This window comes from Tessaracoccus rhinocerotis (assembly GCF_007197885.1).
GTDB lineage: Bacteria > Actinomycetota > Actinomycetes > Propionibacteriales > Propionibacteriaceae > Arachnia > Arachnia rhinocerotis.
On sequence record NZ_VKKG01000004.1, the window covers coordinates 57,009 to 172,351 of the forward strand.

A 115,343-nucleotide genomic window follows, 5' to 3' on the forward strand; every position below is an offset into this window, starting at 1 on the left:
CGCGGATCCGGCTGTGGTGGACGGCAGTATGCTGCTCGTCACGCTTCCTTGTGGATGAGTTCCCGTTGCAGGGTTCTCGACATGAAGGAGCGCCCAGGCGCCCTCCTGATACATCCGACCACGGATCAGTTTCACCGGCCGCCGCAACCGCCCGCCTGACGCCGTCCAGTGCTGCGCCGCCAGCGTCACCCTGCCGAGGCGAGTACCAGTGGCAGCACCGACGACGCACCGGCGCGACGCAGCAGCCGCGCGGCAACGGTCAGGGTCCAGCGGGAGTCGGCCAGGTCGTCGACCAGCAGGACGGGGCCGCCCAGCCCCGGGAGGGCGTCGGCCATCTGAGGCGGGACCACGAACCGGTCCCACACGTCTCGCACCCGGAACGCGCTGTTGGTGGAGCGCGTCAGCTCACCCGCACCCGGGGCCAGGCCGAGGGGGCCGAGCGGCTGGAGCCGGCCGGCCGTCGCGATCCCGGCGGCCAGCGACTCCACCAGCCGCGGCCGCGAGCGGCTCGGCAGCCACGCCACCGCGGCGGGCCGCTCCTCCCAGTCCCACTCCTTCAGCACCCGCACGACGGCGCGGGCCAGGTCCGGCGGCACCTCGGCGTCCAGTGGGCGGCCGTCGGCGTCGCTTCGGAACAGCTCGCGCAGCGCGCCGCCCCACCCCAGGTCCGTGAGGCGGGCGACGGCCCGACCCTGGAGGTACTGCTCGCCGGGCGGCACCTTGCCCTTGACCGGTTTCCCGTCGGAGCGGACGCCCAGTTGGTCCAGGCCGCTCGGCCACAGCGCCCGCGGGGCCAGCGGGACGCCCACCCTGTCCAGCATGGACTGGGCGGACTCCTGCTGCTCGACGGCGACGTCACTCGGGTACCACGCCTCGGCGCAGACGTCGCAGCGGCCGCACGGCACCGAGTGCGGGTCGTCCAGTTGCTCGGTCAGGAAGGCCATCCGGCAGCTCTCGCCACGCTCGTAGGCCAGCATCGCGTCCTGTTCGGCGCGCCTGGCGGCCGCGATCCGCTCGTAGCGCTCCTCGTCGTAGGTCCACTCCGCCCCGGTGGCCACCCAGCCCCCGGAGGTGTACTCGACGGCGCCGTCGACGGCGAGCACCTTCAGCAGCAGCTCCAACTGGCCGCGCTTGAGGTCCACCCGGGCCTCCAGCGCGGGCACGGACAGCGGCTTGTCAGAGGCGGACAGGGCCCCGATCACCGCGTCGGCGCGGGCCTGCGTGGGCATGGCGTTGGTGGCGAAGAAGTGCCAGATGTCGCGGTCCTCCGGACCCGGCAGCAACAACACGTCGGCGTTCTCGGTCGCGCGGCCGGCGCGGCCGACCTGCTGGTAGTAGGCCACCGGCGAGCTGGGGGCTCCCAGGTGCACGACGAAGCCGAGGTCCGGCTTGTCGAAGCCCATCCCCAGCGCCGAGGTGGCCACCAGGGCCTTCACCTCGTTCGCCTTCAGCGCCTCCTCGGCCACCAGCCGCTCCGCAGCGTCCGTTCGGCCCGTGTACGGCAGCACCCGGTGCCCCGCCTTCGCCAGCGCGGCCGCGGTGTCCTCGGCAGCCGAGACGGTGAGGCAGTAGATGATGCCGCTGCCGGGCAGGGAGTCGAGGTGCTGCGTCAGCCACGCCACCCGGCGCCAGGTGGTCTTCAGGTCCAGCGTGCCCAGCCGCAGCGACGTCCGTGCCAGCGGCCCGCGCAGCGTGAAGACCTCGTGGCCGCCGGCGCCCATCTGCTCCTCGACGTCGGCCACCACCCGCTCGTTCGCGGTGGCCGTGGTGGCCAGGACGGGCACGGTGGCCGGAAGTTCGGCGATCAGGTCGCGGATCCGGCGGTAGTCGGGCCGGAAGTCGTGGCCCCAGTCACTGATGCAGTGCGCCTCGTCGATCACTAGCAGCCCCATCACCGACAGCAGCCGCGGCAGCTGTTCCGCGCGGAACCGTGGGTTCACCAGGCGTTCGGGGGAGACGAAGAGCACGTCCACGGCGTCGTCGGCGAGGAGGCCCTCGATCTGGGTCCACTCCGTGACGTTGGCCGAGTTGATCGCGACGGCCCGGACCCCGGCCCGCTCGGCCGCGGCCACTTGGTCACGCATCAGCGCCAGCAACGGCGAGACGATAAGCGCCGGGCCCGCGCCCGCCCGGCGCTGCAGCAGCGCCGCGATGAAGTACACGGCGGACTTGCCCCAGCCCGTGCGTTGCACCACCAAGGCGCGCTCGTGGTCGGCCACCAGTGCTCGGATGGCCTCGAACTGGCCGGCGTGGAAGTCGGCCTCCGGGTTGCCGGTCAGGTCCCGAAGCACCGCGACGGCCTCCTCGCGCAGTCCTGCGGCGCCGCGCTCGATCCGCCGCACCGGCTCCACCGGCGCTGCCTGCCGCCGCGATGTCCGGGCCTCCGGCGAGTTCTCGGCCGGTGCCGGGGGAGCGGCGTCGACGGGCGGCTCCGGGGCGGCGTCGTCGTACGGGTCCGGGGGCAGTTCCCACGGATCCGGCGGCGGCTCGTCGTCCCAGAACGCTCGATCAGTCATGCCCCAACCATGTCACGTGCCTCCGACACCGAGGACCGCCCGCCCATCGGTCAGGGTCTGGCAGGAGGCGGTGAGATCGAACGGCGTCGGCTGGCCGCGACGTAGTCCTCCAGCAACGTGAGATCTGCCGGGGCCAGCACGCCCGCCGCCTCCCCGACCAGGGTGCCGACGTGCTCCCTCGCCCGCCGCGCCGTCGCCGGGGCGATGGCCGCGGTCTCAATGCGGGCAGCCAGGTCCGCGAGCGCCTCCAGCACGATGCGCGAACCCAACGCGTAGGGACGCAGGTGTGAGAAGGGCATGTCGACGATCTCCTCCGTCGTCACCGGCCGCAGGTGGAGCCGGACGGTGCCGGCGCCGTCCAGCAGCGCGTTGCCGCCCTGCGGCCTGCCCACCTCCTCCAGGATGCCGACGGCCACCTCCTCGACCGCGTTGACCGCCGTGTACGGGTCGTTGGTCCCCGGGGACAGGGCACGCACCGCCAGCTCCACCACCTGTTGCTCGGCGAAACGGACGTCCTGTGAGGGGGTGCGCGACGGGCCGACGTGTACGTGGTCCCGGACGGTCGACTCCACCTGAGCGCCCGACCCGGCGGGCCAGACCACGGCCAAGGGCTCGTCCGTCGTGACCTGGTCGCCAACCCGCTTGAGCAGCCGCACCGTCGCGCCGGCGTCGGCCAGGTCATCGGCGAGGTCCCGGGCGTCGATGCTGGTGAGGTAGCCACCCCTGCCCAGCGTGACCACGTCGCCGCCCTCCCGCGGAGGACTGGCCGAGGCGACGCCGTCGTCGGACGGATCCAGCCAGTTGCTGCCCACGGCCCGGACGAAGTCCTCGCGCGCCCCCCTGACGAGGGTCTCGACCTGGATGGAGTCGGCGATGTGGTGGATGAACCAGACGAAGAGGAACACGTCGAGGATTCCCAGCAGGATCGCCACGTTGACCGCCAGGTGTGGCACGAAGGAGGCGCCGTCGGCGGTCTCCGACCGGATGGTGCGCAGCACGAGCAGCGTGTAGACGAACGTGGCCACCAGCACGCCGAGGACCACCTGGTTGTTGCGGTCGCCCATGAAGTTGCGCACGAGCCGGGGACCATAGGTGGTGGAGGCCGTGCTGATCACCGAGATCGTGATCGAGAAGGCGGTGCCGGCCACGCCCAGGAACGAGGCGACGGCGGTCAGCAGGGCGCGCGCTCCGTCGACGCCGGTGTCGAAGACGAACTCCTCGAGGATCCCTGGCATCGGGAGCTGTGCCCGGTCGGCGCCGACCAGCACCTGGGCGAGGAGGATGGCGGCGGCGATGAACAGCGCCGGTACGAACCAGAACCTGTCCGGCACGCTTGCCAGAGCAGCACGTAGTCGGCCCATGTCACCCCCTCGGGACTAGGTGTGCAAGGCTACGGCACCCGCCCGCGCAGCGCTGGTGCCAGCCCCACTCGGTCGCTCGCCAGCGGACAACCCCAAGGCGGCGGCTGGGGCCCGGCCCGGGGGAGTGGAACAATCGAGTACATGCGCAAGCTCATCATCGGCGTCCTGGCGGTCGTGGGGTCCTTACTGGTCGCGTGCACCCCCACGTCGGCCCCGACGCCATCGCCTTCGTCGCCCACCGCGGGGTCGAACTCGCCATCGGAGTCCGCGTCCCCGACGGAGTCCGCATCCCCGTCGGACTCGCCGTCCACCCAGGGACCCGAGGGTTCGCGGTTCGCGCTGATGCTGGTGGACGCCTCGGCCGCGGGCTCGGTGCAGCTCCTGAACGCCGCCATCGAACGGGCTGAAGCACTGGGCGTGGAGATCGCCTCTTTCGACGCGGAGGGCGACGAGGACCGGCTGCCGGACCTCGTGGCGTCCGCAATCGAGGGAGGCTTCGACGCCGTGCTGGTCGAACCGCTCCACTGGAACGGACTCGAGGGAGTGGCCAAGAAGGCAAAGGAGGACGGTGTCCCGTTCGTCCTCGTGGGCCGGCAGGCGGACGCGCTGGGTGATGCCAGCTCCTACGTCGGCCCCGACCCGGCCGAACTGTCCCGCGTCCAGATGAACGGCGTTGTGAGTCTGCTCGAGGGCGAGGGGCGGATCGCGGTGCTGACCGGCGTGCCCCGCAGCCCCTTCTCCTACGCGTTCGAGGAGGGCTACGACGAGGTCCTCTGGGAGAACACGGGCGTCGAGATGGTCCTGGAAGAGACCGCCGGCGGCAGCCCCGACCGGGCCGCGGACCAGGTGCGCGAGTGGCTGGCGCTGGAGGAGGACCCCGAGCTGGACCTCATCGTCGCCCAGAACGACCTGATGGCCGACGCCACCCGCGAGGTCCTCGCGGAGGCCGGACGCGAGGACATCGGCGTCGTCGGCATCGGAACCACCGACGCCACGCTGAACGCGCTGCTCGACGGCGCTGCAGGCGGCACCGTCTGGACCAGCCACCACGAGCTGGGCCTGCGTGCCGTCGAAGTCGCGGCGGCGCTGGTGATGGGTGACCCGGTGGAGGCCAACAGCTTCGTCCCCGGCGCCGAGTGGGTGGACGCGACCAACGTCAACCAGTTCCTGCTGGAGTGACGCCGCCGGTGCGAGGATGGGGCCATGCCCAGTGCGAAGAAGCCGGCTCTCGAACTCGAGGTGGGCGGACGGACGGTCCGCCTCTCCAGCCCCGACAAGGTGTACTTCCCGGAGACGGGGCACACCAAGCTCGACGTGGCGAACTACTACCTCGCCGTCGCCGACGGCATCGTCCGTGCGCTGCGTGAGCGCCCTACGATGCTGCACCGCTTCCCGGGCGGGCTGGCGGGCGAGAAGGTCCACCAGAAGCGCATTCCGCGCGGGGCTCCCGACTGGGTCGAGACCGTCGAGCTGTTCTTCCCGCGCTACGAGCTGACCGCCGACGAGCTCTGCGTCACAGAGGCCGCCCAGGTGCTGTGGGCCGTGCAGATGAGCACCGTCGAGTTCCACCCGTGGAACGTCCGAAGGGACGACGTCGACCGCCCCGACGAGTGGCGCATCGACCTCGACCCCGGGCCGAAGACCAATTTCGCCAAGGTCCGCGCCGTCGCGGCGGCCGCCCACGAACTGCTCGACGAGCTCGGCATCACCGGCTACCCGAAGACCAGCGGCGGCAGCGGCCTCCACATCTACGTGCGGATCGCGCCCGAGTGGGAGTTCGACGACGTCCGCCGCGCCGCACTCGCCTTCGCCCGCGAGCTGGAGCGGCGCCTGCCTGCCGATGTCACGACGGCTTGGTGGCGCAAGGACCGCGACCCGGCGGCCGTGTTCGTCGACTACAACCAGAACGCGCGCGACCACACGATCGCCGCCGCCTACTCCCTGCGCGGTGTCCCGTCGGCGACGGTGTCGGCACCCATCCGCTGGGACGAGGTCGGATCCGTCGAGCCGGGGGACCTGAACCTCGCCACGATGCCGGCCCGCTTCGCCGAACTCGGGGACCTCCACGCGCACATCGACGACGAGTCCTTCCGGCTCGACACCCTCCTCGAGTGGGCCGGGCGCGACGAGGCCGATCCCGAGACGCAGACCCCTCCCGCCCCGCGCGACGACGGCGGCGCCGGCAAGGGGAAGTCGCGCCAGCAGGTCTCCCCGGACCACGTCGCCCGCGTCCGCCGCGCCCGCCGCGACGAAACCTGAGGGGCGCAATCCCTTCCGCTGCCGCACGGACTGGGGGATAATTCTCCCCATGGGACGGGCTGGCCCCTGGGATCCCGACGTCCGTGACCTCGAGCGGTCCCTCAAGCGGATCGAGGCCGAGTTGCGAGGAGACCTCGATCGCCTCCTCGTGCGCCGACTCGTCACCGTCTTGAACCGGCGGTGCCCGCTGCGGACCGTGGGCGCATCTCCCATCAAGGACACCGCGCGCCTCGGGTTCGCCGACGGCCTGTCCGTACTCGCCCACTCACCCGAGGGCAGCGTCCTGCTCCGCCTCCTCCTCCCGCTCCACCGGGGGACGTCGGTGCTGCTGGAGCGGGTCGAGCGCACCGAAGCCGGGGTGGCGGCCACCCTCGGCTGGGCACCGCGCCACCAGTTGAGGGCACTGATCACCGGCTTCGACCAGGTGGACTGACTCCCTCCGTCGGCAACCGCCGTGACGCCGCTCACCTGCGTTGTTCTGTCGACACCTGCCCTGTGCGTGGACACCTGCCCTACAAGGCAGGTGTCGAGGGACAACGCTGGTGTTGAGGCTTCAAGCGGGGTCTAGGCCCGGCCCCAATTCGTGCAAGCGCTTGCATACGTGGACGGAGAGGCTTACAGTTTGGTTAAGCGGTTGCACAGGTCAAGGAGGACCTCAGGAATGCTCGCAACGATCTATGAAGTGGCCCGTCGTGCAGGAGTCTCCACGGCGACCGTTTCGCGTGCGCTCCGCGACGACCCCCGCATCACCGCCTCCACCAGGGAGAAGGTGCTGCAGGCCGCCGACGACCTCCACTACGTGCCCAAGGCCGCGGCCCAGGCCCTCGCGGGCTCCGTCACCCGGTCCCTGGGCATGGTGCTGCCGCACCTGCGCGGCAGCTACTACGCCGAGCTCGCCGTCGGGTTCGAGTCCCGGGCCAGCGAGCTGGACTGCTCGGTGCTGCTGCTGCGGGCCGACCCGGCGGCCGACTCCCGATCGGCCGTGCGTCGGCTCGCCGGCCAGGTGGACGCGCTGGCCTTCATGGCCCGCAGCGTGGTCTCCGACGACCTGATCGCCAAGGTGGGCAAGGGCCGGCCCACCGTCACCGTCGCGCGCGGCCGCGTCACCGGCCACCCCGCCATCTACGCGGAGTCCGAGGCGCCCGCGCACGCCCTGACAACCCACCTCATCGAACACGGCCGACGGCGGCTCGCCTTCGTCGGTCCAGCCGGCGACGGCTCCGACATCGCCGCCCGGTACGAGGGATTCTCCCGGGCGCTCATAGAGGCCGGCCTCGAGGTGCGGCCCAGCATCGACGTCGAACTCGACGAGGACGCCGGTCGACGCCTGGCCCACAAGCTCCACGACGAAGGCCTCCCGTACGACGCACTGGTCTGCGGCAACGACGAGGTGGCCGCCGCCGTCGTCTTCGAACTACAGGAACTGGGTGTGGACGTCCCCGCCCGGATCGCAGTGGTCGGCTGGGACGACATCCGGGTATCCCGGTACCTCCGGCCCGGCCTCACGACGGTGCGCCAGCCCGTCACACAACTCGGCGCGACGGCCGCCGAGTTCCTGCACCGGATGCTCTCCGGTGACGCGGTGGAGGACGTGACGGTGCTCCCGGCAGACCTCGTCCACCGCCAGTCCTGCGGCTGCCCGAAGGGCAGCCCCCTCACCACCACCCCCCGAACGGAATGAGGAGAACGATGAACACCAGGAAGCGTGCCCTCGTGGCACTCACGGCAGCACTGTCGCTGCTGAGCATCGCGGCCTGTGGTCGCGACGACACGGCCGACCCCGGAGAGGAGCCCGCCGGCGGCGAGTCCTCCGAGATCGCCGAGGGCCCCGCCACCGGCAGCCTGGAGGTCTGGGCGATGGGCGCGGAGGGCGAGAAGCTCCCGGAGCTCGCCGAGGCCTTCATGGCCGAGAACCCCGACCTCGAGATCAACGTCACCCCGGTCCCCTGGGAGTCGGCGCACGACAAGTTCACGGCGTCGATCGCCGCCGGCACCGCGCCGGACCTGGCGCAGGTGGGCACCACCTGGATGGGTGAGTTCGTAGCGCTCGACGCGCTCGATCCAACGCCGGCCCTGATCGACCAGGGCAAGTTCTTCGAGGGTGCCCAGCAGACCACCATGGTCAACGAGACCTCGTACGCCGTCCCTTGGTACGTCGAGACGCGCCTCGTGTTCTACCGGACCGACCTCGCCGAGCAGGCGGGCATCACCGAGACGCCGTCCGACTGGGAGGGCCTGAAGGAGATGGCGAAGGCCTACCAGGACAACGGTGCCGAGTGGGGCATCAACCTGCAGCCCGGCGGGACCGGGTCCTGGCAGACCGTGCTCCCCCTGATGTGGTCCAACGGCGGCTCCATCACCACCGAGGACGGCTCCGAATTCGCCTTCGACTCGGAGGAGAACGTCGAGGCCCTGACCTACTTCCAGTCCTACTTCACCGACGGCATCGCCAACACCGCCCCGACGCAGGGCACCACGGAGGCCGACTTCGCATCGGGCGCCGTGCCCATGTTCATCTCCGGTCCCTGGATGATGGCCGCCGTGGAGGCCGCGGGTGGTGAGGGCTTCGCCGACAAGTACGACGTGATGCCCATGCCGGAGGCCGAGATCAGCGCGTCGTTCATCGGCGGCTCCAACCTCGCCGTGTTCAAGAACAGCGAGAACCGCGACGCCGCTTGGAAGTTCGTCGACTACCTGACCCAGGAGGAGACCCAGGTGGAATGGTTCGGCCTGACCACCGACCTCCCGTCGGTCCAGGCCGCCTGGGACGACGAGAGCCTCTCGGGCAACGAGATGCTCTCCAAGTTCGGCACGCAGCTGGAGACCGCGTTCGCGCCCCCGTCGATCCAGACGTGGGAGCAGATCGCCAACGCTTTCGACTCGCAGGTGGAACAGGTGGCCAAGGCCGACCTGGACCCGGCAGAGGCCATGGCGGCCATCCAGCAGGAGGCCACCTCGATCGGCATGGGCTGACCATGACCACCGAGGTCGCTCCCGCAGCCACGGAGCAGCGCCCGCGTGCCGGCAGACGCAACTCGAGCGAGGCCCGGGCCGGGCTCCTGCTCGCCCTGCCGTTCGTGGTGCTGTTCTCGGTGTTCACGTTGTGGCCGGTGCTGCAGTCGATGTTCATGAGCTTCACCGACACCCGGATCACCGACATCAGGACCCCGTTCCAGGTGAACTTCGTGGGCTTCGAGAACTACGCCAAGGCCCTGGGGGACCCGGTCTTCCGCCGGGCCGCGCTCAACACCGGCGTGTTCGTCGTGGTGGGCGTGCCGCTGACGCTGGCCTGCGGGCTGGCGGCGGCGGTGGCCCTCAACAAGGGCATCACCAAGTTCCGCAGCGTCTTCCGGGTGGGCTTCTACACGCCCGTGATCACCAGCATCGTTGCCGTCGCCGTGGTGTGGCGGTTCCTGCTGCAGCCCGACTCCGGCCTGGTCAACACCGTGCTCGGCTGGGTGGGCATCGACGGCCCCAACTGGTTGGGTGACACCCGCACGTCGCTGCTCTCGCTGATCGCGATGGCGGTGTGGCGCAACTTCGGCACCGGCATGATCATCTTCCTCGCCGGCCTGCAGGCGGTGCCCTGGAACCTGCACGAGGCGGCCTCCATCGACGGCGCCTCCGCGTGGCAGCGGTTCTGGTACATCACCCTGCCGATCCTGCGCCCGACGGTGCTGTTCGTCATGGTGACCACCACGATCGGCTACCTGCAGTTCTTCGAGGAGCCGTTCGTCATGACCCAGGGCGGCCCGCTCAACAGCACGCTGTCCGCCTCGATGTACACCTACCAGCAGTTCGGCTTCGGCAACTACGGCCTGGCCGGCTCGATGGCGTACCTCACGTTTCTGGCGATCCTGCTGGTGACACTGGTCCAGTTCCGAGTGACGAGGGAGAAGTGATGAATCAGTCACGCTCGATGGCGGTGCTCTACGTCATCCTCTCCATCCTCCTGCTGATCGTGATCATGCCGTTCATCTGGATGTTGCTCGGCAGCCTGAAGTCGCAGGGCGAACTGCTCCAGGTGCCGCCGACGTTTCTCCCGGAGGCGCCCTCGTGGGACAACTTCGCCCGACTCTTCCAACGCCTGGACTTCGGGCGCTACTTCCTCAACTCGACGGTGGTCGCCGTCGTGGTGACCGTCGCCAACCTGGTCTTCTGCTCGATGCTCGGCTACGCGCTGGCGCACCTCAACTTCCCCGGCAAGAAGATCATCTTCGGTGCAGTACTGGGGACGCTGATGATTCCCGGCCTGGTGACGTTCATCCCGCAGTTCGTGCTGGTGGTGAACATGGGGCTGGGCAACACGCTGCCGGCGCTGTTCCTGCCGTTCCTGGCCGGCCCGTTCGGCGTGTTCCTGATGCGGCAGTTCTTCCTCGGCATGCCCCGCGACCTGCTCGAGGCCGGCCGTCTCGACGGGGCCAGCGAGCTGGGGATCTTCTTCCGCCTGTTCCTGCCCCTGGCCGGACCCGCGCTCGCAACACTCGGGATCCTGACCTTCCTGTCCTCCTGGAACAACTTCCTCTGGCCACTGGTGGTGGCCTCCACTGAGGACACCTACACCCTGCCCGTCGCGCTCGCCCTCGTGTCGACGGGACAGAACCAGACCGACTACGGGCTGCTGCTCGCCGGCGCGTGCGTCGTCGTGCTGCCCATCCTGCTGGTGTTCCTGTTCTTCCAGCGCTACTTCATCGAGGGCATCGCAACCACTGGAATCAAGTGAGCCCGCGGTACCCCCACCGCGGACCTGAGTCCCTAGGAGTTCGAAAATGCGAAACGACAACCTGACCCGCAGGGGTCTGCTCGGCGCAGCGGCCGGAGCCGGTGCGCTCGCCGTCGTGGGCGTCCATCCCGCGGTCGCCGACACCGGCAGGCCCGGCCGCCACGACGAGCAGCTGCTCACCTGGGCGCGCGACACGTGGGCCTCTCTGGAGGCCATGACCGACCAGAACACCGGGCTGGTGGCCGACAACATCGACGGCGACCTGGCCAGCCGCAGCGGATACACCTCGCCAACCAACATCGGCGGGCTGCTGTGGAGCGCGATCGTCGCCCGTGACCTCGGCATCATCAACCCCGGCCACTGCCGCAACCTGATCGCCCGCACCCTCCGGACGCTGGAGCGGATGAAGCGCCATGACGCCAGCGGCATGTACTTCAACTGGTACGACGAGGCCACCGCAGACGTGCTGCGTGTGTGGCCGGACAGCGGCGACGTCGTCGTCCCCTTCGTCTCCAGCGTGGACATGGGCTGGCTCGGGGCGGCGCTGCACCTGGTGGCGGAGGCCGACCCGTCCAACCGCAGGCGCGCCCGCCGACTGTACGAGGGTCTGCGCTGGGACATCTTCTACGACGAGGCATTCCGCGACGGCGGCGGCATCTACGGCGGCTTCTACGTGGAGGACCCGGGCCGGGACGACGTCGCACTGCTCCCGCCCACCATCGGCGAGGGGCCCGACCTCTACTACACCGTCAACCACCACTACGACACGGCGATCTCCGAGGCCCGGATGGCCACCTACCTGGGCATCATCCGCGGCCAGATCCCGCCCAAGGCGTACTTCTCCACGTTCCGGACCTTCCCGCCCGAGTACGACTGGCAGGAGATGCCGCCGGTCGGCGAGTGGGAGGAGCACCTGGGGGTCCCCGTCTACCAGGGCGCCTACACCTACCGCGGCTTCCAGGTGGTGCCCGGCTGGGGCGGGTCCATGTTCGAGGAGCTGATGCCGGACATCTTCGTGCCCGAGGCCGCCTGGGGACCCGAGTCCTGGGGCAGGCAGCACCCGCTGCACGTCCGCGCCCAGCGCGAGCACGGCCTCGACGACGCCCGCTACGGCTACTGGGGCTTCTCGCCCTGCTCGAACCCGGCCGGCGGCTACCGCGAGTACGGCGTCGACGCCCTCGGCCTCAACCCCACGGGCTACTTCTCAGACCAGGAGAACACCGACTACCGCTGGGACGATCCGCCGACCAGCTACGGCGACGGCGTGGTGACCCCGCACGCGGCGTTCCTGGCGATGATGTACGAGCAGGAGGAGGCCACCGCGAACCTGGCGGCGCTGCAGGCCGACTTCGACTCCTACGGCCCCGGGGGCTTCTACGACGCCATCGCCGTCCGCAGTGGCCAGGTGGCGCGTCGGCACCTGTCGCTGGACCAGTCCATGATCATGGGCTCGCTCGGCAACGTCATGCTCGACTCCCGACTGCGCCGGTACTTCGCGAGCCGCGACGTGGCCGGCGCGCTCAGGCCGGTGCTCGCCCTCGAGGAGTTCAACGTCGGCGCCTGAGATGACCCGCACCCAGTTCCTCCACTCCGACGGCGTGGGGTTCCGCGACCTCAACCACAACGGCCGCCTCGACCCCTTCGAGGACCCCCGCCGCCCGGTGGCAGAGCGCGTCGAGGACCTGCTGCCGAGGCTCTCGGCCGAGGAGCTGGCAGGCCTGATGTTCCACACGGTGATCGAGGCCGGACCCGGCGGGGAACTCCTCGCCGGGCCGGGCCGGATCTCCAAGTCCGCCACGCGAGACGTCGTCGTCGGCAAGCGGATGAACCACTTCAACGTGCACGCGCTCGTCGACGTCCGCCAGGCGGCGACCTGGGCCAACCGCCTGCAGGACCTCGCCTGCGAGACGCCCCACTCCATTCCCGTGACGATCTCCACCGACCCCCGCCACGCCGCCGCCGAGAACGCAGGCACGAGCTGGTCCTCGGGGTTCTTCTCCCAGTGGCCCGACGCCCTCGGGCTCGCCGCGCTCGGCGACGAGGACCTGGTGCGCACCTTCGCCGACGTGGTGCGCCGCGAGTACGTCGCCGTCGGCATCCGCGCGGCACTGCACCCGACGGCCGACCTCGCCACCGAGCCCCGCTGGGGCCGCCAGCGCGAGACGTTCGGGCAGGACCACGACCTGGCCGCCCGGCTGACAGTGGCCGCCCTCCAAGGGCTGCAGGGCGACCGGCTCGGCCCGCACTCGGTCAGCGCCACCACGAAGCACTTCCCCGGCGCCGGGCCGCAGGCCGACGGCGAGGACGCGCACTTCCCCTACGGCCGCGACCAGGTCTACCCCGGTGGCCGGTTCGACGAGCACCTGCACCCCTTCGAGGCCGCGATCGCCGCCGGCACCGCCGCGATCATGCCCTACTACGGCCGACCCGTCGGGCTGGTCCTCGACGGCGAACCCGTGGAGGAGGTGGGCTTCGGCTACAACCGGCAGATCCTGACCGGTCTGCTGCGGGAGCGCCTCGGCTACGACGGGGTCGTCCTCAGCGACTGGGAACTCGTCAACGACAACCTCGTCGGTGAGCAGGTGCTGCCCGCCCGCGCCTGGGGCGTCGAGCACCTCGGCCCGGAGGAGCGGATGCTGAAGCTGCTCGACGCCGGTGTCGACCAGTTCGGCGGGGAGGAGTGCGACGAACTCCTGCTGGCGCTGCTCGCCGACGGCCGCGTCGGGCGAGAACGCCTCGAGGAGTCCGCGCGCCGGCTGCTGCGCGTCAAGTTCGAGCTGGGCCTGTTCGACGCCCCGTTCGTCGACGTCGACGCTGCGCCGGACGCGGTGGGCACACCCGAGGCGGTGGAGCTCGGGGTCACGACGCAGGCCCGCTCCGTGGTCGTGTGCGCCGACGACGGCCTGCTCCCTCTGGCGGCCGGCACACGGGTGTGGCTCGACGGGGTGGCCGAGGACGCCGTCGGGGCCGGGCTGCAGTTGGTGCAGCGCCCGGAGGACGCCGACGTCGGGCTGGTGCGGCTGCACGCCCCGTTCGAGCCGAGGGACGACCTGTTCCTCGAGGCCTGGTTCCGCCAGGGCAGCCTCGACTTCCCGCCCGGTCTGCGCCACCGGCTGGCCCGGCTGCCGTGCCCGCTGCTGGTGGACGTCCGCGCCGACCGGCCGGCGGTGCTCACCCCACTGCTCGACGTGGCCCGCGCGCTGACCGTCTCCTTCGGCGTCAGCGACGGCGCCTGGCTGTTGGCGGTGACCGGTGAGGTGCCGCCCGAGGGGTGTCTGCCGGTGTCGTTCCCCAAGTCCATGGCCGCAGTGCGTGCCGCCCGCGAGGACGTGGCCGGCGACGCCGACCCGCTGTTCCCCGCCGGCCACCGTGTCCGCATCCAGCCCGTGAGGTGATCGAAGTGTCCCCACTGCCCATCCGTGCCGAGTTCACGTCCGCCGGTGCCCTGGCCCGCCTGTTCGCCGGCGACCTCAGCCTGCTGCAGTACCCGGCCTCCGAACTCGAGGCCGGCCCGCACCAGGTCTGGCTGCGCCTCCGCTCGCCCCACGGCCACGAGGCCGTCCCCCTGACGGGCCCCGCCCGTCCCGCCCCGGAGCCCACCACCGCTGGTCGAGTAGCGCCGACGAGGGGCGAGGAGGTGCGTGTCGAGACCACTTCTGGGGTCGCGGAGGGTCTCGACACGGGCGCGGGGCGCCCTACTCGACCACCGGGTTCGGGGGAGCCCTCCACCGTTGGTCGACCACCGGGTTCGGACGGACCATCCGCCGCTGGTCGACCACCGGGTTCGGGGGAGCCCTCCACTGTTGGTCGACCACCGGGTTCGGGGGAGCCCTCCACTGTTGGTCGACCACCGGGTTCGGTCGGGCCCACCACCGCTGGTCGAGTAGCGCGCGAGGGACGAGCGCGCGTGTCGAGACCCACCCTCCACGGCAACATCCGCGACATCTGCTGGCGGCTGCGGTGGCTGCAACCTGACGGCGGCGGCCGCTTCGGCTGGGAACTGCACGTCACCAACACCGGCGACCACCCCGTGGAGCTGGACGCGGTCTGGACGGTCGACCCAGCGCTCACGGAATGGGACGCGCTGCGACGCAACGAGTTCTACGTGTCCCAGTACCTGGACCTGACGCCCATCCGCGACGGCGCGGACCTACTGCTCGCCGTCCGCCAGAACATGCCCGGCCCGGCCAACCCGTGGCTCGCTCTCGGCGCCACCCGACCCGTGGTGGGTTGGTGCACCGACGCCCTCCAGTTGCGCCCGGCCGTCCCCGGAACCGGACTGGACCTCACCCGCGACCTCCCGTCGCAGCGACTCCAGCACGAGCACACCCTCGCCGGTCTCCAGACCGAGCCCTGGCTGCTGGCGCCGGGGGAGGAGGGGGTCGTGGAGTTCCGGGCCGTCGTCGAGGCGGACCACCCGTCCGCCTCCTCCGACGCGGACGCAATGCGCATCCGCGACCTCCTCCGCGACGGCTGGGAGACCCCCGAGCCCGACGTCGGTGAGCCACAGCCCGAGGCCGTGTCGACCGTGTTCAGCCCGGTCTCGTACGCGCACGGCGAACCGTTGCCGGAGGACGAACTCCTCTCCCTGCTGGGCGAGGCGTCAGGGGTCGAGCGAGGCCCGGACGGACGGGTCTGGTCCTTCTGGGCGGGTGAGTCGCACGTCGTATCGGCCGCGAAGGAGGCGGCCGTGCTGCGGCCCCACGGCCACATCATCCGGACGTCGGAGGGCCCGTTCCCGCAGGACCACACCGTCGCCGTGACCGTCTGGATGAACGGCAACTTCGCCTCCCAGCTCACGTCCGGCCACGCTTCGGCCGACCCGATCCTGTCCGTTCGCCGCAGCTACCTCGGCCTGACCCAGGCCGACGGCGTCCGCCTCTTCATCCGCCGCTCAGCCTCCGCCCCCTCCGGTGGTCGACCAGCGCGCCCAGCGACCTGGCACCTCCTCGGCCAGCCCAGTGCATGGTCGGTCGACCAGACCACGGCCACCTGGTGGTACCGCCTCGAGGACCGCACGATCCGCGTCACCACGTCCCTCGCACCGGATGCACTGACGCTGGAGGTTGCGGTCACCGGCGAGCCGATCGACCTGCTCATCTCCACCACCGGCGAGCATGGCGCGGGCGCCGATTCCGGCCCCCTCTTCTCCGACGGCGTCCCTCGCGACGGTGACTGGCGAGCGGAGGTGGTCCCGGACGTGGACAACCTCGTCCGGACAGTCCCGCTGGCACGGCCCCCCTCGAGGCTCGCAAGCTCGCACCTCAGGGAGACTGGTGCTGGTGTGCGGGAGCCGGCGTTCGGTGCCAGTCGCCCTGAGGTGCGAGCGCCAGCGAGCCTCGAAGGGCATGCCCCTGGACTGATCGGCGGTGACGCGACCGCGCAACGCCTCGCCGCGCTGCTGCCGTGGCTCGAGCACAATGCCTTCGTCCACTACCTCGCGCCGCGGGGGCTGGAGCAGTTCACGGGCGGGGCGTGGGGAACCCGCGACGTCTGCCAGGGCCCTGTCGGCCTGCTGGTGGCCACGGGCAGGCTCGACGTGATGCGCGACGTTCTGCTGGAGGTGTTCGCGGGCCAGCAGGACGACGGCGACTGGCCGCAATGGTTCGACTACCTCACCTCCCACCGCACCCCGGGGCACCGGGAGAGCCACGGCGACGTCGTCTACTGGCCGCTGCTGGCGCTGGGGGAGTACCTGCAACTGACCGGGGACCTCACCATCCTCGACGAGGAGGTCGGGTGGGTGGGCCAGGACCAACTCTTGGCCCCCACACCGGTTCGCGCCCACGTCGCTGCCGCCGTGGAGCACATCCTCGGCGCCCGCAGCGCGGACCCGCGACTGCCCGCCTACGGCCACGGCGACTGGAACGACTCCCTCCAGCCTGCGAGCCCGGAACTCGCGCGGCAGATGGTCTCCACCTGGACCGCCGGCCTGGAGATCAAGGCCCTCGAAGAACTCCTCGTCGGACTGGGAGACGCCGAACCTGGGCTCATCTCCCAGCTCGCAGGGATCATCCGCGGCACCACCGCCGCGGTGCGGGAGACGCTGCTGGTGGACGGCGAGCTGTGCGGCTACGCCGTGGTCACGACCGACGGCGTGGAACCCCTCGTTCACCCGCGCGACCGCCGGACCGGGCTGCGGCACGGGTCCCTGCAGATGATCCACGCCATCGCGGACGAGCAACTGGACCCGGAGCAGGCCGCGCACCACGTCGCCGTCATCGACGAGCACCTCGACGGCCCGGTCGGCATCTACCTGTTCGACCGCCCGGTCGACTACCACGGCGGCGAGACCCACACCTTCCTGCGCGCGGAGGCGGCGTCGTTCTGGGGTCGCGAGATCGGACTGATGTACACCCACGCCCACCTGCGCTGGATCGAGGCGCTGCTGCAACTGGGGCTGGCCGAGCGTGCCTGGCGGGCCCTGGACCTGGTGGTCCCCGACGGCCTCACCGCCAACGTCCCCGGGGCCCGTCCCCGGCAGTCCAACTGCTACTACTCCTCGGTCGACACCGCGTTCAGGGACAGGGTCGACGCCGAGCAGCGCGCCGCTTCGATGTTCGACCCCGAGTTCGGATTCGAGGGTGGCTGGCGGGTCTACTCCTCCGGCCCGGGCCTGCTCCTGCGCCTGGTCACGGAGGGTTTCCTCGGGATCCGCGCGAGCCGCGACGGCGTGGTGGTCGACCCGGTCCTGCCGACCGGAGAGCTGGAGGCAGTGGTCAACGTGGCCGGTATGCGGGTCCGGGTCAGCTACGACGTGGCCGCGCCGGGGCACGGCATCATCGGCGTCACGGCCGAGGGGAAGGAGGTGGCGACGCAACCCGTCCAGCGCCGGTACCGGTCCGGGGGCGTGCGGATCCCGGAATCCGCGTGGCGGGGGCTGGCCGACGGCCGGGACGAGGTGGCGTTGCACGTCCGGGTGGGCCGCACCTGAGTGGGCACCGGCGGAGTTCGCTGATTCCGAGACCCGGAACGATCCGGCGGCCCTGGTTTGAAACTTTTCATTTTCGTTCCGGGTCGCAGAATCAGCGGGATGGGCCACAGCCCCTGCACCTAGTAGCGCAGAACCGCCATGACGGGGCTGTCGGGGACCACCTCTCGAGAGGTCGCGTACACAAGACCGCCGTTGGCCAGCGTGTCGGCCGCAGAGGCGTCGACCTGCTCGCACACCGCGAACCGGTCATCGCCGCCCAACCGCACGACGCTGTCCCCGGCCTCGCCCGTCGCCTCCTCCCAGCAGTCCGGGTCGGAGCGCATCAGCAGCGTCTCGACCCGACCCTGCTGGGCGGCGTCGCGGATCATGCTGAGGTCGGTCGAGGATCGCCCCGATCCCTGCAACTGCTGCGCCTTCGCCACCACGTCGTCGCGCTCGGCCTGCAGCCGCGCCTCGACGAGGGGCCACGCCAGGTCGTGCAGTTCCGCCGCGGACAGCTCGTCGGGGTTGTGACGCACCGCCTCGGACAGCGTGTTCCGGTAGTTGTTGACGCCGCGGTAGGCGTCGATGTTCTTCTCGAGACCCACGAGCACCAACGGCGCGGACTGCCCGCCGAGGATCTCGTCGAGTCCGGTGGAGACCTGGCGCAGGAAGAACACCAGGTCATCCCTCCTGACGTCCTCGGCGGTGGCGCCGTGGCCGTAGAACACGGCGGGTCCGCCGCGCCTGCTGCCTATGGGGATGTTCAGGCCGCCGCCCTCCGGGTCCGGTTCCTCCAGTACGTCGGCCACGGCGGTCGGGATGTCGCCAAGTTGGACCTGTTCGACGGTGTGTCGGCTGCCGTCCATCAGGCGCACCTTGCTCTGGCTGATGGCCAGCAGGAAGAAGTGTTCGTCGGAGAGCAGGCGCATGAGGGGGCCGGTCACGAAGTGGTCCCCGATCGCGCCCAGCACGGGGAGGCGGGCTGGGATGCGGTAGGTCTGGTGCCAGCCGGGCCGCAGGAACATGGCCAGGCCGTCGCCCATGTGCTGCCATTGGGGCGAGTCGTTCAGCAGGTCGCGGGCAGGCTCCAGCAGCGCCTCGACGTCTGGGCGCCGCAGCTCCTCCAGGAGCTTGGTCTCCACCTGGTTCACGAGGTTCTTCCACTGCACCTGGTCTCCCTGGATCTCGGGGCCGGCCCGATGCGTGGGGATGAACAGTGAGAGGTGGGTTTCGTCTGCCTCGGACGAGGCGAGCGCCTGGATGTCGGTCCGATTCAGCAGGTCCATTGGTCCTCCTTGGTTCGGTCGGGCATTCCACACTAGCCGCGGGCGCGCGAGTAGGCGGTGAACAGCACCAGATCGAGCCGGGAGGGCAGGGGTCAGCGGTCGGAGACGTCCGCGACCGTCGCGTCGTAGGCCCGGATCACGTCGTCGGCGGCGACGGTGACCCCGACGCCGTGCGCGCCGCCGCCCATGGAGATGGTGTGGCCGACGATGGACTCGTCCGCGATCACGGGCCACGGGTGCAGGGCCCCGAACGGGGTGATGGTGCCGCGCTCGTACCCGGTGACGTCGCGGGCGGTGTCGGCGTCGGGCATGGAGAGCCGGCTGACGCCCAGCAGGGTGCGCAGCTTTGGCCAGGAGAACTCGCGGTCGCCGGGGACGAGCACGAACAGGTAGTCGTCGTCGCCGCGTCGCACGACGAGTGTCTTGATGAGGTCGCGCGGTTGGATGCCGCGGGCGGCGGCCGCCTCCCCGAGGGAGCGCACCCGGCCGTGCCTGGTGACCGTGTGGTCGATCCTGAGTTCCTGCAGCGCCGTCACGACCCGCGTCTCACCGTCCATGGGCCGAGCCTACTCGGGCGACCTGCCCGCAGAACCGGGTCACGCCTCCGTCAGGTGGAGCAGCATCGCCTGCATCGGCCACAGGGTCGGTAGCTGCAGGCCCACCTCCACCAGGAACGAGCCCGGCAGCGTCACCTCGCCGGCGCTCACCCACGGCGGGAGGTTCCAGCCGCACTTCGACTCGATCTCGGTGCGCACCCGCACCCGGTAGTTGCGCGCGGTGTCGAGGCCCGGGATCCGCAGCCGCTCGGCGCGGGCGTCGTCGAGCCCCGCGACGGCTGCCAGCACCACGACCGCCGCTGATGCGTCGGGGGCGATGAAGCCGGTGGCCCGCCACGCCGGGTCGACGAGCGGTGGGTGGGTCACGCGGGCGGAGTGCAGCAGGGGACGCAGTTCCTTGTAGAGGGCCGCGAACCCGCGGATCGCCTCGATCTCGGCGTCGGTGCACTCCAGGACGTTCCACTCCAGGCCCGCCGAGCCGAGCAGGCTCGTGGCCATCCGCATCCCCAGCGATGTGGTGCGCCCCGAGCTGTGGGACTCGGTGGGCCCGACGTGCGCCCCCACCAGTTCCGGCGGCAGGAGCAGCCCCGTCCAACGCTGGATGTCCTGGCGCTCGACCGGGTCGTTGGAGTCTGACGCCCAGACCCTGTCGCAGTGCGCCATGATGCCCAGGTCCGTGCGCGCCCCGCCGCTCGAGCAGGACTCGATCTCCAGGCCCGGGTGGCGTCGCTTCAGCTCGTCGATCATGGCGTAGGTGGCCAGCGTCTGCGCGTGCGTGCCGGGGCGACCGTCGTGTAGCGGCTCGACGAGGTCGCGGTTGTGGTCCCACTTGATGAAGTCCACGCCCACCTCGTCCACCACCGCCGAGATCTGCGAGCGGACGTGCTCGTACGCCTCGGGGAGGGCGATGTCGAGCACGAACTGCGTCCGCCAGGACAGCTCGGTCCGGTGGTCGAGGTGGCGCGGGTCGTGCAGGAACCAGTCGGGATGCGCCCGGGCCAGCTCGGAGTCCCGGCTGACCATCTCCGGCTCGAACCACAGCCCGAACTGCATCCCCAACCCGTGCACGCGGTCGGCCAGTGGCCTGAGGCCGTCCGGCCACACCGTCGGGTCCACCGTCCAGTCGCCGAGGCTGGTGGTGTCGTCGCGCCGACCGAGGAACCAGCCGTCGTCCAGCACGAACCGCTCGACGCCGAGTTCCGCGGCGCGCTCGGCCAGCTCGACCAGGTGGCCGGGTCGCTGGTCGAAGTAGACGGCCTCCCAGGTATTGAGGGTGAAGGGGCGGGGCGTCGACGGGTGCCCCGGCCGCGCTCGCAGCCAGCGGTGGACCCGGTCCGCGACCCCGTCGAGCCCGGCGTCGGAGTGCACGAGGAACACCGACGGCGCGGCGTATTCCTCACCCGGTGCGAGCACGATCTCGCCCGGGCGCAGCAGCTCGCCGCCGCCCAGCAGGGGGAGGGCCTCGGAGACGCGGTCGTAGCGGTAGGTGACGTCGGCGGACCACGCGACGTGGGCCGCCCACACCCGACCCTCGTGCCAGCGCGGCTCGCCGTCGGTGAGCAGGTAGAACATCGGTGCGTCGTGGCCGGGGCGGCCCCGTCGTGACTGCCGCGTCGTGGACCCGGCCGGGACGGCGGTGGTGACCGGGCGCTTCTCGCGCGCCCAGCGCCCGTCGAGCGTGGTCAGGTGCGTGGCCGAACGGGGGACGGGGAGGCTGGCCTCCACCCAGTCGACGCCCAGCGAGGCGGAGCCCGTGTTGCGGACGGTGTTGTCGACGCGGACCACGCCGCTGGCCCCGATCTCAATCGTGCACACCAGCGAGAGGCCCGCCGTGGCGTCGTGCGCGGTGATCGTCGCTGTGTGGGCGTCGCCCTCGATCTGGGCATCCCAGCGCGGGTTCAGCAGTCGCCCATCCCGATGCACCTGCAGACCCGGGCGGCCCGACCAGCCGTCTCCCTCCGTCGGCAGCAGCGTCGGCCACCAGGCCGCGTCCAGCGTTCCTGGCGCGGTCTGCCGGTCGAGGGCCGACGAGACCGCCTCCGCTCCCACCTCCGTCAGCGCGGCGCCCCAGTGCAGGACGCACGGCAGTCCGGCGGCGGGGGAGTGGAGCAGCAGCGACACGCCGTCGCGGGTCAGCAGGGTCATCGGGTTCCTCTCGGCCACACGGGCTTCTTCGGCCATGGAGCGGTTGCGGTTAACCCTACTTCCACAACGGCCCGGGGACGGCGGGTTCGCGCGTCAGGCCGGTCCCTGCCGATTCCTCTCCCACCACTTCCGCCACGATCAGCCGAGGATGACCTCGGCCTCGATGAAGAAGTCGGTCACGGCCTGGTCCACCGTGATGGCGCCCAGTCCGATGGATTTGCCCAGGTCCCAGAACGTCTGCTCGAGCGAGCCGTAGCCGACCACCGGGACCGGAGGTGCCTCGCCCACACGGTCGGAGACGGACTCGATGTAATCGGCCACCTGCTTGTCCACGCCCTCCAGAGTCGTGCCGGCCAGTTTGGTCGAGGATGCCGGGAAGCCGAGGGTGGTTCCGAAGATCTCGCCAGCCTCTGGGCTGTTCACGACGAAGTCCAGGAAGAGCGCTGCTTCCTCTGGGTGCTCGGAGGTCTCGGAGATCGCCATCTGCAGACCGCCCTGCCGGTACAGGTCCTTGGAGCCGGGAACGGCCGTCGGGGGGGCGACGATCGACATCGACTCAGCGCCGGAGTCGGCGAGATAGCTACCCAGGAAGTTGCTCCAACTCATCTCGGTCGCCGTCAGCCGGGCGCCGAAGCCAGAGATCGGGCTGAGTTCCTCGAGCCGCTGCTGCGGGGCTGTGACCCCGTCACGCAGGCCGGCGCCCGACTCCCAGTAGTCACGCAGTTCATCCTCGGTGAAGCCGAGCTGGCCGTCCTCGGTGTACAGGTTCTTGCCATTGGCGCGCAGCACCAGTTCGAAGGTCTGAATTCGTTGCGTGTAGTCGGTGCCGCCGTAGACCTCGCCGCCGCTGATGTCCGTGAAGTCGGCCATCCACTGGTCGAAGTCCTCGAAACTGGTGTCCCCCTCAGGAGCAGCCACGCCGTGTTCGGCGAGGAGGTCGTCGTTCACGAAGTTCGCCCACATGCTGTAGCCGGTGGGCAGCGAATACTGGACGTCGTTCAACCGGCCGGTGCCCAGCAACGAGTCCTCGAAGCTGGAGAAGTCGATGTGTTCCGACATCTCGGCGAGATCCAGTAGGTGACCGGGCTCGGCGTACTGGCGCAGGTAGCTGTCGGAGAACTGGAACACGTCCGGGAGGCCGCCGCCCGCAACTTCGGTCGCACGCTTCTCCCAGTAGTTCGGGAAGTCGGTGAAGGTCGTCTTGATGGTGATGTTGGGGTGTTTCTCGTTGAACGCGGTGATCAGTTCGTTGTAGCGGGTCGCACGATCGTCGTTCCCCCAGAACGCGAATGTCAGGCTGACCTCGGAAGCCGGATCGGACTCCGTGCTGGCCGGCGCGTCGGCGGCGCATCCGGAGAGCGCGAGTGCGCCGGCGAGGAAGGAACTGGCGATCAGGGTACGGCGGCGGAGTCTCATTCAAGGCCTTTCGGTCGGTCCCAAGAGGTGAGTTGGGTATCTGAGAGTGGGCTGTGACGCAGTGAGCGGCTGCGACGACGCTCAACCGGAGCTTCTTCGGCAACGGTAGCCAGCGTGGAAAGCGCTTGCCAAGGGCAAGATTACTGGTTTTTGAAACGTTACGCAATGGTCGCGACGCGGGTGATTTCCCGTTCGAAGGTTCTTGGCTGTGTGGTGGCCGCTGCGGTGCGGCGCCGCCAGAGCGCTCGTGGGGCCCCATTGACTTCTATGCAACACTGACTGTAGATTCGCCGCATACCAGTGCGATGTTGAATGAATATGCATCACGAGTCAGAGCCGACGAGGACCAATGATGAGCAACGCTCCCGAGCGACCCTTCTGGAAGAGCCCACTGTTGTGGAGAACTGTGATGTGGATCGGAGTCATGGCCGTGATCCTTGGCGGCACGCGCTTCTACGCTCCGGGCACAGAGCCCGCCGACGAAGCCGTCGGTGACGAGAACGTCATCGCTGACCCCGTGAGCTACGCGCAGGAGATCTACGAGGCGCAGGTGGTGCCCAACATCACGGACAACGCCGTGGACCTGGTGACCCTCCTGGACGCCATCGATGCTGACCCTGAGCAGGCGGGTGCAGAGCACGGCCATCGCAATGGCGACTCCCCGTTCTCCTACCCGGTGCGCGTCACCGGAACGGTGGTCGAGGGCACGTTCGGTGAGGCAGGGCTCGAGGTTGAGGGGACGGGGGACGTCACGGTAGGGGTCCAGACCGGGCCGGCCATCACGGGTACCGCAGTGCGCGACGCCACCGGACTGGTCACCTTCGAGATGTTCCTGAACCAGATCGACTTCGCCGCAGTCGCGACCGAACTCAACAACCAGGTCAAGTCCACGGTCCTCGCCGGTACCGACTTCGAGGCGCTCCTGGGCTCCGAGGTCACCGTTCTGGGCGCCTTCACCTACGACGACCCGGCGCACATCACGATCACCCCGATCCAGATCGAGGCCGACCAGTGACGGCGCACCCCGCCCACGCGCTCGACGAGGTGGTGATGTCGGCCCGCGGCATCTCCAAGGTCTACGGCGGCACCCGCGCACTCAACAGCGTCGACTTCGACATCCGTGCGGGCAAGGTCACCGTCCTCTACGGGGAGAACGGCGCAGGCAAGTCCACCCTGATGCGCATCATGTCGGGCGTGGAGTCCCCGACGGCGGGCACCCTCACCCTCGACGGCGAGGAGGTCACCTTCGCCAGTCCCGCCCAGGCGGAGGCCCGCGGCGTAGCGATCATCCACCAGGAACTGAACCTCAGCGCGAACATGACCGTCGCCGAGTCGATCTTCCTCGGGCGCGAGATCAAGCGGTTCGGCTTCGTCGACACCAAGGAGCAGGTCAGGCGCACCCAAGCCGTGCTGGACCTGCTCGAGGAGCCGATCGATCCCCGCGCCACCATCAGCAACCTGCGCCTCGGCCAGCAGCAGCTCGTCGAGATCGCCCGTGCCCTCGACGAGGATGCCCGCGTCCTGATCATGGACGAGCCGACGTCGGCGCTGTCGGCCACGGAGGTGGAGGTGCTCTTCCGCGTCATCCGGGACCTCACGGACAAGGGTGTGGCCATCGTCTACATCTCGCACCACCTCGACGAGACCCTCGAGATCGGCGACCACGCCGTCGTCTTCCGCGACGGCGAACTGGTGGCCACGGCGGAGATGCGCGACATCGACCTGAAGTGGATCGTCTCGGCAATGGTGGGCCGGTCCACCGACGACATGTTCACCGTCATCGACGCCGCCGTCGGGGACACCGTGCTGGAGGTGGACGGCCTCACCGTGGCAGACCCCACGCAGCCGGGCCGGCTCGCCGTCGACGACCTCTCGCTCTCGGTACGAGCCGGTGAGGTGGTGGGCATCTACGGGCTGATGGGTGCCGGCCGCACCGAACTGTTCGAGACCCTGATCGGCCGCAACCGCGCCCAGGCCGGGTCCGTCCGACTGTTCGGCAGGGACGTCACCAACACCAGCATCGGCGACCGGATCGCCCGCGGGATGTACCTCGTTCCGGAGGACCGGCAGAAGGACGGACTGGTCCAGGGCCAGTCGGTGGGGGCCAACCTCTCGCTCGCCTCGGTCACCCGTTTCACGAGGCTCGGCATCACCGACGGCAAGGCCGAGCGCAGCCGCAACGCCGACGTCATCGGCTCGGTGCGCGTCAAGGCCTCCAGCCAGGGTGCGCCCATCGGGTCCCTTTCCGGAGGCAACCAGCAGAAGGTGGTGGTCGGCAAGGCCCTCCTCACCGAACCGCAACTGATCCTGCTCGACGAGCCGACCCGTGGGGTCGACATCGGTGCGAAGGCGGACATCTTCAAGTTCATGGCCGAACTCGCCGGCAGCGGCGTGGGCGTACTGTTCGCCACCTCCGAGGTGGCAGAGGTGCTCAACTCCACCACCCGCATCCTCGTGATGTCCCGTGGTCGCGTGGCTGCCGAGTTCACCCCGGCATCAGCCACGCGCGAGGCCGTCCTCGCCGCCGCCGACGACTCAGAGCTCGTCGAACTCGAACACCAGCAGATGGAAACGGAAGGAGCAGCCGAATGACCGCTGCAGCCCAGCAGCCGACCCGGAACCGGGCGGCGCAGATGATCCTCGGCAACCGCTCGCTCGGTGAGTTCGTCCTCGACCAGCGCGCGTTCATCGCGCTGATCGTCCTCATCATCGTCTTCGCCAGCATGTCGGACACGTTCCTGTCCGGCTCGAACCTGGTGACCATGACCAGGCACGTCGCCTACAACGCGATCCTCGCCCTCGGCATGCTGCTGGTCATCCTGACCGCCGGCATCGACCTGTCCGTGGGATCCATCGTCGGGCTCTCCGGCATCGTCGCCGGCGTGATGCTGAAGGGGATGAACCTCACCCTGGGGGACCTCCTCAACACCACCGCCTACCCGTCGGTCCTGGTGGTGGTGCTCGTCTCGATCCTTGTCGGCACGTTCGTGGGCTGGATCAACGGCGTGCTCATCACGAGGTTCAACGTGGCACCGTTCATCGCCACCCTCGGCACCCTCTACATGGCCCGGGGCGCGGCACTGCTCATCTCAAACGGCTCCACCTTCCCCAACCTGCGCGGCAGCGAGGCCCTGGGCAACACCGGGTTCTCGTTCATCGGGACCGGGCGCCCGCTGGGGGTCCCGACGCAGATCTGGCTGATGGTCATCGTCGCCGTGCTGGTGTGGGTGCTCGTGGCGAAGACCCCGTTCGGTCGCTGGCTCTACGCCACCGGCGGCAACGCCCGCGCCGCCGAACTCTCGGGCGTCCCCGTCAAGCGCGTGACCACCCGCGTCTACATGATCTCCGGCGCCTGCGCCGCCCTCGCCGGCCTGATCATCGCCTCGGAGCTCACGTCCGCCGCTCCACAGGCCGGTGAGACCTTCGAGCTCAACGCCATCGCGGCGGTCGTCATCGGCGGTGCCTCGCTGGCCGGTGGCCGGGGCAGCGTGAAGGGCACACTCATCGGTGCCTTCGTGATCGGCTTCCTCTCCGACGGTCTCGTCCTGGTGGGCGTCTCCAGCTTCTGGCAGGTGTTCATCAAGGGAGCCGTCATCGTCCTGGCGGTCATGCTCGACCAGGTCCAGGAGCGACTCTCCACCGCCCGGGCGGCCGCGGCCGCCGCGGCCAGCGTGAAGAAGGAGAAGGAGGTGGCTGCCCGATCCACCTGATCACGCCACCTTCCCCCAATACCCCCGAAGAATCCAGAAAACCCGCGTACACATTCGAAGGAGAATCATGCGCAACAACGTGTTCGTAAAGCTGGTCATCGCCATGGTGGTCGGCGCATTCGCCCTCACCGGCTGCTCCGGCGGCACCGAGGCCGAGCCCACCCCTGATCCGACCACCGAGGCCCCGGCCGAGACCACCCCGGCAGAGACCACCGAGGAGGCCCCGGCGGAGACGGAGCCTGCCGGTGAGGCGGGCGGCCTGATCGCCGTCATCACCCCCTCCCACTCCAACCCGTTCTTCAAGGCGGAGGCCGACGCGGCAGTCGCCAAGGCAGAAGAGCTCGGCTACGAGACCACGTCTGACTCCCACGACGACGACCCGAACAAGCAGTCCCAGCTGATCGACTCGGCCATCTCCAACAACGCCGTCGCCATCATCCTGGACAACGCCGGCGCCGACGTCACCATCGGTGCGGTCGAGAAGGCCGAGGCCGCCGGCATCCCCGTCTTCCTCATCGACCGTGAGATCAACAAGACGGGCGTCGCGAAGGCGCAGATCGTCGCCAACAACTCCCAGGGCGCTGGACTCGTCGGCGAGGCCTTCGGAGCAGCACTCGAGGGCAAGGGCACCTACGTCGAACTCCTCGGCCGCGAGACCGACACCAACGCCGCGGTCCGCTCCGAGGCGTACCACGCCATTCTGGACCAGTACCCGGACATGGAAATGGTGGCCCAGGAGACCGCGAACTGGGACCAGCAGGAGGCCTTCACCAAGGTGGAGACGCTGCTGCAGCGCTACCCGGACCTGAACGGCATCATCGCCGGCAACGACACGATGGCCCTCGGAGCGGTTGCCGCCGTCGCGGCCGCCGGGAAGTCCGACCAGATCATCGTCGCCGGTTTCGACGGTGCACCTGATGCGGTCGAGGCCATCAAGGAGGGCACGCTGCTGGCCACCGGTCTGCAGCCCGCCGTCCTGATCTCCCAGATGGCGGTCGAGCAGGCCGACTCCTTCATCCGCACCGGGGACACCGGCGCTCCCGAGAAGCAGTCGGTCGACTGCATCCTCATCGACGCCTCGAACGCGGACAAGTACACCCTGTTCGGGCTCGAGGACTGAGCCGCAAACCGCTGTGATCCGGGGAGGCGTGCCGCTCTCGGCCGCCTCCCCGGCCCTCTCCAGGACACCATCCGCGGGTTGACACCAGACCACTCGCGGGTAGACTGAAGGCAAACATTCAAGCTTGAATGGATATGCAAAGGACATCCATGCTCCAGACAGACGAATCCAGGGCCGGTGCCTGGCGAGAGTTGCGCCGGAAGGTCGACGCGGCCGATCCCGCAGAGCGGGAATCGCTCATCGCGGACCAGGCCCGCATCATCCGCCGCCACATCATCACCACCATCGACGCCGCCCGCGCGGGCCACATCGGCGGTGACCTCAGCATCACCGACGTGCTCGCGACGCTCTACTTCGGAGTCCTCCGTCTGGACCCGTCCGAGGGCGACAGGCTCGAAAGGGACCGCTTCATCCTCTCCAAGGGGCACTGCGCCGCGGCGCTGTACTCGACGCTTGCCCGCGTCGGCTACTTCGCGGAGGACGAGCTGGCCAGCTTCATGGCCGCCGGTTCCGCGCTCAACGGGCACCCCAACCGCAACAAGGTGCCCGGCATCGAGACCAACACCGGCCCGCTCGGGCACGGCCTGCCCGTCGCCGTCGGCGAGGCAATCGGCCTCCGCCTCCAGGGGGTCGACTCCCGGGTTTTCGTCGCCACGGGCGACGGCGAACTGCAGGAGGGGTCCAACTGGGAGGCCCTGATGTCTGCAGGGCACTACGGCCTGGAGAACCTGACCGTCATCGTGGACCGGAACCGGCTGCAGCAGGGCGCTGGAACCGAGGAGACCAACGGACTCGACCCGTTGCCCGAGCGCCTGGCGGCGTTCGGCTGCGAGGTCCGCGAGGTCGACGGCCACTCCGTCGCCGAGCTGCTGGCGGCGTTCGGGCCCTCGACCACGGGCAAGCCCGTCGCCGTCGTGGCGAACACCACCAAGGGCAAGGGCGTTTCATTCATCGAGGACCGCGTCGAGTGGCACCACAAGGTACCCACCGCCGAGCAGGTCGCACTGGCACTGGAGGAGCTCGCATGACCGAGACTTTCGACAACCGCAAGGCATTCGCCGAGACCCTGATCGAACTGGCCGCCGACGACGAGCGGGTCGTCGCCGTCTGCAATGACTCGGTCGGCTCGTCCAACCTCGGCGGGTTCAAGGAGGCCTACCCGGACCGCCTCATCAACGTCGGCATCGCCGAGCAGAACATGGTGGGCGTGGCCGCCGGACTGGCCGCGACCGGCCTGGTCCCGTTCGTCTGCTCCGCCGGGCCGTTCCTCACCGGCCGTGCCACCGAACAGATCAAGGCCGACATCGCCTACTCGGGACACAAGGTGATCCTCTGCGGCATGAGCCCGGGAATGGCATACGGGGAACTGGGTCCCACCCACCACTCGGTCGAGGACCTGTCCTGGATGCGGGCCCTGCCCGGCCTCGACGTCGCCGTCCCCGCCGATCCCCGCCAGACCCGGCAGGCGCTGGAGGCGCTCGTTGCGGAACCGCGCGGGACGTACCTGCGCATCGGTCGCCACAAGGTCCCCACCGTCACGGACGAGGACTCCACGTGGGAACGCGGTAGGTTCAACAGCGTGCGTGAAGGCAAGGACGTCACCCTCATCGGGCTGGGAACCACGGTCGCCCGCACCATCGAGGCCGCCGACCTGCTCGCTGCCGACGGCGTGAGCGCCCGCGTGCTCAATGCGGCCTGGGTGTCCCCGCTGGACCGGGACGCCATCGTCGCGGCCGCCGAGGAGACCAGGGTGATCGTCGTGGCGGAGGAGGCCAACATCTCCGGAGGCTTGTCCGCCGCCGTCGCGCAGGTGGTGGCGGAGCTGGGGATCGGTACGAAGGTGATCCCCGTCGGCCTCACCGAGTTCGCGCCCACCGGCAGCAACGACTGGCTCCTCGAGCACTTCGGCCTGACCGGTGGCAACATCGCCGAGGTCGCCCGGGAAGCACTGTGATCCTCGCCGTCGACCAGGGCACCAGCTCCACGAAGGCCACGCTCTTCGATGCGTCCGGTGCCCCCGTGGCCAGCGCCGCCGTGCCGTTGGTCCAGTCCCACCCCTCCCCGGGATGGGTGGAGCAGGACGCAGTCCTGATTCTCGGCAGCGTCCGGGAGGTGATCGCCCGCATCGCGGACGAGCACGCGGTGGAGGCCGTCGCGCTCAGCACCCAGCGGGAGTCGGCGCTGGTCTGGGACAGGGCCAGCGGGCAGCCGGTGGGGCCGATGCTCGGCTGGCAGGATCGTCGCACCGCCTCCCGGGCCGTGGCCCACGCCGCCCAGGCGGCCCGGGTGAGGGCGATCACGGGCCTGCCGCTGGATCCGATGTTCTCGGCGCTCAAGCTGGCCTGGCTGCTCGACCGGGTGGACCCGGACAGGTCCCGCTCAAGGCGGGGCGAGCTGGCCGTAGGAACCGTCGATTCCTGGCTGGTCACCGCCCTCACCGGGGAGCACCGCATCGAGGCTGGAAACGCATCGCGCACCCAACTGCTGGACCTCGGCACGGGCGAGTGGAGCGAGGAGTTGTGCGAGCTGTTCGACATCCCCGACGCCCTGCTGCCCCGCGTCGCGGCCTCCGACGAGCCCACCGCGGAACTCACCGACCTGCCGGGGCGCAGCATCCACGCGATCCTCGGGGACTCCCATGCCGCACTGTTCGGCCACGGCGTGCGCCGGCCGGGCGCTGTCAAGGCAACCTACGGCACCGGCTCCTCGGTGATGGGCCTGGCCGCCGATGCCGGCGACATCCCCGACGGTCTCGTCGGCACCCTGGCCTGGCGGCTGGGCGACGTCCCACAGGTGGCCTTCGAGGGAAACATCCTCGCCAGCGGCGCCACCCTGGCGTGGCTGTCCCGACTGCTCTCACGACCCGTGGAAGAACTGGTGGCGTTGGCCCGGGACGTCCCGAGCACGCACGGCGTCACGCTCGTGCCGGCCATGTCCGGCCTGGGCGCACCGCACTGGGATCCGGATGCGCGCGCCGTGCTCGTGGGCTTCGACCTGGGCACAGAGCCCGCCGTCCTTGCCAGAGCAGCGATGGAAGCCATCGCGCACCAGATCACGGACGTCCTGGATGCCGCCGCCACCGCCGCCCCGATCGAGAGCATCCTCGCCGACGGCGCACCCGCTGCCGACGACTTCCTCATGCAGTTGCAGGCCGACGTCGCCGGCCGAACGGTGCGCCGCCCCGAACTGACCGGACTGTCCGCACGCGGAGCCGCCCAGCTGGCGGCCGAAACCATCGGTGGATCCTTCGACGCCGTCGAGTCCACCACCTTCACCCCCGCCGGGGACAACCGGGCCACGCGCGCCCAGTGGTCCCGGGCACTCAACCTCACCCGCAAGGAGAACTGACATGTCCAACCTCCGCTTCGGTGCCGGCATCTGGCACTTCGCCACCTACGTGGACCGCTACGCCACCGACGGCTACGGCGACTCCCGCAGCATCCTCGACGCCATCGAGCTCGCCGGCAAAGTCGACGACCTCTCCGTCGTCGACCTGAACTACCCCTTCTTCGGCGGGGACTTCACCAACGAGCAGGTCAAGACCGCGCTCGAGGCGCAGAACCTGTCCGTCATCGGCATCACCCCGGAGATCTACACCAAGGTCTTCCGCAAGGGCGCCTTCACGAACCCCGACCCGGGGGTCCGGCGCCTCGCCCACGACCTCATTACCGAGGCCGCTGACGTCGTGCGCTACTTCGGTGCGGACTACGTGAAGCTGTGGCCGGGCCAGGACGGCTGGGACTACCCGTTCCAGGTCAACCACCGCCGGCTCTGGGAGCTCTCGCTCGAGGGCCTCGGCCAGCTCGCCGAGGAGAACCCCGACCTGAAGTTCGTCGTCGAGTACAAGCCGCGCGAGCCGCGCAACCACATGTCCTTCGACTCGGTGTCCCGCACGCTCCTGGGAATCGAGAAGATCGGCCTGCCCAACATCGGCATCCTGCTCGACTTCGGCCACGCGCTGTACGGCGGCGAGTCCCCGGCGGACTCCGCCCAGCTGGCCATCGACTACGGGCGTCTGTTCGGGATGGACGTGAACGACAACCTTCGTTCATGGGACGACGACATGATCGCCGGAACCGTCCACCCCATCGAGTTGATGGAGTTCTTCCACGTGCTGCGCAGCAACAACTGGGAGGGCGTGTGGCAGCTGGACCAGTTCCCCTTCCGGGAGGACTCCGTCGACGCCGCCAACATGGCCATCGACTTCCTGAAGCGGATCGACGCAGCCCTGAACCGTCTCGACGTCGAAGAACTCACCGCCGCGCAGGAGGCCCAGGACGCGGTCAAGGCCAACCGACTCGTGCAGCAGGCCCTCTACGGAGGCTGAGCCCCTGTCAGACGGACTTGAGATGAATAGCCATTCAGGTGCTAGCTTTCGGAGCGTGCCAACACGCGACGCATCCGAACGGCTCCCGCTGATCGTCAAGGTCTCCCGGCTCTACCACGAGCAGGGACTCAGACAGCCGGAGATCGCGGCGCGCCTGAACATGTCACAGTCGCGGGTCTCCCGGCTCCTCAAGGAGGGCGTTTCGGAGGGCATCGTCCGCACCATCGTCGTCGAGCCGCCCGGCCTGTTCTCGGCGCTCGAGGACGAGGTCCGGGAGTCCTACAACCTCCGGGACGTCGTCGTGGCCGGGGTCGCCGTCGAGGACGCAGGCAACGACTCCCAGGTCCTCAACGCGATCGGGGCAGCGGGGGCCAGGTACCTCGAGTCCACCATGCTGCCCAGCGACCACGTGGGTCTTTCCTCGTGGTCGACTTCCCTGCTGGCGCTGGTGGAGGCGATGTCCCCGCGCTCGATGCGCACCGCTGAGTCCATCGTGCAGGTCATCGGCGGTGTGGGCGACCCCAGGGCGCAGGTGCAGGCCACCCGACTGGCCGAGAGGCTCGGCAGGGTCACCGGTGCCGCCGTCAAGTACTTCCCGGCTCCCGGTGTGGTGGCCAGCAAGGAGGTGCGGGACTCCCTGCTCACTGATCCGCAGATCTCCTCGGTGCGCGATTCCTGGAGCGAGCTCACCATGGCCCTGGTAGGCATCGGCAGCGCCGAGCCGTCGCCCCTGCTCGTCTCCTCGGGCAACACCCTTCCGGAGGCCGACCTGACCCGGCTGGCCGAGCAGGGCGCCGTCGGGGACGTCTGCCTCAACTTTTTCGACGCCGACGGGGTCCATGTGGAGTCGGACCTCGTGGGCCGGACCCTTGGCATCGACGAGGCCACGCTCAAGGCGGTGCCACGTCGTGTCGGCGTGGCCGGCGGACCGCGTAAGCTCGCCGCCATCCGCGCAGCGCTGCTCGGCGGCTGGTGCGACGTCCTGATCACCGACTCGAACACCGCGCGCGCTCTGCTGGATCTGAGGGCGCAGCCCGCCGGGGCGTGACCACGGTCCGCGACACGCCGGTGGCCCCGCACTGCAGTGGCACCGAAATCGCTTTCTCGCGAGCGCTGGTCACCAACCCCTCCGGACACCTGTTGCCCGGTGTCGGGTCGCCGCCCCAATAGGCTCGGACCATGGATCCCGAGGCGCGGCAGCAGCTCCGTCGGGTCGCGGCGCGCGTGGAGGCGATGGCGGAGCTGGCCGAGCCGGTCCTCGCCCACCGCGCGGCGGTGGCGGCCGAGGCGGACGCGGCGGCGCAGCGACTGAGGGAGGCCGCCGTCGAGGTTCGATCCGACGGTGAACACGCCTGGACCGTCCTGCCCCTGGGGCCCGACGACGAACCGGACCTGGGCGCGCTCCTCCGGCAGCGGCTACTACCGACGCTGGGTTTCCGGGAGTCGGAACTCATCCAGCAGCTCCACCACCGGGTCGGACCCCTGCTGGCGGAGGTGCGCAACCTCTCCGGGTGGCGCCGGTTCTTCGCCGGGCGCCGCACCAGGGACAAGGCGCACGCCGCGGCCCGGGAGCTGACGCAGATCCACGACGCCGTCCGCGACGCCGACCTCGTGGGCAGGCTTCCCGGCCTCGCAGAGGACGCCGGGGCGCCGTCCGTGCTGGTGGGCGACGCGCTGGACCCGCGCGTGGGACTCGGCGCCCACGTCGAACCCCACCACGGCCAGCAGCGCCTGCTGCCCGTCTCGGAACTCGCGGGCGCCGAGTCCGCGGTCGCCGTGCTGCTGATCGCCCTCCACACGGAGATGGAGTTCCGCGACGCTGCCCGCAGCGCCTGCGAGGACATCCGGCTCGCCGAGGCCCGAGAGGTCCTGGCCGCCATGCCCGTCGAGGCCATCCGGGACGCCAGCCGCGAACGGATCCCGATCGGCCCACTCCGGGTCGGGGGAGTCACCACGGTCCTCGACGTCCACCAGCGGCTGCACGAGTTGGAGGAGTTCCCGGGGATCGGCGAGATGTCGGCCACCCGGATCCGGGCGGCGGCCACGACCCTGTGGAACACCACCTACGACACCACCCCCGTCCACGTCGACGCCGTCGCCCGCCCCGCGCACGCCACCGCCCTCCTCGCCCGGCTGGCGGTCTGGGACGGGGTGCGCACCAGCACGGACCCGGCGGCGGACCTCGCCCGGGCCGAGGCGGCGGACCGGGTGCTGCGGGCGCTCGATCCGGGGGACGAATGGCTCGCCGTCTTCTGCGTCGGGGAGCGCACCGTCGACGAGTTCGAAGCGGAACTGGCCGCCGTCGCGGAGCGCGCCGCGGCTGCCAGGGTGCCGTCCGTCGCGCAGGTGCCGCAGGACCCCTGGATGGACTTCCTCGCCCGCCCCGCGCACTACTACGCCCTCCTCTCGGAGCTCGGGTTCCTCTCCGAGCACGGCGGCAGGTTCGAGGGCGACGTTCCCTCCGACGTCGTCGACGCCATCCGCGCACTGGACCTCAACACCATGTACCTGGAGGCCTCGCTGCGCGGCTACCAGGACTTCGCCGCCAGGTTCGCGCTGGTGCAGGAGCGCGTCGTCATCGGCGATGAGATGGGACTCGGCAAGACCGTGGAGGCGCTGGCCGTACTCGCCCACCTGCGGGCACAGGGCCAAACGCACTTCCTCGTGATCAGTCCGGCCGCCGTGGTCACCAACTGGGTCCGCGAGGTCCCCCTCCACACCCGGCTGGAGGTGCACCGCCTCCACGGTGAGGGCCGGCGGGCCGCCCTCGAGGCGTGGCGACGAGACGGTGGGGTGGCCGTGACGAGCTTCGGCACGCTGCGCTGGGCGGTGCACCAGGAACTGCCGGTGGAGCAGGTGGGGTGCGTCGTCGTCGACGAGGCCCACTACATCAAGAACCCGGCGGCGAAGCGCTCCCGGCGCACCGCCGACATCCTCGACCGGGTGCCCCGGGTGCTCCTGATGACGGGCACCCCGCTGGCCAACCGGATCGACGAGTTCTGCCCGCGACGACGAGGTCCACGCCGTCGAGGGACGGGGCGTCGCGCACTGGGGAGCACGAGACGTCGTGGCCCTGCTCACGGAACGCGCCCGCGAGGATGTCCGCGACGTCGCGCGTCGCGCCGGCCCGGGTGGCGTGGGTGATGAGGATGCGTGCCATGCCGACGAGCGTAGGCACACGGCTTCTGGAGATAACCGGCGGGGCTGGCGAAGCGTCAGCAGGGCGGGCGGTTCCGATCCGTCCACGCGATTTCAGGCGAAGCCTCCGGGACCGCGGCCCACCGGATTTGCGTTCGACGGAAGCAGGGCGGAAGCCAGCAAATACGGGCCTGTACGTTACGAAGTCGTGACCACCTGCTGCTTGACGTGGTGTAAGGTCCCCCGTACTGTGATGGAGAACGTTCCATAGAGAACGTTGTTCATGGCTTCGGAATGGACCTGAGTCATGGAGTGGTTACTCACAAGGGAGTAGAGATGACTCGCACATCATTTCGTCGCTGGCTTACAGCAGGAGCCGTTGCGACCATGGCTGCAGCACTCGTGGCATGTTCGGGGGGCACGGAAGCTGGCAACGCGCCTTCGCCCGACGCCACCGGAGATCCGGGTGCTGGGGCAACCGCCGACACGGGTGGAAGCAAGGGCGTGCTTCGGCTCGCCATGAACCAGGACATCCAGGGCTGGGACATCGGCAATCAGCCCGGCTACATGGGCTGGCCCGCTGAAGCAGTGTGGGACACACTCTTCAAGTGTGATGCCTTCAACGAGCTGGAGCCGGACATCGCCGAGTCCTGGGAGATCAACGAGGACCGCTCTGGTGTCACGGCTCACATCCGGGAAGGCATGGAGTTCTCTGACGGGACGCCGGTGGACTCGGCAGCCGTGGAGGCCAGCTTCACCTACATCAAGGAGACGAGCAGCCGCGCTGCCGACTACGCCTCACTGGTGATCGAGACCCCCGACGCCTACACCGTCTCTCTCACCTGGGACGAGCCGCAGGTCACCCTCGAGGACAAGGTCTGCGCGCCCAAGATCACCACGCCCGCGCTGATTGAGTCGGGCAACACCAATGACGAGCCCATCGGCTCGGGACCTTACGTCCTGGACGCCGCCAAGACCACGCGTGGGTCCGTGTACGCGTTCGCCAAGAATGAGAACCACTGGAATGCGGACCACTACCCGTACGAGGAACTGCTCGTCAGCGTTATCGAGAGTGAGACCGCTACCGTGTCGGCGCTCAAGACCGGCCAGCTCGACGGTGCCCGCGTCACCGCGCCTAGCGTGGCTGAGGTCGAAGCTTCCGGACTCAACACGAAGCAGTACCGAGCCCAGGTGCCTCGCCTCATCCTGAGCGATCGCACGGGTGAGAAGATCCCGGCACTGGGCGATGTCCGCGTCCGACAGGCCATCAACATGGTCTTCGACAAGGAGACTGTCGCTCAGGCGCTGTACCTCGGTCACGCCGAGCCCACTGCCCAGGTCTTCCGTCCCGGGTCGCGGGCCCACATCGAAGGCCTCGAGGATCCCTATCCGTTCGATGTCGAGAAGGCCAGGGAGCTCATGGCAGAGGCGGGCTACGCCGACGGATTTTCCATTGAACTCCCGACCATGACGGGTCAGAACCACGAGACGGTGCTGCCGTACATCACGCAGCAGCTCGCTGAGATCAACATCACCGTCGAGCAGGTCCCTCTCTCCGGCGCCAATGCCATTGGTGACCTTCTGAGTGGCACCTACCCGGTCGTATTCTGGGAGCTGGGTAACATCGGTGACTCCGCCATGCAGATTTACATCGAGGCCACTCCCGATGGCTGGTGGAACCTTCAGCACCAGCCCAACGAGTACGTCGATTCGCGGTTCGAGCAGATGGCGTCGGCTGACGAGGCCACCAGCGAGAAGCTTCAGCAGGAGATTAACCAGTACATCGTTGACGAGGCATGGTTCGCTCCACTGGTGTACGCCGGAGGATTCTGGGCGTTTACCGATGACGTCCAGATCCCGACGGACTCCTTTGTCGAAGGGCTCCACCCGGCGCTCCGCGATTTCAAGTAGTCACCGGAGCTGAGAAATGACCCGTCACCTGCTATTCAACCTTGGACGTTCAGTGCTCGTGCTGTTCGTTGTCACCTTCATCGTCTTCGCCCTGATGTACGGCGACGGCTACGGAATCGCCTACTCGGTGCTTGGCCTCACGGCGACACCCGAGGCGGTTGAGGCCAAGGTGGTTGCCCTGGGGCTGGACCGCCCCTTGCTCACGCAGTTTGGTGACTGGCTCGGCGGGGCATTCACGGGAGACCTGGGAAGGTCCTTCTACACGGGACAATCCGTGTCAGAAGCGCTCTCCACCCGGGTCCCCGTGACTCTCTCAGTCGTCATTCCGACTCTCGTCCTCACGGCGGTCATCAGCGTCTTGCTGGGAGTGACCGCAGCCGTCAGGGGCGGTGTGGTGGACCGTGTCGTGCAGGTGATCTCGGTCGGCGGTACGGCAGTGCCATCCTTCATCGTCGCCATCGCCCTGGTGTTCACTTTCGCCATCAGATGGCGGTTCTTCCCGGCGACGGGATACACCAAGCTCTCTGACAGCCCCACCGCGTGGCTCGCCTCCGTGGCGTTGCCCATGGTCGCCCTCCTGATCGGTGCCGTGGCGAGCGCCGCGCAGCAGTTCCGAACAGCAGTGCTCGACACGATCGGGCGGGACTACGTCCGGACGTTGAGGGCGCGTGGGGTCCGTGAATCCAACATCATCTTCGGCCACGTCCTGCGGAACGCCGCGGCACCCGGGCTCACTGTCATCAGCCTGACGGTGTTCGGACTGCTGGGCGGTGCTGTCTTCATCGAGCAGGTGTTCGTCCTGCCGGGAATGGGGCAGCTGGCCAACATGTCTGCACAGATCTCCGATGTCCCCATGGTCATGGGGACTGTCCTGGTGATGGTGCTCATCGTGCTGGTCGTCAACTTCACCACTGACCTGGCCATCAATCTTCTCAACCCGAAGGCGAGGACCCGATGACCGACGTGGCCACCACCATCCCACTGACCGGTGATGCCCGTCGGAGCAACAAGTCGGTCCTTCGCCGACTGGTCGCCAACCCGCAGGCCGTGATTTGTCTGGTCTGGCTGCTCGGTGTTCTTCTGGTCGGTGCCCTGGCTCCTTGGTTGGCCACCAGCGATCCCAACACCACCTTCCTGGCGGAGACCAATGCCGGACCCGGCACCCCGGGGCACCCGCTCGGTGTGGACAGTGCGGGCCGCGATGTCCTCAATCGCCTCATCTGGGGCGCCCGCGAGTCGGCGATGGCCGTCGCCGTCGTCACCGTGGTCTCAGTGGCTTTGGGGGTCTCCACCGGCCTCATCGCAGGCTTCTACCGGGGTCGCTTCGAGAGCATCGCAGGCTTCATCACCGACGTCGTCCTCTCGATGCCCGGCATCGTGCTCCTCATCGCGCTCTACGCCCTGACCGGACCGGATGTCTTGGCGGCCATGGCCGTCTACGGCGTCCTGTTGGCGCCCTCGTACTACCGACTCGTACGGTCCATCGTGCTGGGGGTGCGAAACGAGTTGTACGTCGACGCCGCGCGCGTGGTCGGCCTCTCGGACTGGAGGATCGTCGGGCGGCACGTCTTGTGGGCAGTCCGTGCGCCCGTCATCATCCAGAGCTCCTTCGTCATGGCCTCCGGTATCGGGATTGAGGCCGGGGTGTCCTTCTTGGGGCTAGGCGATCCCACGAGTTCTTCATGGGGCATCATGCTCCAACAGTCGTTCAACTCGATCTACAACAACCCGATCCTCGTGCTGTGGCCCGCTCTGGTCGTGAGCATCACCATCCTCGCCCTCATCCTCTTCGGTAACGCGCTGAGTGATGTGCTGCAGGCATCGGCCCGCAGCAAGGTGCTCCCGCCACGAGCCAGGCGACGGGCGCTGGCGGCTGCCCGGGAAGCCCTCCCCGGACCGACGACGGAACCGACACCGCTCGGCAGCTCAGACGACGTCATCCTCTCCATCCGGGACCTGCGGATCGGCTATCCAGCTCCTGACAACTCGGTCAACCAAGTGGTCCACGGAGTCGACCTGGATGTCCGGCGTGGCGAGATTCATGGGCTCGTAGGCGAGTCCGGCTCGGGCAAGTCGCAGATTGCCTTCTCAACCCTCGGAATCCTCCCGAAGGAAGCGCTCGTCGTCAGCGGACACGTGATGCTCGACGGCGAGGACCTCCTGGCCGACGACACCAAGCTTGCGGAGGCCCGCGGAACTCGGATCGGATATGTGCCACAGGAGCCGATGACGAACCTGGATCCCTCCTTCACCATTGGTAGGCAACTGGTCAAGGGACTGCGGGCAGCGCGGCCGATGTCCAAGGCCGACGCCCGGAAGCGGCTCGAGGAACTGCTCGTCAGCGTGGGCATCACGGACCCCGACAGGGTGATGGGCCTGTACCCCCACGAAATATCGGGTGGGATGGCCCAGCGCGTCCTGATCTGCGGTGCCATCGCCTCGCAGCCGGACATCATCGTCGCCGACGAGCCGACGACGGCGCTGGACGTGACGGTGCAAGCGGAGGTGCTGGAGATCCTGCGCAATCTCAGTCTCGAGCGGGGGATGGCCATGATCTTGGTGACGCACAACCTGGGGGTCGTTGCGGACCTCTGCGACACCGTCAGTGTCATGAAGGACGGCCTGATCGTGGAGAGCGCCGATGTCGAGGAGCTCTTCTCCAACCCCCGCGAGGAGTACACCCAACAGCTGCTGGCCTCATCGCGCAGCGTCGAACTGATGGAGGACAACGATGAGTGAGCCGCTTCTCCAGGTCACTGATCTGGTGGTCCGTTTTACTGGCCGCCGAGGTGCATACAAGGAGGTCATCAGGGGCGTCTCGTTCGATCTCGCAGCGGGTGAGACGCTCAGCATCGTTGGGGAGTCGGGTTCGGGCAAGACCACCATCGGGCGGGCGATCCTCGGATTGGCTCCCGTCACCGCGGGCACCATCTCGTTTCGTGGCAGTCCCATCAATACGCTCTCCAGGGCTGACCGTCGACGTCAGGCCAAGGACATCCAGGTGGTGTTCCAAGACCCGTACTCGTCACTCAACCCAGCCATGACGGTGGAGGCCATTCTCGTCGAACCGCTGCGTGCAGCCGGGATCGAGGGCGGACGGAACAGGGTGCAGGAGCTACTCGATGCAGTAGGCCTGCCCGCCAACGCCGGCACCCGGTACCCGCGCGAGTTCTCTGGCGGACAGCGGCAGCGCATCGCCATCGCCCGCGCCCTCGCGCTGGAGCCGGCCGTGATCGTGTGCGACGAACCCACCAGTGCACTCGACGTCACGACCCAGGCCACGGTGCTCAATCTCTTCAAGGACCTCCAGGAAGCGACCGGTGTCGCCTACCTCTTCATCAGCCATGACCTCGGCGTGGTCAACAGGGTGAGCGATCGGATCGCCGTCCTCCACGAGGGGGCGCTGGTCGAACTCGGGCCGGCACGCCAGATTGCCACCGCACCGCGACACCCCTACACACGACGCCTCCAGATGGCAGCCCCCGTGGCAGACCCAACGATCCAGCGTCGACGGCGGGAGGAGCGCCTCCTCATGCTCGAACAGAGCGACAGCCAATCGACCTAGCGCGTCAGCCCTATCACACAACGGAGAGTCTCCCCATGTCATTGACAGCAGTTCCCAGCGCTCCTCAGTTCGAGCACCGGACCCGTGCCGACCGGGTACTGGGCCTCGGTTCCCCGGCTCCACGGCTGTCCTGGACCGTGACCGATGCTTCGCCGGACTTCGTGCAGACCGCCTATGAGGTGGAGACCACCCGGGGTGGGCAGGTCAGCACGCACAGGGTGTCGTCCCCCGATCAGGTGCTCGTCCCCTGGCCCGGGGAGACGCTGGCATCACGCGAGGCCGTATCGGTCCGGGTTCGTGTCGCAGCTGGGGAGTCCTGGGGGCCGTGGGGTCCGGTCGCGACGGCGGAAGCTGGACTGCTTTCCCCGTCGGACTGGACGGCAGCGTTCATCAGCCCCCTGCACATCGGCGCCATGGATGCGCCGGCCCCCGTGCTGTCCCGCCGCTTCACCATTCCGCGCCAGGTGGCCTCAGCCCGCCTGTACGCCACGGCGCACGGCATCTACGAAGCGAGTCTCAACGGGAGACGCGTGGACGACACCGTGCTGGCTCCTGGATGGACCTCATACGACCACCGGCTTCGCTATCACGCCTATGACGTCACGCACCTGCTCCAGCAAGGCGAGAACGAGCTCTCCGCGCTGATCGGTAATGGGTGGTACCGCGGATGGCTCGGGTACCTGGGCAAGCGGGCCCTCTACGGGGACCGGTTGGCGATGTTGGCCCAGTTGGAAGTGACCCTCGTCGACGGCACTGTCGTGGTGGTGGGTACTGACGAGACCTGGTGCGCCCGCGAGAGTGAAGTCATCGAGGATGACCTCTACAACGGTCAGACCACGGACCTGCGCCGGCTGGATGCCGACCTGCCGACGTCACCGGTCGAGGTGGTCGACGTAGGTGTGGCCCGTCTCGTGGCCCCCGAGGCGCCGCCGATCCGCCCGCTGGGGACGCGGGCGGCGGAGGCCATCTGGGCGTCCCCGTCCGGCAGGACTCTGGTGGACTTCGGCCAGAATGCCGTCGGTTGGGTTCGGCTGCGGGTGCGCGGCCTCGCGGCTGGCCAGGAGGTGAGGGTGCGGCATGCCGAAGTGCTCGAGGATGACGAACTGGGTACGCGCCCGCTTCGTGCAGCCCGTGCGACTGACACATGGGTGATGGCAGGGCCGGACGAGGTGGTCCTCGAGCCTTCCCTGACGATCCATGGGTTCCGTTATGCGGAGGTCACCGGTGTGCCACTACTGCGCGCTGAAGACATCGACATGGTGCTGGTGGGTACTGATCTGGAACGGACCGGCTGGTTCTCCAGCTCGCACGACCTCATCAACCGGCTGCATGAAAACGTGGTGTGGAGCACTCTGACCAATTTCGTTGACATTCCCACGGACTGCCCTCAGCGTGACGAACGCCTGGGATGGACCGGTGACATCCAGGTCTTCGGACCCACAGCCCTGTACTTGTACGGCACCGCCGGACTTCTGACGACATGGTTGTCCGACTTGGCCGTCGACCAGTACGAAGACGGCCGTGTCCCTCATGTGGTCCCCGACCTCGAACGAGGCGGCAGTAATGACCCGGCCGCGGCGGCTTGGGGTGACGCGGCAGTGCTGGTGCCCTGGCAGATCTATCAGGCCACTGGCGACGTTGAGATTCTGCGACGGCAGCTCCCCAGCATGCGTGCATGGGTCGACCACGTCACCCACCTGGCCGGGCCCAGCCGTCTGTGGGACAGTGGTTTCCAGTTCGGGGACTGGCTGGACCCGACAGCGCCTCCGGAGAGTCCCGGCGAGGCCAAGGCAGCCAGCGAATTGGTGGCCACTGCCCATCTCGTCCGTTCCGCTCGCATCGTCGCCCGAACCGGCGAGGTCCTCGGCCAGTCTGACGTGGCCAGCCAGTACGGGACTCTCGCCGACGAAGTCCAGGCCGCCTTCGTGGCCGCCTACGTCACTCCCTCCGGTCGACTGATGTCCGAGGCCCAGACGGCGTACGCGGTGGCCATCGTGTGGGACCTGTTGCCCACCCCTGAACAGCGATCGATGGCCGGCCGTAGACTCGCGGACCTCGTACGAACCAGCGGGTTCCGGATCGCCACCGGCTTCGTTGGGACGCCCCTCGTCTGCGACGCACTGGCGGCCACCGGCCACCTCGCGGTGGCGCACCGCCTGGTGCTCCAGACCCAGTGCCCTTCTTGGCTCTATCCGGTCACGATGGGTGCGACCACCGTCTGGGAACGCTGGGACAGCATGTTGCCCGACGGCTCGATCAACCCGGGCGAGATGACATCGTTCAATCACTACGCACTCGGTGCGATTGCCGACTGGCTCCACCGGTCCGTGGCGGGACTGGCACCATCTGAACCGGGCTGGCGTCGTGTCACGATCAAGCCGCAACCCCCGATCACCCTTGCGTGGGCCGAGGCGCGGCATGAGAGCTCATACGGCCTCGTTTCCTCTCGGTGGGAGCGTTCCGGCGGGCAGTTCCTGTTGGAGGTGACCCTGCCTGCCGGTGTCACCGCCGATGTGTGGTTGCCGGGCCATCGGGAGCCGATGGTGGTGCACCACGGTCGGCACTCATGGTCCGTCGTTGACACCACACTGCCGTCCGGTTCGACCGACTTCAGCACATCCGGGATACGCGCACTCATCGACGATGAAGCGACGTGGCGGGAAGTGGTCAGTGCTGCCATTGACGTGGGTGTTCCCATCCGTGACGACATCCATGCCAGCAGCATGATGGCACCCTTCCTCGACTTGCCGGCCGCTGATGTCGTGGATGTGTTCTCGTTGCTGTCCCACAGGCGTTTCGGGCCGGAGGACAGCTCGTACCGCGACATCCAGGAACTGGTCCTGGGGCCGGATCGGAGCTTCCGTTGAGCTACCACCCGTCGCCGGATCTTCCGGGCGCGGCCATTCGCGGAACCTCATTCCAGGAGTACAGATGACTGAGCACGCGCACCTCGACGCCTCACTGCCCACGGAAGATCGGGTGGAACTGCTGTTGCAGGAGATGACGGTCCTGGAGCAGGCATACCAGCTCACCGCCGTCGCTCCGTGGTATCTAGCAGCACCCACGGGGGGAGATCCCGAGGACGTCGACCACTGGTTGGCCCGGAATCCGGGCCACATCTCCAATCTGGTCACCGATGATCCGCTGGCCACGGCGGACCTCGTGACGAGGATCCAGAGGGCCAGCACCGAGCGGACACGCCTGGGGATCCCCGTGCTGATCCATTCCGAGGCGCTGAATGGGTTCATGTCCGGGGGTCACATGGTCTTCCCCACGGGAATCGGTCTGGCCAGCACATGGAGCCCGGACCTCGTTCAGGAGATGGCCGACCTCATCAGGCGCCAGATGCGACGCCTCGGGATCAGGCAGGCGCTCTCTCCCAACATGGACGTCGCGCTCGACCCGAGATGGGGTCGTGTGCACGAATCCTACGGAGAGGACCCCTACCTGGCCGCAGCGTTCAGCGTGGCCTACGCGTCAGGCCTGCAGGGGCCCGATCTGGCCGACGGTGTCATCGCCACCGGCAAGCACTTCGTGGGGTACGGCAAACCCGAGGGTGGCATCAACCTCGGGGCGACAGAGATCGGTTGGCGGACCCTGCGAGACCTCTTCTGCTTCCCGTTCGAGGCCGCCATCCATGAGGCTGGGATGGCGTCGGTCATGAACTCCTACTCCGACATCGACGGCGTCCCTGTGGGCGCCTCGCGGGAGGTGCTGACCACTCTCCTGCGCGATACCCTGCAGTTCGAGGGGTTTGTGACGTCTGACTACACGACATTGGACCACTTCGTGGACCGGCAGCGCGTGGCCGCGGACGCAGCCGAGGCGGGGCGTCTTGCCCTAGTCGCTGGTCTGGACACCGAGAACCCGCTCCCGTTCGGGTACGGAGACGTCCTGGCAGAAGGGGTTGACCGTGGCGAGGTGCCTCTGGAACTCTTGCGGACTTCGGTCCGACGGATCCTCACTGCGAAGTTCGAACTGGGACTCTTCGAAAACCCCTACCCGAGCGAGTCCATCGATGTGCGATCAATAGCGGAGGAAGGACGCGAACTTTCCGAGGAACTGGCCCGCCGTTCCGTCATCCTCCTCGGCAACGACGGCATCCTGCCCCTGCGGCCGGGTGCGCAGTCGGTGGCCCTAGTTGGTCCGCATGCGGATGCCGTCGACCTCCAATTCCCCACCTACACCTTCCCCGCGTTCCGGGAGATGACGTTGTTCATGTCTCGCGGCGGCTTCGGCGGTGCCGTCGGGGTCGACCCGGGAATGGCGGCCTGGAATGCCAAGATCCTGCCGGACCAGGCGACCTCCGAACTCGTCCGCGAACGGTACGGCGCCACGTCGCTTGCCGAAGTGCTCCGAGGGGATGCAGCCGACCTTGTCGTGGAACCCGCCACCACGCTGCGCGACGAGCTCGACGGTGGACTGGAGCGTGCGGTGGCCGCCGCTGAGGATGCTGAGGTCGTGGTGCTCGCCCTGGGCGGCGCCAGTCTGTGGTTCACGGGTGAACGCACCGAGGGTGAGGCCTCGGATTCGGCCGACATTGCCCTGCCCGCGGCGCAGGTCAGGCTAGCCGAGGCAATCGCGGCATTGGGCAAGCCCATGGTGGTAGTGCTGGTGCAGGGGCGTGCGTACACACTGCCTCCAGCTGTCCGGGAAGCTGCTGCCACGGTCGTGCTGCCTTACGGAGGCCCCTTCGGACCGCAGGCCGTGGCAGATGTCCTGTTTGGCCGGGTGAACCCGAGCGGGAAGCTGCCCTACTCCATCCCGCTCCACCCCGGGCAGGTTCCGGTCTACCACCACCAGAAGGCGGGGACGGGGCGTCGGATCGGCCTCCCTCCCGGCGTACCAGACCTCTACCTGGATTCCAGCGCGGAACCGCTCCACGCCTTCGGCCACGGTCTCAGCTACACCGAGTTCGCCCTTTCCGAGCTGGAAGTGAGTGAACAGGCCGACACCACCGGGTCCTTCCAGGTCTCCGTCAACGTGAGCAACATGGGCGACCGGGACGGAGCCACCACGGTGCAGCTCTACCTGCGCGCCAACACGTCGGGCGTCACCCGGCCTGCCCAGCAGTTGGCCGGCATCGCCCGAGTGGAGTTGGCGGTGACGGAGTCGCAGCGTGTGACCTTCTCGCTTGACTCCTCCCAGCTCGGCTACACCAACATGGCGCGCGAGTTCGCCGTCGAACCGTGTCGGGTCGACGTGATGGTCGGGTTCGACGCGGACAGGCACGACCTGTGCGCGTCGCTCGACCTCGTTGGCGAGCGTGCGGTCCTCACTGCCCGTGAGCGCAGCTTCCTGACGAAAGTCCACTACGAGGAGATCTCATGACCACGCTGAGCGCTGCCAGCACACCGGTGATCGCCGGCTTCCAGCCGGATCCGACCATCGTTCGGGTGGGTGCTGACTACTACCTGGCCGCGTCCAGTTTCGAGTACTTCCCCGCAGTGCCCATCTTCCACAGCACCAACCTTCTGGAGTGGACGCAGGTTGGCAACATCCTCACCCGTCCCGCCCAATTCGACCCCACAGGCGTGCAACCCTCAGCAGGCATCTATGCCGGCACGCTGCGCCACCACCATGGCCGCTTCTACTACATCACCAGCAACGTCAGCGATCATGACGCCGGCCAATTCATCGTCACAGCTGAACACCCGGAGGGGCCGTGGAGCGATCCCATCCATGTACCCGGGGCCATCGGAATTGATCCTGACCTGTGTTGGGATGACGAGGACCGATGCCTGCTCACGTGGCACGTCCTCGACTTCCACGTCGGTGGTCAAGCAGTGCGTCAGGCTCCGATCGACGTGACCACCGGAGAACTACTCGCAACCCCCGTGGATGTGTGGCAGGGCAGTGGTCTGCCAGCCGCTGAGGGACCACACCTGTACCGCATCGGGCAGTGGTGGTACCTGCTCTTCGCGGAGGGCGGGACAGAACGGGGTCATTGCGTGACCGTGGCACGCTCGCGCCACCCGGAGGGACCGTACGAGGGCTCCCCGAACAACCCCATCTTCACCCGCCGAAGCACTTTCGAACCCGTCATGAACACCGGACACGCGGATCTCGTGCAGACGCCAGACGGAGGCTGGGCGGCCGTTTACCTCGGCGTCCGCACCCAAGGACCCACCCCGGGGTTCCACGTCTTGGGCCGGGAGACCTTCTTGGCCGGCATCGATTGGGTGGACGACTGGCCGGTGTTCGTGCCAGACCGCTTCACCCTGCCTGCTTTGACCTCGAGCTTCGTGGATGACTTCTCAACTGATGCACTCGATCACCGCTGGGTGTCTCCGGGCGATGATCCTTCGCGGTTTGCCACGGTGCGTCCCGAAGGACTCCGGATCCGGGGAACGGGCTCACTGTGTTTTCGGGTGCGTGACCTCAGGTGGGCCGCCGAGGCGGCGCCGGTGGGGAGCGGCACATTCAGCCTGCGGTTGGATCCCCGTCACTGGTACGGGCTCGAGGTGCACGACGGTGAAGTGCAGGCCGTGGCGCGCATCGGCGACGTCCGGTCAGTCGTCGGGTCGATGGCCGCGGACCCGGATGACATGATGCTCCACATCCGGGCGGTTGATCCGGCCATCCCCTCCGTTCCGTTCGGCCATGCTGGTCCCGACGACATCACTCTGGCAGTCACCACCGGCGGCCAAACGACAGAACTTGCCCGCCTGGACGGCCGCTACCTGTCCACCGAAGTGGCGGCAGGATTCACCGGACGGATGCTCTGCCTTGGGCCGCTCCGCGGCACGGGCTCCTTCCACAGCGTCGCCTACACGGCCAACTGACGACTCACCAGCCGGCAGTGTCCGGGCAAAGGACTCACCATGACGCGTATTTCATTCAACGAAGGCTGGCAGGTCCAGCCGAAGATCAGCATCTTCACCAAGCTCTTCCAGCCAGCCGAAGATCAAGAGTTGGTCCGCCTGCCCCATGACGCCATGTTGGACATTCCACGTGTTCCGGACATGCAGGGTGGGCCCAGCACGGCGTACTTCCCCGGTGGCGCTGTCGAGTACCGCAACACCCTCGACCTGCCGGAGGACTTTGACATCCGCCGGTACACGCTAGAGTTCCAAGGGGTGTACCGGGATGCGATGGTTTTCGTCAATGGCGCTTTCGCTGGACAGTGCCCCGGGGGTTACACGACCTTCCACGTCGCGCTCGACGCGTTCTTGCATGCCGGGACCAACCACATCCGCGTGGAGGCCAGAGCCCACCAGGATTCGCGGTGGTACTCCGGTCTTGGGATCCACCGCGACGTGGTGCTCATCGAGAGCGGACTGGTGCATCTGGCCGCCACGGGGCCCCGTGTCCGACCCGAGATCGTCGATGACTCCACAGCGATGATTGAGGTCATGGCCGACGTCCTCAATGAATCCACCACCACGCGGACTGTCCGTGTTGCCGTCGACCTGCTGGATGCCGACGCTGATGTCGTGGGCACGGGGGCAGCCCCGGTCACCGTCCTGGCAGGGCAGTCCGTGGTCAGTCGCCAGCGCATCCCCGTCCACCGTGCCCGACGCTGGAGTGTCGAGAACCCGTACCTCTACCGTGCCCGCGTCCGCATCCTGGATGCTGATGACGAGTGCGATGCCGTCGAGACGACCTTCGGGGTACGCACGGTTCAGGCCGATCCGATCCACGGCCTGCGCATCAATGGAGAAGTGGTCAAGCTGCGTGGCGCCTGCGTGCACCATGACAATGGTGTGCTCGGCGCGGCAGCGCCCCGGGCGGCGGAGGACCGCCGCATCCGGCTCCTCAAGGGTGCAGGATTCAACGCAATCCGAGCGGCCCACAACCCGTTGAGCCAGCGGATGTTGGATGCCTGCGACCGGCTGGGCATGCTGGTCATGGATGAGGCCTTCGACATGTGGACGGACTCAAAGAGCAATTTCGACCAGTCGATCACCTTCCCCACGTGGTGGGAGAGTGACCTCGAAGCCATGGTCCATAAGGACTACAACCACCCGAGCGTCATCATGTACTCGATCGGTAACGAGGTCCTGGAGGCCGCGTCATCCCATGGCGCGCTCTGGGCCAGGAAACTGGCTGAGAAGGTACGCGGCCTGGACGACACGCGACTGGTCACCAATGGTGTGAGCGGCAATGTCGGCATCATCACTCAGCTGCTCACTGAGTTCCAGGAAAAGGCTGCCGTCATCCGGGAGCAGGGCAACGTCAACGACCTGGTGGCGGAACTGCATGACCTCCTTGACGAGGTGGCCGCGCCGGGTCTCATCACGGGCATGACCGAGGAGATCCACTCGGTGGTGGACGTCGTGGGACACAACTATGACGATGACCGCTACGCCGGGGACCTCGAGCGGTTCCCGCACCGCGTCGTCGTGGGAACCGAGTCGCTGGCCCCGCGGATCGACCTCATCTGGGACCAGGTCATGGCACATCGCCACGTGATCGGCGACTTCACCTGGACTGGTTGGGACTACATCGGGGAGGTGGGAATCGGCCGCGTCGACCACGTCCGGGACGACCAGACGGCGCCCGGCCCGCACCACCCCTGGCTGCTGGCGTGGTGTGGAGACATCGACATCACTGGGTACCGCCGCCCGGCGTCCTACTTCCGGGAGATGGTGTTCGGGTTGCGTACTGAGCCGTACATCGCCGTCGCCCGTCCCGCGCAGCCCGGGACCAGGCCCATCGGCCTCAACTGGTCCTGGACGGACACCCTCGGCAGCTGGACCTTCGACGTCGAGGCTGGCACGCCGATGGAGGTGGAGGTCTACAGCGATGCCTCTGAGGTGGAACTCTTCCTCAACGGTCGTTCCCTCGGAGTGGCTCCGGCAGGGTCCGCCCACCGTTACCGCGCCCGATTCGAGGTGGACTACGAGCCGGGCGAACTCGTCGCCGTGGCACGGAGGGATGGGGTTGCGCAGGAGCGCACGACCTTGAAGTCAGCAGGTCCGGTGTCCTCGCTCCGGCTCCTGACGGACCGGCTGGAGCTCAAGGCGGCAGACGGTGCGTTGGGGTTCGTGGAAATTGAGTTGGTCGATGGACACGGAATCCTGTCCACGGCTGCTGACCGGCAGGTCAGGGTGAGAGTGGAGGGTGACGGTGAACTTGTAGCCCTCGGTAGCGCCAACCCGGTGCAGGACCCCGACTTCGGGGCGGCAGAGTGCCGGACCTTCGAAGGCAGGGCAATGGCTGTGGTGCGTCCCACCGGTCCGGGGACGCTGAGGGTTCGTGTGTCGACCGACGGCCTCCCGGGGCATGTCATCGATCTCCACGTCGAAGCCTGATCGGCACGGGTGGCGGGGGCGGCTTGGCCGCAGGCTACGGGATCCTTGCCGGTTCCTGCCATCCCCCGTAGGCTGCCATAGAACGTTCTCTAGAGTTCAGAAGTCCGGCGCCCGATCGTCCGGCACGCGGGAAACTCCGCGTCCAGGCCATCGATGAGGAGCGCCCCATGCCACACCACAGCGACCCCGCCCTGCCGCCGAAGGTCCGTGCTGACCTGCTCCTCCGGGAGTTGACGCCTGAGCAGAAGTTGGCCCAGGTGTCCTGCTACATGCCGACTGATATCGCTGACACGAGCGATTTCCTGTCCCGCCATCCCCACGGCGTCGGTCATGTGTCCACTCTGGAGGTGAGGCGGGCGACCTCGCTCGCTGACGTGGTCGACTTCCAGAGGCACCTGCAGGAGGTCGTGATGAAGGCCAGCGGTCACGGCATCCCAGCCACCTTCCACATGGAGGGTCTGTCCGGCGCGTATCTGCCCGGCGCCACGAGCTTCCCATCCGGGATCGCCCGAGCCTCCTCGTGGGATCCGGATCTCGAGCGGGACGTTGGACGTATTGTCTCCCGGCAGGAGCGGTCTGTTGGCATCACCCAGACCTTCGCCCCGGTGCTGGATGTGGGACGGGACCCACGCATGGGCCGACACGGGGAGACCTACGGCGAGGACCCCACTCTTGCCGCAGCCCTTGGTGTCGCCTTCACCCAGGGCATCCAGGAGCAGACGGATGAGGGTCTGCGCTCCGACGCAGTCGCAAAGCACTTCCTCGGCTTCCATCACAGCGAAGGTGGCATCCACGGCGCCCATTGCAACATTCCGGACAGGCTCCTCCTCGAGGTGTATGGCAAGCCCTTCCAGGCCGCCATCAGCCTCGCCGGACTACGGGGAATCATGCCGTGTTACGGCTCGATCGGGGGAGAGCCCGTGTCTGCGTCCCGACACTTCCTGACCGAGATGCTGCGCGGAGAGATGGGCTTCGACGGCCTCGTGGTCTCCGACTACGGCGCAATCGGGAACCTCCACTCCGTCCAGCGGGTCGCCGAGTCATTCGCACATGCCGGTCTGGCCGCGATGACCGCTGGCCTCGATGTCGAACTCCATTTCCCGCAGGGTTTCAACAGGACACTCCTGGGGTGGTTCACCGATGGCACGGCGGATCCCGCGATCCTCGACCAGGCGGTGGCGCGGGTTCTGGAATCCAAGTTCCGTATGGGGATTTTCGATCAACCGTTGGCCTGCGAAGCCAGTCCGAGTCTCTCCACGCCCGCGGACAGGGCGGTCAGCCTCCGTGCGGCAAGGGAATCGCTGGTCCTCCTCAAGAACGAGGGCGTCCTGCCGCTGGACCAAGCAACGCCGACGGTGGCCGTCATCGGCTGTCATGCGGTGAACCCCCGCTTCTTCTTCGGCGGCTACAGCCATGTGTCCATGGTGGAAGGAGCTCTAGCGGCGCGGGCCTCCATGGCAGGGATGACGACGGGCGATGGCCATACCGATGTTTCCGACTCCATGGTGCCTGGCACGCAAATCCAGTCTGATGGGGGGCCCGAGTTTGAAGGAATCCTTGACTGGCAGCACCCAGGGATTCACAGTCTCGTCGATGAGTTGCGTCTGCGGATGCCGGCCGCCGCGGTCGACTGGGCCTTTGGCTACCCGATCGCCGGTGCCGACGAGTCGGGACACGCGGAGGCTCTGGAGGTGGCAGGACGCGCTGACGTGGTGATCCTGACTCTCGGAGGCAAGCACGGCACTTCCTCCATTGCGACGATGGGTGAGGGCATCGACGCCACAAACATCAACCTGCCGCCATGTCAGGAACAACTGATCGGCAAGCTCGCGACGCTGGGAAAGCCCATGGTGGGGGTTCATCTGGATGGGCGCCCTATCTCGAGCGATGCGGCGGAACTGTATCTGGATGCGTTGGTGGAGGCGTGGAACCCCGCCGAGTCGGGTGCGGAGGCCCTGGTGGACCTCCTGCTGGGCGACATCAACCCCAGTGGCCGTCTCCCGGTGAGCGTCGCCCAGAACGCCGGTCAGGTCCCCATCTACTACAACCATCCGAACGGGTCTGCGTGGCACCAGGGCGCGAGCATCGGCTTCCCTGAGTACGTCGACTCCCCGCACACGCCACGCTTCCCCTTCGGTCATGGACTCAGCTACACCGAGTTCTCCTATGCTGACCTCGAGGTGTCGGCTGACGCGATCCCTGCTTCCGGACGCGTGGAGGTCTCCCTGACCGTGACCAACACGGGGGAACGGGACGGAAGCGATGTGGTGCAGCTCTATGTGCGGGACGTGTTCGCCTCCCTGTCGCGCCCAGTCCTGGAGCTGGCTGGGTTCCAGCGGGTGGAACTGGCTGCCGGTGCCTCTGCGAGGGTGCACTTCACACTGGAGGCCAGTCAGTTGGCCTTCCTCGACCACCACATGAAATGGTTCGTCGAAGCGGGTGACTTCGATGTCATGGTGGGGGCCTCGTCCCGGGACCTTCGACTCGCCGACACTTTCACGGTCACCAACAGCAGCCATGTCGAGGGCCGGACGCGAGCTTTCGTGGCTGCGTCCGGCGCCTCGCCTGTGGCATGAGCTACTACTGAGGGACTACCTGTTTCAGTCGATCGTGGTGAGCCGGATGGCCATCCAGGGGCGCGCGGGCAGGTCCACCCGGACCTTGCCGGTGTGCTCACCCGGCACTGCAGTGATGCTCATCGCCCAGGTGTCGATGACGTCGATCCGGCTTGAGCGGCCCTCCGGGATGACGAGATCGCGGAACAGTGGGCGATGTTGGCCGAAGTAGTGCACTTCGTACTGGTCGGCGACGCCCCCGACGAGTGCGTCGAAGGGGCCCGGCAGCGGCTCGATGCGGCCGGTCGGGGACGCTTCGCAGATCTCGGACAGGAATCTGATCCGGGCGGGGGCTTCGCCGCGGAGGGAACCCCCCTTGGCCCAGAAGATGATCTCCTCGGGGTTCCAGAAGGTCTCGCCATGAGTGGCATAGCCACCCGCGAGCGTGGTCTCCCAGAACTGCTGCGTCACGGCTTCGGCCGTGAGGTTGCCCCAACCCTGATCGAGGTCGCCTTCGTAGCCGAACTCGTCGACGACGACCGGCTTGCCCCAGCGGTGGCGCCACTGGCCGACCTTCTTTCCCAGGAGTTCCCCGTACTGGAGTGAGCAGTGCGTGGCCCAGGGTGACGAGTAGTCCCACAGATAGGTCCAGTTGTGGATGGACAGGAGGTGCCCGACGTGGTCCTCCTCGGCGATGATCGCCGCGATGCGGTCCCAGTCGGCATCCGTCTTCGAGTGGAGAAGGTCGTACTCGTTGGCCAAGGACCACCAGACGTTGGGGAAGGCGCTGAGCCGGCGCGTGAGGTATCTCAGGTAGCGCTCGTCGATGGCCGCGCTCCGCGTGGCGAAGCCCCAGCGATCATAGGGGTGGAAGAGGATGAGGTCGGCCTGGATGCCCAGTCCCTCGAGCTGCTGGATCCGACGTTCCAGGTCCTGCCAGTAGGACGGATCGAATCGCGTGAAATCAAAGGTGCCCTCCTCCCTCCGGCTCCATGCGAAGTTCAGTGGCTCGTTGCTGTTGTAGATGAAGTCCTTGGGGAAGATGCCCATGCGGACCTTGTTGAACGGTGCCGCGGCGAGCGAGCGGAGGGTCTCGTCGGCCAGCTCATCGCCTTGGTGGGTCCAGGCGTAAGCAGTGGTGCCGACGGGACGGAACGGCTGTCCGTTGGCATGGGCGAAGTGGAACTTGTCGCTGACCCGGACCGGCCCGGGACGTTCCGACGCGGCCACCGAGAACGAGCCGACGACACCGTCGAGCGAGCGCGCGTTGGACCGGGTGGAGAACGTCCAGTCCCCGGTCGTGGGGGCGAGGAACCGGATGACGTATCGGCCCTCGCCGTCGTAGAAGCCGCCGACCGTGATGGTGGTGTGGCCCTGCGTGAAGTCAGAGTGCAGTTCGACGTCCGTGAACGGATTGCCGTGCGACGGGCCCTCCAGAACGACCTCGGCCATGCGGTGAAGTTCTGCACCCGAGGGAAGGTGGAGGATGGCGCTACCAGCGGCCACATCGTCGCCCTCGTAGTCAGGGCGACATCCGGGGGCGGCCTCATCAGGTTCGGTTGGAGTGGTGTCCTCGATCTTGGCCAGGCGGTCCATGATGGTGGGAATCCGTGAGTCGTGCTCGCCGAGGGCGAGTCCCAGCACCCACTCGACGGGAAAGGCGCTCCATTGCTGCAGCGTGGGTGAGTTCTCCAGCTCCGGGGCCGCGCTGGCGAGCACTTGCCATGCCTCGGGATTCTCCAGAACGGCGGATGTGAGGGAACGCTTGTGGAACATGACCATCGTGATCTCCAGTGATGTGGGGTTCGCGCACAGGTGCGCAACGAGCTTGACCCGACTATAGTGTAAAACGTTCTCCATCGGCCAGTGCCCATGGGGGCCGTCGACATGATCCAACATGGCAGAAGGAGGTCTTCGCATGAAGACACGGAAGGAGCAGGCGTGAGCTCGAGTCCAGAAGCACTGGGTCGGCGGCGGCGCGTGACCATTGTTGATGTGGCCAAGCACGCCGGTGTGTCCACGGCGTCCGCTTCGAAAGTACTGCGCAACGCGTACGGCGCGAGCGAGGCCATGCGGGAGAAGGTGCGTGCTTCCATGGAGGAACTCGGGTACCGGCCCCATGGCCCGGCCCGGGGCATGCGTGGCCGGACGTACACGATCGGGGTCCTGGTCTCGGACATCGACAACCCATTCTTCAGTTTGCTGGCCGATGGGGTGTCCAGTGTCATCCGGGCCCACTCCTATGAGCTACTGCTGTCTCCCGCGGGGTTCACCCGCTCCGGACAGAGGAACGTCAAGGATGCGTTGATCGACCACCAGATGGACGGGCTTGTCCTTGTGTCCCCTCTCATGAGTTCCGAGGAACTGGAGGAGACCGCGCGTGACATCCCGCTCTGCGTCGTCGGCCACCACAGTGACAGCGACCTGTTCGACAGTGTGGCCGGTGACGATGAGCTGGGTGCTTCTTTGGTTGTGGACCACCTCGTTGAGCTCGGTCACGAACGTATCGCCTTCGTCATGAACCATGACGGGCGCATGGACCCGGCCCGTCCGGAGTACCACCGCCTCGCCGGGTACCGGGCCGCCATGGAGCGACACGGTCTGACGGACCAGGCCGCGGTGTTGGATGCATCCTGGAGCTTTGAGGGTGGGGTCACGGCGGCCCGGCTCGTCGATGAGCTCCCCGTTCAGCCGACGGCCGTCCATGCGGGGGCGGACATAGTCGCCCTGGCCATGATGAACGAACTCTGGCGGCAGGAGCGCTTCATCCCGGAGGCCTACTCCCTGGCTGGGTATGACAACTCCAGGACGTCGGCCTTGGGGCCGATTCGTCTCACGACGGTCGATCAGTCCGGTCGTCAGATGGGTGAGACGGTTGGACGGCTGCTCGTCGAGCGAATCGAGGGGCGGACCGATTCCCGGCACGAGTTGATGGAACCGACGCTGATGGCGCGGTCCACCACCGTGGCGCCGAGGGGCGAGTGACTGCTGGTCGCTGGTAGCGTTTCGCATTGGATAGCCGGTCTACGCCGACCCCGGGAGATCCTCACCTCCCACGAATGTTCGGCGCAGGAGATTTGCGTATGGCTTCCACTCATGTCCCCTCGGAGCGCACCTCGAGCGTTCCGCCGGGGCGGCTCATTGTGATGTTGGGCCTGTTGTCCATCCTTGGCCCCCTCACGATTGACCTCTATCTTCCGGCCTTTCCCCAGATCGAGAACGAACTGGCCACGACGCCGTTTGCCGTCCAGCTCACGCTGAGCGGTGCCACGCTGGGCTTCGCACTCGGGCAACTGGTGGTGGGGCCGTGGAGTGACTCCATCGGTCGACGGCTACCGCTGCTCATCGGAACGGGAGTGCATGTGGCGGCCAGTGTGGCAATCGCGGCATCGCCCGATATCGAGTGGCTGATCGTGTTGCGCGTCCTCCAGGGGGCCGGCTCGTCTGGCGCTGGTGTGGTGGCCATGGCCATGATCCGGGACGTCGCCGAGGGCAGCTCCCTCATCAAGGGCCTGGCTCGGGTTGCGCTGTTCAGCGGCACGGCCCCCATCGTCGCGCCCTTCCTTGGCGCCCAACTCATGCACCTGTTCAGCTGGCGTGGGATCTTTGTTGTTGTCGCCGCCTACGGGGGTGTGGTGCTCGTGCTGGCTGCCGCCTTCATTCCTGAGACGCTCTCGCCGGAGAGGCGCCTCGGGGGGCGTGGCCGAGGCAGGGTGCTGCGCAGTTACCGCTTGTTGCTGAGGGACCGGTCCTTCGTCGGTGTGGCTCTGGTCGGGGGGATGATGGTGTCGTCGGTTTTCGCCTACCTCTCCACGTCGTCGTTCATGTTCCAGCAGGCCTTCGGTTTGGCGCCACAGACGTATGGACTGATCTCGGGGATCAACGGATTGATGTTTGTGGTGGGGACGCAGGTGTCCGCGGCGCTGGCTGTGCGGCAGGGCCCTCATCGCGTCCTGGCGATGATCCTCCTGGGCATGGTGCTGATCCCCGCCGCGCTCATCCTGCTCTCGTGGGTCTGGCCAGGTCTGGCTGGCGTCGTCATCGCGATGGCTCTCTTCCTGCTGCTTGCAGGGGGATGCGGGCCCTGTCTCTCGGCCCTCGGGCTGGCGGAGCACGGTGAGCGCGCAGGGACGGCAGCCGCTCTTCTGGGGGCCGCCAACTTCGGTCTGGCGGGAGTGGCGTCGCCCGTGGTTGGGCTGCTGGGTGTCACATCGTTTGCACCGTTGGGGGCCGTGATGGCGGCGGCGATGCTTCTGGCGAACCTGGCGTTCTGGTTCATGATCGCACCGCGCCGTAGGCGTCCGGGCGGCCAGGCGCTTGACCGATAGAGAACGTTATCGAGGCGAGCAAGGCGGCCTCGCCCGGCGACCCACTCTTCGTCACCTTCCTGGGGCCGCTGGCCAATGTCGTCTTTGGGCAGGCGTCGGGCTCTGGCAGGTCCCGGCCACCATCTACACGATGGTCTCGGTCGGCTATGCCGAACTGGAGGAGAAGCTCCGCGGCACCAGCCGGCTCGCCGACTACCTCATCGACCAACTCGTGGAGTGGAACGCCACCGTGCCGGTGGGTGAGCCTTTGAGCACCGCTCCCTGGGTGACTCGCCAGCCATTGGACTGGTCTGGATCCGACGGGCGGCTCTTCCGCACGGTGCCGGCGCCTCGTTTCGGCCGGGAGGGTGGCTACCTTCCCGGGGCCGGGCATCCTATTCGTGTGTTCGACCAGGTGGACGTGCGCTACCTGCTGGAAGACATGTTTGCCAAGATCCGCCTCTTTGGTCGGGAGGAAGTCTCGCGCCTGGGTCATTGACACTGGAGATCCCCACGCCTTAGGGTCGTGAGTACGTTCTATGGAGAACGTTCTCTCAAGTCCCCGAAGAAGTGAGGACCATGACTTTGTCGTCCCAGCTCAGGAATCGCGTTGTCGGAGCAGCCGCTGCTGCCGTGCTGTTTGCCGGTAGCCTCGTCCAACCCAGCGCCGCAGCGCCGCCCACGTGTAGCAGCGAGGGCGGCGCCTTGCAGGTCACTGCCGACTGTGTCGACCCGACCTATGCCTCCCCGGTCGTCGACAGCACAACCGACGAGACGTCACCCTTGCCGCACCGTCGGATTCGGGGGCACTTCGAAGGCACTGACATCCAATTCACCGTCTATTTCCACGCCGAGGAGAGCAAGTCGGCGTGGGAGGGCCGGTTCTTCCAGTTCACCTACCCGACGACCTTCGCCCCAGGCGAGGACCTCTCCCAAGCTACGGATCGTGCCATCAGCTTTGCGCTGGGCGGTGGCGGCTACGCGGTCCAGGCCGGCAATTCCAGTGTCTCGCTTGGCTACGCGCACGGGGCCGCGGCAGCGAAGTTCGCCAAGACCCTTGCCGCCGACTACTACGCCCAGGAGGGGCCGATCCATGGCTATCTCTACGGGCCCAGCGGCGGCTCCTTCCAGACCCTCGGTGCGGCCGAGAACACCACCGGAGTGTGGGACGGCTTCGTCTCGATGGTGCAAGCCGTGCCGCAGCCGACGTCGTACCAGTTCCAGGCCCGCGCCGCCGGTGACCTGATCCTCACTGACAAGGCCGCCCAGATCCAAGCAGCGATGCTGCCCGGTGGCAGCGGGGACCCATTCGCCGGTCTGGATGAGGCTGAGAGCGCCATGCTGGAGGAGATGCATCGGCTGGGTGTGCCGTGGCAGGCGTGGGAGTACCCCGACTACCTGCTTGGCCAGACCGAGCAGTACGCAAATGGCCTGACGTCCAGCGATCCGTTGCGGTTCGATCCGACCTACGCCGATGATTTCTGGAATGCCCCGGGTTACCTCGGTGTCGAGGACTCGGCGCTGGGGGAGCGCGTCCGCAGTGTTCTCGCGGAGATGGGCGACACCGAGGAGAACCGGTGGGACATCGCCAACCGGTTCTACTACCGCTACCAGGTGCCCCCCGAAGAGGAGGGCTGGGTGGCCTTCGACCAGTTCCGCGGGTCCGATGGGACGCCGATCCATCCCCAGCGGGTGGCCAAGGACAGCGGCTTCCACGGCTTCGTCTCCGGTAACACGGCATTTGACGGATCCATCAACGGCAAGTTCATCGCGGTGTCCAACCTGTACGACACAGATGCCCTGCCCCTGCACACGGACTGGTACCGCAGGCAGGTTGAAGCCAGCCTTGGGCATGCGGCTGCTGACCACTACCGCGTGTACTTCAATGACCACGCTGACCACCAGGACGCTCCGGTGTCAGGGGAGAGGGCGAAACACCTCGTCGACTGGTACGGCATGGTGGAGCAAGCGCTGCGGGATATCGCCAACTGGGCGGAAGACGGCGTCGAACCGCCGGCGTCCACACAGTATGACGTCGTGAACGGGCAGATCGTCGTGCCGGACGGAGCCACTGACCGACTCGGTATCCAGCCCACCGTCTCCCTGACGGGTGGTGGCCTCGAGCGTGTCCAGGCCAAGGTTGGTGAGCCCGTCGCCCTGACGGCGACCGTGCAGGTGCCACCGGGTGCCGGTGAGATCATTCGGGTCGAGTGGGATCTCGACGGCGACGGTGACTATGAGGAAGCTCCGCCCGTTCCTGCAGGCGCCTGGCTCGCGGCGCGAACCTCGTTTGAGGCCACCGCGTCGTTCGAGGAGGCGGGCACGCATTTCGTCGGGGTGCGCGTCACCGCGGAACGCAACGGGGACGTCGAAGCGCAGCACGCATGGGTGCTGAACCTGGACCGGGTGCAGATCGTCGTCAGCGGCGACACAGGGGAGCCGGGCGACACCGATCCGCCGGTTGAGCCCACACCAGGGAACGATCTTCCGATGGAGCCCACACCCGATGCGGATCCGTCCGCTCAACCCATCAGGCCGCCGGTTCCCGGGATTCCGCCCGGCCTGCCGAGCACCGGTGCGGACGCGTCCCCCGGCGAGGTCGGCTGATCCTGATCTGTGCTGTGGGGAGGTGGGCGCTCGGGCTCCCACCTCCCCACACCCCGTCGCCGCAGTTTCGAGGGATGCGCACCGTCGTTAGTTGCGGGCATCGCAGCCAGCAGCAGCCGTGCTCAGCGCATGCCCTGCCGGGTGTCGACGGGCAGTTGACAGCAGGACCTTGACCCGTAGACTGGCACCGCTCATTCAGGACTGAATGAATATGCACGAGGAGGCCATTGCTCCAGGCAACCCACACGCGCGCCGGTGAGTGGCGCGACCTGCGCAGGCCAATCGCCAATGCCTCACCAGCCGAGCGCGACGAGCTCATCGGCGCTGAGGCCAAGGCCATCCGTCGTCACGTCGTCACGACTATCGACGCCGCGCGTGCGGGCCACATCGGCGGGGACCTCAGCATCACCGACGTGTTGGCCACGCTGTACTTCGGCGTGCTGCGTCTCGACCCTGCGGACCCGGACGGGGCCGAGGGGTCTGCTGCACGAGCGCTGACGAGTTCATCCTGTCCAAGGGACACTGCGCCGCCGCGCTGTACGCGACGCTCGCCAGTGTCGGCTACTTCTCCACCGACGAGCTGTCGACGTTCATGGCGCGGGGTTCAGCCCTCAACGGTCACCCCAACCGCAACATGCTGCCCGGCGTCGAGACTGCACCGCCTCCACGGTGAGGACCGGCGGGCCGCCCTCGAGGCGTGGCGACGAGACGGTGGGGTGGCGGTGACGAGCTTCGGCACGCTGCGCTGGGCGGTGCACCAGGAGTTGCCGGTGGAGCAGGTGGGGTGCGTCGTCGTCGACGAGGCCCACTACATCAAGAACCCGGCGGCGAAGCGCTCCCGGCGCACCGCCGACATCCTCGACCGGGTGCCGCGGGTGCTCCTGATGACGGGCACCCCGCTGGCCAACCGGATCGACGAGTTCTGCGCACTCGTCCAGCAGGCTCGCCCGGACCTGCTGGAGGACCTCGTGGAGTCGCCGACGGCGCACGACTTCCGGCAGGCCGTCGCGCCCGTCTACCTGCGGCGCAACCAGGAGGACGTGCTCACCGAGTTGCCCGAATTGGTGGAGGTCGACGAGTGGGTCCCGATGTCCGCCGTGGACCAGGGCGTCTACCGAGAGGCGGTGGAGGCGGGCAACTTCATGGCGATGCGGCAGGCGGCGTGCACGCAGGGCGCGTCGTCGGGGAAGCTGCGGAGGCTGTGCGAGATCGTCGCCGAGGCGGAGGCCAACGGACGCCGCGTGATCGTGTACTCGCACTTCCGAGAAGTGCTCGCGCAGGTGGCTGCCCTGCTGCCGGGCCCGGTGTTCGGGCCACTGACCGGCTCGGTGCCGCCGACCGAACGCCAGAGGATCATCGACGACTTCACCGCAGCCCCCGGCGGGGCCGCACTGGTGGCGCAGATCGTCGCCGCCGGCGTCGGCCTGAACATCCAGGCCGCGTCCGTCGTGGTGATCTGCGAGCCACAGCTCACCCCGACCACCGAGTGGCAGGCCATCGCCCGCGCGCACAGGATGGGTCAGCTGCGCAGCGTCCAGGTGCACCGGCTGCTCTCCGACGAGGGCGTCGACGAGCGGCTGACCGAGATCCTCGCCCGGAAGCGGGCCGTGTTCGACGACTTCGCCCGCGTCAGCGAGCTCGCTCACAGTGCACCCGAGGCGTTCGACATCACGGAGACCGACCTGGCGAGGGAGGTGGTGGCGGCTGAGCGGGAGCGGCTGCTGGGGTAACATCGGGGGGCATTTCACCGAGTACGACACCCGACTGGCCGCCTACGCCCTCCTCGTCAACGACGCCGACGACATCTACTGACCTGGTTCAACGGCCACGGTGGCGCCGAGCAGCGTCAGCAAACTCAGGTGCGCTGACGGCCGGTGCGCCTGGCTCAGCCCGCGTTCGCGTAGCGGCCTGACTTCTCGGCGCGGGCGCGCGCCTTCGCGTACTCCTCCTCGCGATTCTTGGGAGGCGCGGTGGTCACCAGCGCCTCCAGGAGGTGCTCGGTGGCGTGGGCGACGGCGTGGACCGCCTGGTCGAACGCCTCCTGGTTGGCCTTGGAGGGCTTCGTCGTGCCCGCGATCTTGCGCACGTACTGCAGCGCGGCGGCGTGCACTTCCTCGGAGGTGGCGGCCGGCTCGAAGTTGTGGAGCGTGTGGATGTTTCGGCACATGCCACGAACGCTACGCCGCGGGTGGTGCAAGGTCGACGCCCGGGCGGAAATCCCGGATCGCGACTACGCCTTTCGTGGGCGCCAACCTCGCAGTTTGTCCGATCTGACGGCGGAATGACCCCCTCTCGCGTAGTGTCGATCCCCCGACAATCGGGGAAGACCTCGGTCTCCAGACAAGACCCTTTGGAGGAAAGATGACGTACCCCAGTCAGTCTCAGCCCTTCGATCCCAACCGCCCCCCAGGCGGTCAGGACCCCAACAGGATGCCCGGAGGGACCCAACCGCCACTTGCCCCGGGTCACCCCGGGACAGTTCCGGGACCCACAGTGCCCGGACCCACAGGACCCGGCGGGGGAGACCGCTCCTCGGCGCCGCCGGAGCGGAGCGCGGCCGAGCCCTTCATCGTCGACGAGGGCGAGTACCGACCCCGCACCGACGACACTTCTGGTTCCAAGGAGGAGGCCAAGCGCGTCGCATCGGGTGCTGCTGATCGCAGCCGTGAAGTCGCCGACACCGCCAAGCAGGAGGCCTCCGCCGTCGCCGAGACGGCCAGGGCCGAGGGTGGCCACGTCATCGACTCGGCCAAGGAGGAGGCCGGCCACGTCGTGGACGAGGCCAAGTTCCAGACCCGTCGCATCCTCGACGAGGGGGTCGGCGAGCTGAAGCAGCAGGCTGAGGTCGGCCAGCGAAGGCTCGCTGAGGTGGTGCGCTCGATGTCGGGTGAACTGCACTCCATGACCGACTCGACCACCGAGTCCGGGCCCGTGGTGGAGTTCGCCGGGCGCGTCCAACGATTCGGGGACGACGCCGCGGACTGGCTGGAGCAGAACCGCCCCGAGGAGGTGCTGGACTCGGTGCGCCGCTTCGCCGCCCGCAGGCCGTGGACCTTCCTCGCCATCTCGGCGGGTGTCGGCTTCGTGGGTGCCCGGCTGGTGCGGGGACTCTCCGACGGCGACGACTCGGGCCCAGCCAGCCCGACGGGCGGACGGCGCCTTGACGCCCCCAGCTACAGCGACGACGTCGACAGGCTCGGGCGTGGCTCGCAGCCGCTGGGTGGACCACCGCCGACGCAGAGCGTCCGCGGTGAGCAGGTGACGCGACCCGACGACGGGTTCACCACGCCGCCGACCCCGGGCGCCCGAGGTGGGGAACTGCGATGACGTCGTATCCACAGCAGCCGGTGCCGGGACGCGATCCCGGGCCACCGGAGCCCCGGTACCCCGATCCCGCGGGGACCGCCGCCGCAGGCGTCGGCCCGAGGGTCGGTGAACCGCTCAGCGAGGAGGACGCCAGCTACCGCCGCTACCAGCAGGAGGACCGCTCGATCGGCGAGATCGCCTCGGACGTCCTCGACAACGCCTCCACGCTCATCCGACAGGAGTTGGACCTGGCCAAGGCCGAGGTCAAGCAATCAGCCACCCAGGCCGGCAAGGGGGCGGGCATGCTCGCCGGTGCCGGCGTCGCGGGACACCTGATGCTGATCTCGCTGACGCTCACCGTCTGGTGGGCGCTCGCCGTCGCCATCGGGGACAGCGAGGAGCCCGCACTGGGCTGGAGCGGCCTGATCGTCACGATCATCTGGGCGGTGGTCGCCGCAGTGCTCGCCCTCGTCGGAAAGAACGAACTCTCGAACGTCCAGGGCGTCCCCAGGACGCAGGACACCGTCAAGAAGATTCCCAACGCGGCCACAGGCAACGAGGAGAAGAACCGATGAGCAATCCAGAAGAGATCCGCCGAGACATCGAGCGCACCCGGGCGGAACTGAGCGACAACGTCAACGCGCTCGAGGACCGCAGCAAGCCCGGCAACATCGCCCGCAGCCAGGTGGACAAGGTCAAGGGCGGCGTAAACGACATCAAGGAGCGGGTCTTCGGATCACCCTACGACCCGACTGACTCCGGTGCCGTCGGCGACATGGGCGACCAGGTCTCCGGCGCCGTCCACGACGCACGCGACGCCGTGGCCGACGCCCCGCAGCAGGTCAAGCGACGCACCCGGGGCAACCCGATCGCCGCCGGACTGATCGCTGCCGGCGTCGGGGCGCTGATCGGTGGCCTGATCCCGTCCAGCCGCGCCGAACAGGAGGCCGCCCAGAAGGTGAAGGAGGCCGCCGAGCCGTTGACCGACGAGGTCAAGGGCATGGCGCAGGAGGCGCGGGACCACCTGCAGCCGATGGCACAGGAGGCGGCTGACGAGGTCCGGCTCACGGCCGAGGACGCCGCCGGCACGGTCAAGCAGGACGCGCAGGCCGCCAAGGACAACGTCGCCGAGCAGGCGAGGGAGTCCGGCGAGCACGTCAAGCAGGACGGCGCCGACGCGGCGCGGGAGACGAAGGATGATGTCCAACGCAGCCCCGACAACCTCTGAGTGACACCGACCGGGCCGGGGCCCGTCCGCAATGGACGGGCCCCGGCCTGCGCCGTCAGAACGGAGGGTTCGTGAACCGCGAGTAGTGGCCCTGGAACAGGGCGTCGATCTTGCCGGTCTCGCCGTTTCGGTGCTTGGGGATGTGGAACGCCGCGAGCCCGCGTTCCTCGTCGGTGGGGTTCTGGGAGTACATCTCGGGGCGGTGCAGCATCAGGACGATGTCCGCGTCCTGCTCGAGCGAGCCGGACTCTCGCAGGTCCGACAGGGCGGGGATGCCGTCCTTGCGCTGCTCGGTGTTGCGGCTCAGCTGGCTGAGCGCGATCACCGGGATCTCCAGCTCCTTGGCCAGCAGCTTGATCTGGCGGGAGAACTCGGAGACCTCGAGCTGGCGGGACTCCACCTTCTTGCCGGAGGTCATCAGCTGGATGTAGTCGATGGCGATGAGCTTGAGGTCGTGGCGCTGCTTGAGGCGGCGGGCCTTGGCGCGGATCTCCATCATCGTCAGGTTCGGCGAGTCGTCGATGAAGAACGGCTTCTCGGTCATCTGCACGGACTTGTCGGTGATGCGCTGCCAGTCCGACTCGTCCATCTTCCCGCCGCGGATCTTCTTCAGCGGCACCGAAGCCTCTGCCGAGAGCACCTTCATCACGATCTCCGTGCGGCTCATCTCGAGCGAGAAGAACGCCGTGGCCATGTCGTGGTGGATGGCCGCCGAGCGGCAGACGTCGAGCGCGAAGGTGGACTTGCCGACGCCGGGGCGGGCGGCGACGATGATCATCTGGCCCGAGTGCAGGCCGTTGGTCATCCGGTCCAGTTCGATGAAGCCCGTGGGGACGCCGGAGAGCCCGTCACCCGAGTTGCTGATCGCCTCCATCTCGTCGAACGTCGGCTCCATCAGCTCGCGCAGGCTCTTGTAGTCCTCCGAGGACTTGCTCTCGGTGACCTCGAAGAGCGTCTGCTGCGCCTCGTCGACGATGTTGTCCACCTCGCCCTGGCCCAGGTAGCCGAGCTGGGCGATGCGGATGGAGGCGTTCACCAGCCGTCGAAGGATGGCCTTTTCGCGGACGAGCTCCGCGTAGTAGGAGGCGTTGGCGGCGATCGATACCGAGGCCAGCAGGTCGTGCAGGTAGACCGCGCCGCCGACCTTGCTCAGCTCGCCCTGCTTGCCCAGTTCGCCGGCCACCGTGATCGGGTCGGCTGGCTCCCCGCGCCCGTAGAGGTTGATGATGGCCTCGAAGATGGACTCGTGGTTCGGGCGGTAGAAGTCCACCCCCCTCAGCACCTCGACGACGTCGGAGATGGCGTCCTTGCTCATCATCATGGCGCCCAGGACGCTCTGCTCGGCGGCAAGGTCCTGCGGCGGGGTACGGTCCAGTTCGCTGACCGCGCCACCGCCGTTGATGTGCTGTACGGACATCGGTTCGTGACCCTCCTGATCGTCGTGGTTCGAGCCGGGCCACGTGCACCGGAAGCACAACACGTTAGTGCACCACCGCCGACCCACCCACATGTCTACGCGCCACCACTGACAAGCTGGGGACAACGTGCCCGTAGCCGTGGAATAGCCTGTTGAACGGCTGTGGGAAGCGGTGGACGGGCAGTCTCAAAGGCTGTGGAAAGAAGATTCCGACACGCCGCGACGGCCGTTACCGAATCGTTATCAACGGCTCCCGGCTCGGCGAGAAGTGCCGTCGGACGAGGGCTGCGGCTCTTGTCGCAGGAGTTTCGGCGAATGTTTCGGAGGCGCCGAACTCTCCACAACCCAAGGTTCGCCTGTGGACAACACCGAAGCCGCAACCCCCGCTTGCGCCCATACCCCTAGGGGGTATGATGTGTTTGTTGGGTGGCAGCATGCCCTATGGCCCCAACCCTGGCGCCCGCCGAGTCCGACGAGAGGAATCCGACATGATCACCAACTACACCGTCACTGGAATGACCTGTGGAAACTGCGTCCACCACGTCACCGAGGAGGTCTCCGAGATCGCCGGTGTCAAGAAGGTCGACGTCACGCTCGAGGGCGGCAACATGGCCGTCGAGTCCGACGCCCCCATCGCCTTCTCCGACATCGTCGCCGCCGTCGAGGAGGCCGGCGAGTACGCCGTCGCCCAGGCCTGACCAGAATCCAGCGCCCGCCGTGGCGCAATGAGGAGACAGCAGTGTCAACCACCACCGAGAAGCCGACGGCCAGCCCGGTCTCGCTCGACATCGACGGCATGACGTGCGCGTCGTGCGCCAACCGGATCGAGAAACGGCTGAACAAGGTGGGGGGCGTCACCGCCACCGTCAACTACGCCACCGAGAAGGCCAGCGTCCGCGCCCCAGAGGGTGTGACCACCGAGCAGCTCGTCGAGGTGGTGCGCGCCGCAGGCTACGACGCGCGGCTGACCAGCCCCGACGTCGTCCGGCCGAACCACGCGCAGGTGCTGCGCCCACGGATGCTGCTGGCGTTCGCGCTGGGCATCCCAGTGGTGGCTGTGTCGATGGTGCCCGTGCTGCAGTTCCCCGCGTGGCAGTGGGTGGCCCTCGTGTTCACCGCCGTCATCGTGTTCTGGTGCGGACGGTCCTTCCATGCGGCCACTTGGAACAACCTGCGCCACGGCTCCACCACCATGGACACCCTCGTGACCATCGGCACCGTCGCGGCGTTCGGGTGGTCGCTGGTCGCCATGGTCTTCGGCGGCGCAGGGATGATCGGGATGCGCCACGAATTCACCCTCTCGCTCGGCAGCACGGACCCGCTCGAGGCGATCTACTTCGAGGCGGCCGCCGCGATCATCGCCTTCCTGCTGCTCGGCCGTTGGATCGAGGCCCGCTCCAAGCAGGAGGCGGGCGCGGCCGTCCGCGCACTCTTGGAGGTCGGCGCCAAACGCGCCAATGTCGTGCGTGACGGCGTGGAGTCCACCGTCGCCGTCGACAGCCTCGCCGTGGGCGACGTCGTCGTCGTGCGCCCGGGTGAGAAGGTCGCGGCCGACGGCGAGGTCGTCGAGGGCCAGTCCGCCGTCGACGCCTCCATCATCACCGGTGAGTCGATGCCGGTGGAGGTCGCGCCCGGCGCCCACGTCGTCGGAGGTTCCCTGAACACCACCGGCAGACTGCTCGTGCGCGCCACCGCCGTGGGCGCCCAGACCCAGCTCGCCCAGATCGCAAGGCTCGTCGAGGAGGCGCAGACCGACAAGTCCAACGCCCAGCGCCTCGCCGACAGGGTCACCGGGTGGTTCGTGCCCGCCGTCATCGGCACCGCCGTCGTCACGCTCCTGGTGCACCTCTTGGTGGGCAACGGCCTCACCTTCGCCCTGACCGCCGCGATCGCGGTGCTGATCATCGCGTGCCCCTGCGCACTGGGCCTCGCCACGCCGTCTGCGCTGCTGGCCGGAACGGGGCGGGGCGCGCAGCTCGGCACCGTGATCCGTGGCGCCCAGGCGCTGGAGAAGGCCAGCAAGATCGACACGATCGTCCTCGACAAGACCGGCACGCTCACCACCGGCACCATGGCCGTGCTGGCGGTCGAGGCGGCCGACGGTGTCACCGAGTCCCGGCTGCTGGCCGTCGCCGCCGCAGTTGAGGCCGGTTCCGAGCACCCGATCGCCCGCGCCGTCGTGGCCCACGCCCGGGCCGCCGGCGTCGACGAGGTGGAGGCAGACGGTTTCCGAATCGTCGCCGGGCACGGCGTCACCGCCAGTGTCCGCATCGACGGCCACACGGGGGATGCCCTCGTCGGCAACTCGCGGCTCGTCACCAACGCTCCGGCAGCCGGCGGCGACGTCGTGGGCAGCGAGGTGCTCGTTTCCCTCGCCGGCACCTACCTCGGCCGCATCGTCGTCGGCGACGAGCTCAAGCCCGGTGCCGCCGCAGCGATCTCGCGCCTGCGCGAACTCGGCCTGCGCCCGGTCCTGCTGACCGGCGACAACCGCGCCGCGGCGGAGAAGGTGGCGGCCGAGGCCGGCATCACCGACATCAGCGCCGACGTCCTGCCCCAGGGCAAGGCGCAGGTGGTCGCCGACCTGCAGGCCCAGGGCCGCAACGTCGCAATGGTGGGCGACGGCGTGAACGACGCCGCAGCCCTCGCCCGGGCGGACCTGGGGATCGCCATGGGACAGGGCACCGACGCGGCCATCGCCGCGAGCGACATCACCCTGATGCGCGACGACCTCGCCTCCGTGGTCGACGCCGTCCGCCTGTCCCGCGCCACCGACCGCACCATCAAGTCCAACCTGGTGTGGGCGTTCGCCTACAACGTGGCGGCCATCCCGATCGCGGCCCTCGGGCTGCTGACGCCGATGATCGCGGGCGCGGCCATGGCCTTCTCCAGCGTGTTCGTGGTGCTCAACAGCCTGCGGCTCAAGGCGTTCCGGGCGGAGCGTCGGCCCACTGCGGCGCGGCGCTGAGGAACCGGCTCCCGTAGCAGGAATCTGAGAGATTCTCAGAAAGAGTTTGGGATTCATTCAGGTTCGGGTTAACCTGATGAGGCCGGACAACTCCGGCACCACCTCAGATTCACTGGAGTAGTACCTGTATGGCCAAGAAGATCTGGATCCCCGTAGCCGCCGGCACCGCCGCGCTGGCACTGGTCGGCACGGCTGGGGTCGCCACCGCGCTGCACAAGAATGACGTGGTCCTCGTCGTCGACGGCGTCGCCACCTCGATGGCCGTCCGCGAGGACACCGTCGCCGAGGTCCTCGAGCTCGAGGGCATCAACGTCGGCGAGCACGACGTGGTCCTGCCGGCGCAGGAGTCCACCATCACCCAGGACATGGAGATCACCGTCAACTACGGCCGGCCGCTGGAGGTCACGGTCGACGGCGTGAAGCGCGAGGTGTGGACCACCGCGCAGACGCTCGACGAGGCACTCAGCTACCTGAACCTCAACGCGGAAGACTCCAAGTACTCCACCTCCCGTTCGTCGGCCATCGGCCGTGAGGGCCTCTCGGTCGAGATCGCCACCGCCAAGGACGTGACGCTCACGGTCGCGGGGAAGCCCTCGCAGCTGACCATCGCCGGCACCGTCGGCGACGTGCTCGCCGAGGCCGGCGTCGCCCCGGACGAGGACGACAAGCTCACCCCCGCCCCGGAAACCGAGCTGGCCGACGGCATGGAGATCACCTTCGTCGCCGTCGAGACCAAGGCCCGCACCGAGATGACCCCGATCGCGTTCGAGAAGCGCGAGGTGAAGTCCGACGAACTCACCAAGGGCACGGAGAAGGTCACCACCAAGGGCGTCGAGGGCTCCTTCCGCGAGACGTGGACCGACACCTACGAGGACGGGGTCCTGGTGGACTCCACCCTCGCCGAGAAGGTCGTCTCCGTGCAGCCCGTGCACCAGATGACCACGATCGGCACCAAGGTCGTCGCCCCGCCGCCGGCCCCCGCCTCGGACTCATCCTCGGCCTCCTCCTCCGACTCCGGATCCTCCTCCTCGTCCTCCTCCGGCGCCGGCCTCAACCTGGCCCGGGAGGCGATGTGGACGCGGATCGCGCAGTGCGAGTCCACCAACCGCTGGAACATCAACACCGGCAACGGCTACTACGGCGGCCTCCAGTTCGACCTGCAGACCTGGCGCTCCGTCAACGGCCAGGACTTCGCCGCCTACCCGCACCAGGCAACCCGCGCCGAGCAGATCACGGTCGCCAACCGCCTCTACGCAATCCGCGGCACCCAGCCCTGGAGCTGCGCCTGAGGAAACAGGCATGGTTTTTGACCGCTGATCGCGGTTCAATTGGACTGTCGGCCCCCGGCGAGTGTTCCCCCGCACCGCCGGGGTCCGGCTTATCCGCACGCAAGTGCGGAGGAGGCACTGCCCACGAAAGTGGTGCAGTGCCTTCCTGTGCTCGTCAGGGCACCTGCCGCAGTGACTCCTCCATCGTCTCGACGATCGCCACGGTCTCGGCCAGCGGCAGCAGGTCCGACTCGCGCCTGCCGTCGCTGACCAACCCTGCGAAGTGTGCGGCCTGGAACGCCAGGCCCTCGTGTCCCTGGATCTCCGGATCGGCCGACGTCTCGGGCTCGCCCTCGCGCGGGACCCAGAGGATCGGTGAGGGCCCGTAGAAGCCGTTGGCGAGTTCGACGGTGGCGTCGGAACCGCTGATGGCTCCGCGGGTGGGGGTGCGCGCGTGCAAGGTGGTGTTCAGCACCGCGTGGGCGTGCGGATGCTCGGCGTAGCCGTCGAGGACCATCGAGACCTGGCGGTCCACCCCGGTCTCGGCGCGGGTGCCGGTGGCATGGATGCTGCCGGGCGTGCCGAGCACGAACGAGGCGAACGAGACGGGGTAGACACCCAGGTCCAGCATCGCGCCCCCGGCCAGGGCCGGGTTGTAGAGCCGGTGCTCGGGGTCGAGCGGGAAGTACTGGCCGTGGTCGGCGGTGAGGACCTCGAGCTCACCGAAGGCGCCGTCGGCCAGCAACTGGCGGATGATGTCGTAGTGGGGCAGGAACCGGGCCCACATCGCCTCCATGAGCGTCACGTCGGCCTCGCGGGCGGCCTGCACCACGCGTCGGGCCTCCGCGGCGGTCGGGGTGAACGCCTTCTCCACGAGGACGTGCTTGCCGGCGGCGATCGCCAACAGCGCCTGCTCGGCGTGGTGGCTGTGCGGTGAGGCCACGTAGACGGCGTCGACGTCGTCGTCGGCCACCAGTTCCTCGTAGGTGCCGTAGTGGCGCGGGATGTCGAAGCGGGCGACGAAGTCTGCGGAGCGCTCGGCCGAGCGCGACCCGACGGCGACGATCTCCTGCCGGGTGTGCTTGCGGAGGGCGTCGGCGAACGCGGTGGCGATGCCGCCGGGGGCAAGGATGCCCCAGCGGATCGTCGGCGCCTCGGATGGGTGCGGGGTGCGGGGCAGCGGAAGACTCATGGGCCAACCCTAGTGACCGCGGGCCCCGCGTGACGTGGTGACCACAGTCCGCGGCCCACCCCGGCGACGCATGCCGGAGGGGGTGGGTCAGGCGGCGACGGCGTCGCGGATGGCCGCGACCTCGCCGTAGAGCCGCAGCATCTCGTTCGCCTGCGACTCGATGCTCCACTGTCCGGCCAGCCGCTTCGAAGTCGCCGACGCCTCGGCCATCCAGGCCTCGTCGTCGAGGCGGTCGATCACGCGCAGCAACGCGGCCGCCATCGAGGCCGGCGTGGGTCGTGCCAGTTCGCCGTTGACGCCGGGCTCGATGACCAGCGTGAGTCCCGGGTCGACCGAGACGATCGGCAGGCCGGCGAGAGCCGCCTCGTGCAGCACGAGGGCCTGCGTGTCGGTCTGGCTCGGGAAGGCGAACACGTCGGCCATCGCGTAGAAGGCGCCGAGCAGGTCGCGCGGCTGCTCGCCCGGGAGGATCACCTTGCCTGTGGCGCGGGCATCGCCGAGGGCGCGCTTGATGCGGGGGTGCTGCTGCCAGTCGCCCACCACCATCAACCGGGCGTCGGGACGTTGGGTGGAAACCAGCGAGAATGCGTTGACCAGGAGGGGGAGGTCCTTCTCCGGGGCGATGCGGCCGGCGTAGAGCACGAGCGGGCCGTCGGGCTTCGGGATCGGCGGGGGACCGGGCGGCAGGGCGTCGACCCCGTTGGGGACGACGACGACGTTCGCCCCGGGTGCGATCTCGCGGCAGCGGGCGGCGGTCTTCGGCGACGGCGAGGTGATCAGGTCCGCGGTCTCCAGCATCTTCTGGCAGATGCCCAGCAGCGAGGCGGTGGACTTCCCGCGGTCCTCGAAGCGGATCACGGCGGCGCGCAGGTCCTGGGAGTCGAACAGCTCACCGCGGGAGAGGCCCATGAAGGCCTTCACCACCTGCGTCAGTAGCGGCAGGATCGCGGCGTAGTGGTTGGCGTAGGCGTCGAAGTCGGTGTGCCACGTCAGCATCAGCGGGATGCCCAGGCGCTTGGCCGCCCACACCCCGAGCACGCCCACCGGGCCGAAGCCGTGGACGTGGATGACGTCCGGCCTGATGCGGCCGATCTCGTCGATGGTGCGCTCGAAGTGGCGGCCGTTCGCGACCCGGGTGGGCAGGCTCGGGACCCGCACGGACGGGAGCCGGATCTCCGTGCGGCCCTCACGACCGAAGTGCGGGTTCGGCCCCTTCGCGCGGGGCGCGACGACGACGGTCTCGTGTCCGGCGTCGAGCAGGTTGCCCTCGAGTTGTTGCACCGCGAACATCAGCCCGTTGCTGCCGGGGCCGTAGTTGTCGGTGAACTGGGCCACCTTGAGCCGACGCGGTGACGCGTCGGGCGGTAGCTGGCTGATCACCCTCGTCACTCTAGCGAACGGGGCGGTTCGAGAACGTCAGGCCCCGGTCCCGTCGCAGGGTGGCCCTGGGTGGTACCCCGCGGGTCGATGAGCTCGTGGACCCGGTCGCAGCGGCCGACCACCGCCGCGTCGTGGGTGAGCACCAGCAAGGCCTGACCGGAGGTGGCCGCGAAGATGTCGTTGACGAGGCGCTCGGCGGTCTCGTGGTCCAGGTGCTCGGTGGGCTCGTCGAGGATGAGGAGGTCGCGCTCGTCGGCCACGACGCGGGCGAACGCCAGGCGGCGTCTCTCGCCGCCGGAGAGCCCGGTGCCGCCCTCCCCGAGGACACGGTCGGGGTCCAGGTCGTCCAGCCCGGCCCGGGTGAGGGCCGCGGACACCTGCTCGGGGGTGGCGTCCTTGTTCCCGATCCGGACGTTCTCGGCCACCGACGTCGCGAACACGTGCGCGTCCTGGGCCAGGTAGCCGACTCTCCCGCCGCGCGCGATCCGACCCACCACGGGCGGGACCAGGCCCATCACGGTGGCGGCGACGGTGGTCTTGCCCACGCCCGAGGGGCCCACCAGCGCCACCCGCTCGCCGGGGCGGACGCGCAGGTCGAGTCCGGAGAACAGCGCGGGCGCGCCGGGCCAGCCGATGGTGACGTCGTCCAGCACGAGCCCCTCGCCGGACGCGTCGGCGGGGACGGCGTCGCCGCTGCCGACGTCGGGGGCGTCCAGGGTCTCGGCGACCCGCTGGAGCGCGGCCCGGGAGCGCGTCCAGGTCTGGGCGGCCTGGGTGAAGGTATTCAGGACCTCGTGCAGCGCCAGTGGGGTCAGCACCAGCACGGCGAGGTGGCGGGGGTCGAGGCTGCCGTCGACCAGCGCGGGCGTCCCGATCAGCAGCGCCGCGACGACTGCCGCCCCGGCCGCGAGCAGTTGGCCGGCGCCTGCGATGCCGCGCACCCACGCGCCCCGGGCCTCCTGGGTGCGCAGATCGTCGTCCACGGCCAGCACCCGGGCCAGCGCCTGGTCGGTGGCGCCGTAGGCGGCCAGGTCCCGCGCCGTGCGGGAGAACTCGCGCACGCCGTCGGCGAGGCGGCCGCGGGTGGGCACGGACTCGAGGTCGATTCGCAGGGTCGCGCGCTGTGCCAGGTAGGGCACGCCGACCCCGCCCAACGCCGCCGTCGCCAACAGCACCAGCGCCGAGGGGAGGTTGAACGTGGCGAGGATCACGGTGGTGGCCGTGACCACCAGCGACGCCGACAGCACCGGGATCACGACGCGGACCACGACGTCCTGGATGGCCGCGACGTCGGAGACGATCCGGGTGAGGAGGTCGCCGCGTCGACGACCGATCAGGGTGGTGCCGGCCAGCTTGTCGTAGACGCGGATGCGCAGCGCGGACTGCATCCGCAGCACGAGGTCGTGCCCGACGATCCGCTCGGCGTACCGGGTGACGCCGCGCGAGATCCCGAACGCGCGCACAAGCACGGCCGCGGCCTGCAGGTACAGCACCGGCGGCGCCATGGCGGCGAAGCTGATCAACCAGGCGGCCACCCCCATCAGCGCCACCGACGACATCGACGACAGCGCGGCCAGCAGGGTGGCCAGTGCGAACCGGCGCCGACCCTTCGGCACCGCCCGCAACAGCTCCCGGACCAGCTCCCACTGCCCGCTGCGCCCGCTCATGAGACCGGCTCCAGGGCGACGACGCGGTCGGCCGCGGCCAGCACGGCGGGCCGGTGCGTGACCACCAGGGCGCCCACGCCAGTGGCTCGGACGGCGTCGATCACGGTGGCCTCGCTGTCGGCGTCCAGGCCGGCCGTGGGCTCGTCGAGGACCAGCAGGCGGGTGCTGCCGGAGCGGATCCGCAGCAGGGCCCGCGCCACCGCGACGCGCCGCCGCTCGCCGCCGGAGAGGCCCTCGCCGTCGTCGCCCACCTGCTTGTCGGCAGGGAAGTCGGCGCCGGCCGCGCGCAGGGCCGCGGCCACGTCGTCGGGTCCGGCGGCCGGGTCACCGAGCAGGACGTTGTCCGCGACGGTGCCGTGCACCAGGCCGGGATCCTGCGAGACCCATGCCACCTGGCGACGCCACCCGGCCACGTCGCAGTCGGCGAGGTCGAGGTCTCCCAGCAGCACCCGGCCGCCGTCGGGCACCAGGAAGCCGAGCAGCAGCGCGAGGAGCGTGGACTTTCCCGAGCCGGAGGCGCCGCTGAGCGCCACCACCTCGCCCGGCTCCAGCTGCAGGGAGAACCCGGCCAGCGCCGGGGACGCGGCGCCGGGGTAGGTGAAGCTGACGTCGTCGAGGACGATCGGCTCCTCCCGGAGCGCGGGCGGGGGTGTGGTGCCGGTGGCCGCAGGCGCGCCGTCGATGACGTCGAACGCCGCCTCGGCCGCCGCTACCCCGTCCACGGAGTCGTGGAAGTGGACGCCCACCTGCCGCACGGGCAGGAACGCCTCCGGCGCGAGGACCAGTACGAACAGCGCGGCCTCGAATCCGACGTCGCCGTAGACCAGGCGGAAGCCGATCGTGACCGCCACCACGGCCACCGAGAGGGTCGCGAGCAGTTCGAGCGCGAACGCGGACAGGAACGAGACGTAGAGCACCCGCATGGTGGCCTGCCGGTACCGCCCCTCGCTGAGCTCGACCCCCTTCCTCTGCGCCCGGGCGCGCGCGAAGGCCTGCAGCGTGGGGAGCCCTTCGATGAGGTCGGCGAAGTGGTTGGACAGCCGGTCGGCCACGGCGAAGCTGCGGCGGGTCGCCTGCTGCGTCGTCCAGCCGATGAGCGCCATGAAGATCGGGATCAGCGGCAGGGTGAACGCCACGATCAGGGCCGACGGCCAGTCCGTGACCAGGATCGCGGCCCCCACGATGACCGGGACCGTCACGGCCAGCCCGAGCTGCGGCAGGTACTTGGAGTAGTAGCCGTCGAGGGCGTCCAACCCGGTGGTGACCACGTGAACCAGCGTCGACGACGAGGCCCCGCCCGTCGGTCGCGCCGCCCGGGCAGCCAGGACGTCGCGCCGCAGCTGCGACTTCACCGCGGCGGCGGAGCGGTGCGCCAGCCAGGAGTCCAGCCAGCCCAGCAGCGCCCGGACGCCGAAGACCGCGGCGAGCCCGCCCACCAGCCGACCCCAGCCGGCCGGGACGTCGCCCTCGAACACGGAGGTGATGGCGCGCGCGAGCAGCCAGGCCTGGGCGACCAGCAGGAACGCAGTCACCACTCCGGACGCCACAGAGGCCACCAGGTACTTCCTGGTGGCCCCGGCGCGTTGCAGGAGTCTGGGGTGGATGGGTCCGGCCATGGGATCAGGCGGCGGCCTCGACGTCGTCGGGGATGTTCTTGGTGCTGATCCGCTTGCTGAACACCCAGTAGCTCCACGTCTGGTAGCCGATGACGATCGGGACGAAGATGACCGCGGCCCACGTCATGATGGTCAGGGTCGTGTCCGACGAGGCGGCCGTGAGCATGTTCAGGCGCTCGGCGACGGGCACGCCGGTGTCCTGCAGGAAGCCGAGGTTGCCGTACATCCTGAGGAAGATCCCGGCGAACAGGCCGAGGATGGCGACGCCGCCGAGGGCGAAGGCCCAGCCCTCCCGACGGGCCATCGTCGCCAGCAGCGAGCCGGCCGCGGCCAGGACGGCCACCACGCCGAGCACCCAGGCGATCACGCCGAAGTCGCCGAACTCGGAGACCGCCGGCCAGAAGACGTTCTGGCAGCCGACGAACACTGCGAGCAGGGCGACGGTGAGCCAGCCGTAGCGGCCCAGGTAGCGGCGGGCGCGGGCGTGCACCGTGCCGTGGGTCTTGAGGCTGAGGAAGGTCGCCCCGTGCATCAGGCACAGCCCCACGAGCAGCACGCCGCCCAGCAGACCGAACGGCACGAACAGGGCCCAGAAGTCGCCGGTCCACAGCAGGCCGTCGTTGGGCATGCCCATGACGAAGTTGGCGAAGCCGACGCCGAGCACCAGCGGCGGCAGGAGCGAGCCGACGATCGCGAACCAGTCGAACATCGTCTTCCAGCGCGGGTCGGGGTGCTTGGCGCGGTACTCGAACGCGACGCCGCGCAGGATCAGGCCCACGAGTACCAGCAGCAGCGGCAGGTAAAGGCCCGAGAACAGGGAGGCGTACCAGCCGGGGAACGCGGCGAACATGGCGCCGCCGGCGGTCAGGAGCCACACCTCGTTGCCGTCCCAGAGGGGGCCGATGGTGTTGATCATGACGCGCCGCTCCTTGTTGCCGCGCGCGGTGACCAGCAGGTGCATGGCGACGCCGAAGTCGAAGCACTCCAGGAAGAAGAAGCCGATCCACAGCACGGCGATGAGGGCGAACCACACGGTGACGAGTGTGGGAACAGTTTCAAGCAGCATGATTGTCCACGTCTCCGGCTCAGTAGGCGAACGTCATCGGGGCATCTGGGTCGTCGACCGATTGCGGGTCGACGGGGGTGACGTCGGGCAGCCCCAACCTCACGTACTTCAGGAACAGTCCCACCTCGATGACGGCCAGGAACCCGTAGATGAGGGTGTAGACCACCATCGACGTGACCACCTCGGCCACGCTCGCCGTCGGCGAGATGCCGGCCTGGGTGGGCAGCACGCCCGCCACGAGCCACGGCTGGCGGCCCATCTCGGTGAAGATCCACCCGAACGAGTTGGCGAACAGGGGCAGCAGCGGCATGGCGAACATCAGGGGCGTCCACCACCACCTCTGGGCCGGCATCCGACCTCGTCGGAGCGTCCAGAGCAGGAACGCCCCGATGACGGTGCCCAACAGGCCGAGTGTGATCATCAGCCGGAACGTCCAGTAGGAGATGAAGATGTTCGGGGCCGGGTCGATCCCGGGGTAGGTGTCGGCGAGCACGTCGGCGTACTCGGCCTGCAGCTTGCTCTGCGAGTCGTCGAACTGGCGGTAGCCCTGCTCGGCGTACTTCTCGCGCAGGTTGTTGACGCCCTCGACCGTGTCGTGGCCGGACATCACCGACAGCAGGCACGGGATCTTGAGCGACCACACCTCGTCGCTGCCGTCGAGGTTGCCGATCGTCAGGAGGGAGAAACCGGCGCACTCCTCGGTCTCGAAGAGCCCCTCGGCCGCGGCCATCTTCATTGGCTGCGCCTGGATCATCACCTTCGACTGGAAGTCGCCGGTCAGGACGGTGAACACCGACGCCCCGATCAGGATCCAGGCACCGAGCTTGGCGCTGGCCCTGAAGGCGCCGGCCTCGGGGGTGTCGGCCTTGTCGGTGCCCAGCTTGGCGAGGTGCCAGCCGCTGACGCCCGCGACGATGGCGCCGCCCACCATGAACGCGCCGAAGATGACGTGGGGGAACGTCACCAGGAAGACCGGGTTGGCAAGCACCTCGAGGAAGCCCTCGACACCGTCGAGCTCAGCGCGTCCGTTGCGGAAGGTGGTGCCCACGGGGTTCTGCATCCACGAGTTGGCGGCCAGGATGAACGTCGCCGACAGCATGGTGCCGAACGCCACCATGTAGATGCAGGCGAGGTGGACGGCCTTGGGCAGCTTGTCCCAGCCGAAGATCCACAGACCGAGGAAGGTCGACTCGAGGAAGAACGCCAGCAGCGCCTCGAGGGCGAGCGGCGCGCCGAAGACGTCGCCCACGAAGCGCGAGTACTCCGACCAGTTCATCCCGAACTGGAACTCCTGCACGATGCCGGTGACCACGCCCAGCGCGAAGTTGATCAGGAACAGCTTCCCGAAGAACTTCGTCAGTCGCAGGTAGCGCTCGTCGGAGGTTCTTAGCCAGAACGTCTGCATCACGGCAACGATCAGCGACAGCGAGATTGTGATGGGCACGAACAGGTAGTGGTAGACGGTCGTGATGCCGAACTGCCAGCGCCCAAGGGTCACTTCGTCCATGTTTCCGGAAGCTATCAGTGGCCCTCACGGCACCCTCACCCGGGGTGCCCATACAGTGTAGAAACCCGCCGCACGACCATCACCCGGCGGCCCAGAGGGCCCGGTAGTAGCGCATCCGCTCCAGGTCGGGGGCGATCCCGTAGGCGTCCAGCAGCACGAGCTCCAGTTCCGAGGGCGTGCCGGTGACCGGGCCGTCGGGGGACGCGCCCTCGAAGTTCCAGGCCAGGCTCCACGTGGCGACGGCGAGGTCGGCCCAGCGGTCGGCCACGCCCAGGGCCCCGAGGTCGACGATCCCGGCGAGTGCGCCGTCGGGGGTGAGCAGCGTGTTGGGGACGCACGGGTCGCCGTGGCAGACAACGGCCCGGGCGAGCGACGGCGGGCGGTGCAGCGCTGCCGGGACCACGCCGCCCGCCAGCGCGGCGGCCCGCAGGCGCGCGGGCACGCCCCAGTCGAAGGGGCAGTCGGCCGGGTCCAGGGAGTCGTGGAGAAGTCGCAGGCCCTCGCCCATCGCGCTGGCGGCCACTTCGGGGTGCTCGTGGGCGGGGCCGGAGACGGCGTCCCGGCCGGCCATGCCGCGGGTGACCAGCCACTCGCCGTCGACGTCGCTGCCGTGGCCGAGCGGCACGGGGAACGCGACCGTGGGTGGGTTCCGCGCGAGCCACTCCAGCCGGAGCCGCTCGTCGTCGAGGGAGACGGGGCTGCCGGCGGGGTTCCACTTCGCGAAGCGTGCGCCGTCGGGGTGGTCGATGCGCGCCGTCAGGCCACCCAGCTGGTTGGCCCACACCAGCTGCAGCGGCGCGCCCCCGGCGAGGTGGACGAGCGCGGCGGGTACGGGCGTGGCGGACGGGGGCGGCCCGGCCAGGCCTGTCGGCCGTCCACCCTCCACCGTGCTCGGCGCGCGCGCCGCTGCCCGGTCTACTTCTTGCCCTTCTTCGACTTCTTCTTCTTCTTGCCCTTGCCGCCACCCTTGCCGGACTCCTTCGATTTCTTCGACTTCTTGGAGTCCTGCTCGGCGGGCTCGGAACCGGAGGGAGCGTCGTCGCGGGCGGCGAGCAGTTCCCGCTTGTGGGCGATGTTCTGCTCGAGCTCGGCGAGCAGTTCCTGGCGCTTGGCGTCGGCGAGCTCGCGCGTGGTCTCCTCGTCGCGCCCGACGAGTGCGGCGGCCTCGAGCTTGACGTCGATGCTCTCCTCGATGGCCGAGCGGACCGTCTCCTCGGTGGCGGCGAGCGACTCCGCGAGGGACGCCGTCGTCATGGTGTCGGCCAGCTTGCGGCGCTGCACGTCGTCGCTCCACCGGACCCGCGGCCACGTCATCTCCATCTCGATGAGCGTGCGCGTGATGATCTCCGTGGCGGCGAGCCGCGAGTACCACTTGCGGTCCGCGGGCAGCACGTACCAGGGGGCGTGGTCGGTGTCGGTGCGCTCGAACACCGCCTGGTAGGCCTGCTGGTACTTGTCCCAGTTCGCGCGGGTGGTCAGGTCCGAGGGCGAGTACTTCCAGTGCTTGTCGGGCCTGTCCAGGCGCTCCATCAGCCGCAGGCCCTGCTCCTCGTGGGAGACCATGAGCGCGAACTTCAGGATGATGGTGCCCGAGTCGGCCAGTTCCTTCTCCCAGGCGTTGATCTCGTCGTAGCGGGGCTCCCAGACCTCCTGCTCCACCAGCTCGTCGACGCGCACCACCAGGACGTCCTCGTAGTGGGAGCGGTCGAACAGGCCGATGCGGCCGGGTTGGGGGAGGGCCTTCTCGATCCGCCACAGGTAGTGGTGGGAGCGTTCCTCCTCGGTGGGGACGCCGAACGAGCGCAGCTGCACACCCTGCGGGTCCACGTAGCCCATCACGTGCCGCGCGATGCCGCCCTTGCCCGCCGTGTCCAGGCCCTGCACGATGATCAGCACCGAGCGCTTCCCGCCCGCGCGGCCCTCGGCGTAGAGCCGCTCCTGCAGTTCGTAGAGGAGGGCACCGCGGGAGTCCATGAGCTCCTTCGCCTCCGCCTTGTCCCCCTCCCAGCCGGGGGTGCCGCGTCGGTCGAAGGTGGCGAGGTCGAAGTCGGCGCCCGGCCGCAGCAGCTCGCGCGGGTCGTTGCTCCACTGGTTGCTCATGCCCATGGGTTTGCCTTTCCGAGGGAAACGGGGTGGTTCATTCTTCCACCGACGGGGTCCTACCGGGTGGATTCGGCCAGTCCGGCCCGTTCCCAGCGCAACAGTGTTGCGGAAGGCCCCGACGTCGACGCCCAGCGCAACACTGTTGCGGAAGGTGCCGGATTACCGAACGCAACCTTGTCGCGGAAGGCCCCGACGTCGACGCCCAGCGCAACAGTGTTGCGCTGGGGCTCCGGGCGACGGACTCGCTTCGGGGACCGCGAGGGTACGGGTCGGGACGGGTGAGGCGGCTGCCTCAGGCCGCCTCCTCCGTGGCGGGCGCGGAGAACTGCGACTGGTAGAGGCGGTGGTAGGCGCCCTCGGCCTCCAGCAGTTCCGTGTGGGTGCCCTGCTCGACGATGCCACCGTCCTCCATCACGAGGATCAGGTCCGCGTCGCGGATGGTCGAGAGGCGGTGGGCGATCACGAACGACGTGCGGCCGGTCCGCAGCGCCGACATCGCCTGCTGCAGCAGCAGCTCGGTGCGGGTGTCGACGGAGCTGGTGGCCTCGTCGAGGATCAAGAGCGCGGGGTCCGCCAGGAAGGCGCGCGCGATCGTGATCAGCTGCTTCTCGCCGGCGGAGACGTTGCTGCCCTCCTCGTCGATCACCGTGTCGTAGCCGTCTGGCAGGGAGTGCACGAACCGGTCGACGAACGTCGCGGTCGCCGCCTCCACGATCTCGGCCTCGGTGGCGTCGGGGCGGCCGTAGGCGATGTTCTCGCGGATGGTGCCGCCGAACAACCAGGTGTCCTGCAGGACCATGCCGATCTTGCTGCGCACCTCGCCGCGCGGCACCGTCGCGATGTCGGTGCCGTCCATGGTGATCGAGCCGCCGTCGAGGTCGTAGAACCGCATCAGCAGGTTGACCAGGGTGGTCTTGCCGGCGCCGGTGGGCCCGACGATGGCGATGGTCTGGCCGGGGAGGGCCTCGAGGTTGAGGTCGCGGATCAGCGGCTTGTCGGGCGAGTAGGAGAACTCGACGTCGCGGAACTCGACGTGGCCCCGCGTCACGGGCAGGACGCCGTCGGGCTCGGGGGACATCTCCTCGGAGTCCAGCAACTCGAACACGCGCTCAGCCGAGGCGACGCCGGACTGCATCAGGTTCGCCATCGACGCCACCTGCGTCAGGGGCTGGGTGAACTGGCGCGAGTACTGGATGAACGCCTGCACGTCGCCGATGTTCATCGTTCCCGACGCCACCCGCAGGCCGCCGACGACGGCGATCACGACGTAGTTCAGGTTCCCGACGAACATCATCACCGGCATCATGATCCCGGAGATGAACTGGGCGCCGAAGCCGGCCTCGAAGAGCTCTTGGTTGCGTCTGGCGAACTCCGCCTCGACCTCCCGCTGGCGGCCGAAGACCTTGACCAGCGAGTGGCCGGTGTAGGCCTCCTCGATGTGGGCGTTCAGCTCGCCCGTGGACTTCCAGTTCTGGGCGAACAGCTTCTGGGAGCGCTTGCCGATGATGGCCACCAGCACCATCGCGATCGGGATGCTGACCACGGCGATGAGGGCGAGGGTGGGGGAGATCCAGAACATCATCGCCAGCACGCCGATGACCATCAGCAGCGAGTTCAGCATCTGCGAGAGCGTCTGCTGCAGGGTCTGGGAGACGTTGTCGATGTCGTTGGTGACGCGGCTGAGGATCTCGCCGCGCGGCTGCTTGTCGAAGTAGGAAAGCGGCAGCCGCTGGAGCTTGCTCGCCACCTGCTGGCGCATCCGGTAGACGGTGCGCTGCACGGCGGTGTTGAGGATCCAGCCCTGCAGGAACGAGAACAGGCCCGATGCCACGTACAGTGCGAGGACGAACAGCAGCACGGTGCTGATCGCGGCGAAGTCGATGCCCTCGCCGGGCACGAAGTCCAGGCGGCGCAGGAGCTCGGCGAGCTGCTCGTTTCCCGACGCGATGGTGGCCTCGATCACCTGCTCGCGGGTCATGCCCTCGGGCATGTCCTTGCTGATCCAGCCGGCGAGCAGCAGGTCGGTTGCGCGTCCCAGGATCTTCGGGCCCACCACGCTCAGCGCCACGGAGATCACGCCGATGACGATGGCGCTGATCATGCCGGCTCGCTCTGGTCGCAGGGCGCTGACGAGCCGCTTCAGCGACTGCTTGAAGTTCGCCGCCTTCTCGCCCGTCCCCGCCATCGGACCGTGGCCGGGACCGCGGCCCGGCGGTGGCGCGTCGGGCCGCGCATTGGCCTTCACCGGGGTGGGGGCGTCGGTCCCGGTGTCCTGTGTCTGCTCAATCTCGCTCATGCTGCCTCCGCCGCGCTCAGCTGGGACTCGACGATCTCCTGGTAGGTGGTGCAGTCGACGAGCAGTTCGTCGTGCGTGCCGCGGCCGACGATCTCGCCGTGGTCCAGGACGAGGATCTCGTCGGCGTTCCTGATGGTGGTGACGCGCTGTGCGACCACCAGCACGGCCTTGTCCTTGATGGTGGGGTCGAGGGCCGCCCGGAGGCGGGCGTCGGTGGCGACGTCGAGCGCGGAGAACGAGTCGTCGAAGATGTAGATCCCGGGATCCTTCACCAGTGCGCGCGCGATGGCCAGACGCTGCCGCTGGCCGCCGGAGACGTTGGTGCCGCCCTGCGCGATCGCGGACTCGAGCTGGTCCTCGCGCTCGGCGACGAAGTCCTTTGCCTGGGCGATCTCGAGGGCGCGCCAGATCTCCTCGTTCGTGGCGTCGGGCTTGCCGTAGCGCAGGTTGCTGGCGATCGTCCCGCTGAACAGGTACGGCTTCTGCGGCACCAGTCCCACCCGGGCCCAGAGGACGTCGGGCTCGAGGTCGCGCACGTCCACGCCGTCGACGAGGACGCGGCCGGCGGTGGCGTCGAACAGGCGGGGCACGAGGTTGACCAGCGACGTCTTGCCGGCGCCCGTGGACCCGATGACGGCGGTGGTGCGGCCGGGGTGGAGCTCGAGGTTCAGGTTCTTCAGGACGGGTTCCTCGGCGCCCGGGTAGGCGAAGCTGACGTTGTCGAACACGACGTGGCCGCGCTCGATGCCGGGCGTGACGGGGTCGGTGGGGACGACGACGGAGGAATCGGTGTGCAGCACCTCCATGATGCGGTCAGCGCACACGGCGGCGCGGGGGGCCATCACCATCAGCATCGTGGTCATCATCACCGAGATCAGGATCTGCATCAGGTAGGAGATGAACGCGGTCAGCTGGCCGATCTGGAGGTCCCCCGAGTCGATCCGGAGGCCGCCGAACCACATCACGCCCACCGTCGAGATGTTCATGATGAAGCCGACGAAGGGGAACAGGAATGCCATCCAGCGACCGACGGACAAGGTGGTGTCGGTGAGCTCGGAGTTGGCGCGGTCGAAGCGGACGCTCTCGTGCTGCTCGCGGACGAAGGCGCGGACGACGCGGATGCCGGTGATCTGCTCGCGCAACACGCGGTTCAGGTTGTCGATGCGGGTCTGCATGGTCTGGAACAGCGGGCCCATGTTGACCAGCAACACGGTGATGCCGGCGCCCAGGACGACGACGGCCACGAGGATGATCCAGCTGAGCCCGGCGTCCTCGCTCAGCGCCATGAAGACGCCGCCCACCATCGTGATGGGCGCCCCGACGAGCATGACGCAGGTCATCAGCACCAGCATCTGCACCTGCTGCACGTCGTTGGTGGTGCGGGTGATCAGCGACGGCGCGCCGAACTGGTTCAGCTCCTTCGCGGAGAAGCTGAGCGCGCGCCCGAACACGGCGGCGCGCACGTCGCGCCCGAACAGCATCGCGGTGCGGGCGCCGAAGTAGACGGCCCCCACCTGGGCGAGTCCCTGCACCAGGGAGAGCACAAGCATCACGCCGCCGGTGCCCCAGATGAAGTCGACGTCGCCGGTGACGACGCCCTCGTCGATGATCCGGGCGTTGAGCGTGGGAAGGTAGAGCGACATCAGCGTGGCGATCACCTGCAGGATGACGACCATGGCGAGCAGCGCCCAGTAGGGGCGGACGTATCGGTTGATCAAACGGGCGAGCTTGCCGATCATTCGGTGCTCCTTCGTCGGGCGCCGTTGAGCGCGAACTGCGTGATTTCGGGGATCTCCAGTCCCGCCGGCCGTCCCATGTGGCGGCCGAGGGACAGGGTCAGGAGGAAGTGGGCGTAGCTCTGGGGGGTGATGGTCATCTCGCGGGAATGGGGCTCGAACGTCTGGACGAGCCAGTCGAGCAGGTCCCGGAACCGGGCCTTGAACTGCTCCTTGGCCTCCAGGACGTGCGCGGTCGGCTTGATGTCGGGCCGCTGCGGCGGGTGCAGTGCGAAATGCACCGACTCGATGTAGTCCGCGAGCGCCACGAGGGCCGCCGCCGTCGCCTGCTCGAGGTCCTCACCGGGCTGGACCGCGCCCAGCTTCTCGGCCAGGCGGTCCGCCGACAGGTACTCGACGTAGGTGGCCGCCATCAGGTCCTGCAGCGTGGGGAAGACCCGGAAGATCGTGCCCTCAGCCACCCCGGCGGCCTCGGCGACCATCCGGGTGGTGAGCTCTGGCCCCTCGTCCTCGAGGAGGGCGAGGGCAGCCTCGACGATGGCTGCCCGGCGTTCCTCCGGGGGCATCGGTTTTGCACGCATCACGGGGCAAGTGTAGTGAGTGAGCACTCACTCATCAAGCGGATCCTGTTGCGATGTCGTGGCGGCTGTCGAAAGTCTTTCGGGACTCGGACTGTCGACATCCGGCCGTCCTCGCGTCTAGGATCGCTGAAAAGGTTTGCGAAACTTTCGGGGTGCGCGTCAGCAGCGACGGAACGCCTCGGGGCAGAACTCGATGGAGAGGGAAGGCAGATGGTCAGACGACTCGGCAAGATCGCGGGGGTGGCGCTCACGAGCGCGGCACTGCTCGTGTGCGGAACTACACCGGCGGGTGCGGATGTGATCCCGGGCAACGAGGCCGACGTGGGTCTCTACACTGACGGGGCCCACGACGTGATGGAGATCGGGGAGCCCACCTACACCAACCTGGAACAGGTCCAGGCCGCGCTCGACCCGGGCGTCGCGTGGTCCGCCGACAGCATGCACGACAGCATCTTCGACGCCGACGTCGCGGCCGGCGGCACCGACTTCTACCTGGACCGCGTCCTGGGCGTCACCGGCGCCCAGGGCAACAACGTCTTGCAGACCCGGGGCCGCACCCTCTACATGCGCGGGGCAGACAACGCCAGCTTCACCCGCCTCGGCTTCGCAGGCACCGCCTACGCCGGCGGCCCGAACAACCTCGGCGACTTCTTCACCATCGACGTCACGGGGCAGACCGTCACCGAGGTGGGGGCGCAGCGCTTCAACGCCCCCAGCCACGCCACCACCAGCTACACCGTCGGTGACACCGGCGTGACCGCCCAGCAGCGCAAGTTCATCACGCACGAGAACGTCGCCGTCGCGGCGCTGGAGTTCACCAACCCCGGGGACTCGGACGTGACCCTCTCCCTGCGGGCCCAGTCCCCGATCGCGACGGCGCTGGGCGAGGCCGACGACGAACTGGTTGGCAGCCGCGTCCTCACCAGCGGCTCCAACAACGGACTCGTCGACACCCCCTGGAGCCGGATCACCGTCGGCCTCAAGGCGTCCGGGTTCACCGTCGCCGACGGCGGCCTCGTCCGCGAGGTGACGGTCCCGGCCGGCGGCTCCGCGGACCTGTCGGTCGTCGGCGTGCTGCACTCGGCCTCCCTCGAGGACTCCGTGGCGGAGTTCGAGAGCTACGCGGCCATGAGCCCCGACGACGCCTTCCGCACGGCGGTCACGGCGTTCAACCAGCGGTGGGCCGAGGACATCCCCTACATCGACGTGCCGGACCCGGCGCTGGAGAAGGCCATCGTCTACCGCTGGTGGGGCGAGCGCTACAACGTGCTCGACGCCGACGAGTCGGGCTACGTCTACCAGTTCCCGACAACGATCGAGGGCGTGAACCTGTACCAGAACTCGGTGGTCCTGACCCAGCCGATGCACCTGCAGGACACCAAGTGGATCCGCAACCCGTACCTGGGCTACGGCCAGATCCTCAACGTCGGTGAGCTCTCCGGCTCGTCGGCGTTCCTGGACAGCCCCGGCCACACCTCCTGGAACAACCACTACTCGCAGTACCTCGGCACCGCTGGACTCGAGGCCTACCAGGTCCACGGCGGCGGCCCGGAGGTCGCCGAGAAGTTCGCCTCGTACTTCGAGAACGACGGCATCGGCCAGTTGGAGCACTACGACGGCAACGACGACCTGCTGATCGCCTACGACACCAACTACATGCCCGGCAACGACTCGGACGCCATCAGCTTCGGCTACCCGAAGGTCAACGCGACCGCACCGGGCGCCCGGACCATCGAGCGTCCCGAGTCGGCCTACGTCTGGGGCGACTTCGACGCTGCGCGGCAGCTCTACGAGATCGCCGGGGCCGACGCCGCCAAGGTGGCCGAGATGGGGGAGCAGGCCGACGCCATCCGCGACGCCATCCTGGACCGCCTCTGGAGCGAGGAGACCCGGATGTTCCTGGCGGGAACCTCCCACGGCGCCACCTCCGGCGGCTCCCAGAACCCGCTCTCCGAGGCGGAGCGTGACCTGATCCCGGCGAAGGAGTCCAACCTCTACGACGTCTACGCGGAGGGGCTCATCCCACACGAGGACTGGGAGACCTACGTCGACGGCTACCGCTTCCTGCGCTACGGCGACAACTTCCCGATCTTCCCGTTCTACACGGCCAACCAGTACGACCGGGCCAAGTACGGCATCGGCGGCTCCAACAACTTCTCCAACATCAACTTCACCGTCCAGTACCGCGGCGTCCGCGCCGGCCTGCGCCACTACGACCCGCAGGAGAAGTACCTCGACGGCGCCTACGCCGCCCGCCTGCTGGACTGGATGGCCTGGAGCATCTACCCGAACGGCAACGCCGCCGTGGCCAACCAGGCGGAGTACTACTCCAACTGGAACCCGGAGACGCAGACGTTCAACCGCAACAACCCCAACCACGTGATGCTCGGCAACATGAACTACATCATGGTCGAGGACATGGGTGGCATCCAGCCCCGCTCCGACGACCTGGTGGAGCTGTGGCCGATCGACTTCGGCTACGAGCACTTCATGGTCAACAACCTGCGCTACCACGGCAACGACGTGACGATCGTGTGGGACCCCGACGGCTCCCACTACGGCCTCGGCGCCGGCTACAGCCTGTTCATCAACGGTGACCGCAAGGCCTCCGCCGACGCGCTGGGCCGGTTCGTCTACGACCCGGCGGCCAACGCCGTCGTCTCCTCCGACGAGGGCCTCACCGTCACTGTCCACGCCGACGCCGGCACCGCGTTCCCGTCGGCCGTCGAGGTGCCGGTGGAGGACGCCCGAGTCGTCGACTACCTGAAGAAGGCAGGCATCGACCTCGAGCACACGACGGCTAACCTCGCCGACGGCGCCACCGTCACCGCCGACTTCACCCAGGAGGGTGCCCGTGAGACCCCGTGGCGCAACTTCCACACCCCCGGTTGGTCGACGGGCTCGATGAACCACACCCCCGGCGCGATCTCCACCACCGAGCGCCCGGTGACGACCGCCGCCGTGGTCGACGGCGTCACCGCCAACGAGCCCTTCTGGGGCAACCACGGCACCGATTCTGACCAGGGCTGGGTCGAGCTGGCGTTCGGCTCGCAGGTCCAGCTGGACAACCTGAAGATCTTCTTCGTCAGCGACAGGCAGGAGGGCGGCTACTCCCAGCCGCAGCGCTATTCGCTCCAGGTGCCGGACGGCTCCGGGGGATGGACCACCCTCACCGACGTGCACAAGTCGCCGAAGATCCCGGGCCCCAAGCTGAACGAGACGCTCTTCGACGCCGTCTCGACGGACCGGATCCGGGTCGCGTTCACCAACGCGCCCGGCAGGTACACAGCGATCTCGGAGATCCAGGCGTTCGACTCCGGCCGCGAGGTCCCTGCCGTCGTCAACGAGGCACCGATCGTCAGCGTGCAGACCGACCCCGAGCGGGCCGGCAACCTTTCCGCCGTCGTGCGGGCCACCGCAGTCGACGACGGCCTGCCCGAGGACGGCACCCTTTCCCACGGCTGGGAGGCGGTCGCGACGCCCGAGGGTGCCGACGTCATCCTTTCGGCCGCGGGCTCGCTCGAGACCACCGTCACCGGCACCGCCGAGGGCAGCTACACCCTGCGGTTCTGGGCCACCGACGGCGAGCTGCGCACCGAGCGCGAGATCGTCGTCGAACTCCAGTCGCAGGAGGTCTCCGCCGAGTTCGGCGCCAGCGCCGAGATCACCACCAGTGGGGCTGCCGGCTGGGAAGACCCGAGCAAGGTCAACGACCCGGACACCCCGCAGTCGTCGGCCCCGGGCGCGGGCAACGGCTGGGGCAACTGGGGCCAGGAGAACAACGGCAGCAGCCCGGCCACGCAGTCCTGGCTGCAATACTCCTGGGACTCGCCCGTCCTCGTCGCGTCCACCGACATCTACTGGTACGACGACAACGGCGGCACCCGCATGCCGCAGCCGGATGCCTGGGCGCTGGAGTACACCGTCGACGGCGAGACCTGGGAGCCGGTGAAGCTCACCGATGATTCCAGCTACGCCGACGCGCTGGTGCGCAGCCAGTACAACCACCTCTCCTTCGAGCCCGTCCAGGCCAGTGCCCTGCGCATCCGGATCTGGGGCGTGCAGGGGAATGCCGGCGGCACCGGCGTGCTGAGGTGGCGCGTCAACGGCGACCTCGTGGAAGAGGTGGACGAGCCCGTGGTCATGCGCACGCAGACTGGGACGGTCCCCGATCTGCCGGCCGAGCTCGACGTCGTCTACACCAGTGGCCTGCGGGGCACCCTGCCGTTCACGTGGCAGCAGATCACGCCGGAGATGGTGGCCGAGACCAACGTCGAACCGTTCTCGGTGTTCGGCACCAACTCCACCTACGGCCTGATCGCCGAGGCGAGGATCTACGTGCGTCCCGAGCTCTCCGAGGGCGGCATCTCGATCCAGGGTGCGGAGAGCTTCGAGATCTCGGTCGAGGTGGGCGAGCTGCCGCAGCTGCCCACGAAGGTGGAGGTCTCCTACAACGACGGCTCCCGGGACAACCAGGCCGTCGGCGTGGAGTGGGACTTCGACGAATCCCTGGTCCAGACCTCGGGCGAGTACACCATCAACGGTGACCTGGTCCTGCCCTGGTACGTCAGCGACGCCGGCACCGTCGCCACCACCCTCACCCTGACAGTTGGCCAGCCCACAGATCCGACGGAGGAGCCGAGTGAGGAGCCTTCCGAGGGGCCGAGTGAGGAGCCTTCCGAGGGGCCGAGTGAGGAGCCTTCCGAGGGGCCGAGTGAGGAGCCTTCCGAGGGGCCGAGTGAGGAGCCTTCCGAGGGGCCGAGTGAGGAGCCTTCAGCCGAGCCGACCCCGGCACCGTCGCCGTCACAGAGCCGGACGGTTCCCGGACTTGAGGGAGACCTGTACTCCAAGCCCGGGTTCCACAAGGTGAACGGTCGGTGGTGGCACACCACCTGCGAGCCCTACTCGCAGACCATCCGTTGCACCACCACCATCTGGGGCACCACGGTGACGCAGGAGGACGGCCGGTTCGTGCAGAAGAACGGCTGGCAGTTCAACAACCTCACCTACCTGCCGCTGATGACGCGGGCGCAGTGGGCCTCCAACCCGCTGGGCCGCACGGGTGCGTGGACGGCTGCCGACGGTCGCAAGTGGCGCACCGAGTGCGACACAGCTGCCACGGGACGCAATGGCTGCCGCTCGTTCGTCCAGTCCCAGCTGGTGGCCGCCACCAAGGCGGCCGACGGGACCTGGAGCTACTCGGTCAAGACCGACTGGGTGGTGAACAACATCGTCCGCTTCAGGTAAGCAGGTGGGCGAGCCCTCGCCTCGAAGGGCCCTTGAAACAGTTGAGTGGAGCGCTCGGCACCGGAGACGGAGCCGAGCGCTCCACTGATTTGAGTGAGGCAAGTGGCTGGAGCGGACAGCACCGGAGACGGAGCCGTGCGCTCCAGCCGCGTCAGTCAGGCCTGGGGGCGCAGCAGCGGGTAGAGGATCGTCTCGCGGATGCCGGCGCCGGTGAACAGCATCACCAGCCGGTCGACGCCGAGACCCATCCCGCCCATCGGCGGGACGCCGTACTCGAGCGCCTCGAGGAAGTCCTCGTCGAGTTGCATCGCCTCGGGGTCACCGGCCGCGGCGCGCATGGACTGGTCGGTCAGGACCTGCCGCTGCAGGACCGGGTCGATCATCTCGGTGAAGCCGGTGCCGCGCTCCATGCCGCCGATGATCAGGTCCCAGGCCTCCACCTTGCCCTCTTCGGAGCGGTGCTGGCGGGCCAGCGGCTGGGCGATTGCGGGGTAGTCGTAGACGAAGGTGGGCTGGATCAGGTCGGGCTCCACAAGATCGCCGAACAGCTCGATCGCCAGCTTGCCCGCATCCCACTTCGGGTCGTATTCCACCTCGTGGGCATCGGCGATGCGCTGCAGTTCCTTGAGCGGCGTGTCGACGGTGACCGTCTCGCCGACCTTCTCCGACAGTGCCGGGAACACCGACAGCCAGGGCCATTCGCCGTCGAGGTCGATGACGCCCTTGTCGGTGGTCACCTGCCGGGACCCCAGGGCGTCGGCGACGTTCACGATGATGTGCTGGAGCAGGGCCGCGATGGTCGCCTGGTCCCCCCAGCTCATGTAGGCCTCGAGCATGGTGAACTCCGCCGAGTGCGAGGAGTCGATGCCCTCGTTGCGGAACACTCGACCCATCTCGTAGACGCGGTCGGCGCCGCCCACCATGGTGCGCTTGAGGTGCAGCTCCAGGGCGATGCGCAGGCTCATCTTCTGGTCGAACGCGTTGAGGTGGGTCTCGAACGGGCGGGCGGTGGCGCCGCCGTGGATCAGCTGCAGCTGCGGGGTCTCCACCTCGATGTAGCCCTCCTCGTGGAGGGTCTCGCGGATGGAGCGGTTGATGGCCGCGCGGGTGCGCACCATGTCCCGGGCCTCCTCGCGGGCGATCAGGTCGACGTAGCGACGACGCACGCGCGCCTCGTCGGAGAGGTCCTTGTGCAGCGCGGGCAGCGGCCGCAGCGCCTTGTTGGCCATGCGCCAGTCGATGGCCATCACGGACAGCTCGCCGCGCCTGGACGCGATCACGCGGCCGGTGACCCAGACGTGGTCGCCCAGGTCGACGTCGGACTTCCAGGCCGCGAGCTTCTCCTCGCCGACCTCCCCGAGTGACAGCATCACCTGCAGGCGCTCGCCGTTGTGGTCCAGCGTGAAGCCGTCCTGCAGCGTTGCGAAGCACAGCTTGCCGGTGTTGCGCACGAACACGACGCGGCCACCGATGCTCACGACGTCGTCGGTCTCAACACCTGCCTCGAGGTGGCCCCACTGCTCGCGGACCTGGCGCAGGGTGTGGCTGCGGACGAGGTCCGGCGGGTAGGGCTGGTGCCCCTCGTTGATCAGCCGCTCGCGCTTCTCCTTGCGGATGGCGGTCTGTTCGGAGTCGCTGCTGGTCTGGACGGGAGTCTGGTCAGTCACGCCCCGAATCCTACCGGTTGGGATCGTGGGCGCCGGGGACGCTCGGTAGGCTTCGGGCATGAGCCAGCCGCAGCAGTCGTCGGGAATGCCGGGACCCTGGACCGGCCCCGGGACCCCCTCGCACCACGGCGGCCCGCCGCGACCGATCCAGCCGGCCCCTGCGCGCCGCCCCGCACCGGCGCCCTCGGGTGCCACGCAGACGTCGGTGCCCCCGTCGAGGCAGGACCTCCCCGGCGCGAACCGCCGCGAGGCGTCCGTGCCGTCGGTGCCCAGCGAGCCGCCGTCGCAGCCCATCGCACCCACCGCCGGGCGCGACGTCGAACCCCGCGACCCGCAGTTCCGTCGGTTCGCGATCCCCGTGTCCACCACCGGGGAGTTGCCGGGCATGCGGATCGAGCGGATGGTGGGCGTGGTCTTCGGCGTGGTCACCCGCCCGCGTGACCTGGCGCACAGCCCCGAGATGGCCTTCGTCAACACCTCCGTTCGGCAGGATGCCGTCGCGGCCATGGTGGAGCAGGCCAGGCAGGCCGGCGCCGACGGCGTCGTGGGGCTGTCATTCGACGGCGGGCGGATCTCCGAGTCCGTCGCGGAGGTGACCGCCTACGGCACCGCAGTCGTCATCGCCCGCTGAGGTGGTGCCCTTCGAGGCGGCGACTGCGTCCCCGCACCTCAGGGCGACTGGTTGGGCGGCGGCTGCGTCCCCGCACCGCCGCGCCATCGTCACTGGTGCAGGGTCACACCGCGTCGAGCTGCTGCTGCACCGTGTCGATCAGCTCCACCCACGGGTCGATGAACTTCGTCACACCCTCGGCCTCCACCGTCGCGTTGACGTCGTCCAGGTCCACCCCGACGGCCCGGAGGGCCTCGATGACCCTGCGCCCCTCGTCGTAGCGCCCGACGACGGTGTCGCCGCGGACCTCGCCGTGGTCGGCGAACGCCTCGAGCGTCTTCTCGGGCATGGTGTTCACGACGCCCTGGGTGATGAGTTCCTCGACGTACAGCACGTCGCTGTACTCCTTGCTCTTCGTGCCCGTGGAGGCCCACAGCGGACGCTGCACGTTGGCGCCGGCGGAAGCCAGGGCCTGCCAGCGCTCGGAGGCGGTGACCTTTGCGTAGGCCTCATGGCTGAGCCAGGAGATCGCCAACCCGACCCTGCCGCGCAGGGCGAGGGCCTCGTCGGAGCCGATGGCCTCGAGGCGCTTGTCCACCTCGACGTCGTTGCGCGAGACGAAGATGGAGGCCACGGAGTGGATCTTGCTGAGGTCCACGCCGTCGCGCTGGGCCTGTTCGAGACCGGAGAGGTAGGCGTCGAGGACCTGCTCGTAGCGCTGCACGGAGAAGATCAGCGTCACGTTGACGCTGATGCCGGCGGCGATGGTGGCGGTGATGGCCTGCAGCCCGGCGTCTGTGGCCGGGATCTTGATGTGGAGGTTCTCGCGGTCCACCAGCGCGTGCAGCGCGCGGGCCTGGGCAACCGTCGCGTCCAGGTCGTGGGCCAGGCGGGGGTCCACCTCGAGGGAGACGCGGCCGTCGAACCCGGCCGTGGCGTCGTAGATGGGGCGGAACAGGTCACAGGCGTTGCGGATGTCGTCGGTCGTGAGGGTGGTGATGACGTCCTCGGGGTCCGTCTCGCCGGCGGCCTTCAGTCCGCGCAGCTGCTCGGTGTAGGCCTCTCCGTCGGAGAGTGCCTTGGCGAAGATGCTCGGGTTGCTGGTCACGCCCACGACGCTGTGCGTGCGGGTCAGCTCGGCCAGGTTCCCGGACTCCAGGCGATCACGCGAGAGGTCGTCGAGCCAGATGGAAACCCCGGCCCGGCTCAGTTCCTTCAATCGGTCGGTCATGTGCAACTCCTTCGTCGGTCTCGCTCTCCAGCCTATGTGCGCCGGGGGCGACCGGCATGGTTCCTCGGGGTTTGCCGGTGGCTAGGGTGGGCCGTAGGAGGCGTGCGTGGTGAGGCAGTTGCCGTTGGTGGAGGATGACCTTTGTGTGGCGCGGGTGCCGCTGTTCCGCGGGCTGAGCCGCGCGGAACAGGAGCAGGTGGCAGAGTTGGCCCGCCCCGTCCGCACCGAGCGCGGGGAGGCCGTCTACACCGCAGGCTCCGACGTGTCGCAGCTGATGGTGGTGCACACCGGCAGGCTCAAGATCACTCGGATCAGCGCCGACGGCCACGAGCAGATCGTCAGGATCCTGGAGCCGGGGGACTTCGTCGGCGAGTCGGCGCTGCTGACCGGCGAGCGTCCGGACCACCACGCCGTCGCCCTCGAGGCCGGAAGCATGTGCGTGTTCCGCCACGCCGACGTCGGAGGCCTCGTCGGACGGCACCCCAGCATCGGGATGCACATGCTGCAGGAGATCAGCGCGCGCCTCGGGGAGGTCGAGGCGCGGTTGGCTTCCGTGATCTCGGGCGACGTGTCCTCCCGACTGGCCGACTACCTGCTGGGGCTGCCAGCGCGACGCGTCCCGGGCGGCCTCACGGTGGAGCTGCCGCTGCCCAAGAAGGACATCGCCTCGCTGCTGGACACCACCCCCGAGTCGCTCAGCCGACAGCTCCGCCGGCTCGGCGACTCCGGTGTCATCGAGCAGCACCCGCGCGGCCGAATCACCCTCACCGACCTCGACGCCCTGCTGGCGCTCTCGGCCGAATCCTGACCCGCGGCGAGGCCCGGAACAGGACTTGACCTGCGTCAAGGAAGTCCGGCCCGATCCTTCGTAGTTTCGAAACATCGGAACTACTGGCGCCCCCGGCGCCGAGACAAGGATCAATCATGAGCAACACCGCGACCAACACCCACACCGTCCTGCGTGCCCAGGACTTCTCCTGCCCCTCGTGCGTCACCAAGATCGAGAAGCAGGTCGGCCGACTGAAGGGTGTCGAGAACGTCACCGTGAAGTTCGCCTCCTCGCGGATCGAGGTGGACCACGACGCTTCGGTCACCTCCATCGACGACATCGTCGCCGCGGTTGCCAAGGCGGGCTACACCGCCACCCCCGCCGCCTTCTGAACCGCCGCCCGTCGATTCCGGCGGGCGGGCACAAGGTGGTCCCAACAATCTTGAGAGGAATCAACTGAAATGAACCGACTTCATCGTTGGTTGAACGGGAAGTGGGCGGTTCCCGTCGTCTCCGGCCTACTGATCATCGCCTCGTGGGTGGCCGGCGGCCTCGGCGGCGCCTGGAACCCCACCCTGACCCCTCAGTGGTGGGTCGACGCCGGCGCGCACGCCACCGGCAGTGCGTTCTTCGCCCTCGCCGACGCTTTCATGCTCGCCGCCGCCGTCGTCGCGGGGTACGGCATCGTCGTCAAGGCGGTCCGTTCGCTGCTCGTGAAGCACATCAGCATCGACCTGCTGGTATCCGTCGCCGCCGTCGGCGCGGTCATCATCGGCAACTTCTGGGAAGCCGCCGCCGTCACCTTCCTGTTCTCGGTCGGTCATGCCCTCGAGGCCGCCACGCTCAACAAGACTCGCTCCGCCCTGGCCGAACTGGTCGCCGTCGCCCCCGACGTCGCCGTCGTCATGCGCGACGGTGAGCAGCAGGAGATCCCGGCGAACCAGGTGCGCATGGGTGAGATCGTGCTGGTCAAGAACGGCGCCAAGGTCCCGGTCGACGGCCAGGTAGTGGCCGGCTCCGGCGCCATCGACGAGGCCTCCATCACCGGCGAGTCCATCCCCGTCGAGAAGTCCGAGGCCGACGTCGTGTTCGCCGGCACCGTTTCCCGCGGGGGCTTCCTCCAGGTGCTCGCCACCGGCGTGGGCGCCGACACCACGCTCGCCCGGATCATCCACCGCGTCGAGGAGGCGCAGGACGCCAAGGCCCGCACGCAGGCCTTCATCGATCGGTTCTCCAAGTGGTACACCCCGGGCGTGATGCTGCTGGCCCTGGTGGCCGGGCTTGTCACCGGCGACGTCGTGCTCGCGCTGACGCTGTTGGTCATCGGCTGCCCCGGCGCCCTGGTCATCTCCATCCCGGTGGCGATCGTCGCAGGCATCGGCCGCTCGGCCCGCAACGGCATCCTGATCAAGGGTGGCGAGTTCCTCGAGACCTCGGCCAAGATCTCCGCCGTCGCCGTCGACAAGACCGGCACCCTCACCGAGGGCACCCCGAAGCTCACCGACGTCATCGTGCTCGACCCGACGTCGAAACGCAGCGAGGTGCTGCGGTGGGCCGCAGCCGCCGAGGCCGGCTCCGAGCACCCGCTGGCCCGACCCATCCTGGACAGCGCGCGCGAGGAGGGCATCGCCCCCACGGGAATCCCCGGTGAGGTGACCCCCGTGCCCGGCAAGGGCATCGTCTCCGAGGTCGAGGGGAAGCGTGTCCTGATCGGCAACCCGCCGCTGCTTGAGCAGTACGGTATCTATGACGACGCGGGCTCGGCCGAGCGCGCCAAGGAACTGGCCGCGCAGGGCCGAACCCCCATGATCGTCGCCGTCGAGGACCGCGTCATCGGGCTGATCGGCGTCGCCGACCAGATCCGTGAGGACGCCCCCGAGATGGTCCGTCGCCTGCATGCCGCAGGGGTGGAGAAGGTCGTCATGCTGACCGGCGACACGCGCCTGGTGGCCGAGTCCATCGGCGCGGCCACCGGAATCGACGAGATCCACGCGAGCCTCCTGCCGGAGGACAAGCTGGATGCCGTCGCGGCGCTCCAGGCGCAGGGCCACACCGTCGCGATGGTGGGCGACGGCGTGAACGACGCCCCCGCGCTCGCCACCGCCGACATCGGCGTGGCCATGGGTGCTGCCGGTTCGGCCGTGGCCGTCGAGACCGCGGACATCGCTCTCATGGGCGACAACCTGCTGAAGCTGCCCGAGGCCATCGGCTTGGCCAAGCGCACCGTCGGCGTCATGAAACAGAACATCGCGGTCGCGCTTGTCACCGTCGTGGCCCTGCTGGCGGGTGTCTTCGCCGGTGGCGTCACGATGTCGATCGGGATGCTGGTGCACGAGGCGTCGGTGCTGGTCGTCATCCTCAACGCGATGCGACTGCTCCGCAACGCCGGCGGCGTCACCGCCATGCCCCGCAAGGTCCGGACCGCACCCAGGGCGAGGGCCGAGACCGAGGCCAGCCACGCCTGAAACACACCGGGGGAGGTCCTGAGCCGCCCCCGCCCAAACCACCCACTGAATTCAACAAGGAGAAGGACAATGACGAAGGTCTACACGTTCAACGACTTCGGCGGCCCCGAACGGCAGGAACTCATCGACGCAGAGATCGTGGACCCGGGCCCCGGAGAACTCGCGATCGAGGTCCGCGCAGCAGGCGTCAACCCCGTCGACTGGAAGATCAGGCAGGGGCTGCTCGGCAAGCACGGGCCACTGCCCATGCCGATGGGCCGGGAGGCCTCCGGCGTGGTCACCGCCGTCGGACAGGGCGTGACGGGATTCGCCGTCGGCGACGAGGTGCTCGGCCTGGTGGCGCCCGGACACGGCGCCTTCGCCGAGCGGACGGTCCTGGCCGCTGACCAGACGGTGGCCAAGCCCCAGGAGATCTCCTTCGACGATGCCGCCACCCTCCCCGTGGCGGGGGCCACCGCCTACGACCTCACCCATCAGGTGGAGCTCAAGGAGGGACAGACGATGGTGGTGGTCGGCGCCGGCGGCGGCATCGGCCGCATGGCCGCGCAGATCGGCAAGGTGCACAAGTTCGACGTCGTGGGCGTCGCCAGCGCGGGGAAGCGGGAACTGGTGGAGTCCCTCGGCGTGAAGTTCGTCGAGTCCGGTGACGGCGTGGCCGAGCGCCTGCGCCAGCTCCTGCCCGACGGCGCCGACCTGGTCGTCGACCTGGCCGGGGGCGAGGCGCTGCGCGCGGCGGCGCCGATAGCGAAGGAACCCGCCCTCGTGATCACCGCCGCCGACGTCGACACCGCGCGCGAGGTGGGTGCCCGGGTGGTCGAGCGCACCTCCGAGGGACTGGCCAAGATCACCGGGGTGGTGCAGTACGGCGTCGTGGACCCGACCGTCACCGCCCGGTACCCGCTGGCCGAGGCCGGCGCGGCGATCGCCGAGGTCGAGGGTGGGCACGCCGCGGGCAAGGTGGTCGTGATCCCCTGACGCCCCATCAGTGGAGGCGGACGCCCTCTTCGGTGATCTCCCAGGTGACGTCACCGAGGTGGGCGACGTGGGCGTCGGCCTCGAGGTCGTCGGCGGACTTCGTGCTGAGGATGCCGAGCACCGAGGCGCCCGCGGCGCGAGCCCCCGCGACGCCGGCCGGGGCGTCCTCGACCACGAGTGTGCGGGACGGGTCGACGCCGAGGCGTTCGGCCGCCAACAGGAACGACTCGGGGTGCGGCTTGCCCTCGTTGACCTGGTCTCTGGTGACGACCACGCCGGGGAACGGCAGGCCGGCCGCACCGACGCGGGCCTCCATCAGGGGTGTGGTGCACGAGGTGGCGATCGCGGCCCGATGGCCCAGTTGCTGCAGGGACTCGAGCGCGCCGGGGAGGGCGATCACGCCGTCGGTGTCGATCACCTCGAGCTCCTCGATGCGGGCGACTCCGGCGTCGACCCGGTCCTCGTCGAGCAGCCGCTCAGCCGTTACCCGACTGGGCATGCCGAGGAGCCCCGGCAGGACGGAGAGGTCCACCCCGAACTCCTCGCCCCAGCGCGAGTAGGCACGGATCATGGCGGCGTGCGAGTCGATGAGGGTGCCGTCGAGGTCGAAGATGACGGCGTCGAACGACCTGCCCTCCAGCGGGCTTCCTACGATGCTCACTTCCAGAGCGTCATGAACGAGAAGCTGGCGATGATCAGGCCGAGCCCGATCACGACGTTCCAGTCACCGAGGAAGCGCATGAAGCCGACGGCGCTGCCGGCGAGGTTGTAGACGACCATCCACAGCACCCCCAGGAGGCCCACGGGGATGAACAGCCACGGCACCCAGTTGCGGTTGCTGGCGAGCGCGTCCTTCTCATGGCGGCGCTCAGCCACATCACCGGCCTGCTTGGCCTGCTTCTTCTTCTTCGCGCTGTTGCGAACCTTGGACTCGGGCACGATCACACTCCTTGCGTCGGTGCACAAGGTTAATCGAGCCGAACCCAAACAGCACCATCGGCACCAGTTGTGAACACGACCGGCCGCGTAGGCTGGGTCCGTGACTGCCGAGGAGACCGATTCCCACCCCCGCAAGGAGGGGGCCGGATTCGGGCGCCTGACGACCATCGGCATCTTCGTCCTCGCCGGGTTCATGATCACCGTCTCCGCCATCGCGGCCCGCGGCACCGACCTGCGCTCAGAGCGCAACGCGAGCCTCCAGGACCTGGTGGCGGCCCAGGCCCTGCTCAACGAGGACCTCCGCGAGGAGGCCGAGACCCTGCGCGGCGACGTGGAGCGGCTCAGCGAGGAGCAGGGCGTCGACGAGGAACTCGCCCGCGCCGTCGCGGATGCCGGGCACGCGGCGTCGGCGCTGCCGGTGGCCGGCCCCGGGGTGCGCGTGGTGCTGACCGACGCGCCGTTGGACGTGCGCCCGGCCGGGGTCGACGACGACGCGTTGATCGTCCACCAGCAGGACATCCAGGCCGTGGTGAACGCGCTCTGGGCAGCCGGCGCGGAGGCCATGACCATCCAGGGTCAGCGCGTGATCGCGACCACCGGCATCAAGTGCGTGGGCAACTCGGTGGTCCTGCACGGCGTGCCGTACGCGCCGCCGTACGTGATCGAGGCCATCGGCCCGACCGAGGCGATGGAGGACTCACTGACGCAGTCCCGTGCCGTGCAGATCTACCTGCAGTACGTCGACGCCTACGGGCTCGGATTCGCGCAGTCCACCTTCGAGCGCGAGGAGTTCCCCGCGTTCGTCGGTGCCATCAACGTCTCCGAGGCGACGATCACCCGCTAGCCCGGGTGGCCTGCCCCGCCCCGCGTCGCTCCGGCGCGGCAGCGTGCCAGAATTGGCCCGTGGCAAGAATCCTCGTGATCGACAACTACGACTCGTTCGTCTACAACCTCGTGCAGTACCTGGGTGAGATCGGCGCCGACGTCGAGGTCTGGCGCAATGACGACGCCCGCTTCAGTGATCCCGACTGGCACACCGGCTTCGACGGCGTGCTGCTGTCGCCGGGTCCCGGCACGCCGGAGCGCTCCGGGGTCTGCGTCGACGTCATCCGCGAACTGGGTCCCAGCAAGCCGCTCTTCGGCGTCTGCCTCGGCCTGCAGGCCATGGGCGTGGCACTGGGGGCGACGGTGGACCGCGCGCCGGAACTGCTCCACGGCAAGGTGTCGCAGGTCTTCCACGACGCCGACGGCATCTTCGCCGGGCTGCCCTCGCCCATCCGGACCACGCGCTACCACTCGCTCGCGATCGTGGCCGACACCCTGCCCGAGGAGCTCGTGGTCACCGCCCGTACCGAGTCCGGCGTCATCATGGCCGTGCGGCACGCCGAGTGGCCGATGTCCGCTGTGCAGTTCCACCCCGAGTCCGTCCTGACCGAGGGCGGCTACCAGATGCTCGCCAACTGGCTGGTCACGTGCGGCGACGCCGACGCGCCGGCTCGCGCTGCGGAGCTCTCGCCCCTGGTGCGGGCGAACATGTCGCGCGCCTGAGGGGTCTCGACACGCCGGCTCGTTCCTCGCCGGCTACTCGACCAACGGGTTTGGCCGGCTCGTTCCTCGCCGGCTACTCGACCAACGGGTTTGGCCGGCTCGTTCCTCGCCGGCTACTCGACCAACGGGTTTGGCGGGCTACTCGACCAACGGGGCTGGGGGTCTCCGCTGGTCGAGTAGCGCCGCGAGGTACGAGTGGCGCGTGTCGAGACCGCCTAGCTCGGGGTGTCGCTCGGGTTGGGGTTGGAGTTGCCGGGCGCGCGGGCCATGATCACGACGACCTCGGTCTCCGGGTCGACCTGCTCGCCAGCGGCGATGTTCTGCTCGAGGACCGTGTCGGCTGGGGCGCCGGGGGTGACCTCGTCCTCGAACCGGTAGTTCGTGAACCCGGCGCGGTCGAGCGAGGTCCCGGCCTGCTCCTGGGACAGGCCCAGCAGGTTCGGCATCTCACTCAGCTGCGGCCCGACGGCGACGACCACCTCGATCGGCACGTTCGGCTCGATCCGCTCGCCGGCGGCCGGGGCCTGGCTGACGATGGTGCCGGGCTCGGCCTCGTCGGTCTGCTCCTCGGTCACGGACAGGGGCGACGTGAACCCGGCGTCGGTGGCGGCCTGCTGTGCGGCCTCGAGGGTGAGCGCCACCAGCTCGGGGACCGGGAGGGTGGTGTCGACGGCCTCGGCCACCTTGACGTTGATGACGGTGTTGCGGGGGTGGCTCTCGCCGGCCGCCGGGGTCTGGTCGAACACGTTGCCGGGCGCCACCTGGTCGGTCTGCTCGTAGACCACCTCGAACTGCTCGGTGAAGCCGGCGTCCTTCGCCTCGTCCATGGCCACCTCGAGGGTGCGTCCGGTCAGGTCTGGGATGGGGGAGCGGCCGGTGGCGATCACCAGCTCGAGCTCACCGTCGGCGGGGATCTCGGCGCCCTCGGCAGGGTTCACCACGGTCACGGTGCCAGCCTCGGCGTCGACGGGCTCCTCCTGCCGGTTGGCGGGATCGGCGTCACGCACGGTGACGTTGCTGAAGCCCGCGTCGTCGAGGACGCGCAGTGCGTCGGCCCGCGGCATGCCCACCAGGTTGTCGGGGACCGTGAACAGTTCGACGCCGGTGCTGACGACGAGGACGACCTCACTGCCCACCTCGGCCTCGGCGTCGCCCTCCGGGCTCTGCCGGACGACCTCGCCCTGGTTGTCCTCCGAGCCGGCCTCGTACTCGACCTTGGGGACGAGTTCGGCGGCCTCGACCTGGCCGACGGCGAACACCTCGCTGGCGCCGACGACGCTGGGCACGGTGACCATCTCCGGCTCCGGGGTGCCCGGGTTGAGCAGCATCGCCAGCGCGATGATCATGCCCACCACCACGAGCCCGGCCAGCGAGGCCAGGATGATGATGCCCTTCTTCGACCTGGGCTCCTCCTCGTCCTCGTCCAGCTCCCCGGGGGAGTAGACGGGGCTGGGGGCGCTCGCGACGGCGGCGCGCTGGGCGACGTGCGTCGGTGCGTTGGCGTGGTACCCCTGCACCGCGGTCGGCTGCTCGGCACCCACTGGGGCCAGCAGCGCGTGCACGGGCTCGCCGTTGATGGCGCGCGTGACGTCGGCGGCCATCTCGCGGGCGTCCTGGTAGCGGTCGCCCGGCGCCTTGGCGAGGGACTTCATCACGATCGCGTCCATGTCGGGCGTGATCTCGGAGTCCAGCTGGCTGGGCGGCACGGGGATCTCGCGGACGTGCTGGTAGGCCACGCTGACCGGCGAGTCACCCTTGAACGGCGGCTGCGAGACCAGCAGTTCGTAGAGGAGGCAACCGACGGCGTAGATGTCGGAGCGGTTGTCCACCTTCTCGCCGCGCGCCTGCTCCGGGGAGAGGTACTGCGCGGTGCCGATCACGGCGGCGGTCTGCGTCATGGTGGCGGAGGTGTCGGCGACGGCGCGGGCGATGCCGAAGTCCATCACCTTCACCGATCCCGACGGCGTCAGCATCACGTTCGCGGGCTTGATGTCGCGGTGGATGATGCCGGCGCGGTGGCTGTAGGCGAGGGCGTCGAGGACACCCTTGGTGAACTCGAGGGCGCGTTCGGGCAGTACCTTGCGGCCGTCGCGCAGCACGTCGCGCAGCGTGACGCCCTCGACGAGTTCCATCACGATGTAGGGCACGGACACGTCGGAGGCGGTATCCAGCTCCTCGCCCGTGTCGTAGACCGCGACGATGTTGGGGTGGTTGAGACCGGCGGCGGACTGGGCCTCCCGGCGGAACCTCGCCTGGAAGGTCGGGTCGCTGGCGAGATCGACGCGCAGTCGCTTGACCGCGACGTCGCGGACGAGGCGGCGGTCACGGGCGCGCCACACCTCGGCCATGCCCCCTCGGCCGATGATCTGGTCGAGCTCGTAGCGCCCCTGGAGCACCGTGCCTCGCTCTGTCATCGCTTTGGTCCTTTCATCGGGTCAGGCTCCATTGTTTCCCATGTGCCTGTGATTCGTGGAAACGACCTCATCGGAGCGCCTCCATGATTGCAGTGAAGATCGGGGCGGCCACGCGGCCGCCCGAGATGTCGTCGGGGCGGACGTCGGTGCTCTGCACGAAGGCGACGACGGCGACCGTCGGCTCCTCGGCGTACCCGACGAACCACGCGTAGTTGGGGCGGTCCGGGCTCGACTCGGCCGTGCCGGTCTTGCCCCCGATCGTCATGCCGTCCATCCGGGCCGGGCTTCCGGTCCCGTCGGTGACGGTGGTCACCATCATCTCCTGCAGCTGCCGTGCGGTGCTCTGGGAGATGGGGCGGGTCAGTTCCGTGGGTGTCACCGACTCCAGCACGCGCAGGTCACGGGAGGTGACCTCCTTGACCAGGTGCGGCCGCATCATGGTGCCATCGTTGGCGATGGCGGCGGTCACCATGAGCATCTGCAGGGGCGAGGCCGCGACGTCGTACTGGCCGATGGAGCTGAGCGCGGTCTGCGCCTCGTCGAGCTCGTCGGGGAAGCGGGACTGCGCCGAGGGCAGGTCCAAGCCCAGGTCGGAGTCGAAGCCGAAGGCACGCGCCATCTCGCGCAGGCCGTCGTCGCCGACCTCCATCCCCAGCGAGCCGAACGCGGTGTTGCAGGACGTGTTGAGCGCCTGCTCGAGGGTGACCTCGGTGCCGCCGCAGTTGGTGGAGTTGCCCATGGTCGAGTTCGAGTTGGGCAGCGGCAGCGACTGCGGGGCGGCCAGGACCGAGTCCTTGGTCCAGCCGCTCTCCAGTGCCGCGGCCGCGGTGACGAGCTTGAAGGTGGACCCGGGTGGGTACACCTCCCGGACGGCGCGGTTCTTCAGCGGCTCGTCGGGCGCGTTGAGCAGTGCGTCCCACGAGTCCCGGGCCGAGGAGAGCTCCAGCGAGGAGAGCCGGTTCGGGTCGTAGGTGGGGGTCGAGACCAGCGCCAGCACCTCGCCGGTGGTGTAGTCGACGGCGATGGCGGCGCCCTGCTGGTCGCCCAGCGCGCGGACGGCGGCGGCCTGCGCGCCTGCGTCCAGCGTCGTGGAGATGTTGGCACCCTGCGGCGTGCGGCCGGCCAGGATGTCGAGGATGCGCTGGAACGCCTGCACCGAACCGGTGCCGGAGAGCTCCTCGTTGTAGTACTGCTCGAGGTTGCTGCGGCCGTAGTCGTAGGAGTACCAGCCGGTCACCGAGCTCCACAGCTCAGGCTCGGGGTACTCGCGCGCCCAGCGGAACGTCATGCCCTCGGAGCGGTTGGTGATGGCGATCGGCAGGTTCCCGACGAGGATCGCTCCCCGGTTCTGGGCGAACTCGGCGTCGCGGACGCGCCGGTTGCGGGAGTGGGCGTTCAGGTCCTCGCTCTCCACGACGGCGATCCACGTCATGTTGAGCAGCAGCGCCGCCATCATCAGGGCGACGAACATGCTGACCTTGCGCAGTGGCCCGTTCACTTTGCGATCACCACCGTCGAGTCGTCGCCGACCAGTTCCTGCGGGGTGGCGGTTGCGGCCTGCGGCATCCGTGCCCGGTGCGAGATCACCAGCAGGATGCCGATGATGATCCAGTTGGCCACCAGGCTCGAGCCGCCCTGGGACATGAACGGCGTGGTGAGGCCCGTCAGGGGCAGGAGCCGGGTGATGCCGCCGAGGATGGCGAAGACCTGCAGCGCGAATGTGAACGCCAACCCGCCGGCGAGCAGCTTGCCGAAGCCGTCGGGGCAGGTCAGGGCGGCCTTCATGCCGCGGGCGATGACCAACGAGTAGATGACGATGATCGCCATGAAGCCGACGATCCCGATCTCCTCGCCGAGGCTCGCGGCGATGAAGTCGCTCTTGGGCAGCGGGGTGAGGCCCGGGCGCCCGTTGCCCCAGCCGCGGCCGAACAGCCCGGCCCACGCGAACCCGAACTGGGCGCTGATGATCTGCAGGTTGGCGTCGTAGTTGCTGAACGGGTCCAGCCAGGCGTTGACGCGGCGGGGCACGTGGTGGGTGAAGTTGTAGGCCAGCACACCCGCGACGGCGAAGCCGAGGCCCGCGAGGATCGTCCAAGCCGGCCGCTCGGTGGCGATGTAGATCATCACGGTGAACAGGCCGAAGAACAGCAGGGCCGTGCCGAGGTCGTTCTGGAACACCATCACCGCCAGTGCGAGCAGCCACATCACGGCGATCGGGCCCAGGTCACGGGCGCGCGGCAGCTCCAGGCCGACGAAACGCTTGCCCGCCAGGGCCAGCACGTCGCGCTTCTCGTAGAAGTAGGCGGCGAACGCGATGGCCAGCACGATCTTGGCCACCTCGGCCGGCTGGAAGCTGAACCCGGCGACGTTGATCCAGATCTGGGCGCCGCCGGAGGCGCGTCCGAGGCCGGGCACCAGTGGCAGCAGCAGGAGGACGAGGCCGACGATGAACAGCAGGTAGGGGTAGCGCTGGAGGCGACGGTGGTCGCGCAGCACCACCAGCACGCCGATGAACAGGGCGATGCCGAGACCGGTCCACACCAGCTGCTGCTCGGCGTCGTGGCGGATGACGTCGGGGATCTGGTCGATGCGGGCGATCATCGCCAGGCCGAGCCCGTTGAGCAGGAACACGCAGGGCAGGATCAGGGGGTCGGCCCACGGCAGCCGGATCCTCACCGCGAGGTGGGCGAGGATGCCCATGCCGAACCAGATGCCGGCCGCCGTCGCCAGATTCTCCGGCAGGTTCCCGTAGAGGCTCAGGTGGGTCACCACCCAGCCGCCCAGACCGAAGGTCTGGGCGAACAGGATCAGCAGCAGCTCCGCGTTGCGCCACTGGCGGTGGACCACCACGTCCCCGGTGGCGGCCGGCTGTTTGGCGACGGACATCACCTGCAGGCCTCCGGATCCGCTTCCTCCGTCGCCGTGGGCGTGATCGGTGCGAGGTAGGTGGGATAGTTCGGCTGCCCGGTGGACAGGCCCGTCGGCGAGGGCTGCGGCTCGGGGCTCGGGGTCGGATCCGGACGGTTGTCGCGCTCTTCGCGCGCCTCGACGCAGCGGGCGGCGAAGTCGGCGAGCTGGTCGGCGGTGGCGTGCGCCCGCTCGAGGCTGGGGACGCCGATGGTGTTGGCGACGGCACGCTGGTAGAAGGCTGGCAGGTCCTCGACCTGGAAGTCGCGCGTCTCCACGAGCACGTTCAGCTCCTGTCCGAGCAGCGAGCCGGGCAGCCCGTTGTAGATGCCCACGTAGCCCTCGGCGTCGGCCAGGAAGTAGCGCGACTTCGCGTACGCCGTCACGCCCCACGCGGACCCGCCGAGCACCAGGGCGATGGCGAGCACGGCGGCCAGGATGCCCGGCCAGCGGCGGTGCGGCGTCGGGTCCGGGGCGTAGCGGGCGCGCTCGGCCTCGTCGTGGTCTTCGTCCTCCTCCTCGGTCTCCGCGGGGGAGTCCTCGACGGTGGGGGAGTCGGGGAAGGCGGTGTGCTGGAACTCTGCGGCGAGCTCGTCGGGCTCGGGGATCTCGCGCTCGACGGCGGAGCCGACGAGCTGCGGCGCCCGGGTCGCGAGGGCGTCGTCGGCTTCGACCACCTCGCCGATGATCACGGTGATGTTGTCGTGGCCACCGGCGTTGTTGGCGGCCTCGGCGAGGCCGGAGGTCACTTCGTCGAGGTCCGGTAGGGCCAGCAGCTCGCCGATCTCGTCGTCGCCGATCAGGCCGCTGAGGCCGTCGGAGCAGAACAGGAAGCGGTCGCCCAGCGCGACGTCCACCAGCGAGTAGTCCGGCATCATCGTCGCGTGCCCGTTGAGCACCTTCAGGATGAGCGAGCGGTGCGGATGGGTGGCGGCCTGCTCCGGGGTGAGGCGCCCGCTGTCTATGAGGGACTGCACCCAGGAGTGGTCGTGGGTGAGCTGGGTGAGCTCGCCGTCGCGCAGGACGTAGCAGCGCGAGTCGCCGATGTGGGCCATCCCCAGCTGGGTCCCGGAGAACATGGCGCCGCAGAAGGTGGTGCCCATGCCGTCGAGGGTCGGGTCGGCCTCCACGAGCGCGGCGAGCTTCTCGTTGGCCCGGGTGACGACGCCCTTGATGTGGTCCACCATGGCGTCGCCCTCGAGGTGCTCGTCGGAGCGGCTCGCCTCCACGGCCGCGACGGCCGAGGCCAGGTCACCCGCGGCTGCGCCGCCCATGCCGTCGGCGACCAGCAGCATGTTCGGGGACGCGTACCCGGCGTCCTGGTTGTTCTTGCGGACCCGACCCACCTCGGAGTGGGCGCGGAAGTCGAGGGAGAAGGTCACGCTCAGACCTCCAGACGCATGAGGGTCTTGCCGATCCGGATCACGTCACCGACCGTGACGCGGGTGGGTTCGCTGACGCGGCGCCCGTTCACGTACGTGCCGTTGGTTGAGCCGAGGTCCGTGAGCACCCACGTGAGTGCATCGGCCTGCACCAGCTGGGCGTGGCGGGCGGAGGCGTAGTCGTCCTCGAGGTTGAAGGTGCTGTCCGCGGCGCGTCCCAGGTTGATCGTCGGCTCCACCGGCACCGAGAGCCCCTGCTGCGCGCCCTGGGTGACGGCGAACCGGGTGGGGGTGCGGGAACGCCTTCCGTGGCCGGGACCGTCGGCGGGGTGGGCCTTCAGCGTGTCAGCCTTGACCCTTCGGCCGAACATGTCGCGACGGATGACGTCGGCGATGAACAGGATGAACAGCCACAGCAGGATCAGGAAGACGATGCGAATGGCCGCGACGATCAGCTCACTCATTCACTGCTCCGACGGCGCGTGCACCAGCATCCTTGTGTTGCCGATCTCGATCCGCGATCCGTCCACGAGCTGGACCTCCTGGATACGGCTGCCATTGACGATGATTCCGTTCGTTGAGCCCAGGTCCTCGATGGAGACCGACGGGGCGTCCGGGGTGCCGGTGACGGTCACCAGCGCGTGGCGGCGGGACACGCCCGGGTCGTTGATGCGCAGGTCTGCCTCCGAGCCGCGGCCGATCACCAGGCCCGGGGGACGCAGCGGGTGGCGCACCCCGTTGACCTCGAGCACCAGGCCGCGGGCGGGACGGTGGATCGACGCGGGGCGGCGCTCACCGGAGCCGGACGAGCCGTCGGAGACGGCGTCGCTGGCCACCTTGAACTGCCCGGTGGGCAGGGACTTGTCCAGCTCGTAGTTGATCGAGATCGGGCCGTTGAACACGTACTGCCGCTCGGCGGCATGTTCGCGCAGGCCAGGGATGATCTCAGCGTTCAGCGTCTTCGAGTACGGGAACAGGCGGTTGTAGTCGTGCGGGGACAAGGAGATGGTGAAGTCGTTGGGCACCAGCCGACGGTCCCGGCTGAGCAACTTGGCCTCGGCGTCCAGCTCCCGCTGGATGCCTGCGGCGATCTCAACGGGCTGCACGTCGCCCTTGAAGGCACGCGCGAACACCTTGTCGACGGCGGCGCCGATCCTCTTCTCGGCGCGGTCGAACACACCCATCCTGACCCCCTTCCAGCGGTCACACCGGCTTTCAGCTTACCCAGAGGCGCGCTCAGCGCGGCAAACAGGTCTGCGGCGCGCCGTCACCTCAACCCCAACTGGAGGTCGCTGCGACGTGGTGTTCGCCCTTGTCGACGGCGTCTGCGTCCGGCCGTGGTCCGCGGCTGTTCGGACCTGGGGCCCCGCTGCAGGGGGCGGATTCCGGGCCCTGGTCGGACGCTGGGTTCGCCGTCGCGGCCCCGTGCCGACCCGACACGCCGCACGGAATCTGGCCAGGGGTGGCCGGCCCCCTCCGAGACGATTCGGTGCGGCGTGTCGGGTCGACGGCGAGCGCACCGATGTTGGTTCGTGTCCGAATCGGCCCGCCGGAGGGGTTGACACGGACAGAAACAAAGGTGAGGATGTCCGTATCGCTCCGATGGTGGAGCGGGTCCAGTCCCGAACAGCGAAGTTCAGAAAGGGTGAGCGCAATGGCACCCACCGACGTACTGCCCGACGCGAGAGTCAACAAGAACCTCGAGGGCACCGGTTTCCGCGCCCGTGTCCAGAAGTTCGGCGGGTTCCTCGCCGGCATGATCATGCCCAACATCGGCGCCTTCATCGCCTGGGGCCTTCTCACGGCACTGTTCATCCCCAACGGATGGCTGCCCAACGAGACCCTGGCCACCATGGTCGGTCCGATCATCACCTACCTCCTGCCGATCCTCATCGGCTACACCGCCGGCCGGATCGTCCACGGCCAGCGCGGTGCCGTCATCGGCGCCATCGCCACGATGGGCGTCGTCGTCGGCTCGGAAGTGCCGATGTTCCTCGGGGCCATGATCATCGCCCCGATCTCCGCGTGGCTGCTCAAGAAGTTCGACAAGCTGATCGAGGGCCGCGTCGCCAGCGGCTTCGAGATGCTGGTGGACAACTTCTCCCTCGGCATCATCGGCATGCTGATGGCCATCCTCGGCCGCCTCGGCATCGGACCGGTCGTCAACACCCTCGTCGGCTGGCTCGGCTCCGGCGTGGACCTCCTCGTCCAGAACGGCCTGTTGCCGCTGGCGTCGATCTTCGTCGAACCCGCCAAGGTGCTGTTCCTCAACAACGCCATCAACCACGGCGTCCTGACACCGCTCGGCGCGGCCGAGTCGCAGTCGCTGGGCCAGTCGATCCTGTTCATGGTGGAGTCGAACCCCGGCCCCGGCCTCGGCATCCTGTGCGCCTTCCTGGTGTTCGGCCCCAAGGCCCTGCGGGGGTCCACCCCCGGCGCCATCATCATCCACTTCCTCGGCGGCATCCACGAGATCTACTTCCCCTACATCCTCGCCAAGCCGGCACTCATCCTGGCCGCGATCGCCGGCGGCATGAGCGGCGTCTTCGTCGGTAGCGTCCTGAACGCGGGCCTGGTCTCCGCGGCGTCGCCCGGCAGCATCCTCGCCTACCTGGCCGTGACGCCACGCGGCGGTCACCTCGGGGTGCTGGCCGCGGTCGCGGCAGCCGCGATCGTGTCGTTCGTCGTCGCCTCGCTGCTGCTCGGGTTCGGCAAGAAGGACGAGCAGGTCGACGCCGCCACGGCCGAGGCCGCCGGGGCCCCGCCGGCTGACACCACCGGCACGATGGGCGCCGCCACCGTCGCCGCCGCCCCGGCCGCGACCGCCATCGCCACCCGCTCCATCAACGGCAGGGACGTGAGGGAACTGGTCGTGGCCTGCGACGCCGGCATGGGCTCGTCGGTGATGGTCACCGGCGCGATGAAGAAGCGGCTCAAGTCCTACGACATCGACGTCCGGCACTCGCCGGTCAACGACCTGCCGCCGGACACCGAGCTGGTCATGTGCCAGTCCGGCCTGGTGGACCGCGTCCGCGGCATCGCCCCGAACGCCGTGATCGTCCCCTTCGAACAGTTCGTGGGAGACCCCGCCTTCGCGAGGCTCGAAGAGCAGATCAAGAACGGAGAGAACATTGAATGACGTCATGACCCCCGAGTCCGTCCGACTCGGCCAGAGGGCCACCGACAAGGACGACGCCATCCGGCAGTGCGGGGCGCTCCTAGTCGCGCTCGGCGCCGCCAGCCAGGAGTACGCCGACGCGCTGTTCGACAGGGAGAAGCAGGTGTCCACCTTCCTCGGCGAGGGGGTGGCCATCCCGCACGGCACCAACGAGTCCCGCGTCCACATCAAGAAGACGGCCCTGGGGTTCATCCAGTTCCCCGACGGCGTCGACTGGGCGGGCAACACCGTCAACGTCTGCATCCCGATCGCCAGCAACTCCGACGAGCACGTCGACATCCTGGCCGCACTGGCTGAGGTGCTGATGGACCCGGAGAAGGCGGAGAAGCTGCGCAGTTCGGGCAGCGTCGACGAGGTGCTCGGGCTGCTGGGCAGCATCGGATCGGAGGACTGACATGCTGGCACTTCGCTTCTACGCACCCGAGGACCTCCGGCTCGAGGACGTCCCCGAACCCACACCCGCCGCCGACGAGGTGAAGATCCGCGTCCGCAACTGCTCCACGTGCGGCACCGACGTCAAGATCCGCCGCAACGGCCACCCCAACCTCTCGCCCCCACGCACCATCGGGCACGAGATCGCCGGCGAGATCACTGAGATCGGCACCGACGTCGCGGGCGAGTGGAAGGTGGGCGACCGCGTCCAGGTGATCGCCGCCGTCCCGTGCGGTGACTGCCACGAGTGCCGCAAGGGCTGGATGGCCGTCTGCCAGAACCAGACCTCGGTGGGCTACCAGTACGACGGCGGGTTCGCCGAGTACATGATCGTGCCCCGCGAGGTGCTCAAGGTGGACGGCATGAACCGCATCCCCGACGGCGTCAGCTTCGCCGAGGCCTCGGCCGCGGAGCCGTTCGCGTGCGCCATCAACGCGCAGGAGCAGTTGGGCATCGAGGAGGGCGACACCGTCGTGATCTTCGGCGCCGGGCCCATCGGCTGCATGCACGTGCGGATCGCCCGCGGCGTCCACAAGGTGGGCCGGGTCATCCTCGTCGACATCAACGCCGAACGCCTGCAGATGAGCGCCGACGCGGTCCAGCCCGACGTCGTCATCAACGGCTCAGAGACCGACGTTGTGGCTGAGGTCATGAAGCTCACCGACGGCCGCGGCGCGGACGTGGTCATCACCGCGACGCCCGCCAACGTCACCCAGGAGCAGGCCGTCGCCATGACCGCCCGCAACGGCCGGATCAGCTTCTTCGGGGGACTGCCGAAGAATGACCCGTTCATCAAGCTCGACTCCAACCTGGTGCACTACCGCCAGTTGCACATCCATGGCGCCAACGGGTCGGCACCCGAGCACAACAAGCGCGCCCTGGCCTACATCGCCTCCGGCGAGGTGCCCGTGGCAGATCTCATCACCAAGCGCGTCCCGCTTTCGCAAGTCATGGACGTGTTTGAGATCGTTGCCAAGGGCGAGGCCATCAAGGTGACCGTCGAGCCCTGAACCGGAAGGCGAGGACATGACCAGCTCCAGCAACATCCGCCACCTCTACGCGGCGCAGCGGCACGACAGGATCGTGGCCGAGGCGCGGGCGGAGGGCCGCGTGGACGTCAGCGGGCTGGCCGAGCGGCTGAAGGTCACGCCGGAGACCGTCCGGCGTGACCTGACGCTCCTCGAACGCCGCGGCCTCGTGCGGCGCGTCCACGGCGGCGCGCTGCCGGTGACCCTCACCGAGCACGAGCCCACCGTCACCGAGCGCCTCGGGCGCGCCACCATGGAGAAGGAACGGATCGCGATGAGGGCGGTCCAGGAACTCCCGGAGGAGGGCGTGATCCTGCTCGACGCCGGCACCTCCACCCTCGCGCTGGCGCGGGTGCTGCCCAACCGCAGCGGCCTGGCCGTGGTGACCAACTCCGTCACCATCGCCGCCACCCTGATGGAGCGCGGGAACCTCACGGTCCACGTGCTGGGCGGCCGGATCCGCGGCCGCACCGGCGCCGCCGTCGGCTCGTGGGCGATGAAGGCCCTGGCCGAACTGGCCATCGACGTCGTCTTCCTGGGCGCAAACGGGTTCACCCTGGACCGCGGCTTCACCACCCCCGACGAGGTGGAGGCCGACGTCAAGCGCGCGATGGTGGCCGCCGCGCGCCGCTCCATCGTGCTCGCCGACGCCACCAAGGCCGGCCAGGTGCACTTCCAACGGTTCGCCGCACCGTCGGACATCGAACTCCTCATCACCGACGACCGGCTCGACGACGAGACCGCCGAGGCCTTCGAGGACGCAGGAACCGAGGTGCTCAGAGCATGATCGTCACCCTCACCCCCAACCCCAGCATCGACCGCACCATCGCCGTCGACCGCCTCGAGGTCGGCGGGGTCAACCGGGCGCACTCCGTGCTGGTCGACCCCGGCGGCAAGGGCGTCAACGTCTCCCGCGCGCTGGCCGCCAACGGCGTGCCCACCACCGCGATCCTGCCGCTCGGCGGGCCCGACGGCGACCTCCACAGCTCCCTGCTCGACGCCGGCGGCCTGTCCCACGTCGCCGTTGGGATCGGCGGCAACACCCGTACCAACGTCGCCATCGTCGACCCACGTGGCGGCACCACGAAGGTGAATGAGCCCGGCCCGGAGCTCTCGGACGTCGAGGTTGCGGCCCTGCGCGCCGCGGTTCCCCGCGACGCGGAGTGGGTGGTGCTGTGCGGGAGCCTCCCGCGCGGCACGGACGCCTCACTGTTCACCGACCTGGTGGCCACGCATCCCGGCCAGGTGGTGGTGGACACCTCCGGGGCTCCGCTGGCCGCGGCCGTGGCCGCCACGCCGTACCTGGTGAAGCCGAACCGGGAGGAGCTCGAGGAGCTGGTGGGGCGCCGTTTGGCCACCCTCGGCGACGTTCGCCAGGCCTGCCGCGAGCTGGTGGCCGGAGGCATCTCGGTCGTCGTGGCCAGCCTCGGTGCCGACGGTGCGCTGCTGACCACGGCCGACGGCGCGTGGCTGGCGAAGGCGCCCGTTGCGAACCCGCTGTCCACGGTCGGGGCGGGTGACTGCCTGCTCGCCGGGGTGCTCTCCGCGCTGGCCGAGGACCTGCCGGCGTCAGAGGCGCTCGCCCGCGGCGTCGCATGGGGCTCCGCGGCGGTGTCGCTGCCCGGCAGCCAGGTACCCGGCCCGGGCGACGTCGCCCGGATCGGGGTGGTCGAGTTGGAGATCGACGACGCCCTGGTCCTCGCCGACTGAGGCGCCGCCTCAGCGCGCCCAGGGCAGACCGGGAACGGCGCGGGCGTAGGCGGCGAGGATCTCCTGCGAACCCTCCAGCGCGCTCAGCGACTCGTCGGCCACCCGGGCCTCCACGTTGGCTGCCACGCCCCGCACCTCGGGGGAGGTCCGCAGCGACTCGAGCAGCTCCTCGCGCACCATGTTCCACAGCCAGTCGCGCTGCTGCGCCAGCCGCCGGGCCGTCAGCCCACCGTCGGCCTCCAGCTCGTCGCGGTGCTTCACGACTGCCGCCCACACCTCGTCCAGCCCCTGCCCGGTGTAGGAGGAGCAGGTCAGGACCGGCGCGCGGCGCTTCGTGTTGTCCGAGGTGATCAGCTTCATCGCGATGCTCAGCTCGCGGGCCGCCACCCGGGCGGCCACCTCGTTGTCGCCGTCGGCCTTGGTGATGGCGATGACGTCGGCGAGCTCGAGGATGCCGCGCTTGATGCCCTGCAGCTGGTCGCCGGTGCGGGCCACCTGCAGCATCAGGAAGGTGTCCACCATCCCGGAGACGGCGACCTCCGACTGCCCGACGCCGACGGTCTCGACCAGTACGACGTCGTGGCCGGCGGCCTCGAGCACCAGCATCGACTCGCGCGTGGCGCGGGCCACGCCGCCCAGGTGTCCGGCGGAGGGGGAGGGTCTCACGAAGGCCTGGGGCCGGTTGGCGAGGTCGGCCATGCGGGTGCGGTCGCCCAGGATCGAGCCGCCGGTGCGCGACGACGACGGGTCCACGGCCAGCACCGCCACCTTGTGGCCGTGTTCGGAGATCAGCTTGACGCCCATGGCGTCGATGAAGGTGGACTTGCCCGCTCCCGGGACTCCGGAGATGCCGACGCGGAAGGCGCCACCGGTGCGGGGCGCCAGGAGTTTCAGCAGGCTGTGCGCCTGCTCGCGGTGCTCGGGCCTGGTGGACTCCACGAGGGTGATGGCCCGGGCCACGTGCCCGCGCGACCCCTCGGCCACCTTCTCCGCCAGCTCTTCCACACTGAGTTTGCGCACGCCCACAGCCTATCGTCGGCCCTTGCGTCGTTGGCCCCGGGGTGGGTGGTCACCATGGTGCGCGCGGACATGACGAGGGCCCGGCCGTCACCAGGACGGAACCGGGCCCTCGCAATCCCTTTCCGGGTACTGGGGGATCAGCCTCCGGACTTGCGGCGGAAGACGCGCTTGCCGCCCACCTGTCCGTGTGCGTGGCCACCCTTGTCACGTTCCGCGTCGACCCTGGCCTGCCCCTCCTGCTCCGAAGCCTTCTTGCGCTCCAGTGCCTGACGCATGGCCTCCTTGGGGTCCAGCGGCTCTGCTGTGTCGTTGGAATCACTCATGTCAGCAAGCGTACTTCGCTCCCGGGCCGGGGAACCGCTGGCGCGCGGAACTCGCCTCCGGCACGTTCAACCGTCGTTAACCCGCCGTTGGCAAGGAGTTGCCCGGGAGGTCACCTTGCTCGCGTTGGATGTGAGCCGGTCTCCGGGCAGGAGGCGCGAATGATGGAGGACGAGGATGACGATGAGGAAAACAGGCGCGATCGCGGCGGTGTCCGCGATGCTCGTGACGTCGGTGGCGGCCATGGTGGTCCCGGCGAGTGCGGCGGAGCTCCCCGAGCTGGTGGTGACCGAGATCGCCCCCGACCATGCGAGCTACGACAACTTCGAGTTCTTCGAGATCACGAACACCACTGCGACACCCGTGGACCTGGCCGACTACGCCGTGGCCTACAGCTACGTCGACTCCGACGACACCACCCGCGACGTCCCCCTCGACGTCGAGCCGGCGGTGATCCCGGCCGGCGGAGTCGTGGCGGTCTGGCTGCAGTACA

The 115,343-nt window shown here is 68.9% G+C and carries 85 protein-coding genes and 1 pseudogene (1 of these 86 only partly in view); 54 read left to right on the top strand and 32 right to left on the bottom strand.

The window, feature by feature from the left end; translation table 11 throughout:
• Positions 1–185 precede the first annotated feature (185 nt).
• Positions 186–2,516 carry a RecQ family ATP-dependent DNA helicase gene (locus FOJ82_RS10335; RefSeq protein WP_185975731.1) on the bottom strand — a complete coding sequence of 777 codons (2,331 nt, stop codon included), beginning with the start codon at positions 2,514–2,516 and terminating at the stop codon, positions 186–188.
• A gap of 50 nt (positions 2,517–2,566) precedes the next feature.
• Entirely contained in the window at positions 2,567–3,877 is a 1,311-nt protein-coding gene (locus tag FOJ82_RS10340) for a DUF2254 domain-containing protein (RefSeq protein WP_143938416.1), read from the bottom strand.
• Positions 3,878–4,018: 141 nt separating this feature from the next.
• On the opposite strand from FOJ82_RS10340, the gene FOJ82_RS10345 reads away from it, so the two are divergent.
• From FOJ82_RS10345 to FOJ82_RS10390, 10 genes are all read left to right on the top strand, one after another.
• Positions 4,019–5,056, top strand: coding sequence for a sugar ABC transporter substrate-binding protein (locus FOJ82_RS10345; protein ID WP_143938417.1), 1,038 nt, complete (start codon positions 4,019–4,021; stop codon positions 5,054–5,056).
• A gap of 24 nt (positions 5,057–5,080) precedes the next feature.
• Positions 5,081–6,136, top strand: coding sequence for a non-homologous end-joining DNA ligase (gene ligD, locus FOJ82_RS10350; RefSeq protein WP_143938418.1), 1,056 nt, complete (start codon positions 5,081–5,083; stop codon positions 6,134–6,136).
• Between the two features lie 49 nt (positions 6,137–6,185).
• A complete protein-coding gene (locus FOJ82_RS10355; protein ID WP_143938419.1) occupies positions 6,186–6,569 on the top strand; it encodes a hypothetical protein in 384 nt (127 codons plus the stop codon).
• 228 nt (positions 6,570–6,797) lie between these two features.
• Positions 6,798–7,817 (top strand): LacI family DNA-binding transcriptional regulator, encoded by a 1,020-nt coding sequence (locus FOJ82_RS10360; RefSeq protein ID WP_143938420.1) that lies wholly within the window; start codon positions 6,798–6,800, stop codon positions 7,815–7,817.
• Between the two features lie 8 nt (positions 7,818–7,825).
• Positions 7,826–9,109, top strand: a complete 1,284-nt coding sequence (locus tag FOJ82_RS10365; RefSeq protein ID WP_143938421.1) for a sugar ABC transporter substrate-binding protein — start codon at positions 7,826–7,828, stop codon at positions 9,107–9,109.
• Positions 9,110–9,111: 2 nt separating this feature from the next.
• Positions 9,112–10,038, top strand: coding sequence for a carbohydrate ABC transporter permease (locus FOJ82_RS10370; protein ID WP_143938422.1), 927 nt, complete (start codon positions 9,112–9,114; stop codon positions 10,036–10,038).
• Positions 10,038–10,859, top strand: coding sequence for a carbohydrate ABC transporter permease (locus tag FOJ82_RS10375; RefSeq protein ID WP_143938423.1), 822 nt, complete (start codon positions 10,038–10,040; stop codon positions 10,857–10,859). Before FOJ82_RS10370 ends, FOJ82_RS10375 begins: the two co-directional genes overlap by 1 nt.
• Positions 10,860–10,905: 46 nt before the next feature.
• Entirely contained in the window at positions 10,906–12,423 is a 1,518-nt protein-coding gene (locus tag FOJ82_RS10380; RefSeq protein ID WP_143938424.1) for a glucoamylase family protein, read from the top strand.
• A 1-nt stretch (position 12,424) separates the two neighbouring features.
• On the top strand, positions 12,425–14,254 hold the full coding sequence (locus tag FOJ82_RS10385; protein WP_143938425.1) for a glycoside hydrolase family 3 protein: 1,830 nt from the start codon (positions 12,425–12,427) through the stop codon (positions 14,252–14,254).
• A 512-nt stretch (positions 14,255–14,766) separates the two neighbouring features.
• The gene (locus tag FOJ82_RS10390) at positions 14,767–17,793 is read left to right on the top strand and encodes a cellobiose phosphorylase (protein WP_143938426.1); all 3,027 of its coding nucleotides are present in this window, start codon (positions 14,767–14,769) and stop codon (positions 17,791–17,793) included.
• 119 nt (positions 17,794–17,912) lie between these two features.
• Here the strand turns inward: FOJ82_RS10390 and FOJ82_RS10395 are convergent, their stop codons facing one another.
• From FOJ82_RS10395 to FOJ82_RS10410, 4 genes are all read right to left on the bottom strand, one after another.
• Positions 17,913–19,061 carry a baeRF3 domain-containing protein gene (locus FOJ82_RS10395; RefSeq protein WP_143938427.1) on the bottom strand — a complete coding sequence of 383 codons (1,149 nt, stop codon included), beginning with the start codon at positions 19,059–19,061 and terminating at the stop codon, positions 17,913–17,915.
• A 92-nt stretch (positions 19,062–19,153) separates the two neighbouring features.
• Positions 19,154–19,618 (bottom strand): aminoacyl-tRNA deacylase, encoded by a 465-nt coding sequence (locus FOJ82_RS10400; protein ID WP_143938428.1) that lies wholly within the window; start codon positions 19,616–19,618, stop codon positions 19,154–19,156.
• A 39-nt stretch (positions 19,619–19,657) separates the two neighbouring features.
• Positions 19,658–21,763, bottom strand: a complete 2,106-nt coding sequence (locus tag FOJ82_RS10405) for an alpha-galactosidase (RefSeq protein ID WP_185975732.1) — start codon at positions 21,761–21,763, stop codon at positions 19,658–19,660.
• Between the two features lie 138 nt (positions 21,764–21,901).
• Entirely contained in the window at positions 21,902–23,179 is a 1,278-nt protein-coding gene (locus FOJ82_RS10410; protein WP_143938430.1) for an ABC transporter substrate-binding protein, read from the bottom strand.
• Positions 23,180–23,603: 424 nt separating this feature from the next.
• Here FOJ82_RS10410 and FOJ82_RS10415 point away from each other — a divergent pair, with 424 nt between their 5' ends.
• From FOJ82_RS10415 to FOJ82_RS10505, 19 genes are all read left to right on the top strand, one after another.
• Positions 23,604–24,194, top strand: a complete 591-nt coding sequence (locus FOJ82_RS10415; RefSeq protein ID WP_185975733.1) for a DUF2291 family protein — start codon at positions 23,604–23,606, stop codon at positions 24,192–24,194.
• Positions 24,191–25,771, top strand: coding sequence for a sugar ABC transporter ATP-binding protein (locus tag FOJ82_RS10420; RefSeq protein WP_221933118.1), 1,581 nt, complete (start codon positions 24,191–24,193; stop codon positions 25,769–25,771). The genes FOJ82_RS10415 and FOJ82_RS10420 overlap by 4 nt, the downstream gene beginning before the upstream one ends.
• Positions 25,768–26,889, top strand: a complete 1,122-nt coding sequence (locus tag FOJ82_RS10425; RefSeq protein WP_185975734.1) for an ABC transporter permease — start codon at positions 25,768–25,770, stop codon at positions 26,887–26,889. The genes FOJ82_RS10420 and FOJ82_RS10425 overlap by 4 nt, the downstream gene beginning before the upstream one ends.
• Before the next feature lie 67 nt (positions 26,890–26,956).
• Positions 26,957–28,009, top strand: a complete 1,053-nt coding sequence (locus FOJ82_RS10430) for a D-ribose ABC transporter substrate-binding protein (RefSeq protein WP_221933119.1) — start codon at positions 26,957–26,959, stop codon at positions 28,007–28,009.
• 149 nt (positions 28,010–28,158) lie between these two features.
• On the top strand, positions 28,159–29,037 hold the full coding sequence (locus FOJ82_RS10435) for a transketolase (RefSeq protein ID WP_143938432.1): 879 nt from the start codon (positions 28,159–28,161) through the stop codon (positions 29,035–29,037).
• Positions 29,034–29,963 (top strand): transketolase family protein, encoded by a 930-nt coding sequence (locus FOJ82_RS10440; protein ID WP_143938433.1) that lies wholly within the window; start codon positions 29,034–29,036, stop codon positions 29,961–29,963. Before FOJ82_RS10435 ends, FOJ82_RS10440 begins: the two co-directional genes overlap by 4 nt.
• Positions 29,960–31,357 (top strand): FGGY family carbohydrate kinase, encoded by a 1,398-nt coding sequence (locus FOJ82_RS10445; RefSeq protein WP_143938434.1) that lies wholly within the window; start codon positions 29,960–29,962, stop codon positions 31,355–31,357. Before FOJ82_RS10440 ends, FOJ82_RS10445 begins: the two co-directional genes overlap by 4 nt.
• 1 nt (position 31,358) lies before the next feature.
• Positions 31,359–32,336, top strand: coding sequence for a sugar phosphate isomerase/epimerase family protein (locus FOJ82_RS10450; RefSeq protein WP_143938435.1), 978 nt, complete (start codon positions 31,359–31,361; stop codon positions 32,334–32,336).
• Between the two features lie 55 nt (positions 32,337–32,391).
• Positions 32,392–33,384, top strand: a complete 993-nt coding sequence (locus FOJ82_RS10455) for a sugar-binding transcriptional regulator (RefSeq protein WP_221933120.1) — start codon at positions 32,392–32,394, stop codon at positions 33,382–33,384.
• Positions 33,385–33,515: 131 nt separating this feature from the next.
• Entirely contained in the window at positions 33,516–35,480 is a 1,965-nt protein-coding gene (locus FOJ82_RS10460) for an SNF2-related protein (protein ID WP_143938437.1), read from the top strand.
• A gap of 381 nt (positions 35,481–35,861) precedes the next feature.
• Positions 35,862–37,385 (top strand): ABC transporter substrate-binding protein, encoded by a 1,524-nt coding sequence (locus FOJ82_RS10465; RefSeq protein WP_221933121.1) that lies wholly within the window; start codon positions 35,862–35,864, stop codon positions 37,383–37,385.
• A gap of 16 nt (positions 37,386–37,401) precedes the next feature.
• The gene (locus tag FOJ82_RS10470; protein WP_143938439.1) at positions 37,402–38,343 is read left to right on the top strand and encodes an ABC transporter permease; all 942 of its coding nucleotides are present in this window, start codon (positions 37,402–37,404) and stop codon (positions 38,341–38,343) included.
• Positions 38,340–40,124: a dipeptide/oligopeptide/nickel ABC transporter permease/ATP-binding protein gene (locus FOJ82_RS10475; RefSeq protein ID WP_143938440.1), complete on the top strand. Its 1,785-nt coding sequence runs from the start codon at positions 38,340–38,342 to the stop codon at positions 40,122–40,124. Before FOJ82_RS10470 ends, FOJ82_RS10475 begins: the two co-directional genes overlap by 4 nt.
• Entirely contained in the window at positions 40,117–40,950 is an 834-nt protein-coding gene (locus tag FOJ82_RS10480) for an ATP-binding cassette domain-containing protein (protein ID WP_143938441.1), read from the top strand. The genes FOJ82_RS10475 and FOJ82_RS10480 overlap by 8 nt, the downstream gene beginning before the upstream one ends.
• A gap of 35 nt (positions 40,951–40,985) precedes the next feature.
• Positions 40,986–43,817, top strand: coding sequence for a family 78 glycoside hydrolase catalytic domain (locus FOJ82_RS10485; protein ID WP_143938442.1), 2,832 nt, complete (start codon positions 40,986–40,988; stop codon positions 43,815–43,817).
• Positions 43,818–43,881: 64 nt separating this feature from the next.
• Positions 43,882–46,281, top strand: coding sequence for a beta-glucosidase family protein (locus FOJ82_RS10490; protein WP_143938443.1), 2,400 nt, complete (start codon positions 43,882–43,884; stop codon positions 46,279–46,281).
• Positions 46,278–47,735, top strand: a complete 1,458-nt coding sequence (locus FOJ82_RS10495; protein ID WP_143938444.1) for a glycoside hydrolase family 43 protein — start codon at positions 46,278–46,280, stop codon at positions 47,733–47,735. The genes FOJ82_RS10490 and FOJ82_RS10495 overlap by 4 nt, the downstream gene beginning before the upstream one ends.
• Before the next feature lie 39 nt (positions 47,736–47,774).
• A complete protein-coding gene (locus FOJ82_RS10500) occupies positions 47,775–50,207 on the top strand; it encodes a glycoside hydrolase family 2 TIM barrel-domain containing protein (protein ID WP_143938445.1) in 2,433 nt (810 codons plus the stop codon).
• Between the two features lie 167 nt (positions 50,208–50,374).
• On the top strand, positions 50,375–52,783 hold the full coding sequence (locus tag FOJ82_RS10505; protein WP_143938446.1) for a glycoside hydrolase family 3 N-terminal domain-containing protein: 2,409 nt from the start codon (positions 50,375–50,377) through the stop codon (positions 52,781–52,783).
• A 24-nt stretch (positions 52,784–52,807) separates the two neighbouring features.
• On the opposite strand, the gene FOJ82_RS10510 is transcribed toward FOJ82_RS10505, so the two are convergent.
• Complete coding sequence (locus FOJ82_RS10510; RefSeq protein WP_221933122.1) at positions 52,808–54,481, bottom strand: DUF5605 domain-containing protein; 1,674 nt, start codon at positions 54,479–54,481, stop codon at positions 52,808–52,810.
• A gap of 222 nt (positions 54,482–54,703) precedes the next feature.
• Here FOJ82_RS10510 and FOJ82_RS10515 point away from each other — a divergent pair, with 222 nt between their 5' ends.
• From FOJ82_RS10515 to FOJ82_RS10540, 6 genes are all read left to right on the top strand, one after another.
• Positions 54,704–55,747 carry a LacI family DNA-binding transcriptional regulator gene (locus FOJ82_RS10515; RefSeq protein ID WP_221933123.1) on the top strand — a complete coding sequence of 348 codons (1,044 nt, stop codon included), beginning with the start codon at positions 54,704–54,706 and terminating at the stop codon, positions 55,745–55,747.
• 98 nt (positions 55,748–55,845) lie between these two features.
• Positions 55,846–57,090 carry a Bcr/CflA family efflux MFS transporter gene (locus tag FOJ82_RS10520; protein WP_185975735.1) on the top strand — a complete coding sequence of 415 codons (1,245 nt, stop codon included), beginning with the start codon at positions 55,846–55,848 and terminating at the stop codon, positions 57,088–57,090.
• Between the two features lie 130 nt (positions 57,091–57,220).
• Entirely contained in the window at positions 57,221–57,568 is a 348-nt protein-coding gene (locus FOJ82_RS10525; RefSeq protein ID WP_143938449.1) for a hypothetical protein, read from the top strand.
• Positions 57,569–57,648: 80 nt separating this feature from the next.
• The gene (locus tag FOJ82_RS10530; protein ID WP_143938450.1) at positions 57,649–59,676 is read left to right on the top strand and encodes a Tat pathway signal sequence domain protein; all 2,028 of its coding nucleotides are present in this window, start codon (positions 57,649–57,651) and stop codon (positions 59,674–59,676) included.
• 535 nt (positions 59,677–60,211) lie between these two features.
• Entirely contained in the window at positions 60,212–60,349 is a 138-nt protein-coding gene (locus FOJ82_RS17035; protein ID WP_425472500.1) for a hypothetical protein, read from the top strand.
• Positions 60,330–61,406 (top strand): DEAD/DEAH box helicase, encoded by a 1,077-nt coding sequence (locus tag FOJ82_RS10540; RefSeq protein WP_425472501.1) that lies wholly within the window; start codon positions 60,330–60,332, stop codon positions 61,404–61,406. The genes FOJ82_RS17035 and FOJ82_RS10540 overlap by 20 nt, the downstream gene beginning before the upstream one ends.
• A 155-nt stretch (positions 61,407–61,561) precedes the next feature.
• Here FOJ82_RS10540 and FOJ82_RS10545 read toward each other — a convergent pair whose 3' ends face one another.
• Positions 61,562–61,843, bottom strand: coding sequence for a DUF2277 domain-containing protein (locus tag FOJ82_RS10545; protein ID WP_143938452.1), 282 nt, complete (start codon positions 61,841–61,843; stop codon positions 61,562–61,564).
• Between the two features lie 326 nt (positions 61,844–62,169).
• On the opposite strand from FOJ82_RS10545, the gene FOJ82_RS10550 reads away from it, so the two are divergent.
• Genes FOJ82_RS10550 through FOJ82_RS10560 form a run of 3 tightly spaced genes read left to right on the top strand, consistent with a single transcriptional unit; the run spans position 62,170 to position 64,210 of the window.
• Positions 62,170–63,003 carry a F0F1 ATP synthase subunit B family protein gene (locus FOJ82_RS10550; RefSeq protein ID WP_143938453.1) on the top strand — a complete coding sequence of 278 codons (834 nt, stop codon included), beginning with the start codon at positions 62,170–62,172 and terminating at the stop codon, positions 63,001–63,003.
• Positions 63,000–63,557 (top strand): phage holin family protein, encoded by a 558-nt coding sequence (locus FOJ82_RS10555; protein ID WP_143938454.1) that lies wholly within the window; start codon positions 63,000–63,002, stop codon positions 63,555–63,557. The genes FOJ82_RS10550 and FOJ82_RS10555 overlap by 4 nt, the downstream gene beginning before the upstream one ends.
• Positions 63,554–64,210, top strand: coding sequence for a DUF3618 domain-containing protein (locus FOJ82_RS10560; RefSeq protein WP_143938455.1), 657 nt, complete (start codon positions 63,554–63,556; stop codon positions 64,208–64,210). Before FOJ82_RS10555 ends, FOJ82_RS10560 begins: the two co-directional genes overlap by 4 nt.
• A gap of 55 nt (positions 64,211–64,265) precedes the next feature.
• On the opposite strand, the gene dnaB is transcribed toward FOJ82_RS10560, so the two are convergent.
• Positions 64,266–65,627 carry a replicative DNA helicase gene (dnaB, locus tag FOJ82_RS10565; protein WP_143938456.1) on the bottom strand — a complete coding sequence of 454 codons (1,362 nt, stop codon included), beginning with the start codon at positions 65,625–65,627 and terminating at the stop codon, positions 64,266–64,268.
• 488 nt (positions 65,628–66,115) lie between these two features.
• Between dnaB and FOJ82_RS10570 the strand changes: the two genes are divergently transcribed.
• From FOJ82_RS10570 to FOJ82_RS16880, 3 genes are all read left to right on the top strand, one after another.
• Positions 66,116–66,325, top strand: a complete 210-nt coding sequence (locus FOJ82_RS10570; RefSeq protein ID WP_143938457.1) for a heavy-metal-associated domain-containing protein — start codon at positions 66,116–66,118, stop codon at positions 66,323–66,325.
• A 41-nt stretch (positions 66,326–66,366) separates the two neighbouring features.
• Positions 66,367–68,595, top strand: coding sequence for a heavy metal translocating P-type ATPase (locus FOJ82_RS10575; RefSeq protein ID WP_281279940.1), 2,229 nt, complete (start codon positions 66,367–66,369; stop codon positions 68,593–68,595).
• Between the two features lie 128 nt (positions 68,596–68,723).
• Entirely contained in the window at positions 68,724–69,884 is a 1,161-nt protein-coding gene (locus tag FOJ82_RS16880; RefSeq protein WP_143938458.1) for a resuscitation-promoting factor, read from the top strand.
• 154 nt (positions 69,885–70,038) lie between these two features.
• Here the strand turns inward: FOJ82_RS16880 and FOJ82_RS10585 are convergent, their stop codons facing one another.
• From FOJ82_RS10585 to FOJ82_RS10635, 11 genes are all read right to left on the bottom strand, one after another.
• On the bottom strand, positions 70,039–71,055 hold the full coding sequence (locus FOJ82_RS10585) for a Gfo/Idh/MocA family protein (RefSeq protein ID WP_143938459.1): 1,017 nt from the start codon (positions 71,053–71,055) through the stop codon (positions 70,039–70,041).
• A gap of 87 nt (positions 71,056–71,142) precedes the next feature.
• On the bottom strand, positions 71,143–72,435 hold the full coding sequence (locus tag FOJ82_RS10590) for a glycosyltransferase (protein WP_143938460.1): 1,293 nt from the start codon (positions 72,433–72,435) through the stop codon (positions 71,143–71,145).
• A gap of 5 nt (positions 72,436–72,440) precedes the next feature.
• On the bottom strand, positions 72,441–74,102 hold the full coding sequence (cydC, locus tag FOJ82_RS10595; protein ID WP_143938461.1) for a thiol reductant ABC exporter subunit CydC: 1,662 nt from the start codon (positions 74,100–74,102) through the stop codon (positions 72,441–72,443).
• Complete coding sequence (gene cydD, locus FOJ82_RS10600; protein ID WP_143938462.1) at positions 74,099–75,718, bottom strand: thiol reductant ABC exporter subunit CydD; 1,620 nt, start codon at positions 75,716–75,718, stop codon at positions 74,099–74,101. The genes cydC and cydD overlap by 4 nt, the downstream gene beginning before the upstream one ends.
• Positions 75,719–75,722: 4 nt before the next feature.
• A complete protein-coding gene (gene cydB, locus FOJ82_RS10605) occupies positions 75,723–76,784 on the bottom strand; it encodes a cytochrome d ubiquinol oxidase subunit II (RefSeq protein WP_143938463.1) in 1,062 nt (353 codons plus the stop codon).
• A gap of 19 nt (positions 76,785–76,803) precedes the next feature.
• Positions 76,804–78,291 carry a cytochrome ubiquinol oxidase subunit I gene (locus tag FOJ82_RS10610; RefSeq protein ID WP_143938464.1) on the bottom strand — a complete coding sequence of 496 codons (1,488 nt, stop codon included), beginning with the start codon at positions 78,289–78,291 and terminating at the stop codon, positions 76,804–76,806.
• A 79-nt stretch (positions 78,292–78,370) separates the two neighbouring features.
• Positions 78,371–79,177, bottom strand: a complete 807-nt coding sequence (locus FOJ82_RS10615) for an aminoglycoside 3'-phosphotransferase (protein ID WP_143938465.1) — start codon at positions 79,175–79,177, stop codon at positions 78,371–78,373.
• A 29-nt stretch (positions 79,178–79,206) separates the two neighbouring features.
• On the bottom strand, positions 79,207–80,391 hold the full coding sequence (locus FOJ82_RS10620; protein ID WP_221933124.1) for a PPK2 family polyphosphate kinase: 1,185 nt from the start codon (positions 80,389–80,391) through the stop codon (positions 79,207–79,209).
• A 295-nt stretch (positions 80,392–80,686) separates the two neighbouring features.
• On the bottom strand, positions 80,687–82,690 hold the full coding sequence (locus tag FOJ82_RS10625) for an ABC transporter ATP-binding protein (RefSeq protein ID WP_143938467.1): 2,004 nt from the start codon (positions 82,688–82,690) through the stop codon (positions 80,687–80,689).
• Positions 82,687–84,429, bottom strand: coding sequence for an ABC transporter ATP-binding protein (locus FOJ82_RS10630; protein WP_143938468.1), 1,743 nt, complete (start codon positions 84,427–84,429; stop codon positions 82,687–82,689). The genes FOJ82_RS10625 and FOJ82_RS10630 overlap by 4 nt, the downstream gene beginning before the upstream one ends.
• The gene (locus tag FOJ82_RS10635; RefSeq protein ID WP_246099855.1) at positions 84,426–85,007 is read right to left on the bottom strand and encodes a TetR/AcrR family transcriptional regulator; all 582 of its coding nucleotides are present in this window, start codon (positions 85,005–85,007) and stop codon (positions 84,426–84,428) included. The genes FOJ82_RS10630 and FOJ82_RS10635 overlap by 4 nt, the downstream gene beginning before the upstream one ends.
• A 210-nt stretch (positions 85,008–85,217) precedes the next feature.
• Here FOJ82_RS10635 and FOJ82_RS16885 point away from each other — a divergent pair, with 210 nt between their 5' ends.
• Complete coding sequence (locus tag FOJ82_RS16885) at positions 85,218–90,254, top strand: Ig-like domain-containing protein (protein ID WP_221933125.1); 5,037 nt, start codon at positions 85,218–85,220, stop codon at positions 90,252–90,254.
• A gap of 155 nt (positions 90,255–90,409) precedes the next feature.
• Here the strand turns inward: FOJ82_RS16885 and lysS are convergent, their stop codons facing one another.
• The gene (gene lysS / locus FOJ82_RS10645) at positions 90,410–91,921 is read right to left on the bottom strand and encodes a lysine--tRNA ligase (protein ID WP_246099843.1); all 1,512 of its coding nucleotides are present in this window, start codon (positions 91,919–91,921) and stop codon (positions 90,410–90,412) included.
• Between the two features lie 58 nt (positions 91,922–91,979).
• Here lysS and FOJ82_RS10650 point away from each other — a divergent pair, with 58 nt between their 5' ends.
• Positions 91,980–92,552 (top strand): YbjQ family protein, encoded by a 573-nt coding sequence (locus FOJ82_RS10650; protein ID WP_143938470.1) that lies wholly within the window; start codon positions 91,980–91,982, stop codon positions 92,550–92,552.
• Positions 92,553–92,655: 103 nt separating this feature from the next.
• Here the strand turns inward: FOJ82_RS10650 and tal are convergent, their stop codons facing one another.
• Positions 92,656–93,762: a transaldolase gene (gene tal, locus FOJ82_RS10655; RefSeq protein WP_143938471.1), complete on the bottom strand. Its 1,107-nt coding sequence runs from the start codon at positions 93,760–93,762 to the stop codon at positions 92,656–92,658.
• Positions 93,763–93,868: 106 nt separating this feature from the next.
• Here tal and FOJ82_RS10660 point away from each other — a divergent pair, with 106 nt between their 5' ends.
• From FOJ82_RS10660 to FOJ82_RS10675, 4 genes are all read left to right on the top strand, one after another.
• A complete protein-coding gene (locus FOJ82_RS10660; RefSeq protein ID WP_246099844.1) occupies positions 93,869–94,570 on the top strand; it encodes a Crp/Fnr family transcriptional regulator in 702 nt (233 codons plus the stop codon).
• Positions 94,571–94,686: 116 nt separating this feature from the next.
• Positions 94,687–94,923, top strand: a complete 237-nt coding sequence (locus tag FOJ82_RS10665) for a heavy-metal-associated domain-containing protein (protein WP_143938472.1) — start codon at positions 94,687–94,689, stop codon at positions 94,921–94,923.
• Positions 94,924–94,992: 69 nt separating this feature from the next.
• Positions 94,993–96,996 (top strand): heavy metal translocating P-type ATPase, encoded by a 2,004-nt coding sequence (locus FOJ82_RS10670; RefSeq protein ID WP_143938473.1) that lies wholly within the window; start codon positions 94,993–94,995, stop codon positions 96,994–96,996.
• A 69-nt stretch (positions 96,997–97,065) separates the two neighbouring features.
• Positions 97,066–97,971: an NADP-dependent oxidoreductase gene (locus FOJ82_RS10675; RefSeq protein ID WP_143938474.1), complete on the top strand. Its 906-nt coding sequence runs from the start codon at positions 97,066–97,068 to the stop codon at positions 97,969–97,971.
• A gap of 7 nt (positions 97,972–97,978) precedes the next feature.
• On the opposite strand, the gene FOJ82_RS10680 is transcribed toward FOJ82_RS10675, so the two are convergent.
• Together FOJ82_RS10680 and FOJ82_RS10685 are read right to left on the bottom strand one after the other, a co-directional pair.
• Positions 97,979–98,632 (bottom strand): HAD family hydrolase, encoded by a 654-nt coding sequence (locus FOJ82_RS10680; protein WP_246099845.1) that lies wholly within the window; start codon positions 98,630–98,632, stop codon positions 97,979–97,981.
• On the bottom strand, positions 98,629–98,910 hold the full coding sequence (locus tag FOJ82_RS10685) for a cell division protein CrgA (protein ID WP_143938475.1): 282 nt from the start codon (positions 98,908–98,910) through the stop codon (positions 98,629–98,631). The genes FOJ82_RS10680 and FOJ82_RS10685 overlap by 4 nt, the downstream gene beginning before the upstream one ends.
• Before the next feature lie 100 nt (positions 98,911–99,010).
• On the opposite strand from FOJ82_RS10685, the gene FOJ82_RS10690 reads away from it, so the two are divergent.
• Both FOJ82_RS10690 and FOJ82_RS10695 read left to right on the top strand, forming a co-directional pair.
• On the top strand, positions 99,011–99,754 hold the full coding sequence (locus FOJ82_RS10690; protein ID WP_246099846.1) for a DUF881 domain-containing protein: 744 nt from the start codon (positions 99,011–99,013) through the stop codon (positions 99,752–99,754).
• A 59-nt stretch (positions 99,755–99,813) separates the two neighbouring features.
• Entirely contained in the window at positions 99,814–100,458 is a 645-nt protein-coding gene (locus tag FOJ82_RS10695) for an aminodeoxychorismate/anthranilate synthase component II (RefSeq protein WP_143938476.1), read from the top strand.
• A gap of 215 nt (positions 100,459–100,673) precedes the next feature.
• On the opposite strand, the gene pknB is transcribed toward FOJ82_RS10695, so the two are convergent.
• The 6 genes from pknB to FOJ82_RS10725 form a co-directional block, all read right to left on the bottom strand.
• Positions 100,674–102,872, bottom strand: a complete 2,199-nt coding sequence (pknB, locus tag FOJ82_RS10700) for a Stk1 family PASTA domain-containing Ser/Thr kinase (protein WP_143938477.1) — start codon at positions 102,870–102,872, stop codon at positions 100,674–100,676.
• Between the two features lie 67 nt (positions 102,873–102,939).
• Positions 102,940–104,370, bottom strand: a complete 1,431-nt coding sequence (locus FOJ82_RS10705) for a peptidoglycan D,D-transpeptidase FtsI family protein (protein ID WP_143938478.1) — start codon at positions 104,368–104,370, stop codon at positions 102,940–102,942.
• On the bottom strand, positions 104,367–105,758 hold the full coding sequence (locus FOJ82_RS10710; protein WP_143938479.1) for an FtsW/RodA/SpoVE family cell cycle protein: 1,392 nt from the start codon (positions 105,756–105,758) through the stop codon (positions 104,367–104,369). The genes FOJ82_RS10705 and FOJ82_RS10710 overlap by 4 nt, the downstream gene beginning before the upstream one ends.
• The gene (locus tag FOJ82_RS10715; RefSeq protein WP_143938480.1) at positions 105,758–107,161 is read right to left on the bottom strand and encodes a PP2C family protein-serine/threonine phosphatase; all 1,404 of its coding nucleotides are present in this window, start codon (positions 107,159–107,161) and stop codon (positions 105,758–105,760) included. Before FOJ82_RS10715 ends, FOJ82_RS10710 begins: the two co-directional genes overlap by 1 nt.
• A 2-nt stretch (positions 107,162–107,163) precedes the next feature.
• Positions 107,164–107,625 (bottom strand): FHA domain-containing protein FhaB/FipA, encoded by a 462-nt coding sequence (locus FOJ82_RS10720; RefSeq protein WP_143938481.1) that lies wholly within the window; start codon positions 107,623–107,625, stop codon positions 107,164–107,166.
• Entirely contained in the window at positions 107,626–108,345 is a 720-nt protein-coding gene (locus tag FOJ82_RS10725; protein ID WP_143938482.1) for an FHA domain-containing protein, read from the bottom strand.
• A 470-nt stretch (positions 108,346–108,815) separates the two neighbouring features.
• Between FOJ82_RS10725 and FOJ82_RS10730 the strand changes: the two are divergent.
• The 4 genes and pseudogenes from FOJ82_RS10730 to pfkB all read left to right on the top strand — a co-directional run bounded on the left by FOJ82_RS10730 (position 108,816) and on the right by pfkB (position 113,509).
• A pseudogene (locus FOJ82_RS10730) lies at positions 108,816–110,733 on the top strand (PTS mannitol transporter subunit IICBA).
• A 1-nt stretch (position 110,734) separates the two neighbouring features.
• Positions 110,735–111,781 carry a zinc-dependent dehydrogenase gene (locus tag FOJ82_RS10735; RefSeq protein ID WP_143938483.1) on the top strand — a complete coding sequence of 349 codons (1,047 nt, stop codon included), beginning with the start codon at positions 110,735–110,737 and terminating at the stop codon, positions 111,779–111,781.
• Between the two features lie 16 nt (positions 111,782–111,797).
• On the top strand, positions 111,798–112,586 hold the full coding sequence (locus FOJ82_RS10740; protein WP_143938484.1) for a DeoR/GlpR family DNA-binding transcription regulator: 789 nt from the start codon (positions 111,798–111,800) through the stop codon (positions 112,584–112,586).
• Positions 112,583–113,509: a 1-phosphofructokinase gene (gene pfkB / locus FOJ82_RS10745; protein WP_143938485.1), complete on the top strand. Its 927-nt coding sequence runs from the start codon at positions 112,583–112,585 to the stop codon at positions 113,507–113,509. The genes FOJ82_RS10740 and pfkB overlap by 4 nt, the downstream gene beginning before the upstream one ends.
• 9 nt (positions 113,510–113,518) lie before the next feature.
• Here pfkB and meaB read toward each other — a convergent pair whose 3' ends face one another.
• Together meaB and FOJ82_RS10755 are read right to left on the bottom strand one after the other, a co-directional pair.
• A complete protein-coding gene (gene meaB, locus FOJ82_RS10750) occupies positions 113,519–114,535 on the bottom strand; it encodes a methylmalonyl Co-A mutase-associated GTPase MeaB (protein WP_143938486.1) in 1,017 nt (338 codons plus the stop codon).
• 131 nt (positions 114,536–114,666) lie between these two features.
• A complete protein-coding gene (locus FOJ82_RS10755; RefSeq protein WP_143938487.1) occupies positions 114,667–114,852 on the bottom strand; it encodes a DUF5302 domain-containing protein in 186 nt (61 codons plus the stop codon).
• A gap of 181 nt (positions 114,853–115,033) precedes the next feature.
• Here FOJ82_RS10755 and FOJ82_RS10760 point away from each other — a divergent pair, with 181 nt between their 5' ends.
• Positions 115,034–115,343, top strand: the beginning of a protein-coding gene (locus tag FOJ82_RS10760) for a lamin tail domain-containing metallophosphoesterase family protein (RefSeq protein WP_185975738.1). The gene runs 4,367 nt beyond the window's last position; the window shows 310 of its 4,677 coding nt (coding positions 1–310); the start codon lies at positions 115,034–115,036; its stop codon lies beyond the right edge, outside the window.

Excerpts from the sequence above, each read along its gene's own strand:
- FOJ82_RS10335 (WP_185975731.1), bottom strand. The coding sequence starts at position 2,516 with ATGACTGATCGAGCGTTCTGGGACGACGAGCCGCCGCCGGATCCGTGG.
- FOJ82_RS10340 (WP_143938416.1), bottom strand. The coding sequence starts at position 3,877 with ATGGGCCGACTACGTGCTGCTCTGGCAAGCGTGCCGGACAGGTTCTGG.
- FOJ82_RS10345 (WP_143938417.1), top strand. The coding sequence starts at position 4,019 with ATGCGCAAGCTCATCATCGGCGTCCTGGCGGTCGTGGGGTCCTTACTG.
- ligD (WP_143938418.1), top strand. The coding sequence starts at position 5,081 with ATGCCCAGTGCGAAGAAGCCGGCTCTCGAACTCGAGGTGGGCGGACGG.
- FOJ82_RS10355 (WP_143938419.1), top strand. The coding sequence starts at position 6,186 with ATGGGACGGGCTGGCCCCTGGGATCCCGACGTCCGTGACCTCGAGCGG.
- FOJ82_RS10360 (WP_143938420.1), top strand. The coding sequence starts at position 6,798 with ATGCTCGCAACGATCTATGAAGTGGCCCGTCGTGCAGGAGTCTCCACG.
- FOJ82_RS10365 (WP_143938421.1), top strand. The coding sequence starts at position 7,826 with ATGAACACCAGGAAGCGTGCCCTCGTGGCACTCACGGCAGCACTGTCG.
- FOJ82_RS10370 (WP_143938422.1), top strand. The coding sequence starts at position 9,112 with ATGACCACCGAGGTCGCTCCCGCAGCCACGGAGCAGCGCCCGCGTGCC.
- FOJ82_RS10375 (WP_143938423.1), top strand. The coding sequence starts at position 10,038 with ATGAATCAGTCACGCTCGATGGCGGTGCTCTACGTCATCCTCTCCATC.
- FOJ82_RS10380 (WP_143938424.1), top strand. The coding sequence starts at position 10,906 with ATGCGAAACGACAACCTGACCCGCAGGGGTCTGCTCGGCGCAGCGGCC.
- FOJ82_RS10385 (WP_143938425.1), top strand. The coding sequence starts at position 12,425 with ATGACCCGCACCCAGTTCCTCCACTCCGACGGCGTGGGGTTCCGCGAC.
- FOJ82_RS10395 (WP_143938427.1), bottom strand. The coding sequence starts at position 19,061 with ATGGACCTGCTGAATCGGACCGACATCCAGGCGCTCGCCTCGTCCGAG.
- FOJ82_RS10400 (WP_143938428.1), bottom strand. The coding sequence starts at position 19,618 with ATGGACGGTGAGACGCGGGTCGTGACGGCGCTGCAGGAACTCAGGATC.
- FOJ82_RS10405 (WP_185975732.1), bottom strand. The coding sequence starts at position 21,763 with ATGACCCTGCTGACCCGCGACGGCGTGTCGCTGCTGCTCCACTCCCCC.
- FOJ82_RS10410 (WP_143938430.1), bottom strand. The coding sequence starts at position 23,179 with ATGAGACTCCGCCGCCGTACCCTGATCGCCAGTTCCTTCCTCGCCGGC.
- FOJ82_RS10415 (WP_185975733.1), top strand. The coding sequence starts at position 23,604 with ATGGCCGTGATCCTTGGCGGCACGCGCTTCTACGCTCCGGGCACAGAG.
- FOJ82_RS10425 (WP_185975734.1), top strand. The coding sequence starts at position 25,768 with ATGACCGCTGCAGCCCAGCAGCCGACCCGGAACCGGGCGGCGCAGATG.
- FOJ82_RS10430 (WP_221933119.1), top strand. The coding sequence starts at position 26,957 with ATGCGCAACAACGTGTTCGTAAAGCTGGTCATCGCCATGGTGGTCGGC.
- FOJ82_RS10435 (WP_143938432.1), top strand. The coding sequence starts at position 28,159 with ATGCTCCAGACAGACGAATCCAGGGCCGGTGCCTGGCGAGAGTTGCGC.
- FOJ82_RS10440 (WP_143938433.1), top strand. The coding sequence starts at position 29,034 with ATGACCGAGACTTTCGACAACCGCAAGGCATTCGCCGAGACCCTGATC.
- FOJ82_RS10450 (WP_143938435.1), top strand. The coding sequence starts at position 31,359 with ATGTCCAACCTCCGCTTCGGTGCCGGCATCTGGCACTTCGCCACCTAC.
- FOJ82_RS10460 (WP_143938437.1), top strand. The coding sequence starts at position 33,516 with ATGGATCCCGAGGCGCGGCAGCAGCTCCGTCGGGTCGCGGCGCGCGTG.
- FOJ82_RS10465 (WP_221933121.1), top strand. The coding sequence starts at position 35,862 with ATGGCTGCAGCACTCGTGGCATGTTCGGGGGGCACGGAAGCTGGCAAC.
- FOJ82_RS10470 (WP_143938439.1), top strand. The coding sequence starts at position 37,402 with ATGACCCGTCACCTGCTATTCAACCTTGGACGTTCAGTGCTCGTGCTG.
- FOJ82_RS10475 (WP_143938440.1), top strand. The coding sequence starts at position 38,340 with ATGACCGACGTGGCCACCACCATCCCACTGACCGGTGATGCCCGTCGG.
- FOJ82_RS10480 (WP_143938441.1), top strand. The coding sequence starts at position 40,117 with ATGAGTGAGCCGCTTCTCCAGGTCACTGATCTGGTGGTCCGTTTTACT.
- FOJ82_RS10485 (WP_143938442.1), top strand. The coding sequence starts at position 40,986 with ATGTCATTGACAGCAGTTCCCAGCGCTCCTCAGTTCGAGCACCGGACC.
- FOJ82_RS10490 (WP_143938443.1), top strand. The coding sequence starts at position 43,882 with ATGACTGAGCACGCGCACCTCGACGCCTCACTGCCCACGGAAGATCGG.
- FOJ82_RS10495 (WP_143938444.1), top strand. The coding sequence starts at position 46,278 with ATGACCACGCTGAGCGCTGCCAGCACACCGGTGATCGCCGGCTTCCAG.
- FOJ82_RS10500 (WP_143938445.1), top strand. The coding sequence starts at position 47,775 with ATGACGCGTATTTCATTCAACGAAGGCTGGCAGGTCCAGCCGAAGATC.
- FOJ82_RS10505 (WP_143938446.1), top strand. The coding sequence starts at position 50,375 with ATGCCACACCACAGCGACCCCGCCCTGCCGCCGAAGGTCCGTGCTGAC.
- FOJ82_RS10520 (WP_185975735.1), top strand. The coding sequence starts at position 55,846 with ATGGCTTCCACTCATGTCCCCTCGGAGCGCACCTCGAGCGTTCCGCCG.
- FOJ82_RS10525 (WP_143938449.1), top strand. The coding sequence starts at position 57,221 with ATGGTCTCGGTCGGCTATGCCGAACTGGAGGAGAAGCTCCGCGGCACC.
- FOJ82_RS10530 (WP_143938450.1), top strand. The coding sequence starts at position 57,649 with ATGACTTTGTCGTCCCAGCTCAGGAATCGCGTTGTCGGAGCAGCCGCT.
- FOJ82_RS10545 (WP_143938452.1), bottom strand. The coding sequence starts at position 61,843 with ATGTGCCGAAACATCCACACGCTCCACAACTTCGAGCCGGCCGCCACC.
- FOJ82_RS10555 (WP_143938454.1), top strand. The coding sequence starts at position 63,000 with ATGACGTCGTATCCACAGCAGCCGGTGCCGGGACGCGATCCCGGGCCA.
- FOJ82_RS10560 (WP_143938455.1), top strand. The coding sequence starts at position 63,554 with ATGAGCAATCCAGAAGAGATCCGCCGAGACATCGAGCGCACCCGGGCG.
- dnaB (WP_143938456.1), bottom strand. The coding sequence starts at position 65,627 with ATGTCCGTACAGCACATCAACGGCGGTGGCGCGGTCAGCGAACTGGAC.
- FOJ82_RS10570 (WP_143938457.1), top strand. The coding sequence starts at position 66,116 with ATGATCACCAACTACACCGTCACTGGAATGACCTGTGGAAACTGCGTC.
- FOJ82_RS16880 (WP_143938458.1), top strand. The coding sequence starts at position 68,724 with ATGGCCAAGAAGATCTGGATCCCCGTAGCCGCCGGCACCGCCGCGCTG.
- FOJ82_RS10585 (WP_143938459.1), bottom strand. The coding sequence starts at position 71,055 with ATGAGTCTTCCGCTGCCCCGCACCCCGCACCCATCCGAGGCGCCGACG.
- cydC (WP_143938461.1), bottom strand. The coding sequence starts at position 74,102 with ATGAGCGGGCGCAGCGGGCAGTGGGAGCTGGTCCGGGAGCTGTTGCGG.
- cydD (WP_143938462.1), bottom strand. The coding sequence starts at position 75,718 with ATGGCCGGACCCATCCACCCCAGACTCCTGCAACGCGCCGGGGCCACC.
- cydB (WP_143938463.1), bottom strand. The coding sequence starts at position 76,784 with ATGCTGCTTGAAACTGTTCCCACACTCGTCACCGTGTGGTTCGCCCTC.
- FOJ82_RS10610 (WP_143938464.1), bottom strand. The coding sequence starts at position 78,291 with ATGGACGAAGTGACCCTTGGGCGCTGGCAGTTCGGCATCACGACCGTC.
- FOJ82_RS10620 (WP_221933124.1), bottom strand. The coding sequence starts at position 80,391 with ATGAGCAACCAGTGGAGCAACGACCCGCGCGAGCTGCTGCGGCCGGGC.
- FOJ82_RS10625 (WP_143938467.1), bottom strand. The coding sequence starts at position 82,690 with ATGAGCGAGATTGAGCAGACACAGGACACCGGGACCGACGCCCCCACC.
- FOJ82_RS10630 (WP_143938468.1), bottom strand. The coding sequence starts at position 84,429 with ATGATCGGCAAGCTCGCCCGTTTGATCAACCGATACGTCCGCCCCTAC.
- FOJ82_RS10635 (WP_246099855.1), bottom strand. The coding sequence starts at position 85,007 with ATGCGTGCAAAACCGATGCCCCCGGAGGAACGCCGGGCAGCCATCGTC.
- FOJ82_RS16885 (WP_221933125.1), top strand. The coding sequence starts at position 85,218 with ATGGTCAGACGACTCGGCAAGATCGCGGGGGTGGCGCTCACGAGCGCG.
- FOJ82_RS10650 (WP_143938470.1), top strand. The coding sequence starts at position 91,980 with ATGAGCCAGCCGCAGCAGTCGTCGGGAATGCCGGGACCCTGGACCGGC.
- tal (WP_143938471.1), bottom strand. The coding sequence starts at position 93,762 with ATGACCGACCGATTGAAGGAACTGAGCCGGGCCGGGGTTTCCATCTGG.
- FOJ82_RS10665 (WP_143938472.1), top strand. The coding sequence starts at position 94,687 with ATGAGCAACACCGCGACCAACACCCACACCGTCCTGCGTGCCCAGGAC.
- FOJ82_RS10670 (WP_143938473.1), top strand. The coding sequence starts at position 94,993 with ATGAACCGACTTCATCGTTGGTTGAACGGGAAGTGGGCGGTTCCCGTC.
- FOJ82_RS10675 (WP_143938474.1), top strand. The coding sequence starts at position 97,066 with ATGACGAAGGTCTACACGTTCAACGACTTCGGCGGCCCCGAACGGCAG.
- pknB (WP_143938477.1), bottom strand. The coding sequence starts at position 102,872 with ATGACAGAGCGAGGCACGGTGCTCCAGGGGCGCTACGAGCTCGACCAG.
- FOJ82_RS10710 (WP_143938479.1), bottom strand. The coding sequence starts at position 105,758 with ATGTCCGTCGCCAAACAGCCGGCCGCCACCGGGGACGTGGTGGTCCAC.
- FOJ82_RS10720 (WP_143938481.1), bottom strand. The coding sequence starts at position 107,625 with ATGAGTGAGCTGATCGTCGCGGCCATTCGCATCGTCTTCCTGATCCTG.
- FOJ82_RS10725 (WP_143938482.1), bottom strand. The coding sequence starts at position 108,345 with ATGGGTGTGTTCGACCGCGCCGAGAAGAGGATCGGCGCCGCCGTCGAC.
- FOJ82_RS10735 (WP_143938483.1), top strand. The coding sequence starts at position 110,735 with ATGCTGGCACTTCGCTTCTACGCACCCGAGGACCTCCGGCTCGAGGAC.
- FOJ82_RS10740 (WP_143938484.1), top strand. The coding sequence starts at position 111,798 with ATGACCAGCTCCAGCAACATCCGCCACCTCTACGCGGCGCAGCGGCAC.
- pfkB (WP_143938485.1), top strand. The coding sequence starts at position 112,583 with ATGATCGTCACCCTCACCCCCAACCCCAGCATCGACCGCACCATCGCC.
- FOJ82_RS10755 (WP_143938487.1), bottom strand. The coding sequence starts at position 114,852 with ATGAGTGATTCCAACGACACAGCAGAGCCGCTGGACCCCAAGGAGGCC.